Annotated in this window: 92 protein-coding genes and 1 riboswitch; of the genes, 34 read left to right on the forward strand and 58 right to left on the reverse strand. The window is 72.5% G+C overall.

What is annotated here, in order from left to right:
* Positions 1 to 44 precede the first annotated feature (44 nt).
* From ACL02O_RS08010 to ACL02O_RS08020, 3 genes are all read left to right on the forward strand, one after another.
* On the forward strand, positions 45 to 2,609 hold the full coding sequence (locus ACL02O_RS08010) for a DEAD/DEAH box helicase (protein ID WP_412817420.1): 2,565 nt from the start codon (positions 45 to 47) through the stop codon (positions 2,607 to 2,609).
* Positions 2,610 to 3,044: 435 nt separating this feature from the next.
* A complete protein-coding gene (locus tag ACL02O_RS08015) occupies positions 3,045 to 3,251 on the forward strand; it encodes a hypothetical protein (protein ID WP_412817337.1) in 207 nt (68 codons plus the stop codon).
* A 97-nt stretch (positions 3,252 to 3,348) separates the two neighbouring features.
* Positions 3,349 to 3,927: an LURP-one-related/scramblase family protein gene (locus ACL02O_RS08020; protein ID WP_412817338.1), complete on the forward strand. Its 579-nt coding sequence runs from the start codon at positions 3,349 to 3,351 to the stop codon at positions 3,925 to 3,927.
* Positions 3,928 to 4,103: 176 nt separating this feature from the next.
* On the opposite strand, the gene ACL02O_RS08025 is transcribed toward ACL02O_RS08020, so the two are convergent.
* The 7 genes from ACL02O_RS08025 to ssd form a co-directional block, all read right to left on the reverse strand.
* Positions 4,104 to 4,511: an Rv3654c family TadE-like protein gene (locus ACL02O_RS08025; protein WP_412817339.1), complete on the reverse strand. Its 408-nt coding sequence runs from the start codon at positions 4,509 to 4,511 to the stop codon at positions 4,104 to 4,106.
* A complete protein-coding gene (locus ACL02O_RS08030) occupies positions 4,508 to 4,825 on the reverse strand; it encodes a TadE family type IV pilus minor pilin (RefSeq protein WP_412817421.1) in 318 nt (105 codons plus the stop codon). The genes ACL02O_RS08025 and ACL02O_RS08030 overlap by 4 nt, the downstream gene beginning before the upstream one ends.
* Before the next feature lie 113 nt (positions 4,826 to 4,938).
* Positions 4,939 to 5,106 (reverse strand): DUF4244 domain-containing protein, encoded by a 168-nt coding sequence (locus ACL02O_RS08035; RefSeq protein WP_013283643.1) that lies wholly within the window; start codon positions 5,104 to 5,106, stop codon positions 4,939 to 4,941.
* Between the two features lie 22 nt (positions 5,107 to 5,128).
* Complete coding sequence (locus ACL02O_RS08040) at positions 5,129 to 5,905, reverse strand: type II secretion system F family protein (RefSeq protein WP_412817340.1); 777 nt, start codon at positions 5,903 to 5,905, stop codon at positions 5,129 to 5,131.
* Positions 5,905 to 6,810: a hypothetical protein gene (locus tag ACL02O_RS08045; RefSeq protein ID WP_412817341.1), complete on the reverse strand. Its 906-nt coding sequence runs from the start codon at positions 6,808 to 6,810 to the stop codon at positions 5,905 to 5,907. The genes ACL02O_RS08040 and ACL02O_RS08045 overlap by 1 nt, the downstream gene beginning before the upstream one ends.
* On the reverse strand, positions 6,807 to 8,018 hold the full coding sequence (locus tag ACL02O_RS08050) for a TadA family conjugal transfer-associated ATPase (protein ID WP_412817342.1): 1,212 nt from the start codon (positions 8,016 to 8,018) through the stop codon (positions 6,807 to 6,809). The genes ACL02O_RS08045 and ACL02O_RS08050 overlap by 4 nt, the downstream gene beginning before the upstream one ends.
* A complete protein-coding gene (gene ssd / locus ACL02O_RS08055; RefSeq protein ID WP_412817343.1) occupies positions 8,015 to 9,118 on the reverse strand; it encodes a septum site-determining protein Ssd in 1,104 nt (367 codons plus the stop codon). The genes ACL02O_RS08050 and ssd overlap by 4 nt, the downstream gene beginning before the upstream one ends.
* A 453-nt stretch (positions 9,119 to 9,571) precedes the next feature.
* Between ssd and ACL02O_RS08060 the strand changes: the two genes are divergently transcribed.
* Together ACL02O_RS08060 and ACL02O_RS08065 are read left to right on the forward strand one after the other, a co-directional pair.
* Positions 9,572 to 10,000, forward strand: a complete 429-nt coding sequence (locus ACL02O_RS08060) for a hypothetical protein (protein ID WP_412817344.1) — start codon at positions 9,572 to 9,574, stop codon at positions 9,998 to 10,000.
* A gap of 62 nt (positions 10,001 to 10,062) precedes the next feature.
* Positions 10,063 to 10,272, forward strand: a complete 210-nt coding sequence (locus ACL02O_RS08065) for a VHL beta domain-containing protein (RefSeq protein WP_412817422.1) — start codon at positions 10,063 to 10,065, stop codon at positions 10,270 to 10,272.
* Positions 10,273 to 10,333: 61 nt separating this feature from the next.
* Here ACL02O_RS08065 and ACL02O_RS08070 read toward each other — a convergent pair whose 3' ends face one another.
* A complete protein-coding gene (locus ACL02O_RS08070) occupies positions 10,334 to 10,711 on the reverse strand; it encodes a VOC family protein (protein WP_412817345.1) in 378 nt (125 codons plus the stop codon).
* A 515-nt stretch (positions 10,712 to 11,226) separates the two neighbouring features.
* On the opposite strand from ACL02O_RS08070, the gene ACL02O_RS08075 reads away from it, so the two are divergent.
* The 3 genes from ACL02O_RS08075 (at position 11,227) to ACL02O_RS08085 (ending at position 15,347) form a co-directional block, all read left to right on the forward strand.
* Positions 11,227 to 11,613: a hypothetical protein gene (locus ACL02O_RS08075; RefSeq protein ID WP_412817346.1), complete on the forward strand. Its 387-nt coding sequence runs from the start codon at positions 11,227 to 11,229 to the stop codon at positions 11,611 to 11,613.
* A 748-nt stretch (positions 11,614 to 12,361) separates the two neighbouring features.
* A complete protein-coding gene (locus ACL02O_RS08080) occupies positions 12,362 to 12,742 on the forward strand; it encodes a VOC family protein (RefSeq protein WP_412817347.1) in 381 nt (126 codons plus the stop codon).
* 793 nt (positions 12,743 to 13,535) lie between these two features.
* On the forward strand, positions 13,536 to 15,347 hold the full coding sequence (locus ACL02O_RS08085; RefSeq protein ID WP_412817348.1) for an IS481 family transposase: 1,812 nt from the start codon (positions 13,536 to 13,538) through the stop codon (positions 15,345 to 15,347).
* Between the two features lie 19 nt (positions 15,348 to 15,366).
* On the opposite strand, the gene ACL02O_RS08090 is transcribed toward ACL02O_RS08085, so the two are convergent.
* Positions 15,367 to 15,852 (reverse strand): hypothetical protein, encoded by a 486-nt coding sequence (locus ACL02O_RS08090; protein WP_412817349.1) that lies wholly within the window; start codon positions 15,850 to 15,852, stop codon positions 15,367 to 15,369.
* A 495-nt stretch (positions 15,853 to 16,347) separates the two neighbouring features.
* On the opposite strand from ACL02O_RS08090, the gene ACL02O_RS08095 reads away from it, so the two are divergent.
* A complete protein-coding gene (locus ACL02O_RS08095) occupies positions 16,348 to 16,764 on the forward strand; it encodes a tyrosine-type recombinase/integrase (RefSeq protein ID WP_412817350.1) in 417 nt (138 codons plus the stop codon).
* A gap of 341 nt (positions 16,765 to 17,105) precedes the next feature.
* Positions 17,106 to 17,912, forward strand: a complete 807-nt coding sequence (locus ACL02O_RS08100; RefSeq protein ID WP_412817351.1) for an HAD family hydrolase — start codon at positions 17,106 to 17,108, stop codon at positions 17,910 to 17,912.
* Positions 17,913 to 18,056: 144 nt separating this feature from the next.
* Here the strand turns inward: ACL02O_RS08100 and ACL02O_RS08105 are convergent, their stop codons facing one another.
* Positions 18,057 to 18,803 carry a Fic family protein gene (locus ACL02O_RS08105; protein WP_412817352.1) on the reverse strand — a complete coding sequence of 249 codons (747 nt, stop codon included), beginning with the start codon at positions 18,801 to 18,803 and terminating at the stop codon, positions 18,057 to 18,059.
* Between the two features lie 258 nt (positions 18,804 to 19,061).
* Here ACL02O_RS08105 and acs point away from each other — a divergent pair, with 258 nt between their 5' ends.
* The 5 genes from acs to ACL02O_RS08130 all read left to right on the forward strand — a co-directional run bounded on the left by acs (position 19,062) and on the right by ACL02O_RS08130 (position 30,589).
* A complete protein-coding gene (gene acs / locus ACL02O_RS08110; RefSeq protein ID WP_412817353.1) occupies positions 19,062 to 21,056 on the forward strand; it encodes an acetate--CoA ligase in 1,995 nt (664 codons plus the stop codon).
* 241 nt (positions 21,057 to 21,297) lie between these two features.
* The gene (locus tag ACL02O_RS08115; RefSeq protein WP_412817354.1) at positions 21,298 to 24,081 is read left to right on the forward strand and encodes an immune inhibitor A domain-containing protein; all 2,784 of its coding nucleotides are present in this window, start codon (positions 21,298 to 21,300) and stop codon (positions 24,079 to 24,081) included.
* A 373-nt stretch (positions 24,082 to 24,454) separates the two neighbouring features.
* On the forward strand, positions 24,455 to 26,758 hold the full coding sequence (locus ACL02O_RS08120) for an immune inhibitor A domain-containing protein (protein WP_412817355.1): 2,304 nt from the start codon (positions 24,455 to 24,457) through the stop codon (positions 26,756 to 26,758).
* Between the two features lie 286 nt (positions 26,759 to 27,044).
* Positions 27,045 to 29,483 (forward strand): immune inhibitor A domain-containing protein, encoded by a 2,439-nt coding sequence (locus ACL02O_RS08125; protein WP_412817423.1) that lies wholly within the window; start codon positions 27,045 to 27,047, stop codon positions 29,481 to 29,483.
* Positions 29,484 to 29,656: 173 nt separating this feature from the next.
* A complete protein-coding gene (locus ACL02O_RS08130) occupies positions 29,657 to 30,589 on the forward strand; it encodes an alpha/beta fold hydrolase (protein ID WP_412817356.1) in 933 nt (310 codons plus the stop codon).
* Between the two features lies 1 nt (position 30,590).
* Here ACL02O_RS08130 and ACL02O_RS08135 read toward each other — a convergent pair whose 3' ends face one another.
* Together ACL02O_RS08135 and ACL02O_RS08140 are read right to left on the reverse strand one after the other, a co-directional pair.
* Positions 30,591 to 30,956 (reverse strand): hypothetical protein, encoded by a 366-nt coding sequence (locus tag ACL02O_RS08135; protein WP_412817357.1) that lies wholly within the window; start codon positions 30,954 to 30,956, stop codon positions 30,591 to 30,593.
* Positions 30,953 to 34,060: an SseB family protein gene (locus ACL02O_RS08140; RefSeq protein WP_412817358.1), complete on the reverse strand. Its 3,108-nt coding sequence runs from the start codon at positions 34,058 to 34,060 to the stop codon at positions 30,953 to 30,955. The genes ACL02O_RS08135 and ACL02O_RS08140 overlap by 4 nt, the downstream gene beginning before the upstream one ends.
* Before the next feature lie 152 nt (positions 34,061 to 34,212).
* On the opposite strand from ACL02O_RS08140, the gene mycP reads away from it, so the two are divergent.
* Positions 34,213 to 35,421: a type VII secretion-associated serine protease mycosin gene (gene mycP / locus ACL02O_RS08145; protein ID WP_412817359.1), complete on the forward strand. Its 1,209-nt coding sequence runs from the start codon at positions 34,213 to 34,215 to the stop codon at positions 35,419 to 35,421.
* Between the two features lie 73 nt (positions 35,422 to 35,494).
* Here the strand turns inward: mycP and ACL02O_RS08150 are convergent, their stop codons facing one another.
* Positions 35,495 to 35,788: a WXG100 family type VII secretion target gene (locus ACL02O_RS08150; protein ID WP_412817360.1), complete on the reverse strand. Its 294-nt coding sequence runs from the start codon at positions 35,786 to 35,788 to the stop codon at positions 35,495 to 35,497.
* A 19-nt stretch (positions 35,789 to 35,807) separates the two neighbouring features.
* Entirely contained in the window at positions 35,808 to 36,125 is a 318-nt protein-coding gene (locus ACL02O_RS08155) for a WXG100 family type VII secretion target (protein ID WP_412817361.1), read from the reverse strand.
* 228 nt (positions 36,126 to 36,353) lie between these two features.
* Here ACL02O_RS08155 and eccE point away from each other — a divergent pair, with 228 nt between their 5' ends.
* From eccE to rarD, 4 genes are all read left to right on the forward strand, one after another.
* Positions 36,354 to 38,165, forward strand: a complete 1,812-nt coding sequence (gene eccE / locus ACL02O_RS08160; protein ID WP_412817362.1) for a type VII secretion protein EccE — start codon at positions 36,354 to 36,356, stop codon at positions 38,163 to 38,165.
* 51 nt (positions 38,166 to 38,216) lie between these two features.
* The gene (locus tag ACL02O_RS08165) at positions 38,217 to 38,603 is read left to right on the forward strand and encodes a phage holin family protein (protein ID WP_412817363.1); all 387 of its coding nucleotides are present in this window, start codon (positions 38,217 to 38,219) and stop codon (positions 38,601 to 38,603) included.
* A 93-nt stretch (positions 38,604 to 38,696) separates the two neighbouring features.
* Positions 38,697 to 39,185 carry a GNAT family N-acetyltransferase gene (locus tag ACL02O_RS08170; protein ID WP_412817364.1) on the forward strand — a complete coding sequence of 163 codons (489 nt, stop codon included), beginning with the start codon at positions 38,697 to 38,699 and terminating at the stop codon, positions 39,183 to 39,185.
* Entirely contained in the window at positions 39,182 to 40,108 is a 927-nt protein-coding gene (gene rarD / locus ACL02O_RS08175) for an EamA family transporter RarD (protein ID WP_412817365.1), read from the forward strand. The genes ACL02O_RS08170 and rarD overlap by 4 nt, the downstream gene beginning before the upstream one ends.
* A gap of 4 nt (positions 40,109 to 40,112) precedes the next feature.
* Here the strand turns inward: rarD and ACL02O_RS08180 are convergent, their stop codons facing one another.
* Together ACL02O_RS08180 and ACL02O_RS08185 are read right to left on the reverse strand one after the other, a co-directional pair.
* Complete coding sequence (locus ACL02O_RS08180; RefSeq protein WP_412817366.1) at positions 40,113 to 40,802, reverse strand: anti-sigma factor family protein; 690 nt, start codon at positions 40,800 to 40,802, stop codon at positions 40,113 to 40,115.
* Positions 40,799 to 41,293, reverse strand: coding sequence for a sigma-70 family RNA polymerase sigma factor (locus tag ACL02O_RS08185; protein ID WP_412817424.1), 495 nt, complete (start codon positions 41,291 to 41,293; stop codon positions 40,799 to 40,801). Before ACL02O_RS08185 ends, ACL02O_RS08180 begins: the two co-directional genes overlap by 4 nt.
* 240 nt (positions 41,294 to 41,533) lie before the next feature.
* Between ACL02O_RS08185 and ACL02O_RS08190 the strand changes: the two genes are divergently transcribed.
* The gene (locus tag ACL02O_RS08190; protein WP_412817367.1) at positions 41,534 to 43,651 is read left to right on the forward strand and encodes a PhoX family protein; all 2,118 of its coding nucleotides are present in this window, start codon (positions 41,534 to 41,536) and stop codon (positions 43,649 to 43,651) included.
* Positions 43,652 to 43,909: 258 nt separating this feature from the next.
* On the opposite strand, the gene ACL02O_RS08195 is transcribed toward ACL02O_RS08190, so the two are convergent.
* Positions 43,910 to 44,692, reverse strand: a complete 783-nt coding sequence (locus ACL02O_RS08195) for an IclR family transcriptional regulator (protein WP_412817368.1) — start codon at positions 44,690 to 44,692, stop codon at positions 43,910 to 43,912.
* Between the two features lie 153 nt (positions 44,693 to 44,845).
* Between ACL02O_RS08195 and ACL02O_RS08200 the strand changes: the two genes are divergently transcribed.
* On the forward strand, positions 44,846 to 46,033 hold the full coding sequence (locus ACL02O_RS08200) for an MFS transporter (RefSeq protein ID WP_412817369.1): 1,188 nt from the start codon (positions 44,846 to 44,848) through the stop codon (positions 46,031 to 46,033).
* A 109-nt stretch (positions 46,034 to 46,142) separates the two neighbouring features.
* Here the strand turns inward: ACL02O_RS08200 and ACL02O_RS08205 are convergent, their stop codons facing one another.
* The 21 genes from ACL02O_RS08205 to mqnC form a co-directional block, all read right to left on the reverse strand.
* On the reverse strand, positions 46,143 to 47,222 hold the full coding sequence (locus ACL02O_RS08205; protein WP_412817370.1) for a polyprenyl synthetase family protein: 1,080 nt from the start codon (positions 47,220 to 47,222) through the stop codon (positions 46,143 to 46,145).
* Between the two features lie 88 nt (positions 47,223 to 47,310).
* On the reverse strand, positions 47,311 to 48,864 hold the full coding sequence (gene nuoN, locus ACL02O_RS08210) for an NADH-quinone oxidoreductase subunit NuoN (RefSeq protein WP_412817371.1): 1,554 nt from the start codon (positions 48,862 to 48,864) through the stop codon (positions 47,311 to 47,313).
* The gene (locus ACL02O_RS08215; RefSeq protein WP_412817372.1) at positions 48,861 to 50,393 is read right to left on the reverse strand and encodes an NADH-quinone oxidoreductase subunit M; all 1,533 of its coding nucleotides are present in this window, start codon (positions 50,391 to 50,393) and stop codon (positions 48,861 to 48,863) included. The genes nuoN and ACL02O_RS08215 overlap by 4 nt, the downstream gene beginning before the upstream one ends.
* A 64-nt stretch (positions 50,394 to 50,457) precedes the next feature.
* Positions 50,458 to 52,416 carry an NADH-quinone oxidoreductase subunit L gene (nuoL, locus tag ACL02O_RS08220; RefSeq protein WP_412817373.1) on the reverse strand — a complete coding sequence of 653 codons (1,959 nt, stop codon included), beginning with the start codon at positions 52,414 to 52,416 and terminating at the stop codon, positions 50,458 to 50,460.
* 10 nt (positions 52,417 to 52,426) lie between these two features.
* Positions 52,427 to 52,744, reverse strand: a complete 318-nt coding sequence (nuoK, locus tag ACL02O_RS08225) for an NADH-quinone oxidoreductase subunit NuoK (RefSeq protein WP_412817374.1) — start codon at positions 52,742 to 52,744, stop codon at positions 52,427 to 52,429.
* Positions 52,741 to 53,514, reverse strand: coding sequence for an NADH-quinone oxidoreductase subunit J (locus tag ACL02O_RS08230; RefSeq protein WP_412817375.1), 774 nt, complete (start codon positions 53,512 to 53,514; stop codon positions 52,741 to 52,743). The genes nuoK and ACL02O_RS08230 overlap by 4 nt, the downstream gene beginning before the upstream one ends.
* The gene (gene nuoI / locus ACL02O_RS08235; RefSeq protein WP_412817376.1) at positions 53,511 to 54,152 is read right to left on the reverse strand and encodes an NADH-quinone oxidoreductase subunit NuoI; all 642 of its coding nucleotides are present in this window, start codon (positions 54,150 to 54,152) and stop codon (positions 53,511 to 53,513) included. Before nuoI ends, ACL02O_RS08230 begins: the two co-directional genes overlap by 4 nt.
* Position 54,153: 1 nt before the next feature.
* Positions 54,154 to 55,512 (reverse strand): NADH-quinone oxidoreductase subunit NuoH, encoded by a 1,359-nt coding sequence (gene nuoH, locus ACL02O_RS08240; protein WP_412817377.1) that lies wholly within the window; start codon positions 55,510 to 55,512, stop codon positions 54,154 to 54,156.
* Positions 55,509 to 57,995 (reverse strand): NADH-quinone oxidoreductase subunit G, encoded by a 2,487-nt coding sequence (locus ACL02O_RS08245; RefSeq protein ID WP_412817378.1) that lies wholly within the window; start codon positions 57,993 to 57,995, stop codon positions 55,509 to 55,511. Before ACL02O_RS08245 ends, nuoH begins: the two co-directional genes overlap by 4 nt.
* Entirely contained in the window at positions 57,995 to 59,311 is a 1,317-nt protein-coding gene (gene nuoF / locus ACL02O_RS08250; protein WP_412817379.1) for an NADH-quinone oxidoreductase subunit NuoF, read from the reverse strand. The genes ACL02O_RS08245 and nuoF overlap by 1 nt, the downstream gene beginning before the upstream one ends.
* Positions 59,308 to 60,396 carry an NADH-quinone oxidoreductase subunit NuoE gene (gene nuoE / locus ACL02O_RS08255; RefSeq protein ID WP_412817380.1) on the reverse strand — a complete coding sequence of 363 codons (1,089 nt, stop codon included), beginning with the start codon at positions 60,394 to 60,396 and terminating at the stop codon, positions 59,308 to 59,310. The genes nuoF and nuoE overlap by 4 nt, the downstream gene beginning before the upstream one ends.
* The gene (locus tag ACL02O_RS08260) at positions 60,393 to 61,721 is read right to left on the reverse strand and encodes an NADH-quinone oxidoreductase subunit D (protein WP_412817381.1); all 1,329 of its coding nucleotides are present in this window, start codon (positions 61,719 to 61,721) and stop codon (positions 60,393 to 60,395) included. Before ACL02O_RS08260 ends, nuoE begins: the two co-directional genes overlap by 4 nt.
* Positions 61,718 to 62,449, reverse strand: a complete 732-nt coding sequence (locus tag ACL02O_RS08265; RefSeq protein WP_412817382.1) for an NADH-quinone oxidoreductase subunit C — start codon at positions 62,447 to 62,449, stop codon at positions 61,718 to 61,720. Before ACL02O_RS08265 ends, ACL02O_RS08260 begins: the two co-directional genes overlap by 4 nt.
* A complete protein-coding gene (locus tag ACL02O_RS08270) occupies positions 62,446 to 63,123 on the reverse strand; it encodes a NuoB/complex I 20 kDa subunit family protein (RefSeq protein WP_412817383.1) in 678 nt (225 codons plus the stop codon). The genes ACL02O_RS08265 and ACL02O_RS08270 overlap by 4 nt, the downstream gene beginning before the upstream one ends.
* Positions 63,124 to 63,137: 14 nt before the next feature.
* Positions 63,138 to 63,503: an NADH-quinone oxidoreductase subunit A gene (locus ACL02O_RS08275; protein ID WP_412817384.1), complete on the reverse strand. Its 366-nt coding sequence runs from the start codon at positions 63,501 to 63,503 to the stop codon at positions 63,138 to 63,140.
* Positions 63,504 to 63,654: 151 nt separating this feature from the next.
* Positions 63,655 to 64,929: a geranylgeranyl reductase family protein gene (locus tag ACL02O_RS08280; RefSeq protein ID WP_412817385.1), complete on the reverse strand. Its 1,275-nt coding sequence runs from the start codon at positions 64,927 to 64,929 to the stop codon at positions 63,655 to 63,657.
* Between the two features lie 134 nt (positions 64,930 to 65,063).
* Positions 65,064 to 65,282 carry a hypothetical protein gene (locus ACL02O_RS08285; RefSeq protein ID WP_412817386.1) on the reverse strand — a complete coding sequence of 73 codons (219 nt, stop codon included), beginning with the start codon at positions 65,280 to 65,282 and terminating at the stop codon, positions 65,064 to 65,066.
* Between the two features lie 87 nt (positions 65,283 to 65,369).
* Complete coding sequence (locus tag ACL02O_RS08290; RefSeq protein ID WP_412817387.1) at positions 65,370 to 66,080, reverse strand: demethylmenaquinone methyltransferase; 711 nt, start codon at positions 66,078 to 66,080, stop codon at positions 65,370 to 65,372.
* Positions 66,081 to 66,174: 94 nt separating this feature from the next.
* Complete coding sequence (locus tag ACL02O_RS08295; RefSeq protein ID WP_412817388.1) at positions 66,175 to 67,413, reverse strand: COG1361 family protein; 1,239 nt, start codon at positions 67,411 to 67,413, stop codon at positions 66,175 to 66,177.
* A 139-nt stretch (positions 67,414 to 67,552) separates the two neighbouring features.
* On the reverse strand, positions 67,553 to 68,794 hold the full coding sequence (locus tag ACL02O_RS08300) for a hypothetical protein (RefSeq protein WP_412817389.1): 1,242 nt from the start codon (positions 68,792 to 68,794) through the stop codon (positions 67,553 to 67,555).
* A 660-nt stretch (positions 68,795 to 69,454) separates the two neighbouring features.
* Positions 69,455 to 70,645, reverse strand: coding sequence for a cyclic dehypoxanthinyl futalosine synthase (mqnC, locus tag ACL02O_RS08305; RefSeq protein ID WP_412817390.1), 1,191 nt, complete (start codon positions 70,643 to 70,645; stop codon positions 69,455 to 69,457).
* Positions 70,646 to 70,811: 166 nt separating this feature from the next.
* Between mqnC and ACL02O_RS08310 the strand changes: the two genes are divergently transcribed.
* A complete protein-coding gene (locus ACL02O_RS08310; protein ID WP_412817391.1) occupies positions 70,812 to 71,489 on the forward strand; it encodes an LppU/SCO3897 family protein in 678 nt (225 codons plus the stop codon).
* Between the two features lie 260 nt (positions 71,490 to 71,749).
* On the opposite strand, the gene paaE is transcribed toward ACL02O_RS08310, so the two are convergent.
* The 5 genes from paaE to paaA are packed head-to-tail and all read right to left on the reverse strand — an operon-like array spanning position 71,750 to position 75,432.
* Positions 71,750 to 72,886 carry a 1,2-phenylacetyl-CoA epoxidase subunit PaaE gene (paaE, locus tag ACL02O_RS08315; RefSeq protein WP_412817392.1) on the reverse strand — a complete coding sequence of 379 codons (1,137 nt, stop codon included), beginning with the start codon at positions 72,884 to 72,886 and terminating at the stop codon, positions 71,750 to 71,752.
* On the reverse strand, positions 72,883 to 73,362 hold the full coding sequence (gene paaD / locus ACL02O_RS08320; protein ID WP_412817393.1) for a 1,2-phenylacetyl-CoA epoxidase subunit PaaD: 480 nt from the start codon (positions 73,360 to 73,362) through the stop codon (positions 72,883 to 72,885). Before paaD ends, paaE begins: the two co-directional genes overlap by 4 nt.
* A complete protein-coding gene (gene paaC / locus ACL02O_RS08325; RefSeq protein ID WP_412817394.1) occupies positions 73,359 to 74,084 on the reverse strand; it encodes a 1,2-phenylacetyl-CoA epoxidase subunit PaaC in 726 nt (241 codons plus the stop codon). The genes paaD and paaC overlap by 4 nt, the downstream gene beginning before the upstream one ends.
* Positions 74,081 to 74,368: a 1,2-phenylacetyl-CoA epoxidase subunit PaaB gene (gene paaB / locus ACL02O_RS08330; protein ID WP_088959289.1), complete on the reverse strand. Its 288-nt coding sequence runs from the start codon at positions 74,366 to 74,368 to the stop codon at positions 74,081 to 74,083. Before paaB ends, paaC begins: the two co-directional genes overlap by 4 nt.
* A complete protein-coding gene (gene paaA, locus ACL02O_RS08335) occupies positions 74,365 to 75,432 on the reverse strand; it encodes a 1,2-phenylacetyl-CoA epoxidase subunit PaaA (protein ID WP_412817395.1) in 1,068 nt (355 codons plus the stop codon). The genes paaB and paaA overlap by 4 nt, the downstream gene beginning before the upstream one ends.
* 372 nt (positions 75,433 to 75,804) lie before the next feature.
* Between paaA and ACL02O_RS08340 the strand changes: the two genes are divergently transcribed.
* Together ACL02O_RS08340 and ACL02O_RS08345 are read left to right on the forward strand one after the other, a co-directional pair.
* On the forward strand, positions 75,805 to 76,812 hold the full coding sequence (locus ACL02O_RS08340) for a barstar family protein (protein ID WP_412817396.1): 1,008 nt from the start codon (positions 75,805 to 75,807) through the stop codon (positions 76,810 to 76,812).
* Complete coding sequence (locus ACL02O_RS08345) at positions 76,812 to 77,747, forward strand: serine hydrolase (protein ID WP_412817397.1); 936 nt, start codon at positions 76,812 to 76,814, stop codon at positions 77,745 to 77,747. The genes ACL02O_RS08340 and ACL02O_RS08345 overlap by 1 nt, the downstream gene beginning before the upstream one ends.
* A 74-nt stretch (positions 77,748 to 77,821) precedes the next feature.
* Here the strand turns inward: ACL02O_RS08345 and ACL02O_RS08350 are convergent, their stop codons facing one another.
* Genes ACL02O_RS08350 through ACL02O_RS08360 form a run of 3 tightly spaced genes read right to left on the reverse strand, consistent with a single transcriptional unit; the run spans position 77,822 to position 80,692 of the window.
* Positions 77,822 to 78,673: a menaquinone biosynthetic enzyme MqnA/MqnD family protein gene (locus ACL02O_RS08350; protein WP_412817398.1), complete on the reverse strand. Its 852-nt coding sequence runs from the start codon at positions 78,671 to 78,673 to the stop codon at positions 77,822 to 77,824.
* A 33-nt stretch (positions 78,674 to 78,706) separates the two neighbouring features.
* Positions 78,707 to 80,065: an MFS transporter gene (locus ACL02O_RS08355; RefSeq protein WP_412817399.1), complete on the reverse strand. Its 1,359-nt coding sequence runs from the start codon at positions 80,063 to 80,065 to the stop codon at positions 78,707 to 78,709.
* Positions 80,066 to 80,110: 45 nt separating this feature from the next.
* On the reverse strand, positions 80,111 to 80,692 hold the full coding sequence (locus tag ACL02O_RS08360; protein ID WP_412817400.1) for an ArsR/SmtB family transcription factor: 582 nt from the start codon (positions 80,690 to 80,692) through the stop codon (positions 80,111 to 80,113).
* Between the two features lie 181 nt (positions 80,693 to 80,873).
* Between ACL02O_RS08360 and ACL02O_RS08365 the strand changes: the two genes are divergently transcribed.
* Positions 80,874 to 82,913 (forward strand): HelD family protein, encoded by a 2,040-nt coding sequence (locus tag ACL02O_RS08365; protein WP_412817401.1) that lies wholly within the window; start codon positions 80,874 to 80,876, stop codon positions 82,911 to 82,913.
* A gap of 124 nt (positions 82,914 to 83,037) precedes the next feature.
* On the opposite strand, the gene ACL02O_RS08370 is transcribed toward ACL02O_RS08365, so the two are convergent.
* From ACL02O_RS08370 to ACL02O_RS08385, 4 genes are read right to left on the reverse strand one after another with little or no spacing between them, the layout of a single operon-like run.
* A complete protein-coding gene (locus ACL02O_RS08370) occupies positions 83,038 to 83,637 on the reverse strand; it encodes a hypothetical protein (protein WP_412817402.1) in 600 nt (199 codons plus the stop codon).
* Between the two features lie 4 nt (positions 83,638 to 83,641).
* The gene (locus ACL02O_RS08375) at positions 83,642 to 83,995 is read right to left on the reverse strand and encodes a YbaB/EbfC family nucleoid-associated protein (RefSeq protein ID WP_412817403.1); all 354 of its coding nucleotides are present in this window, start codon (positions 83,993 to 83,995) and stop codon (positions 83,642 to 83,644) included.
* A 9-nt stretch (positions 83,996 to 84,004) separates the two neighbouring features.
* Positions 84,005 to 84,931, reverse strand: a complete 927-nt coding sequence (locus ACL02O_RS08380; RefSeq protein WP_412817404.1) for a WXG100 family type VII secretion target — start codon at positions 84,929 to 84,931, stop codon at positions 84,005 to 84,007.
* Positions 84,932 to 84,968: 37 nt separating this feature from the next.
* The gene (locus ACL02O_RS08385) at positions 84,969 to 85,289 is read right to left on the reverse strand and encodes a hypothetical protein (protein WP_412817405.1); all 321 of its coding nucleotides are present in this window, start codon (positions 85,287 to 85,289) and stop codon (positions 84,969 to 84,971) included.
* A gap of 174 nt (positions 85,290 to 85,463) precedes the next feature.
* On the opposite strand from ACL02O_RS08385, the gene ACL02O_RS08390 reads away from it, so the two are divergent.
* The 3 genes from ACL02O_RS08390 to ACL02O_RS08400 all read left to right on the forward strand — a co-directional run bounded on the left by ACL02O_RS08390 (position 85,464) and on the right by ACL02O_RS08400 (position 87,952).
* A complete protein-coding gene (locus tag ACL02O_RS08390; protein WP_412817406.1) occupies positions 85,464 to 86,351 on the forward strand; it encodes an ABC transporter ATP-binding protein in 888 nt (295 codons plus the stop codon).
* Positions 86,352 to 86,362: 11 nt separating this feature from the next.
* Complete coding sequence (locus ACL02O_RS08395) at positions 86,363 to 87,100, forward strand: ABC transporter permease (protein ID WP_412817407.1); 738 nt, start codon at positions 86,363 to 86,365, stop codon at positions 87,098 to 87,100.
* Positions 87,101 to 87,193: 93 nt separating this feature from the next.
* Positions 87,194 to 87,952, forward strand: coding sequence for a VOC family protein (locus ACL02O_RS08400; RefSeq protein ID WP_412817408.1), 759 nt, complete (start codon positions 87,194 to 87,196; stop codon positions 87,950 to 87,952).
* An 84-nt stretch (positions 87,953 to 88,036) separates the two neighbouring features.
* Here ACL02O_RS08400 and ACL02O_RS08405 read toward each other — a convergent pair whose 3' ends face one another.
* The 4 genes from ACL02O_RS08405 to ACL02O_RS08420 all read right to left on the reverse strand — a co-directional run bounded on the left by ACL02O_RS08405 (position 88,037) and on the right by ACL02O_RS08420 (position 93,092).
* Complete coding sequence (locus tag ACL02O_RS08405) at positions 88,037 to 88,816, reverse strand: ABC transporter ATP-binding protein (protein WP_412817409.1); 780 nt, start codon at positions 88,814 to 88,816, stop codon at positions 88,037 to 88,039.
* On the reverse strand, positions 88,813 to 89,913 hold the full coding sequence (locus ACL02O_RS08410; protein WP_412817425.1) for a FecCD family ABC transporter permease: 1,101 nt from the start codon (positions 89,911 to 89,913) through the stop codon (positions 88,813 to 88,815). Before ACL02O_RS08410 ends, ACL02O_RS08405 begins: the two co-directional genes overlap by 4 nt.
* Positions 89,914 to 89,984: 71 nt before the next feature.
* Complete coding sequence (locus ACL02O_RS08415) at positions 89,985 to 90,926, reverse strand: ABC transporter substrate-binding protein (protein ID WP_412817410.1); 942 nt, start codon at positions 90,924 to 90,926, stop codon at positions 89,985 to 89,987.
* A gap of 113 nt (positions 90,927 to 91,039) precedes the next feature.
* Positions 91,040 to 91,127: riboswitch (cobalamin riboswitch) on the reverse strand.
* 105 nt (positions 91,128 to 91,232) lie between these two features.
* The gene (locus ACL02O_RS08420; protein ID WP_412817411.1) at positions 91,233 to 93,092 is read right to left on the reverse strand and encodes a M14 family metallopeptidase; all 1,860 of its coding nucleotides are present in this window, start codon (positions 93,090 to 93,092) and stop codon (positions 91,233 to 91,235) included.
* A gap of 205 nt (positions 93,093 to 93,297) precedes the next feature.
* Between ACL02O_RS08420 and ACL02O_RS08425 the strand changes: the two genes are divergently transcribed.
* Both ACL02O_RS08425 and ACL02O_RS08430 read left to right on the forward strand, forming a co-directional pair.
* Positions 93,298 to 94,632, forward strand: coding sequence for a peptidase C39 family protein (locus tag ACL02O_RS08425; protein WP_412817412.1), 1,335 nt, complete (start codon positions 93,298 to 93,300; stop codon positions 94,630 to 94,632).
* A gap of 29 nt (positions 94,633 to 94,661) precedes the next feature.
* Positions 94,662 to 95,999 carry a C39 family peptidase gene (locus tag ACL02O_RS08430; protein ID WP_412817413.1) on the forward strand — a complete coding sequence of 446 codons (1,338 nt, stop codon included), beginning with the start codon at positions 94,662 to 94,664 and terminating at the stop codon, positions 95,997 to 95,999.
* Positions 96,000 to 96,059: 60 nt separating this feature from the next.
* Here ACL02O_RS08430 and ACL02O_RS08435 read toward each other — a convergent pair whose 3' ends face one another.
* The 4 genes from ACL02O_RS08435 to mqnE all read right to left on the reverse strand — a co-directional run bounded on the left by ACL02O_RS08435 (position 96,060) and on the right by mqnE (position 98,587).
* Positions 96,060 to 96,539, reverse strand: a complete 480-nt coding sequence (locus ACL02O_RS08435) for a hypothetical protein (protein WP_412817414.1) — start codon at positions 96,537 to 96,539, stop codon at positions 96,060 to 96,062.
* A gap of 54 nt (positions 96,540 to 96,593) precedes the next feature.
* Entirely contained in the window at positions 96,594 to 96,890 is a 297-nt protein-coding gene (locus ACL02O_RS08440; protein ID WP_412817415.1) for a DUF4229 domain-containing protein, read from the reverse strand.
* An 88-nt stretch (positions 96,891 to 96,978) separates the two neighbouring features.
* Positions 96,979 to 97,407: a hypothetical protein gene (locus ACL02O_RS08445; RefSeq protein ID WP_412817416.1), complete on the reverse strand. Its 429-nt coding sequence runs from the start codon at positions 97,405 to 97,407 to the stop codon at positions 96,979 to 96,981.
* Between the two features lie 10 nt (positions 97,408 to 97,417).
* Positions 97,418 to 98,587, reverse strand: coding sequence for an aminofutalosine synthase MqnE (gene mqnE, locus ACL02O_RS08450; protein WP_412817417.1), 1,170 nt, complete (start codon positions 98,585 to 98,587; stop codon positions 97,418 to 97,420).
* Positions 98,588 to 98,828: 241 nt separating this feature from the next.
* On the opposite strand from mqnE, the gene ACL02O_RS08455 reads away from it, so the two are divergent.
* From ACL02O_RS08455 to ACL02O_RS08465, 3 genes are all read left to right on the forward strand, one after another.
* Positions 98,829 to 100,361 (forward strand): C40 family peptidase, encoded by a 1,533-nt coding sequence (locus ACL02O_RS08455; RefSeq protein WP_412817418.1) that lies wholly within the window; start codon positions 98,829 to 98,831, stop codon positions 100,359 to 100,361.
* Between the two features lie 115 nt (positions 100,362 to 100,476).
* Complete coding sequence (locus ACL02O_RS08460; RefSeq protein ID WP_412817419.1) at positions 100,477 to 102,270, forward strand: hypothetical protein; 1,794 nt, start codon at positions 100,477 to 100,479, stop codon at positions 102,268 to 102,270.
* 230 nt (positions 102,271 to 102,500) lie between these two features.
* On the forward strand, positions 102,501 to 103,841 hold a 1,341-nt coding region (locus ACL02O_RS08465), incomplete at its 3' end, for a DEAD/DEAH box helicase (RefSeq protein WP_412817426.1).

Raw genomic sequence — 103,841 nt, forward strand, 5'->3', positions numbered from 1 at the left:
TCACCGTATCCGGGCGTCGCGGGCCCGGGCGACCACCGGCGGAGCTGCTGCGACGGCTGCGCGCCCGGCACACCGCCGACCCGGTCACCCACGTCGAGCGGGTGCCGGCAAGCGCCGGGGAACCGGCGCCGTGGCCCGCCTGGGCGCCGGAGGACCTGCGGGCGGCGTTCGCGCGGCGCGGCGTGGCCGCCCCGTGGCGGCATCAGGCCGAGGCCGCCGAGCTGGCGTACGGCGGAGCCCACGTGGTGGTCGCCACCGGGACGGCATCCGGCAAGTCCCTGGCGTACCAGCTGCCGGCGCTGGCCACCCTGCTCGCCGACCCGCGCGCCACCGTGCTCTACCTGGCCCCGACCAAGGCGCTCGCCGCCGACCAGCTGCGCGCCGTGGCCGGCTTGGAGCTGGAGGGGGTACGCCCCGCCTGCTACGACGGGGACACCCCGCGCGCCGAGCGGGAGTGGATCCGCCGGCACTCCCGGTTCGTGCTGACCAACCCGGACATGCTGCACCACGGCATCCTGCCCGGACACGCGCACTGGTCCGGTTTCCTGCGCCGGCTCGCGTACGTGGTGATCGACGAGTGCCACACCTACCGGGGCGTGTTCGGCTCACACGTGGCGCACGTGCTGCGCCGGCTGCGCCGGCAGTGCGCGCGCTACGGGCGCACCCCCGGTCAGGCGCTCACGGGCCCGCGCAGCACCCCGACCTTCGTGCTGGCCTCCGCGACGTCGGGCGACCCGGCGACGGCGGCCGGGCGGCTCACCGGCCTGCCGGTCACCGCCGTCACCGAGGACACCTCGCCGCGCGGCGGGGTCACCTTCGCGCTGTGGGAGCCGCCGCTGCTGCCCGACCCGGTCACCGGCGAGGTCTCCGACCTCGCGCCGGTGCGCCGGTCGGCACTGCGGGAGACCGCCGACCTGCTCACCGACAGCGTCGTCGAAGGGGTACGCACCCTCGCCTTCGTCCGCTCCCGACGCGGGGCCGAGGTGGTCGCCGCGAACGCCCGACGAGCACTGGACGAGGCGGTGCCCGGGCTGGGCGACCGGGTGGCCGCCTACCGGGCCGGCTACCTGCGCGAGGAGCGGCGCGAGCTGGAACGCGCGCTGCTGCACGGCGACCTGCTCGGGCTCGCCTCCACCAACGCCCTGGAACTCGGCGTCGACCTGGTCGGCCTGGACGCGGTGCTGATCTGCGGCTGGCCCGGCACCCGGGCCTCACTCTGGCAGCAGGCCGGCCGGGCCGGCCGCTCCGGCGGCGAGGCCCTCGCCGTACTGGTGGCCCGGGACGACCCGCTCGACACCTACCTGGTGCACCACCCGGAGGCGCTGTTCGGGCGGCCGGTCGAGGCAACCGTGCTCGACCCGGCCAACCCGTACGTGCTCGCCCCGCAGCTCGCCTGCGCCGCGCACGAGGCGCCGCTCACTGCCGCCGACCTGGAACTCTTCGGGGACGGCGCGAAGGAGGCGGTCGACTCGCTGGTCGAGGCCGGGGCGCTGCGGCAACGGCCGACCGGGTGGTACTGGCGGCACCGGGAGCGGCCCGAGGTCGACCTGCGCGGCGAGGACGGGGCGCCGGTCTGCGTGGTGGAGGACTCCACCGGCCGGCTGCTCGGCACCGTCGACGGCGGGTCGTCGCACTTCCTCCTCCACCCCGGCGCGGTCTACCTGCACCAGGGCGTCTCGTACGTGGTCGACTCGCTGGACCTGGCGGACGGGTGCGCGCTGGTGCACGCCGAGGAGCCGGACTGGTCCACCCACGCCCGGGACGTCACCTCGCTGTCCGTGGTGTCGGTCCGGGCGTGGGTGGACGCCGGCCCGGTCGGGCTCTTCCTCGGCGAGGTGGACGTGACCAGCCAGGTGGTGTCGTACCAGCGGCGACGGATCGCCACCGGCGAGGTGATCGACACCCGGCCGCTGGACCTGCCGGCACGGGAGTTGCGCACCGTCGCGGTCTGGTTCACCGTCTCCCCCGGCTCGCTGGCGGCGGCCGGGGTCGAGGCGGCGGACGTGCCGGGGGCACTGCACGCCGCCGAGCACGCCGGGATCGGCCTGCTGCCGCTGATGGCGACCTGCGACCGCTGGGACATCGGCGGCCTGTCCACGGCGCTGCACCCGGACACCGAGGCGCCCACCGTCTTCGTGTACGACGGCCATCCCGGCGGGGCCGGCTTCGCCGAGCGGGCATACCGGACGGCGTCGCCCTGGCTGCGCGCCACCCGGGACGCGATCGCCGAGTGCGGCTGCGAGGCGGGGTGCCCGTCCTGCGTCCAGTCCCCGAAGTGCGGCAACGGCAACAACCCGCTCTCCAAGCCGGACGCGGTCAAGGTCCTCGACGTGGTACTCGCCAACCTGGCCGCCCGGGAGTCGGCCGGCACCCGGTCGGGCGGAGCGGCGGACACCGCGGGGCCGCCTTCCTCCGACGCGACGGATGCCGGGCCACCTTCCTCCGACACGGCGGAAGCCGGGCCGGCCTCCCCGGACGCGGCGGGGAACACGGCGGGCGGCGGCTCAGCTGGGGCGGCGGGCGAAGGCTCGCGTGGTGTCGCGCTGCCACGGCAGGACGAGCGAAGAGCGGAGCGGACCGGCGCCGAGGGCAGCGCCTCGTCCGACTGACTGCCCGCCGGGCGCTGGCCCGGGCCGCTCGCGCTTCCCGCCCGGCTCCGGCTGCCTCCTCCTGTCGCCGGCGCGTCGCCTGGTACCGCCCAGCGCATCGCTTGCCGCCCGGCGCGTCGCTTGCCGCCCGGCGCGTCGTGTGCCGCCCGGCGCGTCGCCTGATGCCCGACGGGATCGGCTGGCCGTCCCGCACCGGAGCCGGCGGTCCGCGGCGAACGGGGTCGTGACCCACGACGGCGCGGTGGAGGCGGGCGGCGGGTCGGTCGCGGGTGCCGGCTAGTCATGGGGCGCCGGGCGGCCGGTGTCTGGGTGGGACAGGCGCATGAGTCGGCGGCCGGGTGGGCATTGACGCATGGGAGCGCTTCCATGACTTGCGCCGCCATGGCGGGCGCTCCCGCGAGACCCTGACTGAGATTCTTCCCGGGAGGAGAAGCCGTGGCCGACACCATCACCGAGACCGTCGACCTGCTCTATACCATCAACCAGGAGGACCTCACCCCGGATCAGCAGATCGCCCTGGGCAGTGCGTTGACGAACCTGGCCCAGGCCGAACGCCTGGAGCAGATCCACGAGCGCCTGCGCGGCATCCATCAGATCCTCAACGCCTGGGCGCTGAAGGCGACCGTCGACGGCGGACGTTGACGGTGGCACTGCCCACCCTCCGGACGCGGCCCGCGGGGGCGGACGCCGAGGGTCGGGCTGTGCGAGACTCCGGCGTTCACCCCTCGAAGGAGATCGCATGCAGCTCGACAGCCTGCAGACCCAGCACCAGTTCTTCATCCGGCAGCGGATCCGGATGATGGTCAACCAGTACGAGGTCCGCGCGGTGGCACCGGACGGCACCGAGGGCCCGCTGCTCGCGTTCGCGCAGCAGAAGCGCCTCGCGTTCAAGGAGCAGGTGACCATCTACACCGACGACTCCAAGCAGCACCCGCTGCTCGGCTTCAAGGCCCGCCAGCGGCTCGACCTCGGCGCCACGTACGACGTGACCGACCACGCCGGCAACCCGATCGGCCTGTTCCGCAAGGACTTCGCCCAGTCGCTGCTGCGGTCGACGTGGCACGTCGAGCAGGCCGGCCTGCCCCAGATCACCGGGCAGGAGCGCAGCCTGCCGGTGGCACTGCTGCGCCGGTTCGTCGACTCGCTCTCCTGGCTGCCGTACCACTTCGACTTCGTGGCCGGCGGCCAGCCGGTGTTCTCGGTCGTCAAGAAGTGGGGCCTGCGCGACCGGTACGTCGTCGAGATCCAGAACCCGCAGATCGACCGGCGGCTGGTCATCGCCATGGCGGTCGGCCTGGACGCCCTTCAGGGCCGCTGACCCGGGGGCGGCTCGGTCGACAGGGGAGGACCGAGCCGTGTCGAGCACGCACGGCAGGAGCGGGGCCGGACGGAACCTTCACCCGCCGGCCCCGACGCCTGCCTCTCCTGCCCACCGTCCGTCCCACGGGGGCGCGCCCGCCACGCTGCCCACCTCGGGTGGGGCGTCCGACGCGGTCAACCGCGGACCGGACCGGCCCGTGAGGCCGCCGTGGCGGTACGGGTCAACCAGGGCATGGGCGAGACCGTCACCTCCACCGTGACCAGGACGTCGAGCCCGTCGAGCCGGCAGGCGACCAGTCGACCGCCGTTGGCGCCGGTGAACTCGCCGGCCCGCCGGCACGCGTCGGCGGCACCGTCGACCGCCCGAGCGGCCCCCGCCAGGGCACCGAAGTCGGCCGCCGCGCGGGCCTGCTGCCGCGCCACCCGGGCAGCACCGAGCGCCGCGCCGAAGAGCCCGACCACCACGTACACCAGGCCGACGGCGAGCAGGCAGACGGTCGCCCCGCCCCGGTCGGCCCCCCGGTGCCCAGGGCGGCGGCCGGTCCGGCGACACCCCCGGCCGCCTGCGGCATCCCCGCTCACGGGCGTGGTCCCGGCGTACCCGGTTCGACGGCAGCCACGGCGGTGGCGGACACGGTGATCCGGGGCAGCCGCGCGGCGAGCGCACGGACCGGTGCCCGGACCGTAGCGGTCACCCGGTCGCCTGAGACGGTGACCGAGATGTCGGCGCCGGCCGGTGCGTACCGGGTGCCGGAGGCCGTCCCGGGCTCTCCCCGGGAGGCGGCGAGCGCCGCTTCCCGGGCCGCGTCGAGACAGCCGGCCCGGGTGGTGACCGCCCCGACCGCGGTGAGACCGGCGGCGAGCAGCAGGACGAGCGCCGGCAGGCCGGCCGCCAGTTCGGCGGTGAAGGAGCCACGTTCCCCGTCACCCCACCGCGCCCGGCACCCGGTGACGCGGGCCCGCCACGACGGCGGACCCGCCCGGCGGCGGCCGACCCGCCGGCGCCCGGTCACTTCAGCGCCCGGTCGATGACGGCGGTGAGGGCGGACTGCACGTTGCCGGAGGTGAGCACCTTCAGCAGGATGCCGGCGAAGGCCACCGCGGCGAGGGTGCCGACGGCGTACTCGGCGGTGTTCATCCCGGCGTCGCCGCGTAGGCGGGTGAGGAGTTTGCGCATGTCGTACTCCTGTCTTGAGGGATCACAGCACGTCGCCGAGGACGGCGACGATCACCGGCACCAGGCCGGCGAGAATGAAGGCGGGCAGGAAACACAGCCCGAGCGGCAACACGATCAGGACGCCGGCCCGCCTGGCCGCCGCCTCGGCGGCGGTGGCCCGGTCGGACCGCAGGTCGTCGGCGAGGCGGGTGAGCGCGCCGGCCAGCGCGGCACCGCTGTCGGAGGAGCGGATCGCAGCCGCCGCCAGGCGCTCCGCGCCGCACACCGGATGCAGGTGCGCCCAGGACTCGCTGGCCGTGCCGCCCAACTCCAGCGTCCGGCCCACCCGACCGAGCCGGTCGGCGAGCGGTCCGCCGAGCGCCTCGGCGACCGCCAGCACCGAACGGTCGACCGGTGCGCCGGCCCTGAGCGCGGCCGCCAGCAGATCGGCGGCGAGGGGCAGGTCGGCGGCCTCGCGTAGTCGCCGCGCACGGGCGGCTCGCGGTTCGAAACGCCGCAGCAGGCGATCCGCGACCACGCCGGCGAGCACGCCGGCGAACAGCCCGGGCCAGCCGCCGACCAGCACGAGGGTGGCCACTGCTGCCAGACCCGACCCGAGCCGGATCCGGTCCGGCCACCAGGACGGCCGGGCCGGTCCACCCGCCGGAACCGGCCACCAGGTGGGCCGGGCACGCTTCGTCGTCGACGGTCGCGCCAGCCGGCGTAACCGCCGGACCGGTCGCCCCTCCGAGCCACCGGCGGTGACCACCGGCAGCGCCGCCACCGCCAGGCAGGCCGCCACCACCAGTTGCCGGGACATCAGTCGGCCCGCCCGGGCGGCGCGCCGAGCCGCTCCGCCCAGAGCAGGCCGCCGACCTGAAGGGCGACCGCCGTGAGGGCACTGCCACCACCGACGGGCGTGTGCAGCAGCACGGCGACCGGGTCGACGCCGATGGCGTAGCCCAGCCCGATGCCGCCGAGCGGCAGCCCGGCGAGCAGCCAGGCGGTGGCCCGGGCACCCGCCGCCTGGGCACCGGCCGCGGCGAGGCCACGATCGGTCGCCCGGGCGTCTGCCTCGATCCGTTCGAGCAGCTCGGCCAGGGGTGCTCCGGTGCGGTCGGCCAGCCGTACGGCGGCCCGGGCCAGCCGGGCCACCCGGTCCGGTCCGTCGACGAGCGCCGGCGTGACCGGTAGGCCGGCCCGCAGGTCGGCGGCGAGAGTGCAGAGCTGGTCGAGCTCACGTCGGCGGGCCCGGTCGGCCGACTCGCGGGCGTGCCGGCGGCGGACCCCGCGGACACCGAGCGCACCGTAGGCGGCCAGCACGATCGCGCCCACCGGCCCGCCCAGCACGGCGCCCGCGCCGCCGCCCAGCAGAGCCGCGGCCGGCAGGGCGTGCCGGGGCGCGAACAGCGACCGTCGACGGGGACCCGGCTCCGAACCGAGGCGGAGGGCAAGGGACGGGTGGGCGGAGTCCCGCCGGTTCGGCGGTCGCGCCGGCAGCGGCCGGTCCGGGGTGGGCTGCCGGCCGCGACGCCCGCGCTGGGCAGTCGTCCGCCTGCCGTACGGCAGTTCGCCCGGTGCGTGGGTCGCGACGGGAGCCACGCCGGGGCGGGCTGCGGCATCGAGGAGGGCCCGCCGGCGGGACCGGATCCCGCGGACCGGCCAGACCACCACTGTCGCGGCACCGGCCAGGAGCACGGCCACCGACCAGGCCGGCCCGGTCACGCCGGCCCCGACGAGCCGGGCCAGGCCGCGCAGAGGATCGGCGGCACGGCCACGCCGCGCTCCTCTAGCAACGCGCCGAGTCGGCGGGCGGCCGGGCCCGGCCCGCGGCCGCGCACCCAGGCGGGGACCACGGTGGGCAGCCGTTCGGGGCCCTCGGGCAGGAGCAGGCTGACCGACTCCAGCACCCGCCCCCCACTGGCGCGGCGTACCTGGAGCAGCACCTGGAGTGCGGCGGTGGCCTGCGCGTGCAGGGCCGCCCGAGGCAGGCCGCCGAGCAGGCCGAGCGCCTCCAACCGGGCCGGCACGTCCGTCGGAGTGTTGGCGTGCAGCGTTCCGGCACCGCCGTCGTGGCCGGTGTTCAGCGCGGCGAGCAGGTCGACGACCTCCGCGCCCCGGCACTCGCCGACCACCAGCCGGTCGGGACGCATCCGCAGCGCCTGCCGGACCAGGTCGGTCAACCCGATCGCCCCGGCACCCTCCACGTTCGAGGCGCGCGCCTGAAGCCCGATCACGTGCGGGTGCACGGGGCGCAGCTCGGCGGCGTCCTCGACGAGCACGATCCGTTCCGTGCCGGGGACCAGTCCGAGCAGCGTGTTGAGCAGGGTGGTCTTGCCGGAGCCCGTGCCACCGGTGACCAGGTACGCCAGCCGGGCCGCCACGACGGCGGCGAGCACCGGGGCCACCGGCCGCGGCACGGTGCCCTGGCGGACCAGCTCGTCGAGGGTGAACGGGCGCTGCCGGAAGGTACGCAGCGAGAGGTACGGCCCGTCGGTCGCCACGGGTGGCAGCACGGCGTGCAGCCGGGTGCCGTCGGGCAGGCGGGCGTCGGCGTACGGAGAGCCGTCGTCGAGCCGCCGGCCGGCGGCCGCGATGAGCCGCTGCGCCAGCCGGCGTACGTCGTCGACGGTGCCGAGCGGCACCGCCGTCCGGCGCAGCCCTCGGCCCCGGTCGACCCACACCTGTACGCCGTTGACCAGGACGTCGGTCACCTCCGGATCGGCCAGCAGGGGGGCGAGGGGTCCGGCGCCGACGAGGTCGTCGTGCACCCGGTCGGCGATCCGCAGCAGGGCGGTGTCGCCGAGCACGGCGGCGGCGGGCTCGGCGCGTACGGCGGAGACGATGGCGGCGGGCGTCACCGGGGTGGCCGCGGCGGCGAACCGGTGCCGGACGCGGACGGCCAGTTCCCCGGAGTCGGCCGGGCCGGTCATGCCGCACCCGCCGTCTGCTCGCCGGTCAGCTCAGCGAGGATCCGCTGGCAGAGGGCCGCGAGCGGACCCTTGCCGGCGGCGGCCGGCGCCTCACCGCGTTCCAGCCCGCGGCATAACCCCGGCTCGGGGCGCAGCGTGCCAGCGAGCGGCAGGCCGAGCGCCCGGGCCACCTCGGTGGCCTTGAGCCGCCCGGGGGCGGGGCCGCGCACGACTACGGCGAGGTCGGCGCAGTGCGGCGTGGCCTCCGCAGCCACCCGGGCCGCCGCGGCGATGGCCCGCAGCTCCGCCGGCACGACAAGCAGGGCCCGGTCCGCCGACTGCAGAGCGACGACGGCCGCGTCGTCCAGGTGCCGGGGCAGGTCGAGCACCACGACGTCGCGGCCGCGGCGGCCGGCGTCGATGGTGGCGGCCATCGCCTCGGCCGGCAGGGGCAGCAGGTCGCCCCGGTCCCAGGAGAGCACGACGAGGTCACCCCGGCTGGGCAGGGCACGGACCAGCGACGGCGGGTCGACCCGCCCGTCGGCGGCGGTCAGGCCGGGCCAGCGCAGCCCTTCCAGCTGTTCCCAGCCGAGCACGAGGTCGAGCCCACCGCCGAGCGGGTCGGCGTCCACCAGGAGGGTGCGCCGGCGGGCCCGGGTCGCGGTGACGGCGAGGCCACCGGCCAGCACGCTGGCGCCCGCGCCGCCGCGCCCGCCGAGCACCGCCACGACCCGCGCGGCTCCGGGGCCGGCCGGGTCGGCCGTGCACTCGGCGAAGCGGTCGACCAGCCACGGCTCGGCTGCCGGAAGGGTCGCGACGTGTTCGGCCCCGATCAGCTCGGCGATCTCCGTACCCGGGTCGAGGTGCCTGGAGCGGCCGACCAGGACGGTCCGGGGCCGCCGCGGCAGCCGGGCCCGCAGGCAGCCCTGCGCCTGGTCGGCGCCGACGAGCACCAGCGGGGCCGGCGTCCAACGCGCCCGGGCGGCCGCCGGGTCGGCGGCCAGCTCGACCTCCGTGCCGCCTGCGGCGGCGAGCCGGAGCAGCTCGTCGAGGAGGTCGCCGTCGGCGGTGACGAGCAGGGGCAGCCGGCGGCGCGGCGGGAGCGGGGTACGGGGCGGCATGGCGGCCTCCAGCGGTCGGCTCGGGGTGCTGGAGGGAAGCCTGGCCGGGCGGGATGCGATGCGCCGCCGGTTGACGAGACCCTGTGGACAGGGTGAGCGACTGTGGATGGTCGCCGATCGGCGATTGGATCTGCTATGGACAGCCGGAACAGTCAACAACATTGCCGGCTACCGGCCGGTAGCGACTAATCGGCTGGAGGCGTTACACGTACACTCCGGAGCGGCCGGATTGCCACCCGGATAGCCGTCTGACCAGGGCATCCGGCGGCGCGGGCAGGAAAACACTTGATTGCCGGACAGGACAATCCGGCGCGGCCGGAACCATTGACGGCGGGGATTGCCCGGTACGCATAATCGATTCCCGTGCCGCCGAATGGGCGGCACCGTGCACTCGGAATCGGGGCCATGACGGATTCGCCGGACGGCAGACACGGAGCCCATCCCCACCGCCGGGTGGGCGACGCCGGTCGCCGGGCGACGCCCGCCCCGGCCACGCCCGGCGACCCGTACCGCCCCGCCCCGGGATCGGCGCTCGCCCGCACCCGCAACGAGGCCTGGCTGCGCGACTTCTCGCCGATGACCCTCACCACGCTCGCGGTGGGCGTGGTTGTGGTGGCGGTGCTCGGGTCGCTGGCGTTCTTCTCCGGCCCCCGCCGGTCTGAGCTGCCGCCCCCGATCGCCGGGGAAGCGATCGTGAGCTCACCGCGGCCCGTGGAACCGGCGGAGCCGCCGACCGTCTCGTACTCGCCGGCACCGGTCTCCCTCGCCACCCGCGCGTCGCTGCCCACCCGGTCGCCCACGCCGAGCCACCGACCGGCGAGCCCGAAGCCGTCGGCCAGCTCGCCGCAGCCGCAGTCGACCGCGCCCCGCCCGGGGAGCTGACCCCGCTACCCCCGTCCGCCGAGTCGAGCCTGCGGTCGTCCGGTGGCCGACCCGAGACGTTCATCGATTTCGTCAACGCCCGGTCGGAGCCGGTCGTCGTCCACTGGCTGGACTACGGTGGCCGGCGCCAGCAGTACGCGTTGCTCCAGGTTGGCCAGGGCTACCGGCAGCAGACGTACGTCGATCACCCCTGGGTGGTGACGAACGCCCGGGGCGTGGGTCTGGTCTGCTTCTGGCCCGACAGCAGGACGCTGCGGGCCGTGGTCAGGTGAGCGGCTCAGCATGATCGGAGCAGCTCCCGGAAGAGGCGCCCGGGTGGAGGGGCTTGCCGCCTCAGTGGCGGACCAGGCAGAACGGATGTCCGGCGGGGTCTGCATAGACGCGCCAACCGCGCCCGTCCGCTCCATCGTCCAACACCGTCGCGCCCAGAGTGAGCACCTGTTCCTGGGCGCGGTCGAGGTCCGCAACACCGAAGTCCAGGTGGAACTGCTGGGGCCGGGCCGGATCGGGCCAGAGCGGCGGCCGGTAATCCGCCACCCGCTGGAAGGCCAGCACGAGGCCGGTCGGCGTGTGCAGGGTCGCCCAGTCGTCACTGACCGCCCACCGCTGATCCCGCTGGTTGACGACACCGCCGAGGAGGACCTGGTAGAACTCGGCAAGTTCCGCCGGGTGCGGGCAGTCCAGCACCAGACACTGCAGATCAGCGATCATGGACCGATCCTAGGCATCGGGCAGGTCCCGGCTCGTTGGTGCGATCGCCGCGGCGGCTCGGGCAGGTGACGCTCGACGGCAGGCGGTGACCGGAGACGCACACCCGCTCGACGGGGACCAGGAGGGCCGGTGGGCCTCGACGGAACATCGCTCCCACAAAGGGAAGACCCCCGTCGGGGGGATGCGGTCTAACGCTGTCGGCCGCTGTCATCTGGTGGCGGCCCACATCGACGAGCAGGTGTCGTATCCCGTCGGTTGACGTTTGGGTCCGACCCGCATCGAGGCTCGCGCTGCCTCGCTGCCTAGCGCTCCCTACAAGGCATAGTCCGGATCTTCTTCTGCCGCATGTGGTCATTGATCGGGGGATCTGGATCCCGGCCCTGCACGGTTACCCAGGATCGACAGCCGTCGAGACCACGACGGACGCACAACAGAAGATCGATCGTGCTCGCGGCTCGCAGCCTGTTGGTCGTGAGCCTTGTCGTGAGATGCTCAACGGGCGAAGGGAGCGGCAGGTGGATCGACAGAAGTTGCGCCGGGTCGCTGATGGCCTTCCGTTGGTCGGTGTGTCGCTTGGGTTGGGTTGGTACCTCATCGACGAGAGGCTTTTCGGTCATCATGGCGGCGGCCTAGCCGCTGTCGGTGGCGAGTTGGTCGGGTTGCTGGTCATCAGTTGGGTCCTGCGCAGGGTGTCCGGGATGACGTGGCGCGAGGCGCTGTGGCCGCGACGGGAGCCACCGCCGTGGAGCCAGTTGCCACCGAGCATGGCGTCGGTCAACGAGTTGGCCCAGGCCGGGAAGAAAATCCAGGCCATCAAGATGTACCGCGAGCTGACTGGCGCGAGCCTGGCGGCGGGCAAGCAAGCCGTGGAGGCCATGATCGCCCGCCGCAGCCTTTCGTGAGCCGGCACCGCGAATCGAACCTGCTCCGCTGATCGCGCTCGTCCACGCCGTTGGTGGTCCGGCGGCGCGGCCGACCGCGCCGCGACCGTCATCCAACCTTGCCGAGCCCCTTGAGCCAGACCGGCCACGAACTCGCTGGACGCGATGTCTCGCTTACAAGTTCTGGGCGCATCGGTGGGGTCCGTCCGCATTCGCGACCTCGGGCGGCTGTCCTCGTCCGGCCGCCAGCGGCTGCCCTCGTCCCGGCCCGTTGCTGTCACCGTTGCTGTCGACAGCATCGGGGCCATCACCGCTTAGCGCTGGTCGGCCATCGGCGCATGCTGCTCGAGGGAGTCGCAGCGGAGCCGGCAGAGGTTCGAGACGGCCCGCTTGTGGTCGTCATCGCTGACAAGGCGGTCCTCGGTGGCACCGTCACCGAAGGTCTCCACTAGCACCAGAGACCAGAAGATGAGGCTGCTGCCGACTGTCGGGCACGCAGCGGGCACGCCCCGAGCCCTGGGAGGCTGTGCACGTCCCTTCCTAGGGAAAGGAGCCGGGGAATGGGCCGCATGGCCGATGGAACCCCTGGGCACGCGTCCGGCGTGTTCCTCGGCCCCCGCCTGGCGACCCGGCCAGGCGAGGGCCTGAAATCAATTCGGGCCCGCTCGCCTCGCCCGGTACGATGGCGAGCTTGTTCTCACTGCGGGGAGCCCATGAGATCCGCATGCGGCCGCCCCGGCAGTTCCCATGCTGAGAGTAGGTTTCGTCAATGGCATGCCGTATCAGTGAGCTCGTACTCAAGTGCCGCGACCCCGAGGTGCTGGCGCGGTTCTGGTGCGAGGTCCTGGACTTCATAGAGCTCGATCGCGAAGCGGAGGTCTACATCGAGATAGGCCCGCGCGAAGGGTTCGGCGGCCCGCAGCCGACGATCTTCCTCATCCGCAACGACGAGCCGAAGAACGGGCATGCCCGGCTGCACATCGACGTCAACCCCACCGACCGCGATCAGGACGCCGAGCTCGAGCGCCTCCTGGCCGCCGGGGCCAAACTCGTCGACATCGGTCAGCCTGCGGATGCGTCCTGGCACGTCCTCGCCGATCCAGAAGGCAACGAGTTCTGCCTGCTCAAGCGCCGCCTCGACCCACTCTGACGGCCCTCGTCCAAACGATCGATGCAGCCGCCACCCCGCAGCCGCCGACAAGATCTGGCGACCCCCATCAATAGCTGGGGGGCCGGGTGGACGCTCGACCCGCCCCCGTGTCGCATGCGTGTTGGTGAGGCATTGACCCAGCCAGCGGGACCTCGCCATCGCGTCGCCGTCGACCCGCCCTTGTGGGAGCGGGCCGCCGTCGGGGCCGCCACGTCAAGACGGCCTTGACGCACGGACGGACGCTGGCGGCCCGGCCGCGGTCTGCTCGGCTCGCCCCGGGTCTTCGGCGGTGGGATGGCGCTACCGCAACCAGCCATGGACCGTGACCCGCCGACGGAGCCCCGGCCATCCTGGAGCCGGAGCGCCCCCGCCGGAGGCGCAGTAACCGCAATGCCGCGACCGACCCCGGCTCGCCGACGCGGCCGGCGTCCGCTCCCCTACGCCGCGCGGGCACATGGCCGCGCGGCCCGGCCGGCTGCTGGCCCACCCCTCACCGGTCAACAGCCCTGTCGTTCTGCGGCGGCCCTCCGGGCTCCCCGCCCTCCGCGCCAGCCGGCGGGCATCAGGCGTGACGGCCGCAGAGCGACAGCGGCAGCGGCTGGCACGCGCCCAGGCGGGGGCGCGTGCGGCCCGCTCAGGGCCGCCTTGAAGACGTACAGAAACTTTGAACACATCGCCGGCAGCCGGCTTGTCCTGCGCCGGTTGATGGTTGACACTGCGGCCTCGGTTGATGTTTGACACCTGGTCGGCCTGGTGCTCGTTGCGTCTGTAACTCAGGCGGGAGGAGCACCGGGTGGGACTCGCGGAGTTGAGCGTCATGGAGCAGCGGTTTCATGCGGTGATGGAGTGCCTGGGTGGGACTCCGAAGACGGAGGTCGCCGCCCGGTATGGGGTGTCGCGGCAGACGATCCACAACTGGCTGACCCGGTATGCCGCCGAGGGCGTCAAGGGCTTGGAGGACCGGTCTCACCGCCCGCATGTCTGCCCGCACCGGGTTGACGCCTCGACGGAGGCGTTGGTGTGTGAGCTGCGCCGGGATCATCCGCGGTGGGGTCCGCGTCGGCTGCGGTTCGAGGCCGGGCGTCGCGGTGTGACTCCTGCGCCGGCTCGGGCGACGGTGTATCGGATCCTGCGGCGGAACAACCTGGTCCCGGCGGTGCCTCGGAAGCGCCAGCGGGAGGACTACCGGCGGTGGGAACGCCCGGAGCCGATGGAGCTGTGGCAGATGGACATCGTCGGGGGTGTGCTCTTCGCTGACGGCACCGAGGCGAAGGTCGTCACCGGCCTGGACGACCACTCCCGCTACTGCGTGATCGCCACCGTGGTGCGTCGGGCGACCGGCCGGGCTGTCTGCGCTGCGTTCGCCGCTGCCCTGGCCCGGTTCGGGATGCCGGGTGAGGTACTGACCGACAACGGCAAGCAGTTCACCGGCCGGTTCACCAAGCCCCGTCCGGGTGAGGTGTTGTTCGAGCGGATCTGCCGGGAGAACGGCATCGTGGCCCGCAACACCAAACCTCGCACTCCGACGACCACCGGGAAGGTCGAACGGTTCCACCAGAGCCTGCAGGGTGAATGCCTGGACGGGCGGATCTTCGACAGCGTCGAGCAGGCCCAGGCCGCGGTGGACGTGTTCGTCGCCGAATACAACTACGACCGGCCCCACCAGGGCATCGACGGCGCCTTCCCCGCCGACCGCTTCCACCGACCCAGCCCCGGACGCGACCGGTCCGCAGCGGAGGCCTTGCCGCTGCGCCTGCCGTCCGGGCTGCTGCCCACCGCACCACCGGCCCCGAGGAAGCCACCCGCTGTCGAGGTCGACACGTCGGTGACCGTGTCCACCGGCCGACCGCAGCCGGTGCAGCTCGTCCGGGTGGTGCCGCCGTCGGGCAATCTGACCGTCGCCCAGCAGCAGGTGTGGCTCGGCCCCGCCGTCGCCGGCACCCGGGTCACGATCTGGGTCGACACCGACCGGCTGCACGTCCTGACTGCCGACGGCGCCCGCATCAAGTCCAGCCCGTCGCGGCTGTCCCAACGCGATCTTGCCCGCCTACTGGCCGACGGCGGCAGCCCCGCCGGACCGCCCCCACTACCCCAACCTGAGCCGCAGACCACCGCCGTCGAAGTCGACCGGGTCGTCAACGCGTGCGGCGGCATCAGCATCGCCGGCCGGCAGATCAGCGTCGGCATGCCCCTTGCCGGCCAGCGGGTCCGGGTTCGCGTCGACGGCATCCTCCTGCACGTCATCGACGACGCCGGGCAGCTGCGCCGCACCCTGCGCTGCCCACTCCCGCCCACCGCGCTTGGCCGTATCCGCGACGCCCGCTCGGCCTCCCCGGTCCCACCACCGGCCACCGCCCCGACCGTCGACCGGGTCGTGTCGATCAACGGCAGCTTCCAGGTCGCCGGACAGAAGATCCAAGTCGGGAAGGTCCACGCCCGCAAACTCGTCACCGTCGCCCTCGACGAGCACACCATCACCGTCTACGACGCCGACACCCCGATCGCGGCCATTCCCCGCCGCAGCACCACCGATCTGAACCGCACCAGAGCCAAACACCAGATCACCATCCCGGGTCAGGCTCGGCAGCCTCGCCTTCGTGCGTGACCTGGCAACTTGTCGTCGGCTATCGGGCTGACCTCAGCCCGAGCGCACTGTGTTCGATGAGGCCTGCGGGGAGGTCGGTCCGTCCGGACTCCTGCGTTGTCAGCGCGACGAGCTCGGTGCGCAGATCCACGGCAGGTTCACCGAGCACGATCGTGCTGATCACAAGCTCGACCATCACTCGGTCGTATCGTTCAGAGCTGCGCCGGTAACGCGACGGGTCGGACTCCACCGTCGCCGCTGAGATACGCCAACCACCGCCACCAACGGGCGAGAACGACGCTTCGAAGACCCCGTTGCCGGTCCAGCTGCGATGCAGGAACGCGACCTGGTCCTCAACGAACACGTTCCACTTCTCGTCCATGTCGCGAGCCTCGTAACCGAGCTTGATCCGTTCCCACTGCTCGTCGGACCACGTGCGGGTCGGCAGCTCGGCCATCGGCATGGGTGCCACGATCGGAAACACCTGCCGCAACGACGACCGGGTGACCGGCGACGGTTCGATCATCAGCAGATCCTACGGGCGCGACGGCTGACCGGACCATGACCACTCAGGAGCCCGACACCCTTACCATCGACCGAAGCACCAGCACTATTCGATCTCGACCTGGCGTCAAGCATCCTGCGACGCCGTTTCGTCAACCATCATGCGAGACCAGGCATCTGCGCCGCACATCTGCGCCGCCGTCTTGTCCTGCGCCGCCGTCTGCGCCGCCGCCGGCGCTGGCCTGCGCTGGGGAGAATGCGCCGGGCTGACCTGGTCGTCGGTCAACCTCGACCGCGCCCGGCTGCGCGTGGTCCAGGTCGCCGAGGAGACCCATGGCGGTATCCTGCTGCGCCCATACCTCAAGAGCCGGGCTGGCGTCCGGGCCATGCCCTTGTCCGGCTTCCTGACGTCGCGCTGCGCCAGCTGCTCGCCAAGGCTGGCGATCCGGATCCGCGCACCCTCGTCTTCCGCGACCGCATCGGCCGGCCGCTACGCCGGTCCGACTTCCGACGCCGGGTGTGGCTGCCCTCCCTGGTCCGCGCCGGCCTGCTCGGCCAGGTCGTCAACGCCGGCCCGCACCGATACCGCGCGGTCTGGCCGGACCGGGACGGCGTCGAGTGGTCCGCGGAGTTCACCACCGAGCGGGAGGCGGTCGCGTGCGTGGCGGCGAAAGCGGCTGGCGGAATGCGGTTCCACGACCTGCGGCACGCCTACGCCACCTGGCTCGTCACCGACGGAGTGCCGATCAACCTGGTGCAGCGGGTCATGGGCCACGAGCAGGCGTCAACGACGCTCAATCGTTATACGCACACCCCGGACGACTACGCGGCCCGCATCCTGGATGCCTTCACGCTGCCTGCTGACGATTTGCTGACTCCGGCCCTGAAAGAGCCGGCGGGAAGCGCTCTCGACGAGGACGAGGAGGGCCTGTGACCTCGGGCGGAGGATCGCTCCCGCAAAGGGACGACCCCCGCCGGGGGGAGACGGGGGTCGTCGGAGGTTCGGCTCCGGGGGGGTCGAGCCGAACCCGCTCAGCGGTCACGGGGGGTGCAACCGCCGAGGGCCTCTCGGTCGACGAGGAGTGAACTCTCGTCGCGCACAAGCATGCCGCAGCGGACCCTTATACGTCGAGTGGCGCCCGCCCCACCCATTGCTAATTTGTGTTCGGAGAGTGTGACTGCCGTCACTCTCTGCCGAGGGTGTCGGTCATCCTCGCGCTCGGGATGCCCCCGGGCCCCCGCCGGAGGCCGCCCGTCCGGCTAGACTTTCGCGCCGTGGGCCGAAGTGCCGCTTTCTTCGATCTGGACAAGACCGTCATCGCCAAGTCGAGCGCCCTGGCGTTCGGTCGGCCGTTCTACCGGGACGGGCTGATCACTCGGCGTGACGTGGTCAAGTCGGCGTACGCGCAGTTGATGTTCCGGCTGGGCGGCACCGACGAGCAGACCATGGCCCGGACCCGGGACTACCTGGCCGAGCTCTGCAAGGGCTGGCAGGTGGAGCAGGTCCGCCAGATCGTCGCGGAGACGCTCCACGAGCTGATCAACCCCTACGTGTACGCCGAGGCTGCCGCTCTCATCGAGGAGCACCAGGCCGCCGGCCGGGACGTCGTGCTCGTCTCCGCCTCCGGCGAGGAGATGGTCCGGCCGATCGGCGAACTGCTCGGGGTCACCGACGTGATCGCCACCCGGATGGCGGTGGAGGACGGCCGCTACAGCGGCAAGGTGGAGTTCTACGCGGCCGGGCCGAGCAAGGTCGACGCCGTCGGCGAGCTGGCCACCGCCCGCGGGTACGACCTGGCCGATTCGTACGCCTACTCCGACTCGTACAGCGACCGGCCGTTGCTGGAGTGCGTGGGCCACCCGACCGCGGTCAACCCGGACCGGGCGCTGCGCAAGCTGGCGGTGGAGAACTCCTGGCCGGTGCTGGAGTTCCGGCACCCGGTCCCGCTGGGTCGCCGGCTGCGCGAGCGCCCCGCCGTGCCGGTCGCCGCCGCGGCCCTCGGGGTCGGCGTCGGCGTGGCCATCGGCATCGCCTGGTACGGCCGGCACCGCCGCACCCGCGCCGCCGCACCCACGGCCTGACCGCCCGCCATCCACCCGCCCCTCCGGGGCATCCGCCTCCCCGGAGTTCGCTGATACAGAGAAAGAGGGGCCATTCGCCGTGGAATGGCCACTCTTTCCGTGAATTCGCGCGGATCTTGAGCGGGGGGCCGGTGCCGCGGGGGGTCAGGGGGCGGCGAGGATCTCGTCGCCGATCAGGGTGATCTGGTCCGCGCCGACCTCGACCGCCGACATGTAGTGACGCAGCCACGAGCGCAGCCCGTCCGGCGTGCCGGTGGCGAAGGCACCGGCCGCGCCGACGTACTCCGGCTCCCGTTCGCGGTGGCCCACGTCCACGGCGACCAGCCCGCGCGGGTCGAAGCCGGTCGAGATCAGCACCAGCCGGGCGGCGGCGCGGGCCACCACCCCGGACGGGCCGGCGAAGGGGCGCAGGTTCAGCAGCTCGCCGTGGACCACGGCGGCCAGCACCAGCGGGGGCACCTTCGTCCCGCCGGCGACCAGCCCGGCCAGCCCGTCAAGGCGGGCCGCGACCACCGGGTCGGCCACCGGCCGGCCCAGTTCCGCCTCGGCGACGACCTCCCGGGCGGCGAGCACGTGCAGCCGGGCGAGCACCTGTCGGGGGGCCTTCGACCAGAGTTCGGTCAGCCCGGGCAGCGCCCCGGCCACCCGCAGCGCCCCCTGGAGCACCGGGTCGGTGACGGTGCCGGCGCGTACCTCCTCGCGGTCGTGCGGGCGGCCCTCCAGGGCGGCGCTGGCCACGGCCGAACGGAGGCTGACCTCCGCGGCCACCTGCCCGCCGTGGCGGCGCAGCGCGCGGTGCCGGTGGGCGACGTCGACCCGCTCGCGGGCCCGCTCGACGGCGGGCGCGATGTCGGCGAGCGCGAGCAGCGGGGCGAGCGGATCGGTGGTCACCCCGCCACGCTAGCGACTCGACCCACGGGCCCGACCCCAGCCGCCGAGAACGCGACCTGAACCACGCTCGCCGCCGCCCCAGCTGTCAGTCGCGCTGGGCTGAGGAGGCGGAGGCGTCGAGACGGGGCCCGCCTTACAACTCGGCGCGCCCCGAAGGCCGCTGAGCGCGGTTGGTCCCCGGGCGCTCGCGGCGGGGGTACGGCCCGACTAACCTCTCCCGAGTAGGAGACGCAGGTCACGCGATGAAGGAGTCACCGCATGAGCGAGGCATTGGCCAACTTGCTGAACGAGACGCGCCAGTTCCCGCCGCCGGCGGAGCTCGCCGCGAACGCCAACGTGACCGCGGACGCGTACGCCGAGGCGGCCGGGGACCGGCTGGCCTTCTGGGAGCGCCAGGCCGGGCGACTGAACTGGGCCCGGCAGTGGGACCAGGTGCTCGACTGGTCGGACGCGCCGTTCGCGAAGTGGTTCGTGGGCGGGCAGCTCAACGTGGCGTACAACTGCCTGGACCGGCACGTGGAGGCCGGCCGGGGCGACAGGGTGGCGATCCACTGGGAGGGCGAGCCGGGTGACACTCGCACCCTCACCTACGCCGACCTGCACCGGCTCACCTGCCAGGCGGCGAACGCGCTGACCGACCTGGGCGTGACCGCCGGCGACCGGGTGGCGATCTACCTGCCGATGATTCCCGAGGCGGCGGTGGCGATGCTGGCCTGCGCCCGGATCGGCGCCACGCACAGCGTGGTCTTCGGCGGCTTCTCCGCCGACGCGCTGACCAACCGGATCCAGGACGCCACCGCGAAGGTGGTGATCACCGCCGACGGCGGCTTCCGCCGGGGCAAGCCGTCGGCGCTCAAGCCGACCGTCGACGAGGCGGTGGCGAACTGCCCGTCGGTCGAGCACGTGCTGGTGGTCCGCCGGACCGGTGAGGACGTGGCCTGGTCGGCGAAGGACCACTGGTGGCACGAAACGGTGGAGACCGCCTCTCCGGAGCACGCCGCGCAGCCGTTCGACGCCGAGCACCCGCTCTTCATCCTTTACACCAGCGGCACCACCGCGCGGCCGAAGGGCATCCTGCACACCACCGGCGGATATCTCACCCAGGCGTCGTACACCACGCACGCGGTCTTCGACCTGAAGCCGGAGACCGACGTCTACTGGTGCACCGCCGACATCGGCTGGGTCACCGGGCACTCCTACATCGTGTACGGCCCGCTCTCCAGCGGCGCCACTCAGGTCATGTACGAGGGCACCCCGGACACCCCGCACAAGGGCCGGTTCTGGGAGGTGGTCGACAAGTACAAGGTCACCATCCTGTACACCGCGCCGACCCTGATCCGCACCATGATGAAGTGGGGCGAGGACATCCCCGCCGGGTACGACCTGTCCTCGCTGCGGCTGCTGGGCAGCGTCGGCGAGCCGATCAACCCGGAGGCGTGGATCTGGTACCGCCAGCACATCGGCCGGGGCGAGCTGCCGATCGTCGACACCTGGTGGCAGACCGAGACCGGCGCGATCATGATCTCCCCGCTGCCGGGCGTCACGGAGGCCAAGCCGGGTTCCGCGATGACCCCGCTGCCGGGCATCGTCGCCGACGTGGTGGACGACCAGGGCCAGTCGGTGCCGAACGGTGGTGGCGGCTACCTGGTGCTCACGGAGCCGTGGCCGTCGATGCTGCGGACCATCTGGGGCGACGACAACCGGTTCATCGAGACGTACTGGTCGCGGTTCGGCGCGGGTGCCGGCGGCACCGGCGGCGACGAGTGGGTCTACTTCGCGGGCGACGGGGCGAAGAAGGACGACGACGGGCATATCTGGCTGCTCGGCCGGGTGGACGACGTGATGCTGGTGTCCGGCCACAACATCTCCACCACGGAGGTGGAGTCGGCGCTGGTCAGCCACCCGTCGGTGGCCGAGGCTGCGGTGGTGGGCGCGACCGACCCGACCACCGGGCAGGCCATCGTCGCCTTCGCCATCCCGCGCGGCAGCGCCCAGACCTCGGGTGAGGCGGGCGAGCAGCTCATCGCCGAGCTGCGCAACCACGTGGCGAAGACGCTCGGCCCGATCGCCAAGCCGCGGCAGATCATGCTGGTGCCCGAGCTGCCGAAGACCCGCTCCGGCAAGATCATGCGGCGGTTGCTGCGGGACGTCGCGGAGCACCGCTCGCTCGGCGACGTCACCACCCTTCAGGACTCCTCGGTGATGGAGCTGATCTCCTCCGGCATGGGTGGCGGAAAGTCCGACGAGGACTGAGCGCAGGCGTACCACCAGGTGGGTGACGGCCCCGGCGGGCCGTCACCCACCGTCGTTCCCCGGACCTGTCCATCGGCGGTTCGGTGGAGGCAGGGCAGGCTGAACGGCCAAAGGGAGGCTGTCACCCCTCTCAGTGACAGCAACTTCTCATCTAGGTTCAGCCGCACCGGCCCGGTTCGACGGACGTCCCTGCGACGCACGACCGGACGGTTCTCCTTCCCCATGCCCCACGAGGAGCGGCATGAACACATTTCCGCAGTCCGGGTCACGCCGACGCCTACTCGTCGCGCTGCCTGCCATCGCCCTCGCGGCCACGTCGCTGACCGTGACGGGCAGCGCGGCGGCCCAGGAGTCCGGTCCCGCCCGCGCCACCATCGGGTCGGACGAGTACTACATCAACTACGCCGAGCCGGCGGTACAGCCGGACACCAACGGCAAGGAGGTCAAGGGCGCGGGCGGCGTCTACGGCGCGCAGCTGGACAAGGCCACGGCCTACGACCACAAGTTCGCCACCGGCAACCCGGTGACCGCCCGCGAACTCGCCAAGCTCGAGGCCAAGGCGATCAAGACCGGGAAGAACCCGCGCCAGATCAAGCAGGCCAAGGGCACGCAGACCGCCAAGCTGCTCACCCTGCTGGTGGAGTTCAACGACCAGGCAAACGACGACTTCAGCGACGTGTACGTCCCCAAGACGGTCTTCGAGGACCGGAGCTGCGTCCTCGGCACCGTGCAGAACGGGCCGAAGCACAACACCATCCCCGACCCGGCGTCGCTGCCCCACCTGGACAACAACTCCATGTGGGTGCCGGACTTCTCGCCGGAGCACTTCGACAAGATGCTCTACACCAAGGAGGGCATCACCGAGCGGGTCCGCAAGGACCTGACCGGGCCGGACGGCCAGGCCGGCATCGACATCTCCGGGCGCACCATGCACAACATGTACCTGGAGATGTCCAAGGGCGCGTACACGGTGGACGGCCAGGCCAGCCCCTGGATCACCGTGCCGCACTCGGAGGCCTGGTACGGGGCGTCCCGGTGCTTCCAGGACGCCGACGGCAACTGGGTCGCGGGCGCGATGCAGTCGATGAACGGGCACCCGGACAACCCGCTCGGCGCGGGCCGGCTGGCCACCGACGCGATCGACGCGCTGGCCAAGATGGACCCGAACTTCCCGTGGGCCGACTACGACATCGAGGACCAGGGCGACCGGGACGGCGACGGCAACTACAACGAGCCGGACGGCGTCATCGACCACCTGGTGCTGGTGCACGCCAACCAGGGCAAGTCCCGTGGCGGCGGCGACCTGGGCGTCTACACGATCTGGGCGCACTCGTCGGCGGTGGCCGGCGGCTACACGATCCCCGGCACCCAGCTGAAGGTGTCGAACTACATCGTGCAGCCGGAGGACGCCGGGGTCGGCGTCTTCGCTCACGAGTTCGGCCACGACCTCGGCCTGCCGGACCTCTACGACACCTCCGGCAACGCCGACTCGGACGTCGACTTCTGGGACCTGATGGCCTCGGGCTCGCACTCCGGTGAGATCTTCCAGGCGATGCCGACCAACATGGGCCTGTGGGACAAGTGGGTGCTCGGTTGGGCCGACCCGCTGACCGTCAACCCGGGGGACGACGCCCGCTCCGTGCAGCTCGGGCAGAGCTCCAACACCCCGGTCGGCACCAAGGACGGCATCAAGGTCAACCTGCCGAACAAGGTGATCAACCTGGCCGACCCGCACAGCGGCGCCAACATGTGGTACTCCGGCGCCGACCAGGACTGGGCCGACGTCAAGCTGAGCCGGACGGTCACCGTCCCGAACGCCGCGGACGCCAAATTCTGGATGTGGAACAACTACGTCATCGAGCAGGACTGGGACTACGGCTTCGTCGAGGTCTCCACCGACGGGGCCAACTGGTCCGAGCTGAAGGTGCGCGACGAGGCGGGCAACCTGGTCAGCACCAACGACGGCTACTCCGACCCGAACGGCCGGATGGGCGACTACGGCGGCAAGAAGTACGGCCTGACCGGCGACAGCCACGGCTGGCGGCACGACTGGGTCGACCTGTCGGCGTACGCCGGGCAGACGGTGCAGCTGCGGCTGCGCTACGCCACCGACGCCGGCTTCCTGGAGCGCGGCTGGTTCGCCGACGACTTCTCGGTCACCGGCGGCGGCGCCACCACCTGGAGCGACGACGTCGAGGGCGGCGCGAACGGCTGGACCCAGACCGGCGGCACCTGGACGGACAGCACCGGCGCCGGCTGGCACATGGACTCGGGCACCCAGGTCAAGGCGCACTACTACCTGGCCGAGTGGCGTAACTTCGACGGCTTCGACCGGGGCCTGAAGTACGCGTACGACACGGTGTACTCGCACGAGGCGTGGAAGGTCGACCGGATCTCCTACAACGCCCCGGGCATGCTGGTCTGGTACCGGGACACCGCGCTGGGCAACGTCAACCACGTCACCGCGCAGTCCACGTCGCTGCCCAGCTACGGCGCCAAGGGCGGTCTGCTGATCGTCGACGCGCACAACGAGCCGCTGCGCCGGCAGGGTGAGGCGGCCGTGAAGGACCCGTCGACGCTCGACAACCTGCCGAGCCGTCCGCAGTCCTCGAACGCGGCCTTCTCGCTGAACTCCACGTACCCCTTCAAGGAGTGCCTGGAGGCGGCGGACGAGCCGTACAGCGAGTACTGCACCAACTTCGGTGCCCAGGCGCCGGTGGCGACCTTCACCGACGCCAAGGGCTGGTACCCGGGCATCGAATTCCGCGACGGGCGGCTCTTTGCTCGGGACGGCGACGCCTCGGTGGTCATCCCGTCGCAGGGCAACGCGCCCTACACCACCCGGATCACCAACCCGGACGGCTCCCCGGCGACCGGCCTGTACGGCACCGACCTCGGGTTCACCGTGCTGGGTTCGGGCAACCCGGGCGACCAGGGCGTCGCGTACGGCGTCTCGATCACCATCAAGCGGGCCGCCGACGACAACTCGTACGCCACGGTGTACGTGACCTCGGCGATGCCGTGATCTGACCAGCCGGCGCACGTCGGGACACACGGCGGGGCCCGTCTGGAGCACACTGCTCCGGACGGGCCCCGTCGTCTTACGCGCACACAGATTTCTTCCAGAATCCGTGTGACATTTTCTCAGCCGCCGACGCTCCCCTTGGGGGGCCTCATAATCACCGTCACTGCCGGTGATCGTGGCCGAAACGTAATGTGAGCAGCCGCTCCGCCACTGCGCCCTTTGGTCCGCATTTGTTCACGAAAGAAGGGCCATGTTTCCGGTGATTGACCGGTGACAACGATGCAAACCTCTGTCATTGTGAGTGACGCATGACATGACAGCGATAGCTGTAGCTGTCCCTGTCATGTAACAGATCCACAAAGGAGGAGGACCTTTGAGGAGACGAGTCACAGCGGGCCTGGCCACGGCCGCGGCCGCGCTGCTGGCAGCCGGTGTCGTCACGGCACCGGGCGCCGCTTCGGCGGCGGAGCCAACCCCCGGCGTCGACAAGGCGAAGCACGGCAAGGACAGCCTGCCCGATCCCAAGGCGGATCAGCAGCGGGAGCTCAAGAAGCAGGCAATCAACGACCTGCTGAAGGGCAAGGCCAAGCTTCAGACGCGCAACGGCTCGAAGGTCATCCAGGTAAAGGACGACCTGTTCGTCGAGTACCAGCAGGCGCCGAAGACCGACCCCATCTTCACGATGCTGGTCAACTTCGGCGACCAGACCGACCCGCGTACCGGCGGCACCGCCGGCCCGGTGGTCAACCAGATCCCCGAGCCGGACCGGAACTGGGACGGTAGCCCCACCGACAACAACAGCACCCTGTGGTCGCCCAACTTCGACCGGGCGCACTACATGGACATGTTCTACGGTGAGGGCGAGTCGTTCCGGGACTTCTACCTCAAGCAGTCCGGCGGCCGGTACACCGTCAACGGTGACGTCAGCGACTGGGTCACCGTGCCGTACAACGAGGCTCGGTACGGCAGCAACAACATCTCCCAGGCCAACGGCTACTGGAACTTCGTCAAGGACAGCGCCACGTCCTGGTATGACGCCCAGATCCAGGCCGGGAAGACGCCGCAGCAGATCAAGGACTACCTGGCCCAGTTCGATGTGTGGGACCGGTACGACTACGACGGCGACGGCAACTTCAACGAGCCCGACGGCTACATCGACCACTTCCAGGCGGTGCACGCCGGTGAGGGCGAGGAGGCCGGCGGCGGTGCCCAGGGCGACGACGCCATCTGGTCGCACCGTTGGGCGGCGTTCACCAACCTCGAGGGCAAGGCCGGCCCGGCCGGCAACCTCGCGGGCGGTGTGCAGATCGGCGACACCGGGATGTGGATCCGTGACTACACCACGGAGCCGGAGAACGGTGGCCTCGGTGTCTTCACCCACGAGTACGGCCACGACCTCGGTCTGCCGGACCTGTACGACACCGCGGGTGGCGACAACGGCACGGGCTTCTGGACGCTGATGTCGTCCGGTTCGTGGCTGAACCACGGCAAGGACAACATCGGCGAGACCCCGGGTTACATGGACCCGTGGTCGAAGCTCTACCTGGGCTGGCTGAACTACAGCACGGTCGAGTACGGCAAGGGCAGCACCCAGGTGACCCTCGGGCCGGCCGGTGACAGCGACGGGCCGAAGGCCCAGGCGGTCATCGTCAACCTGCCCTCGCAGACGCAGACCACGAACTACAACACGCCGTTCGGCGGGTCGTACGAGTGGTGGGGCGGCAGCGCGGACGACCTGAACACCACGCTGACCCGCACCCTGGACCTGACCGGCGCGACCACCGCGTCGATCAGCTCCAAGCTGCAGTACGACATCGAGACCGACTACGACTACCTCTACGCCGAGGTGTCGACGGACGGCGGCGCCACCTGGGCCGACCTGAAGAACAACCTGGTCGGCACGGGCAAGAGCGGCATCGACGGCTCCAGCAACGGCGCGTGGGTCGACTCGGCCTACGACCTGTCGGCGTTCGCCGGCCAGACGGTGCTGTTCCGTTACCGCTACGCCACCGACGGCGGGGTGCACTTCGCCGGTCCGTTCCTGGACAACATCCAGCTGACCAAGAACGGCACCGTCGCGTGGACCGACGACGCGGAGACCCTGGCCGCGGAGTGGACCGCGAAGGGCTGGACCCGGATGACCGGCTCGGTCACCGACACCTACCCCCGCTTCTACATCGCCGAGAACCGGACCTGGTTCGGTTACGACGACACGCTGCGGACCGGCCCGTACAACTTCGGTTGGGGCAACACCCGGCCGGACTTCGTCGAGCACTTCTCGAACCAGCCCGGCATGCTGGTCTGGTACGTGAACTACGCGTACGGCGACAACAACACCTCGCAGCACCCGGGCTACGGCCTCAACCTCCCGGTTGACGTCCGCCCGGACAAGATCAACGTCGGCGGCCAGGGCGTCATCGCCAACCGGCGCAACGGCTACGACGCGACGTTCAGCCTGTACACCAAGCCGGCGCAGACCTTCCACAAGAACGGCGTGGCGGTCACCGTGCCAGAGCTCGAGCCGAACCCGATCTTCAGCGACAAGGGGATCGGCAAGTACTGGACTGCGGGCAACTCCTGGAACTCGGTGAAGGTGGCCGGCACCGGCACCACCATCGAGATCCTCCAGCAGGGCACCACCCCGGACAGCGACATGATCGTCAAGGTCACCAACTGATCGGGTAGCACCAACCGGAAGGGGCCGGTGGCGGCGACGCCACCGGCCCCTTTCGCGTATCCCGGGGGCATTCGCCCTGCTCATCCCGACCGATTGACCGAGCCGGATGTGACGGTGAGGAACGTTCCCAACAAAAAGTAGCTACAAATCGACGCAGCCGTCTTCCCACACGTCACGGGACTGTCTATCTTCACCATTGGTCCCACTAGTGGGACGTCTCCACCGGCCCGTACCCCCGTTGGGCCGGTTCCCTCACACCGGAGGTATCCACGTGCGCAAAGTCGCAGTGGGTCTGCTCGGGCTTTCGTTGACGGCGACGGGACTGGTGGCGGGCACGGCCGCCAGTGCCGCGCCGACGCCGAAGCTGCCGCCGTCCGCACCGTCGGTAGCCGAGCCCGCGCAGACTGATCACGACCTGCCCAACCCGCTCGAGACCAAGCGGCGGGCGCTGCGTCAGGAGGGCCTGAGCGAGGTCCTGTCCGGCCGGGCCAAGCCGCAGCAGATCAACGGCAGCACGGTCGTCAAGGTCGGTGAGACCGCGGCCGAGGGCGCCGCGGCCGGCCGGTCCGCCAAGAGCACCAGGGCCGGCAAGGGCCCGGTCAAGGACCAGTACGTCGAGCTCTCCCGCGAACGGACCGACCGGATCTTCGTGATCCTCGCCGAGTTCGGCAACGAGCGGCACCCGTCCTACCCGGACCAGGACACGGACCCGGAGACCCCGGGCCCGGCCCGGTTCGACGGCCCGCTCAACAACGAGATCCCGCAGCCCAACCGGGCGGTGGACAACTCCACCGTCTGGCAGCCGAACTACGACGCCGACCACTACCGGAAGCTCTACTTCGGCACCGCCCCCGGGGACGAGTCGCTGAAGCAGTACTACGAGGCGCAGTCCTCCGGCCGGTACACCGTCGACGGCGAGGTCACCGACTGGGTCAAGGTCAGGTACAACGAGGCCCGGTACGGCCGCTCGGGCGACGACCCGACGGACGCCAACGGCGACGACCCGGCCGTGTGCGGCAGCAACGTCTGCACCAACACCTGGGCGCTGGTCCGCGACGCCGCCAACCAGTGGGTCGCCGACCAGAAGGCCGCCGGCAGAACCGACGCGCAGATCGCCGCCGACGTCAGGTCGATGGACCAGTGGGACCGGTACGACTACGACGGCGACGGCAACTTCAACGAGCCGGACGGCTACATCGACCACTTCCAGATCGTCCACGCCGGCGGCGACGAGGCCGACGGTGACCCGAACCAGGGTGAGGACGCCATCTGGAGCCACCGCTGGTACGCCTACGCGTCCGACCAGGGCAACACCGGCCCGGCGGACTTCCCGGCCGGCGGCACCCAGATCGGCAACACCGGCGTCTGGATCGGCGACTACACCATCCAGCCGGAGAACGGTGGCCGCAGCGTCTTCTACCACGAGTACGGCCACGACCTCGGTCTGCCGGACGACTACAACGTCACCAGTGGTGGGGACAACAACAACGAGCACTGGACCCTGATGGCCCAGAGCCGGCTCGGCGCCAAGAACGACGGCGGCATCGGCGAGCGCGGCGGCGACCTCGGCGCCTGGAACAAGCTCCAGCTCGGCTGGCTCGACTACGAGGTCGTCGTGGCCGGCCAGAAGCGCACCCTCAAGCTGGGCCCGCAGGAGTACAACTCCAGCAAGGCGCAGGGCGCGGTCGTCGTGCTGCCGAAGCGGACCTACACCTTCGACAACGGGGCGCCGTTCGAGGGTGGGAAGCAGTTCTTCTCGGGCAACGAGGACGACCTGAACACCACGATGACGCGGACCATCGACCTCACCGGGAAGAGCAGCGCCGCGTTCACCATGAAGGGTCGCTACAACATCGAAGAGGACTACGACTACCTCTTCTTCGAGGCCTCCGTCGACGGTGGCCAGACCTGGTCGGCGCTGCCGGGCACGGCCAACGGCAAGGCGCTCAAGGAGATCTCGCCCGGGCGCTTCGCCCTGGACGGTTCCAGCGACGACCAGTGGGTCGACGTCGACATCCCGCTGGACTCCCTCGCCGGCAAGACGGTGCAGTTCCGGCTGCACTACGTCACCGACGGTGGTGTCTCCGCCGGTGGCTTCTACGGTGACGCGATCGCCGTGACCGCCGACGGGTCGACCGTCTTCTCCGACGGCGCGGAGGCGGGCGCGGGTGACTGGACGCTCGGCGGCTTCGCCATCGTGGCCGCGACCTACACCCGTGACTTCGACAACTACTACATCGCCGGCAACCGGTCGTACGTCTCGTACGACCAGTACCTGAAGACCGGTCCGTACTACTTCGGCTACGCGAACACCCGGCCGGACTACGTGGACCACTACGCGTACCAGCAGGGTCTGCTGATCTCCTACTGGAACCTGCGGTGGGCGGACAACGACACCGGCAGGTTCGGGCACCCGGGTGAGGGTCGCAACATGATCATCGATGCGCACCCGCGGCCGATCTACAACCTGACCGGCGCCGCCTGGCGGGCCCGCGTCCAGGTCTACGACGCGCCGTTCAGCCTGAAGAAGGCCGACTCGTTCACGCTGCACATCAACAGCCAGCCGCAGTACATCCGTGGCCAGGCCGCGCAGCCGCTGTTCGACGACACCAAGCAGTACTGGTACCCGGAGCTGCCGAACCACGGCGTCAAGCTGCCGGCCGTCGGCGTCAAGATCCGCGTCCTGGAGCAGAACGGCACCTCCATGAAGGTCCGCATCTCCTGAGCCGCCGATCACTGCGACACCACGCGATGCCCGGGCAGGTCACCTGCCCGGGCATCGCCCTTTCCCGGACACCTCCCAGCGGGAACCGGGCCGGACCGGGGCCGTCCCGGAGAATCCCCTGATCCTCGCCACCTGCGGGGCCGGCGGCGGATTGCCGGCCCTAGGCTGTGCCCATGACCGACCAGCGCGGCGGACCCGTCGACGAGTCCTGCGTCCTCCCCGAGGGGCCGTGGACGCACCGGTTCGTCGGCGCCAACGGCAGCCGCTTCCACGTCGTCGAGGCCGGCACCGGCCCGATGGTGCTCTTCCTGCACGGCTTTCCGGAGTACTGGTACGCCTGGAAGGAGATGCTGCCGGCGGTCGCCGACGCGGGATTCCGGGCGGTCGCGGTCGACCTGCGCGGGTACGGCGCGAGCGACAAGCCACCCCGGGGGTACGACGGCTACACCCTCGCCGCGGACGTGGCCGGGCTGATCCGCGCCCTCGGCGAACGGTCGGCGACCCTGGTCGGCACCGGGTCCGGTGGCCTGATCGCGTGGACCGCCGCCTCGTTTCACCCCACCCTGGTCCGCCGGCTGGTGGTGCTCGGAGCCCCGCACCCGCTCCGGCTGCGGGCGGCCATCTTCGCCGACCCGCGCGGCCAGTTCGCCGCCGCCACCAGGACGCTGAAGTTCCAGCTTCCCCGCTACGAGCACGTGCTGACCCGGGACGACGCCGCCGAGGTGGCGGCGATCCTGCGCCGCTGGGGCGGGCCGCGCTGGGTGGCCAGCCCGGAGTTCGAGGCGTACGCCCGGTGCTGCCGGGTCGCCATGCAGATCCCGCAGGCCGCCTTCTGCGCCATGGAGGGCTACCGCTGGGCGTTCCGGTCGGTGCTGCGGCTGCACGGCTACCGCTTCGTCAAGCTGATGCAGAAGCCGCTGGTCACCCCGACCCTCCAGTTGCACGGCGCGCTGGACGAGGCCTCCCTGCCGCGGACCGCCCAGGGCTCCGGCCGCTACGTCAGCGCGCCATACGAGTGGCGGCTGCTGGACGGGGTCGGCCATTTCCCGCACGTGGAGGCCCGGGACGTGGTGCTCGGCGAGGTCCTGCGCTGGGCCAAGTCCTGACTCAGACCCGTTTCTCGCGCAGGTCGACGACCTCGTTGGCGGGCGCCCAGCCCTGGTAGACACCGAAGTCGAAGGCTTCCAGGCCCATCGCCCGGGCGACCGGCCAGCGACCGCCGGTGTACTCCACCCGCAACCAGCCCTCGTGCTCGGCCAGCACGATGAACGGCTGCCCCTGCCAGGTGCAGGTGGTCCGGACGTACGCCAGGTTCTCCACCTCGCCGGCCGGCACCACCCGCACGTACCGGCCGGTGCGGGCCTCCTCGAAGCCCTCGCCCGGTTCCGGCTGGTAGAGGCGGACGTCGTCGCCGTCTGGGCTGGCCTGATAGTCCCGGCCCTGCCAGCGGGCCACGTAGCCGTCCCGGCTCACGACGCGCCGACCTGTCGCCAGAGGAGCGCATCGGTGTCCAGGACGGCGATCACCCGCTCGGTGCCGTCCGCGCCGATCCGGCACAGCTGCGCGCCGTGCGGCAACCGGGCGCTGTCCACCTTGAACTCGGCGACCACGTCGCTGCTCTCCCCCGGCGCGAAGCCGTTGCCCCGGAACGGCGGACGCTCGATGACCCAGCCCTCCATGGCCCGCATCGCGGCCTCGTTCTGGCCGCCGTACGGGATCCGGTAGAGGCTCGGCCGGTACGCCGGCCAGCGCAACACGTAGATTTCCTCGGCGTCCCGCGAGAACGGCGAGTCGGGGTGGCCGAGGCCGAGCGCGTCGTACAGCTCGGCCGGGGTGTTGAGGTGGCCCACCTCGTTGGCGCGGTGCACGAAGCCCGACACCCGGTCGTAGCCGCGGTCCAGGTAGTAGGCGAGCTGACTCGGGGCGATCGCCTTCTGCATGGTCACCGGACGGGTCGCGGCGGCCGGCGGTGGGGCGGGCCGGGTCTCCGTCGCCGAGGTCGCCTCCGCGGCGGGCGGCTCGGGCTCGCCCTCCGGGTCGTCGCCGAGCCCCACCTCGGCGGCCCAGTTGGCCAGGGCGAGCACCTGCTCGCCGGGGTACGTCGCGCCGACCGGAGTGCCCGGGTTCACCGCGAACGACCAGTTCTCGTCCGGCCAGCGCCGGATGAGCTGGACGAACTTGACGCGTACGGTGTCGACCGGCCCGTCGGGGCGGGCGGCCAGCAGCTCCGGCGAGGTGTAGACCACCACGTACGTCCCGCCGTCGAGCTGCTCGGTGCGCCAGACGAAGCCGGGATCCCCTGGCCGGCTCCCGGCTGCGGAATCGGCTGCGGTCGGTAGCAGCACCCGGGCCAGCAGCAGGGTGGAGAGGAAACCGTCGGTGCTGCCGCTGCCCGCGGCGCCGAGCAGTTCCTCCTCCACCTCGTTCGCTGGCACGAAGTCGGTCGGTGCCGGAGCCGGCGTGGCCGGGCCGGCGTCCTCGGGTACGGCCGGGCCGGCTTCGGCACGTGCGGCCGGGCCGGCGGCCGGTGCGCCGGCGGCCGGTGCGCCAGCGGCCGGTGCGCCAGCGGCCGGTGCGCCAGCGGCCGGATCGGCCGGTGCGGTCGGATCGGCCGGTGCGGTCGGCTGGGTCGCCGCCGTGGGCGGCGCGGTCCAGGCGGGTGGCGCGGTCGTGGTGGCTTGCTCCGCCGGCGCGGCGGGCGCCTCGGTCCGCTCGCCGGCCGGGGCGACCGGCTCCCCTGGGGACCGGTCCGCCGGCGCGGCCCCACCGAACAGCGGCACGGTCGGTTCGACGGGTGGCGCGACCGGCTCGAAGAACGATCCGGTCCGCCCGCCGCGCGGGCCGTCGGCGGCAGCCGGTCCGGACGGCGCCGCCGGCTCGTCCGAGGTCTCCACGGCCACCGGAGCGATCCGCTCGGCCGGTCCGGCACCGGACGGCTCGACCCGGCTGCCGCCGGCCGCCGGGTCGACATCGAGCGGCACGGTGGGTTCGGCCGGGCCGGCCCAGGGCGCGGCCGGTCCCTCGTCCTCCGTCCGATATGCCGGCGGCGCCGTCGCGGTCGCCATCGCCGAGCTGGCCGCGGGAACGGTGGGCACCGCGTACGGCTCGGGCACCACCGGGCCCGGAGCTGATCCCGAGCGGGTCGGGGGTGCCTCCTGCGGCTCGCTGAGGTCCCGGGACTCGACGATGGTGCCCTCGATGACGATCGGCGAGAAGCCCCGGCGCGTCGCGGGCGGCCCGGACACGGGTTCGGCGATCGACGGGGGCAGCTCCTCCGCCTCGGCCGCGACGGCGGCCGCCGGGTCCCCGGTCGGGATCGGCTGGGTGCGCTCGTCCTCGTCCGCTTCGGCGGGGTGGGGGCGGCGGCGGGGCAGCGCCTGGGTCGCCTTTTCGGACCGGCGCGGGGGCGGCGCGGGGCGGAAGGGCCGGGGCGGCGCCTCCGGACGGCCCGCACCACCGACCGCCTGCGTGGTCTCGGCGGCGTCCATGGGAAACGCCCGGGTGGAATCCTCCGGAACCGGCTCGTTCAGCGGCCGGCGACGCGGGAACGGTTGACTGCCCTGGGCGAAGCGGGACGGCGGGGCGGCTCGTTCGCCGGTCCGCTGCGGCTGCTCCAGCGGCGACGGACGCCGGGCGGACCGGCCCGAGGCCGGTTCGAAGAACGACCGGGCCGGGGGCGGCGCGGGCGGGACGGGCCGGCTGCCGGGCGTACCGGGACGACCGGCACCGTTGAAGGGGTCCGGCCCGTCCGGGTGCCGCCGCAGGTCGCTGCCCCAGCCGGCGGGGCCGTCCGGGGTGGGCTCCGGCCCCGGGCCTGGCCGGTCGGCGGCGGCCCGTTCGGCGGGCGGGACGACGCCAGCACGATGGGCGGGGCCGCCCGCGGCGGTCCGGCCCGGCCACCGGTCCGGGGCCACACCCCCTCCGGTGCCCAGGGTGCCGAGCCGCCCGGGGCGGTCTGCGGTGAGGTGCCCGTTCGCCGGCTCCGGGCGGCGGGGGATCGGCGGCACCGGCGACTCGGCCGGGGTACGGGCCGGCGCGCCCGAGGCGGTCGGAAAGGGCCCGGTCGCCGGATCGACCGGCGGGTCCGGCACCCGCCCGGCGGGGGCGGCCGGCGCGGTGGCTCCGGCGGCGGCCCGGGCAGCGTTCTCCACCCGTTCCAGCCGGGCACGGGCCCCCATGGTCCGGCCCGGCAGCCGAACGTCGCCCCGGGAGAGCTGGGCCACGAACCAGGCGGGCAGGTAGCCCTCGATCGGCAGGCCCGGATTGACCGCGAGCCACCACTCGTGGTTGGGCCAGCCGGCGGCCAGGTCGGCGTACCGGACGCGGCGGGTGACGCCGGCGTTCTCTCCCAGGCAGGCCCGCATCGCGGTGACGGACGTGAATGCCAGGATGTGCGTCCGGCCGCCGGTCGTCCAGGTCCCCCAGCCCGCCGGCGCCTGACCGGCGCGCGTCTGGCCGGCGACCGGCAGCAGCAGATCGACCCTGGTCAGGATGCGGAAATAGAGCTGCTGATCCTGGGCACGCAGCGCATCCCGCATCGCCACCTCGGCCTCGGTGGCCGGCTCCCATCCGGTCACGGCCACCTCTCCTTCCGCGCACAGGCCACAGGCATCGCCTACAACCTACAAGGTGGTAGCAAGATCACAATGGCTGGCCATCGCCGGTCCACCGGCCTTCGAACAAGGCGCTAACATCCCGTTCCGGAGCCGACACGTTACGGAGGCGGTCGATGTCCCGGCCCACCGCGCGCCCGGTCCTGGCCGTGCTGGTCACCGCCCTCACCGCCGCGCTGCCGGCCGCACCGGCGGCGGCCCGCGCGCCGTCGGGGTGCGCTTCGCCACCCGCGCCGGCCCGCATCGTGACGGCGACCCCGTGGCCGCAGCAACGGTACGCGCCGGACCGGCTGACCCCGCTCGCCGACGGCGCCGGGGTGGTCGTAGCGGTGATCGACTCGGGCGTGGACCGCACCCACCCGCAGCTGGCCGGGCGGGTGCTCGGCGGCGCCGACTTCCTCGACCCGGGCGGTGACGGCACCCGGGACTGCGCCGGGCACGGCACCGGGGTGGCGAGCATCATCGCGGCGACCGCCCGCCCTGGCGTGGCGTTCCGCGGCCTGGCCCCGGGTGCCCGCATCCTGCCCGTACGGGTCAGTGAGCAGCAGGTCGTCCAGGGGCGGGAGTCGGGGCGCACGGTGGACGCGGCGGGCTTCGCCCGGGCCGTCCGCTGGGCGGTGGACCACGAGGCCGACGTGCTCAACCTCTCCGTGGTGCTGTACGCGGACAACCCGGCGGTCCGGGCCGCGATCGCCTACGCGGCACGCCGGAACGTGGTCGTGGTGGCTGCCGCCGGCAACCTGCACGACAGCGGCGACCCCCGGCCGTACCCGGCCGCGTACGACAGGGTGCTCGGGGTGGGCGCGATCGGGGCGGACGGCATCCGCTCGCCGTTCTCCCAGACCGGCCCGTACGTGGACCTGGTCGCCCCCGGCGGCGATGTGCTGATGGCCGCGCCCGGGCAGGGCCACCGCCGGGCGGAGGGGACGAGCTACGCGACGCCGTTCGTGGCCGCCACCGCGGCGCTGCTGCGCCAGTATCGCCCCGAACTGAGCGCCGCCGAGGTGGCCCGCCGGATCGTGGCCGGCACCGACCCGGCGTCGGGAGGCGGCGACGGGTACGGCGCCGGGGTGCTGAACCCGTACCGGGCGGTCACCGAGTCGCCCGGGCCGGTGGCGGCGCGGCCGGCGCGGAGAACCGCGCTGCCGGCGGCCCTGCCCGACCCGGTCGCGGCGGCGCAGGGGACCCGACGGGCGGCGGCCCGGGACCGGGCGCTGCTGGTGGCGGGCGCGGCCGGCACGGCGGCCACAGTGGTCGCGCTGCTCGCCCTGGTGCTGCCCCGGGGTGCCCGGCGCCGCTGGCGCCCGGCCGACCCCGCTTCCTGATCGACTCACCCGCTCGGGCAGGGCGGGAGCGCGGCGGTCCGGGTGGGTGGCCGGGCCGCCGCCACCGCGATGTTCAGTGGAACAGGTTCGCGTTCCGCTTCTCGGTGTCGAGATAGTCGGCGGCGGAGTCCTCCACCGCCAGCTTGATGTCACGCAGCATGGCATGGAGGTCCTGCGCGGCGGCCCGCCACCGGGCCTGCCGCTGCTCGTACGCCTCGCGAGCGTCGCCGGACCAGCTCGCCACCAGCGGGGCGGCGTCCCGCTCGAGCTGCCCGAGCTGGCTGTCGAGGGTGTTCAGCGCCTTCTGGATGTCCGCGCCGGCCTGCTGCAGCGCGGCGAAGTTCACGACCAGCACACCGTGGTCCATCGGGTCCGTCCTTCCTGGGTCAGAGCGGCAGCTGGATGCCGCGGTGGGTGCCACCCACCCGGGTGGCGGCGTCGGTGTCCGAGACGTCGTACTGCCGGCCGGCGGTGCGGATCGCGGTCGCGGTCTCCCGCAGGGCGCGCTGCAACGCCGCCTGGTCCTGCGCCCACTGCTGCTTGACCTGCTCGAACGACCGCCCGCCGGCGCCTCGCCAGGCCTGCTGCAACAACTCCAGCTCGGCCATCAGGCCGCTGAGCATGGTCTGTAACGACTGGTCCACCTGCTCGAACTTCGCGGCGGTCTGCTGCATCACCGCGGCTTCTGCCTGGGTCTGGGACACCCGGACGTCACCTCGTCTCCTCGGTCGTGGCTGGTCGGCGAAACGACCACCGTGGACTCGCCGGAGCGCGGAGCCGGATCGGGGGGAGGGGACGGGCGCGCCCGGCAGAACTCGTCGCTGACGGTAGCGGTCCGAATGCGGTTCTGCTAGCCCCCGGCCTCCTCTGTGGACAACGAAGTCTTACGATGAGCCACGACAAGGTCACCCGACGGCTGCGGAGGAGGCGCGGTGACGGCGACCACGACGGACCGGGCGGCACCGGCGACTCCCCACCCGCCACCACGGACGGTCCGCCGCCCGTCGGGCGTACGGGCCGGGCAGGTGGTGGCCGCACAGGTCGCGGTCGCCGCGCTGGTCGCGGCCGCCGGTCGGGGCGTGGCGGTGACCGCGGCCGCCCTGCTGCTGGCGATCCTGCTGCTGCCCGGAGCCTGGGTGCGCTGGCGCGGCCGGTGGCTCTACGAGTGGCTGCTGGTCGGCCTCGGGCAGCTGACCCGGCGGCGGGGCCTCCCGGCCACCTCGGATCCGGCCGCGCTGCTGGAGCTGGTGGCCGCGGGGACGTCGGCGCACCCCGCCGAGCTGGCCGGCAACCCGGCCGCCGTGCTGCACGACGCCGCCGGGATCACCGCGCTGCTCGAGGTCGGTGACCCCGGCGACCTGCTCGGCGACGGCCCGCGCAGCCTGCCCGCACCGCTCTCCCTGCTGCCACCGCCCGGCCCGGAGAGCCCGCCGGTGCGGATCCAGCTCCTGCTCTCGGCCTCGCCCGCCCCCGCGCCGGCGGCCGGAGCCGGCACCGCCGGCACGTCGTACCGCCAGCTCACCGACGGCAGGCTGGCCGGCCGGGCGCGGGCGGTGCTCACCGTGCGGGCGCTCCGGGTCGACGGCTGGTCGGACGAGGAGCTGCGCCGGGCGCTCTCCGGCGTGGTCCGGCGGATCGTCCGCCGGCTCGGTCCGCTGACCGGCCGCCCCCTCGGCGCGGCGGCGGCGCTGCGGGTGATCGCCGAGCTGGCCCACCACGACGTCGGGGCGCCGGTGCGCGAGTCCTGGCCGGCCGTCACGGCGGGCGGGCTGACCCAGGCCACCTACCGGCTGCGCCGGTGGCCGGATCCGCGGACCGACGCGGGTCGACGGCTGGTGCCCCGACTGCTGGCGCTGCCGGCCACCGCCACTACCGTGTCGCTCTGCGTCGGCCCGCGCGCCGGCGCCGACGGCGCGCTGGTCCCGGCGGACCTGACCGTACGCCTCGCGGCCTGGACCGGCGCGGAGCTGGTGGTCGCCGACCGGGCGCTGCGCCGGCTCGTCGGCGATCTGGGCGCGGAGGTCCGCCGTCTCGACGGTGAGCACCTGACCGGCCTGGCCGCCACCCTGCCGCTGGCGGTGACGCCGGGTGGCCCGGCGTTCGCCGGCCCCGAGCTGGCCGCGCTGGAGCTGGCCGTCGGCGAGTCCGGGCTGATGGTCGGGGCCAACCGGCACGGCGGCGCGGTGACGGTACGGCTCTTCGGTCCCGGCCCGACCCGGCTGCTGCTGGTCGGCGGGGTGCGCGCCGCCCAGCTCATGGCGCTGCGTGCGCTGGCGCTCGGGGCGCGGGTGATGGTGCAGACGGCCCGGCCCCGGGCGTGGGAGCCGTTCGTCCGCGGGGTGGGCGCGCCCGGCGGCGCGGTGCCGCTGATCCCTCCCGGGCGCCCCGTGGGCGGTGCGCCGGGTTCGCCGCTGCGACCGCTGCTGCTGGTGGTCGACGCCGGGCCAGGGCCGACGGAGGTCGGGCCGGCGGCGGCCTGGCAGGCCGTCCTGGTGGTCCGGGACGAGCTGACCCCGGCGGACAAGACGGCCCTGGCCCGCGCCGACCTGGCGATCCTGCAACCGTTGAGCCAGCAGGAGGCGGTGCTGGCCGGTGCGGCGCTGGGCCTCGGCGCCTCGGCGGAGTGGTTGACTCGGATCCGGGACGACATGGTCGCCGTGGTCAACCGGCGGGCGCTGCGCTGGGCGCTGCTCTCCCCGACACCGATCGAGTCGCAACTGGTCGGTCGCCCCGACCGCCGCTGAGCCGATCAACACGGGTTCCGCGAGTCGACCTGGCATGGCACGATCCCCGCCATGGGTTTTCTGAAGGGTCTTCTGATCCGGCTCGCCTCGACGGCGGTGGCCTTCTGGCTCGCCACACTGCTCATCCCGGGCATCTCGCTGGACTCGGGGTCGGTCACCGAGACGGTGACCACGCTGGTGCTGGTAGCGGTGATCTTCGGCGTGGTGAACGCCGTGCTCCAGCCCATCATCAAGACCGTCGGCTGCGGCTTCTACCTGTTCACCCTCGGCCTGATCGCGCTGGTGGTGAACGGCCTGCTCTTCCTGCTGACCAGCTGGATCGCCGGCCAGGCCGGGCTGGCGTTCCACGTGGACGGCTTCTGGCCCGCCGCGGTACTGGGCGCGCTCTTCGTCGGCATCGTGACCTGGATTCTCGGCGCCGTCCTCGACCGCGACTGATCCGTCCCGCCCGCCGATTCCCGCCCGCCGGCCAGGCCAGTGGGCGGGAATTGGCTGGTGAGAAGCCCGGGTACCGGCACTAGCGTCGGTCGGGTGTTCACCGTGACCCGCCCGGACGGCTACCAGCTCAGCACCGACCCGACCCGGCTCGACCTGGACCGGGTGCACCACTGGCTCTCCACCGACGCGTACTGGGCGCTCGGGCGGGACCGGGACACGGTCGAGCGCGCCTTCGCCGGCTCGATCGGCTTCGGGATCTACCGGCCCGGGGACGGGCGGCAGGTGGCCGTGGCCCGGGTGGTCACCGACCGGGCCACGTTCGCGTGGCTCTGCGACGTGTACGTGGACCCGGGCGCGCGGGGCCGCGGCCTGGGCACCTGGCTCGCCGGCGCGGTCCGTGACCACCTGGCCGAGCTGGGCGTACGCCGGATCCTGCTGGCCACCCTCGACGCGCACGGGGTGTACGCCAAGGTCGGCTTCACGCCCGTCGTGTCCGAGCACTGGATGCAGCTCGATCAGCGGGTGACCCAAGTCACCGGAAAGGAGCAACAGGCCGGCTCACCCCTTACGGTGGAGGCGTGAACCAGACCCGCCTCGGCTACCTGTACGGCTTCGGCGCGTACCTCCTCTGGGGTTTCTTCCCGATCTACCTGAAGCTGCTCCGCCCGGCCGGGCCGGTGGAGATCCTCGCCCACCGGATCGTCTGGTCGGTGGCCTTCGTCGCCCTGCTGCTCGCCGCGCTGCGCAACATCGGATTCCTGCGCGCGCTGGCCCGCCGACCCCGCGCGCTGGCCGGCATCGCCGCGGCGGCCACCCTCATCGCGGGCAACTGGGGCACCTACATCTACGGGGTGAACTCCGACCGGGTGGTGGAGACCGCCCTCGGCTACTTCATCAACCCGCTGGTGTCGGTGCTGCTCGGGGTGTTCGTGCTGCGCGAGCGGCTACGCCCGGCGCAGTGGGTGGCGCTCGGCGTCGGCGGCGTGGCGGTGGCGGTGTTGACCGTCGACTACGGCCGGCTGCCCTACCTGGCGCTCACCCTGGCCTTCAGCTTCGCCGGGTACGGGCTGGTCAAGAAGCGGCTCGGGCTGCCGGCCGCGGAGGGACTCTTCGTCGAGTCGGCGGTGCTGGCGCTGCCCGCGCTGGCCTACCTGGCCTGGCTGGCCACGCGTGGCGCGTCGACGTTCGGCCACGTGTCGGCCGGGCACACGGCGCTGCTGGTGCTGGCCGGCGCGGCCACCGCGATCCCGCTGCTGCTCTTCGCCGGGGCGGCGAACCGGCTGCCGCTGTCCACCATCGGCATGCTCCAGTACCTGGCTCCGATCCTCCAGCTCGGCTGCGGGGTGCTGATCTACCACGAGCCGATGCCGCCGGCCCGGCTGGCCGGTTTCGCCCTGGTCTGGCTCGCCCTGGCGATCTTCACCATCGACGCCCTTCGGCAGGCCCGCCGTGTCCGGGCCGCGGCCCGCGCGACCGCCGCCCCGGTTCCCGTCCCGGCCCGCTGACCCCTCAGCGGAGGTCGTAGGCGAGTACGGGGGTGTCGTCGGCCCGGAGCAGTTCCAGGCGGACCAGCTCGCCGCGGGTGAAGTGGGTCGCGCCGGTGAGGCGGACGTCGTCGCCGGGGGCGGCCAGCCACGAGCCGATCTGCTCCGTCGCGCCGTCCGGGCCGTGCGCCACCAGCCGGAAGGTGTACGCCTCGCGGTGCCCGGCCCGCTGGTCGTACCCGCAGTGCATGGTGACCTCGGTGCCCCAGCCGGTGTCGGTCAACGCGATCTCCGCGTGCACCGGCACGGCACCCGCCACCGGGCGCATGGCGGCCAGTGACACCTGCGGGGCCGGCGGGGCGGCCGGCGGCCGGAGCTGGGCCACCCCGAGGCCGGCCAGCACGGCGAGCACGGCGGCGGCGAGCGCGGTGGCCACGTACCGTCGGCGCGACCGGGTCCGCTCGCGGCGCCGCTGCTCGCGCGCGGCGTCGAGCAGCGCGGGCACCCGGGCGGTCTCGGGGCCGACCTCCAGGAACTGTTCCAGCCCCGCCGGGTCGAGCCGGCCCAGCAGGCCGGGCAGGACGGCGATCTCGGCCACCGCCTCCCGGCAGGCCGCGCAGCCGGCCAGGTGCCGCTCGTAGGCGGTCCGCTCGGCCGGGGCGAGGGCGCCCAGCACGTACGCGCCGTCGTCGTGCGCGAACTCGCAGCGGGTCATCCGGTCACCCCCATCTCGGCCAGGACCAACCGTAGTGAGCGCAGCGCGTAGTGGGTGCGGGACTTCACGGTGCCCGGCGGCACGCCCAGCCGGGCGGCCGCCTCCGCCACCGACCGGCCCTGGTAGAAGCACTCGACCAGCACCTCACGATGGGTGGGGCTGAGCCGGTTCAGCGCCTCGGCCACGGTCCACGCCTCCACCGCGCGCTCCGCTTCGTCGACCGTCTCGGGAGGTTCGGGCAGTTCGTCGGTGTAGACCTCGCCGACGCGGGCGGCCCGGCGCCGCCAGGCGTCGATGGCCAGGTTCCGGGCGGTCGTGAAGAGCCAGGCGCGGACCGAACCGCGCCGCGGGTCCAGCGACTCCGGGTGCCGCCAGGCCCGGAGCAGCGTCTCCTGCACCAGGTCCTCGGCACGCGACCGGTCGCCGTTGACCAGCCGGAGGGCGTGCGCGAAGAGCGCGTCGGCGTGCTCGTCGTGCAACGCGCGCAGCAGTTGGGCGTCGTGGTCGCTGATGGCGGGGTACCTCGCTTCCGGCGGCGAGACCAGCGATGCGTTCGCCCATTCATACGTGCCGTGACACCGAACGGTTCAGCCGCAGGTCACGCCGCAGCTGTTCATGTCCGGTTCACGCCCGTGCCGGGACTCGCTCACCGGGCCCTGGCAGCGTCCGACCCGTACGCGCGCACGGGAGTCCGGGCGCGCCACCGACGTCCAGTCAGGAGGCTCCACCCGATGAGTGAACGTCCCCGGCCGCTGCCGCTGATCGGCACCCCCCGGCACGGCGCCCGCGACGCGATGACCTGCCAGTACCGGTGCGGCAACGCCTGCGACCACCCGGTACCGAACACCTCGGCCAACCCGTACTTCGGGGACCTCGTCGAGGCCGAGGTGTCCCGCCGCGGCGTGGTCCGCGCGGGTGCCGTCGGCGCCCTCGTGCTCGGCTTCGGCGGCACCGTCGCCGGCGCGCTGGCCGGAGCCGGTCCGGCCGCCGCCGCGCCCGCCACCCCGGCCGCCCCCGTGGCGCCGGCGGCCGCCCCGGGCGGCGGGGTGGGCAGCGGTGCGCTGACCTTCAAGCCGATCCCGCCGAACAAGCTCGACACCCTGATCGTGCCGAACGGGTACGACCACGCCGTCGTCATCAAGTGGGGCGACCCGGTGGTGCCGGGCGCGCCCGCGTTCGACCTGCACGGTCAGACCGCCGCCGCGCAGGCGAAGCAGTTCGGCTTCAACAACGACTTCGTCGGTGTGCTGCCGATCGACCGGAAGCGGGCACTGCTCGTGGTCAACCACGAGTACACCAACGAGGACCTGATGTTCCCCGGCTTCACCGGCCAGGACGCGCTCTCGGTGGAGCAGCTGCGGGTGGCCATGGCCGCGCACGGCATGTCCGTGGTCGAACTGGAGCGGGTGGACGGCACCGGGCGGTGGCGGCCGGTCGGGCACGGCCGGCGACCGTACAACCGGCGGGTCACCGCGCTGGCCACGACGTTCGAGCTGACCGGCCCGGCCGCCGGCTCGGCCTGGCTGCGTACCGCCGCCGACCCGAAGGGTCGCACGGTCGTCGGCACGCTGAACAACTGCGCCGGCGGGGTCACCCCGTGGGGGACGGTGCTCTCCGGCGAGGAGAACTTCAACCAGTACTTCGTCGGCGGCGACGGCGCGCCCGAGGAGCTGAAGCCGAAGCTGGCCCGGTACGGCATCCCGACCGACGCGCGCTACCCGAGCGGCAGCCGCAAGTGGGACCGCGCCGACGAGCGTTTCGACCTGGCGAAGCATCCCAACGAGGCGCACCGGTTCGGCTGGGTCGTCGAGATCGACCCGTTCGACCCGGACGGCAAGCCGCGCAAGCACACCGCGCTGGGCCGGTTCAAGCACGAGGGCGCCAACGTCATCGTGGCGGAGAACGGGCACGTGGTGGCCTACATGGGCGACGACGAACGGTTCGACTATCTGTACAAGTTCGTCTCGGACAAGAAGTTCATGCCGGGCAACTCGTGGGTGGCCCGCAAGCACAACCTCACCCTGCTGGAGTCCGGCACGCTCTACGCGGCCGTCCTCACCGGCAACAGCGCCGGCGAGATCGACGGCACGGGTCAGCTCCCCTCCGACGGGGCGTTCGACGGCCGCGGTCGGTGGATCAGGCTGGTCAGCGGCAACCGGTCGTACGTCGACGGGATGACCGCCGCCGACGTGCTCACCTTCACCCGGCTCGCCGCCGACAAGGTCGGCGCGACCAAGATGGACCGGCCGGAGGACGTCGAGCCGAGCCAGCTCACCGGCAAGGTGTACGTGGCGTTGACCAACAACACCGACCGGGGCAAGGCCGGCAAGGCCCCCGCCGACGAGGCGAACCCGCGCAACCTGAACAAGCACGGGCAGATCCTGGAGCTGGTCGAGGACCGGGGTGACAACACGTCGGAGACGTTCGCCTGGTCGCTGCCGATCGTCTGCGGCGACCCGGCGGACCCGTCGACCCACTTCGCCGGGTACGACAAGGCCAAGGTCTCGCCGATCTCCTGCCCGGACAACGTCGCCTTCGACGCCACCGGCAACCTCTGGATCGCCACCGACGGCAACGCGCTGGGCAGCAACGACGGCCTCTTCGCCACCGCGATCGAGGGCCCCGAGCGGGGCCACCTGAAGCAGTTCCTCACCGTGCCGGTCGGCGCGGAGACCTGCGGCCCGTTCATCACCAGGGACAACCGGTCGGTCTTCGTGGCCGTGCAGCACCCGGGCGAGATCACCGGCGCCTCGGTGGAGAACCCGGCGTCCACCTGGCCGGACGGCGACTTCGCCAAGCCCGGCGTGGTGGTCACCTGGCGCCTCGACGGCGGCCCGGTCGGCAGCTGACGTTCCCCCTGGCGGTTCGGCGCTGGACCGCCCCGAAGGGCCCCTTCCCCCGCCGGGAAGGGGCCCTTTCGGCGTCCCCGAGGGCCGAGGCCCTCGCGCGGACCCGGAGCTGCCCTGGGCCGGCGGCCGCGCGGGATGCTGCATCCCGGGCCGGCCCGACCATCGGGCGCCGGGTTGGGGCATCTCGGGGTGTCGCGACCGGCGGACGCGCCGATCTGCCGCAGTCCGTCGCCGGGCGGCACGGGTCGGTGGCGCCCGTCAGGACTCGGTGGCGATGCCGTCGGCGACCGCGCGGGCGACGGTGAGCAGCTTGGCCCGGACCACCCGGGCGGAGGTCATCATCTCGCTGGCCGGCAGCGCGCAGGCCAGCACCACCCGGCGCTCGATGTCCTTGTCCGGGGTGACCAGCACCGCGGCGCAGGCCACGCCCTGCCGGAACTGCCCCAGCTCCAACTGCATGCCGCGCCGGTCACCGGCGGCCAGGTCGGCCTCGAACGCCTCCGGGGTGGTCAGGGTGGCGCTGGTGAACGGTCGCATGCCGTACTCGCGCAGGTAACGGAAGCGCTGCTCGGCGGTGAGGGTGGCCAGCAGGCTCTTGCCGAGGGCGGTGGCATGCGCCCCCTCGTCGAAGCCCGGCACCAGGTCCTCCAGGTAGGGCGAGCGGGGCCCCTCGGCCACCGCCGTGACCGCCACCTGACCCCCGACGAAGCGCCCCAGGTAGTGGCTCCAGCCGGTGTCCACCGCCGCCCGCCGGAGCGACTCGCCGACCGCCGGCGGCCCCCGGAACGCGGTGACCAGCTCCCGGTACCGGTCGGCCACCTCCAGCCCGACGATGTACGTGCCGTCCTCCCGCCGGATCACGTACCCCTCGTACGCCAGGGTGCGCACCAGGTGGTACGTGGTGGCCACGGTCAGCTCGCAGCGGCGGGCGATCTGCTTGACCGTGAGGCCCCTCGGCGCACGGCCGACCGACTCGAGCACTCGAAGCGCGCGGGACACACTGCGGATCAGGTCTGAGGGTTCCGCCAAGGGGTCGCGCACAACCACCTCCGCCGCCGGGGACTTACACCATATGAAAAACAGGCCGAGTGCGAAATGCCTGTTCGGATCGAGGATGCCAGATCACCGGGCGCAGGCCGGGTACGACAGACGGCGATCAGCTGCCGAAACGCGGCGGCGTAGGTTTGCCTGACGATGACCGACACCGCGTTGCACCCCTCGCCCCCCGCGGCCCGGCGCACCGTCCGGGCCAGCGCGGGCGCCATCGCCACCACGATCGCCTGCGTCCTGCCCGTCTTTCTGCTCGGCGGGCTCGCCGTGCAGATGGGCCGGGACCTGCACTTCTCCCCCGCCGGCCTGGGCCTGGCCGTCTCGGTCTACTTCGGGATCAGCGCGCTGGCCTCGGTGCCCTCCGGGGCGCTCGTCGAGCGCTACGGCGGCGCCGTGGTGGCCCGCGCCGGCATCCTGCTCTCCGCCGGCTCACTGTTGGCCGTGGCGACGCTGGCCCGGTCGTACCCGGTGCTGGTCGCGCTGCTCGGGCTCAGCGCCGCCGCGAACGCGCTCGGCCAGCTCGCCAGCAACGCCGCCCTGGCCCGGCACGTGCCCGGACACCGGCAGGGGCTCTCCTTCGGGGTGAAGCAGGCCGCCATCCCGGTCTCCACCCTGCTGGCCGGCGCGGCGGTCCCCACCATCGCGCTGACCGTCGGCTGGCGCTGGGCCTTCGTCGCCGCCGCCGGGGCGGCGCTGGCCGCGCTGCCGGCCGTACCGGCTCAGGAGGGCGATCCGGCGCGGCAGCCGGCCGCCGGACGGGCCGGGCAGGCGACGGGGGCACTGGTGGTGGTCGGCCTCGCCGCCACCCTCGCGGCCGCCGCCGCGAACGCGCTCGGCACCTTCCTGGTGGACTCCGCCGCCGGCCGGGGGCTCTCCCCGGGCCTGGCCGGCCTCACCCTGACCCTGGGCAGCGCGGTGTGCGTGGTGGCCCGGGTCGGTGCCGGCTGGCTCGCCGACCGCCGGGAGAGCGGACACGTGGCGCTGATCGCCGGCATGCTCGTGGTCGGCGCGCTCGGGCTGGTCCTGCTCGCGCTGGCCGGCCCGGGGGCACTGGTGGCCGGCGTGGTGCTCGGCTTCGGTCTCGGCTGGGCCTGGCCCGGGCTGCTGAACTTCGCGGTGGTCAAGCTCCACCCGCAGGCCCCGGCCGCGGCCACCTCGATCACCCAGACCGGGGTGTACGCGGGCGGCTGCCTCGGCCCGCTGGCCCTCGGCGCCACCGCCCACACCCTCGGCTACCCCACCATGTGGTCGGCCGCCGCCGCCGCGATGCTCCTGGCCGCCGTGCTGATGCTGGCCGGCGCCCGCCTCCTCGCCCGCCCCTCCCCGGCCTGACCCGCACCCGGCGGCCGACCGTGAGGTTGGCGGCGGTCGATGAGGCCGACCTCGCCGCGAACGTCGTGATCGAGCGGCGGGGGCACGGCGCGCGAGGTTCGGCGGGTCGTCAGCTGGTGCGGTCGGCGATGTAGTCGCAGAGCGACTCGAGGGCGCGGCGGGCCGGGCCGTCGGGCAGCGGGGCAAGCTGCGCCCTGGCCTCCTCGGCGTAGCTGCGGACGGTCTCCCGGGCGCGCTTGAGCGCCGGGGACTCCCGGAGCAGGCCGAGCGCCTCGGCGTGCAACGCGTCGTCGACCAGTGGGCCGGTGGCCAGGACCTCCCGCAGCCGCACGCTCGCGGCGTCCGAGTCGTCGGCGGCCAGCGCGTAGAGCACCGGCAGGGTCGGGACGCCCTCGCGCAGGTCGGTGCCGGGAGTCTTGCCGGACTGCACCGACTCGCTGGCGATGTCGAGCAGGTCGTCGGAGAGCTGGAAGGCTACCCCGATGGTCTCGCCGTACCCGGCCAGGGCCTCGACGTGCGCTGCGGGCGCGCCACTGAACAGGCCGCCGAAGCGGGCCGAGGTGGCGATCAGCGAGCCGGTCTTCTCGGCGATGACATGCAGGTAGTGCGCGACCGGGTCGGTGCCACGCGGGCCGACCGTCTCGGCGATCTGCCCGTGCACCAGCCGGGCGAAGGTACGCGCCTGGAGGCGTACCGCCTCCGGGCCCAGCTCCGCCGAGACGTCCGCGGCCCGGGCGAAGAGGTAGTCGCCGACCAGGATGGCCACCGAGTTGGTCCAGCGGGAGTTGGCGCTCGGCGCGCCCCGGCGCACCGCCGCCTCGTCCATCACGTCGTCGTGGTAGAGCGTGGCCAGGTGAGTGAGCTCCACCACCACGGCGGCCGGAACGACCCGCGGGTCGGTCGAATCGCCGAACTGCGCGCCCAGCGCGACGAGGAGCGGACGGAACCGCTTGCCGCCGGCCTCGACCAGGTGCCGGGACGCCTCGGTGACGAGCGGGTCGGCGCTGGCGACGCTCGCCCGAAGTTCGGTCTCGACCCGCTCGATGATGCCCAGCACGGAGGCCTCGACGCGCGGATCGGCGAGGTGCAGGCCGAGCGCGCCGAACTGACCCGTGCCCTCCGGGCCCGGACGACCGCCGGGGCCGGTGGCACCTGAACGCTCGCCAGCCGGAATCACGCCTTCAACCATGCCACACCCGTTCGACCTGCCCGATGAGGGGGATACGGACGGGGGCCGGTACGCCATGGCGTACCGGCCCCCGGTCGGGCGACCTCCGTCATCGGACGAATTCGGCGGCACCGTTGGCCAGGTCCAGCAGGGGCGCCGGGGCGACACCGAGCACCAGCGTGGCCAGCACGCCGATGACCAGGGCCGCCGAAGTGAGCGCCCCCGGCACGGTGACCGTCGGGGTGGCGTCGCCGGGCTCGGAGAGCCACATCATCACCACGACCCGCAGGTAGGGGAAGGCCAGCACCATGCTGGTCAGCACACCGGCGATCACCAGCCAGGCCTGGTTCGCCTCCAGCGCGGGGGCGAAGATCGCGAACTTGCTGGTGAACCCGCTGGTCAGCGGGATACCGGCGAAGGCCAGCAGGATGAAGGTGAAGATCGCGGCGAAGAACGGCGAGCGGCGTCCCAACCCGGCCCAGCGGGACAGGTGGGTGGCCTCCCCGTCGGCGTCCCGGACCAGGGTCACCACGGCGAACGCGGCGATCACCGAGAAGCCGTACGCGACCAGGTAGAACATCGTCCCGGAGAGCCCGTCCTTGCTCGGGGCCAGCACGCCCACCAGCAGGTAGCCGGCGTTCGCGATGGACGAGTAGGCCAGCAGCCGCTTGATGTCCGTCTGGGTCACCGCCAGCACCGCGCCGACCAGCATGGTCAGCACCGCCACCGTGCCGAGGACCGGGGTGAAGTCCCAGGCGGCCCCGGAGAAGGCGACGTGGAAGACCCGCAGCAGCGCGCCGAACGCGGCGACCTTGGTGCAGGCGGCCATGAAGCCGGTCACCGGGGTCGGCGCGCCCTGGTAGACGTCCGGCGTCCACACGTGGAACGGCGCGGCGGCGGCCTTGAACAGCAGGCCGATGGCGAGCAGCGCCATGCCGGCGTACAGCAGCGTCGGGCTGGCCGACGAGTCGGCGACCGCGGCGTGCACGGTGGCGAAGTCGACGCCGGCCGGCCGGCCCGGGATCCCCGAGGTGAAGCCGTACACCAGCGCCACGCCGAACAGGAAGAACGCCGAGGCGTACGCGCCGAGCAGGAAGTACTTCATTGCCGCCTCCTGGCTCAGCAGCCGCCGGCGGCGGGCCAGCGCGCAGAGCAGGTAGAGCGGCAGCGAGAAGACCTCGAGCGCGATGAACATGGTCAGCAGGTCGTTCGCCGCCACGAAGATCAGCATGCCGCCGATCGCGAACGTGGCCAGCGGGTAGACCTCGGTCGTGCCGCCCACCTCGGCGGCCTGGCGCCGGTCCTCGGGCGACTCGGCGGTGACCGCGGCGTGCGCCACGAACGCCCCGCCCCGCTCCACCGTGCGCTCGCCGATGAGCAGCAGCGCCATGGTGGCCAGGATCAGGATGGCGCCCTGCAGGAAGAGCGTGGGCCCGTCCACCGCGATGGCCTGGCCCGCGGTGAGCAGCCGGTCGTCGGCGTTGAGGATCACCATGGTCAGCGCCGCGAGCACCGCCAGCAGGGCGAGCGCGAGCTGCACCCCGTTGCGCAGCCGGCGCGGCACGAACGCCTCGACCAGGACGCCGACCAGGGCGGCGCCCAACATGATCAGGATGGGAGCGAGCGCCGCATAGTCGAGCGACGGCAGCTTCAGTTCACTCACTTCGCGGCCTCCTGGACGGTGCCGACCGCCGGCGCGGGGTCGGTCCGACCCACGTCCTGCATGGTCGCCTTGACGGCGGGGTTGATGACATCGGTGACCGGCTTCGGATAGAAGCCGAGCAGCACGATGAGCGCGATCAGCGGGGCGACCACGATCTTCTCGCGCAGGGTCAGGTCACGACGCATGCCGTCGACCTCGGTCAGGCCCGGGTTCAGGGTGCCCTGGGTCGTGCGCTGCACCATCCACAGCACGTACGCCGCGGCCAGGATGATGCCGAGCGTGGCGATCACCGCGACCGGCTTGTTGGTGGTGAACGTGCCGATCAGCACCAGGAACTCGGAGACGAACGGCGCGGTGCCGGGCAGTGCCAGCGAGGCCAGACCGGCGAAGAAGAGCACCCCGGCCAGCATCGGGACCAGCTTGCCCGCGCCGCCGAAGTCGCTGATCAGCGCCGAGCCGCGGCGCGCGATCAGCATGCCCACCACCAGGAAGAGCAGGCCGGTGGCCAGCCCGTGGTTGAGCATGTAGAGCACCGCGCCGGTGCCGGCCTGGGTGGTGAAGGCGAAGATGCCGACCCCGATGAAGCCGAAGTGCGCGATCGAGGTGTACGACACCAGCCGCTTGAGGTCGTTCTGCCCGACCGCCAGCAGCGCTGCGTAGATGATGCCGATCACGCCGAGCGCCAACGCCCACGGGGCGAACCACTTCGACGCCTCGGGGAAGAGCGGCAGGCAGTACCGCAGGATCCCGAAGGTGCCGACCTTGTCCAGCACGCCGACCAGCAGCGCCGCCGCGCCGGCCGGGGCCGCGCCACCGGCGTCCGGCAGCCAGGTGTGGAACGGGAAGAACGGCGCCTTGATCGCGAACGCGAGGAAGAAGCCGAGGAAGAGCCAGCGGGCGGTGTTCACGTCGATGTCGGCCTGGCTCAGCGCCTGCCAGTCGAAGGTCTTCCCGCCGACCACCCAGAGGCCGATCACCGCGGCGAGCATGAACAGACCGCCGACGAGCGAGTAGAGGAAGAACTTGACCGCCGCGTACTGCCGCTGGTGACCGCCGTAGCTGCCGATGAGGAAGTACATCGGCACCAGCATGACCTCGAAGAACACGTAGAAGAGGAAGACGTCGGCGGCGGCGAAGACGCCGATCATCGTGCACTCGAGGACGAGCAGCAGCGCGAAGTAGACCGGCACGGAGCGCTTGGACGACTCGGCGTCGTGCCAGGAGGCCAGGATCACCAGCGGCACCAGGATCGCGATCAGCATCAGCATGACCAGCGCGATGCCGTCCACCTCGAAGGTGAAGTTCACGCCCCAGTTCGGGATCCACGCGTACGACTCGCGGAACTGGAACCGGTCTCCGTCGGCCTGGAAGGCGATCCACATGACCACCGAGATCACCAGCACCAGCAGCGACCAGCCGAACGCCACCAGTTTGGCCAGGTCCGGCCGGCGGCGTGGCAACAGGGCCACGACCAGTGCGCCGACCAGCGGTGCCAGGGTCAGCACCGAGAGGAACGGGAAGTTGGACATTATTCGGCCTTACCTCCGTCGTGACTGCGTGGCCCGCCGGCGGGGGCGGCCGCGTTCAGGTCGATCACGCCAGCCACCCCGCCTGCACCGCCAGGAACGCCGCCAGCACGAGCAGCGCGCCGGTGAGGATCGAGGTCGCGTACGACCGCACGAAACCGGTCTGCAGCCGCCGGAGCCGGCCCGAACCCCCGCCCACGGCGGCGGCGAGGCCGTTGACCAGCCCGTCGACGCCCCGGTTGTCGAGGAAGACCAGCGCCCGGGTGAGGAAGATGCCCGGCTTCTCGAAGACCGCCTCGTTGAAGGCGTCCGTGTAGAGGTTCCGGCGGGCGGCGGTGACCACCACGCCGGCCGGCTGCGGCTCGGTGGCCGTGCCGTTGCGGAACAGGGACCAGGCCAGCCCGGCGCCGAGCACGGTGACCAGCAGCGAGAGCACGGTGATCAGCCAGTGCGCGAGGACCGGGTCGTGCTCCGCGTGCTCCCCGCCGAGTCCGGCGGTGGCGGTCAGCCAGTCCGGCACCGAGCTCTTCATCAGGAAGCCGGCCGCGATCGAGCCGATCGCCAGCAGGATCAGCGGGACGGTCATCAGCTTCGGCGACTCGTGCGGGTGTTCGATGTCCTCGGTCCAGCGGGCCGGGCCGTGGAAGGTGAGCACGAAGAGCCGGGTCATGTAGAAGGCGGTGAGCCCGGCGCCGAGCAGCGCGGCGCCGCCGAAGAGCCAGGAGGTCCAGTCCCCCCGCTCGAACGCGGTCGCGATGATCGGTTCCTTGGAGAAGTAGCCGGAGAGCGGCGGGATGCCGATGATGGCCAGCCAGCCCATCATGAAGGTCAGCCAGGTGACCTTCATGTACTTCGACAGGTTGCCGAAGCGGCGGATGTCCACCTGGTCGTTCATCCCGTGCATGACCGAGCCGGCACCGAGGAACATGTTGGCCTTGAAGAAGCCGTGCGCCAGCAGGTGCACGATGGCCAGCGCGTACGCCCCGCCGCCGAGGCCGACGCCGAGGAACATGTAGCCGATCTGGCTCACCGTGGACCAGGCCAGCACCCGCTTGATGTCGTCCTTCGCCGCGCCGATGATGCAGCCCATCAGCAGGGTGATCGCGCCGACGCTGACCACCACCAGCTGCAGCGTGGTGTTGGCCGAGAAGATCGGGTTCGAGCGGGCGATCAGGTAGACGCCCGCGGTGACCATGGTGGCCGCGTGGATGAGCGCGGAGACCGGGGTCGGACCCTCCATCGCGTCCGGCAGCCACGCCTGGAGCGGGAACTGGCCGGACTTGCCGGTCGCGCCGAGCAGCAGCAGCAGGCCCAGCACCAGCACGGTGGTCTTGCCCAGCTCGCCGACGTTGCTGAACACCTGGTCGTACTGGGTGGTGCCGAGCTGGGCGAACATGACGAAGATGCCGATGGCCAGGCCGGCGTCACCGACCCGGTTCATCAGGAACGCCTTCTTGCCGGCGGTGGCGGCGCTCGGCCGGCCGTACCAGAAGGAGATCAGCAGGTACGACGCCAGACCGACGCCCTCCCAGCCGAAGTAGAGCATCACGTAGTTGTTGCCGAGCACCAGCAGCAGCATCGCGGCGACGAACAGGTTGAAGTACCCGAAGAACCGCCGCCGGCCCTCGTCGTGCGCCATGTACTCGACCGCGTAGAGGTGGATCAGGAAGCCCACCCCGGTGATCAGCAGGACGAAGACCGCCGCCAGCGGGTCGAAGAGCAGACCGAAGTCCACCTTCAGGTCGCCGGCCGTGATGAACTGCCAGAGGCTCAGCTGGACCTGCTTGTTCTCCAGGCCGCGGAGCTGGAAGAAGTAGGTCAGGCCGAGCAGGAAGGCGGCGCCGATGGCGCCCACGCCCAGCCAGTGGCCCCAGCGGTCGGCCCGCCGGCCGAGCAGCAGCAGGATCGCCGCGCTGACCAGCGGGATGGCCACCAGCAGCCAGACGCTGCCGAGCAGGCCGCTCGCCGTCGCGAAGGCGACGGTCCCGGTCGGTTCAGCTTCCGCGAACGTCAGAATCTGTTCCACCGCAGGCCCCTCAGTACTTCAGCAGGTTGGCGTCGTCGACGCTGGCCGAGCGCCGGGTCCGGAAGATCGACATGATGATCGCGAGCCCGACCACGACCTCGGCCGCCGCCACCACCATCACGAAGAACGCCATGATCTGGCCGTTCAGGTCGCCGTTGATCCGGCTGAAGGTGACCAGCGTCAGGTTCGCCGCGTTGAGCATCAGCTCGACGCACATGAACAGGACGATCGCGTTACGCCGGACCAGCACCCCGACCGCGCCGATGGTGAAGAGCACCGCGGCGAGGACCAGGTAGTAGCTCGGCTCGACCGAGAAGAAGGTGCTCATTTCTTTTCCGTCCCCTTCAGGGAGCTTTCCTCGGCGGTCAGCTCCCGTGCCGGCAGGATCTCCGGGATGCTCCGCTCGGTCAGCCGGCCGTCGGGCAGGCGGGCGGGCGTGGCCACCGAGGTCGAGGTGGCGAAGACGCCCGGGCCGGGCTTCGGGCCGGGGTAGTTGCCGGGGCGGAACCGGGCCTTCATGGTGGCGACCTGGTCCATCCGGTCCTCCTTGCGCCGCTCGACGTGCGCCAGCACCATCGCGCCGACGGCCGCCGTGATCAGCAGGGCGGAGGTCAGCTCGAAGGCGAAGACGTACTTGGTGAAGAGCAGCCGGGCGATGCCCTGCACGTTGCCCTCGCCGTTGGCCGCGTCCAGACCGACGGCCCGGACGCCGTCGAGCGCCCGGTAGAGACCCGTGCCGACCAGGCCGGCGAAGCCGAGGGCCAGCACGATCGCCGCCGTACGCTGCCCGCGCAGCGTCTCGATCAGCGAGTCGGAGGCGTCCCGGCCGACCAGCATCAGCACGAACAGGAAGAGCATCATGATCGCGCCGGTGTAGACGATGATCTGCACCATGCCGATGAACGGCCCCGCCTGCAGGACGTAGAACACGCCCAGGCAGAGCATGGTCAGCACCAGCCAGAGCGCCGAGTGCACCGCGTTGCGCGCCCACACCATGCCGATCGCGCCGATCAGGGCCAGCGGGGCGAGGATCCAGAAGGTCACCGCCTCGCCGCCGCCGACCGAGGCCGCCTCGGCGAGCACCGTCTGCGTGGTCATGCCGTGTCTCCCTTGCCTGCCGACGCCCGCTGGGCCGCCTGCTCGGCACCCGGGAACGTCACGCCGGGGTGCTCGTCCAGCCGGTACCGGCCGGGCCCCATCGGCGAACGCTCGGCGCCGGCCGAGGTGCCCGGGTTGGTCAGGCCGCCGACGTAGTAGTCCTTTTCGCTCTCACCCAGCCGCATCGGGTGCGGCGGCTGCTCCATCCCGGGCAGCAGCGGCGCGAGCAGCTGCTCCTTGGTGAAGATCAGGTCCTGCCGGTTGTCGCGGGCCAGCTCATACTCGTTGCTCATGGTGAGTGAGCGGGTCGGGCAGGCCTCGATGCAGAGCCCGCAGAAGATGCAGCGGGCGTAGTTGATCTGGTAGACGCTGGCGTACCGCTCGCCCGGGGAGAACCGCTGCTCCTCGGTGTTGTCGCCACCCTCCACGTAGATCGCGTCGGCCGGACAGGCCCAGGCGCACAGCTCGCAGCCGATGCACTTCTCCAGCCCGTCCGGGTGCCGGTTGAGGATGTGCCGCCCGTGGTAGCGCGGCGCCGAGACCGGCGGCTTGAACGGGTAGTCGGTGGTGACGACCTTCCTGAACATGTGCGAGAAGGTGACCCCGAAGCCCTTGAACGTTCCGGTGATCGCGCCCACGTCACACCTCCCTGGAGTCCGGGCCGGCAACGACGTTGGCCGGCTCCCGCTCGGCGACCACGCGCTTGGTGCGCGGGCTCGGTGGTACCTGCAGGTCCATCGGGGGCAGCGGGAAGCTGCCGTGCGGTCGGCTGTTGACCTGCTCCTGGAGCGGCGGCTTCGGCTCCTTCTTCCGGCTCGGCCAGAAGAGGGTGATCAGCAGCAGCACGCCCGCGCCGATGCCGGTGGCCAGCAGCCGGTCCTTGGTCTGCCAGTCCTCGATCGAGCGCAGCCCGGCCAGGACCAGGATCCAGACCAGGTTGATCGGGAGCAGGACCTTCCAGCCGAAGCGCATGAACTGGTCGTACCGGAGCCGGGGCAGGGTGCCCCGCAGCCAGACGAAGACGAAGACGAGGATCAGCACCTTGCCGAAGAACCAGAGCATCGGCCACCAACCGGAGTTGGCGCCGGCCCAGAAGGTGGTGATCGGGGCCGGGGCCCGCCAGCCGCCCAGGAAGAGCGTGGTGGTGACCGCGGACATGGTCACCATCGAGACGTACTCGGAGAGCATGAAGAGCGCGAACTTCAGCGAGCTGTACTCGGTCATGAAGCCCGCGACCAGCTCCGACTCCGCCTCGGGCAGGTCGAACGGCGCCCGGTTGGTCTCGCCGACCGTGGCGATGAAGAAGATGATGAAGCTCGGCAGCAGCAGGATCGCGTACCAGCCGGGCGCGGTGACGTCCCAGCCGAAGAGGTTCAGCCGCGAGCCGTGCGCCTGGGCGGCGACGATCCCGCTGGTGGACATCGTGCCGGCGGTCATGAACACCGCCACGATGCTCAGCCCCATGGCGACCTCGTACGAGATCATCTGGGCGCTGGACCGGAGACCACCCAGCAGCGGGTAGGTCGAGCCGGAGGCCCAGCCGCCGAGCACGATGCCGTAGATGCCCATCGAGGAGCAGGCCAGCAGCACCAGCACCGCCACCGACACGTCGGTGACCTGGAGCGGGGTCCAGTGGCCGAAGATGCTGACCTTCGGCCCGAAGGGCACCACCGACAGCGCGGTGACCGCGCAGATCACCGAGATGGTCGGCGCGAAGAAGTAGACGACCTTGTCGGCGGCCCGCGGGAGGATGTCCTCCTTGAAGGCCATCTTCAGGCCGTCGGCGAGGGTCTGCAGCAGGCCGAAGGGGCCGACCTGGTTGGGGCCGGGCCGCACCTGCATGTAGCCGACGACCCGGCGCTCGAACCAGACGCCGAGCAGCGTGGCCAGCAGACCGAAGACGAAGGCAAAGAGGATCTTGACGAGGACCAGCCACCACGGGTCCTTGCCGAAGTCGGCCAGCGTCGGATCCTGCGCGGCCGCGAGGACCGGGCTCATCGAACACCCCCAGCGTTGAGGAGCGGACCCGGGCGACCGGCCGTGTCCGCGGCCACCGCGGCGGCGGAGACCTTGACCACGTCCCCGGACGTAGCGCCGAGGCTGCGCCGGACGGTCGAGCCGGGTGAGTTGGTCGGCAGCCAGACGACGCCGTCCGGCATCTCGGTGATCGCCACCGGCAGGGTGACCGCGCCGCGGTCGGTGCCCACGGTCACCGGGTCGCCGTCGGCCACGCCGATCGCCTCGGCGGTGCCCTTGCCCAGCCGGACCACCGGCGGGCGGGCGGTGCCCGCCAGGTACTCGTCGCCGTCGGTGAGGCTGCCCAGGTCGATCAGCTGGTGCCAGGTGGCCAGCACGGCCTCACCGGGCCCGGGCTGCCGCACGGCCTCCGGGTCGACCACCGGCACGCCCGGGCGGTCCACCCGGGTCGGCGGCAGCGCGCCCAGCTCCCGGCGGACGCGCATCACGTCGCCGGTGTCGAGCCGGACGTCGAGCTGCGCGGCGAGCGCGTCGAGCACCCGGCCGTCGTTCATCGCGTCGGTCTCCAGCACCGCCTCGAAGGTGCGCAGCCGGCCCTCCCAGTCCAGGAAACTGCCGGCCTTCTCGGCCACCGGGGCGACCGGGAAGACCACGTCCGCCCGGCGGGCCACCGCGCTCATCCGCAGCTCCAGGCTGACCAGGAACGGCACCGCGTCGAGGGCCTGCTCGGCCAGGCGCGGGTCGGCCAGGTCGGCCGGATCCACCCCGGCGACCACGAGGGCGCCGAGCTGACCGTTGGCCGCCGCGGTGAGGATGCCGTCGGTGTCCCGGCCGGCCTGGCTCGGGATCACCCCGGCCGCGATGTCCCACGCCTCGCCCAGCTCGGCGCGGGCCGCCGGCTCGGTGACCACGCGGCCACCGGCGAGCAGGTTGGGCAGGCAGCCGGCGTCGACGGCGCCGCGGTCGCCCGCGCGCCGCGGCACCCAGGCCAGCTTGGCGCCGGTACGCCGGGCGACGTCGGCCGCGGCGGAGAGCCCACCCGGCACCGCGCCCAGCCGCTCGCCGACGACGAGAATCGCCCCCGGCTGGCTCAGCGCCTCGGCCACCGTGGCGTGCTCGGCCAGCACGCTGGCCTCCTCGCCGGGCACCACCCGGGCCAGCTTGGCCCCGAGCTTCTCCAGGCCGCGGGTCGCGAACGGCGCGATCGCGTACACCGTGAGCTTCTTCTTCTGGTACGCCTTGCGCAGCCGCAGGAAGAGGATCGGGCACTCCTCCTCCGGCTCCAGGCCGACCAGCACCACCGCGGGCGCGTTCTCCACGTCCGCGTAGGTCACCTCGGTGACCCCGGCGACGCTGCTGGCCAGGAAGTCGGCCTCCTCGCGGGAGACCGGGCGGGCCCGGAAGTCGATGTCGTTGGTGTGCAGCGCGACCCGGGCGAACTTGGCGTACGCGTAGGCGTCCTCGACGGTCAACCGGCCGCCGGTGAGCACCGCCGAGCCCTGGCCGTCGTCCCGGGCGGCGCGCAACCCCTCGGCGGCCCGGGTCAGCGCCTCGCTCCAGGACGCCTCGCGCAGCTCACCGGTCCGCTCGTCGCGCACCATCGGGGTGGTGATCCGGTCGGCGGCGCGGGTGTACTGGAAGCCCCAGCGGCCCTTGTCGCAGTTCCACTCCTCGTTCACCGCCGGGTCGTCGCCGGCCAGCCGGCGCAGCACCTTGCCGCGCCGCCAGTCGGTGCGCTGGGCGCAGCCCGCCGAGCAGTGCTCGCAGACGCTCGGGGTGGAGACCAGGTCGAACGGGCGGGCCCGGAACCGGTACTGCGCGCCGGTCAGCGCGCCCACCGGGCAGATCTGCACGGTGTTCCCGGAGAAGTACGAGTTGAACGGGACGTCGCCCGCCTCATCCCCGGACTCCGCGCCGTACGCGTCGTCCCGGTAGATGTTGATCTCCTCGGCGGACGACCGGTTCATCAGGTCGATGAACTTGTCGCCGGCGATCTCCTCGGAGAACCGGGTGCAGCGCTGGCAGAGCACGCAGCGCTCGCGGTCGAGCAGCACCTGGGTGCTGATCGGCAGCGGCTTCGGGTACTCCCGCTTGTGCTCGTGGAACCGGGAGTCCGTCCGGCCGGTGGACATCGCCTGGTTCTGCAGCGGGCACTCGCCGCCCTTGTCGCACATCGGGCAGTCGAGCGGGTGGTTCATCAGCAGCAGCTCCATGACCCCCTCCTGCGCCTTCTTGGCGACCGGGGAGGTGAGCTGGGTGCGGACCACCATGCCGTCGGCGACGGTCTGGGTGCAGGAGGCGACCGGCTTGCGCTGGCCCTCGACCTCCACCAGGCACTGGCGGCAGGCGCCGGCCGGGGCCAGCAGCGGGTGGTCGCAGAACCGCGGGATCTCGGTGCCCATCTGCTCGGCGACCCGGATCAGCAGCGCCCCCTTCGGGGCGGTGACCTGGACGCCGTCGATGGTGAGGGTGACGGTCTCGGTCTGCTTGGCTACGTCCGTCATCAGTGGGCTCCAACCAGTTGCTTGTCGGAGAGCTTGGGCGCGGTACGTCCCTCGATGTAGTCGAGGTAGTCCTGCTTGAAGTACTTCAGCGACGAGGTCACCGAGCTGGTCGCACCGTCACCCAGGCCGCAGAACGAGCGGCCGAGAATGTTGTCGCAGGTGTCGAGCAGGGTGTCCAGGTCCTCATGGGTGCCCTGGCCGGCGAGGATCCGCCGGTAGACCCGGACCATCCAGTAGTTGCCCTCGCGGCACGGGGTGCACTTGCCGCACGACTCGTGGTGGTAGAACTCCAGCCACCGGTAGGTCGCGTACACCGGGCAGTCCTGGTCGGAGAAGATCTGCGTGGCCGTGGTGCCCAGGATCGAGCCGGCCGCCGCCACCCCCTCGAAGTCCAGCGGCACGTCCAGGTGCTCGGCGGTGAGCAGCGGGGTCGACGACCCGCCCGGGGTCCAGAACTTCAGGTTGTGCCCGGGCTGCATGCCGCCGGCCAGCTCGATCAGCTCGCGCAGCGTGATCCCCATCGAGCACTCGTACTGGCCCGGGTTGGCGATCCGGCCGGAGAGCGAGTAGATCATCGGGCCGGAGGACTTCTCCGTCCCCATGGTCTTCCACCAGTCGGCGCCGCCCAGCACGATGTACGGCACGCTGGCGATGGTGCCGACGTTGTTGACCACGGTCGGGCTGGCGTACAGGCCGTGGGTCGCCGGGAACGGCGGGCGGAGCCGGGGCTGGCCCCGGAAGCCCTCCAGCGAGTCCAGCAGCGCGGTCTCCTCGCCGCAGATGTACGCCCCGGCGCCCGAGTGCACCACCAGTTCCAGGTCGAAGCCGGAGCCGAGGATGTTCTTCCCGAGGTAGCCCTTGGCGTACGCCTCCTGGACCGCGTTGCGCAGCCGGCGGGCGGCGTGCACCGCCTCGCCCCGGATGTAGATGTAGGCGCGGTTGGCCCGGATCGCGTACGAGGCGATGGCCACGCCCTCGACCAGCGAGTGCGGGTCGTGGGTCATCAGCGGCAGGTCCTTGCAGGTGCCCGGCTCGCCCTCATCGGCGTTCACCACGAGGTAGTGCGGCTTGCCGTCGCCCTGCGGGATGAATCCCCACTTGAGGCCGGTCGGGAAGCCCGCGCCGCCGCGGCCGCGCAGCCCCGAGTCCTTGATCAGCTGGATCAGGTCGTCCGGGTGGGCCTTGAGCGCCTTGCGCAGGGCGGCGTAGCCGTCCAGCTTCTCGTAGGTGCCGATTCCCCAGGCGTCCGGCGACAGCCAGCGCTTGGTCAGCACCGGCGTCAGCTTGGCCAACGTCTCCCGTCGAGGCGTCGTCACTTCTGAGCCTCCTTGAGGTTGCGCTGCTGCGCCGCGGCGTCGTCGCCGGCGGGCTTGCCGTCACCGGCCGGCGGGTTCGCCGCCGCGCCGGCGGCCTCCGCCTCCTGCGCGTCGCGGGGCACCGGCGGCGCGCCGTCGGCCGGGACCTTGGTGCCGGGGGCGTCCGGCACCGCGGTGCCCGCGTCCGGCTGCCGGGTCTCCGCGGTACGCAGCTGCGGCGACTTGGCGTCCGGTGCCTTCACGTCCGGCGCGGTGCTGCCGGTGGCCGCCGCCGGTCCGGCCGGCTCGGCCGCGCCCGCGTTGCCGGCCGTGGACGGCGCGGCCTTGGCGGGCTCGGCCGCCGGGGCCGGCTTCGCCGCCTCGGCCTTGGCCTTCGCCTCGGCTGCGGCCTTGTCGGCTTCGGCCTTGCTCCGGATCGGGGTGTTCGGGTCGAAGCCCGGCACGGAGATGCCGTGCTGCTCGGCCAGGTGCAGGCCGCGCAGGCTCGGCTCGCCCGGCCCGCCGTCGGCCACCGCGCCCTCGCGCTCGTCGGCGAAACCGGCGAGCTGGACGGCCATCTCCTTCAGCGTGCAGAGCCGGGCGCCCCGGGTCGGCATCGGCCGACCGCCGGCGCGCAGCTCCTCGACCACGCCCAGCGCGGTCTGCGCGTCGACGTTGTCGAAGAAGTCGTAGTTGACCGTCATCACCGGACCGTAGTCGCACGCCGCCAGGCACTCGGCGTGCTCCAGGGTGATCTTCCCGTCCTCGGTGGTCTCGTCGTGCCCGACGCCCAGGTGCTCGGCGAGGGTGTCGTAGACCTCCTGGCCGCCCAGCACGTTGCACATCGTGTTGGTGCAGACGCTGACCAGGTAGTCACCGGTGGGCTTGCGCTTGTACATGGTGTAGAAGGTGGCCACCGCGCCGACCTGGGCCTTGTTCAGCCCGAGCACCTCGGCGCAGAACTCGACGCCGGCGGGGGACACGTACCCCTCCTCGGACTGGACCAGGTGCAGCAGCGGCAGCAGCGCCGAGCGCGACCGGTCCGCGGGGTAGCGGGAGATGATCTCCCGCGCCCGGGCCCGGGTCTCTTCAGTGAAAGTCGTCATCGGTCACAACCACCCATCACGGGGTCCAGCGAGGCGCCACCGGCGATCACGTCGGCGATCAGGCCACCCTCGGCCATCGCCGGGAGCGCCTGGAGGTTGACGAAGCTCGGCTCCCGGTAGTGCACCCGGTACGGCCGGGTGCCGCCGTCGGAGACCGCGTGCACGCCCAGCTCGCCGCGGGGGGACTCGACCGCCGCGTACACCTGGCCCGGCGGGACCCGGAAACCCTCGGTGACGAGCTTGAAGTGGTGGATCAGCGACTCCATCGACTGACCCATGATCTTGGCGACGTGCTCCAGCGAGTTGCCCATGCCGTCGACGCCGATCGCCAGCTGCGCCGGCCAGGCGATCTTCTTGTCGGACACCATCACCGGACCCGGCTTGGCCAGCCGGTCCAGCGCCTGCTCGACCAGCTTCAGCGACTCACGGATCTCGGCGAGCCGGACCTGGTAGCGGCCCCAGACGTCGCCGTCCGGGTGGGTCGGGACGTCGAACTCGTACGTCTCGTAGCCGCAGTACGGCATGGTCTTGCGCAGGTCCCAGGCGAGGCCGGCGGAGCGGAGCACCGGACCGGTGATGCCGAGCGCGAGGCAGCCGGTCACGTCGAGCACGGCCACGTTCTTGGTGCGCTCGACCCAGATCGGCTGGCCGGAGAGGAGGTCCTCGTACTCCTTGAGCTTCTTCGGCATCATCTTCAGGAAGTTCCGGATCTTGACGATCGCCTCGTCCGGAACGTCCTGCGCCACCCCGCCCGGCCGCACGTACGCGTGGTTCATGCGCAGGCCGGTGATGGTCTCGAAGATGTCGAGGATGTACTCCCGCTCGCGGAAGCCGTACAGCATGATCGAGATCGCGCCCAGCTCCATGCCGGTGGTGGCCAGCCAGACCAGGTGCGACGAGATCCGGTTGAGCTCCATCATCAGCACCCGGATGGTGGTGGCCCGCTCGGTGATGTCGTCGGTGATGCCGAGCAGCTTCTCCACCGCCAGCGCGTACGCCGTCTCGTTGAACAGCGGGGAGAGGTAGTCCATCCGGGTCACGAAGGTCGAGCCCTGAACCCAGTTGCGGTATTCCAGGTTCTTCTCGATCCCGGTGTGCAGGTAGCCGACGACCGAGCGGGCCTCGCGGACCGTCTCGCCCTCCAGCTCCAGGATCAGCCGGAGCACGCCGTGCGTGGACGGGTGCTGCGGACCCATGTTGACGACGATCCGCTCGTCGTTGATCGGGTCGGTGCCGGAGACGACCTGGTCCCAGTCCCCACCGGTGACGGTGAAGACCTTGCCCTCGGTGGTCTCGCGCTCGGTCGCGTAGTTGGACGTGGTCACTGGTAGGACCTCCTCCGGTCCGGCGGCGGGATCTCGGCGCCCTTGTACTCGACCGGGACGCCGCCCAGCGGGTAGTCCTTGCGCTGCGGGTGCCCCTCCCAGTCGTCCGGCATGAGGATCCGGGTCAGGTTGGGGTGGCCGTCGAAGACGATGCCGAACATGTCGTAGGTCTCCCGCTCCTGCCAGTCGGCGGTCGGGTAGACGCCGGTGACGCTCGGCAGGTGCGGGTCCTCCACGGAGACCGCGGCCTCCAGCCGGACCCGCCGCCGGTAGGTCATCGAGGTGAGCTGGTACACCACGTGCAGCCGGCGGGCGTCCGCGCCCAGGTAGTCCACGCCGGACACCGAGGAGCAGAGCTCGAAGCGGAGCGCCAGGTCGTCACGCATCACCTGGCAGACCTCGGCGATCCGCTCCGGGCGGACGTGCAGGGTCAGCTCACCCCGGTCGACCACGACCTTCTCGATCGCGTCGCCGAAGTCGGGGTACGCCTCCTCCAGCGCGTCCCGGACCTCGTCGAAGTAGCCGCCGTACGGCCGGGGGCTCTCCTCGACCGGCTTGCGCGGGCGGACCAGCCCACCGAAGCCGGAGACGTCGCCGGTGCCGTGGATGCCGAACATGCCGCGCCCGGCGGGACTGGCCGGCGGGTACTCGGCCGGGGCGCCGCTGGTGGCGCCGGCCGGGTTCACCGGTACCGGTACGCCTCCGTTGCTGTTGCTGTCGTTGCTCACTTCGGCCCCCCGTGTGCGTGGAGGTGGTTCTGCGCGTTCATCCAGTTCTCGATCCGCAACTGCTCCTCGCGCCCCTCGCGGACCGCCCGGGTCCACTCGGCGCGCCGGGCCTTGTCGTTGCGGTACGACGACGGCATCGAGCCGTACGGCACCACGGGCACGTCACCGCGCTCCTTGCGGGCCTCCAGCATCTTGCGGCCGTTCGGGCCCAGCGGCTCGTACATGATCTTCTCGCGGAGCTTGAGGATCGCGTCGATGAGCATCTCGGGGCGGGGCGGGCAGCCCGGGAGGTACATGTCGACCGGGACGACGTGGTCGACGCCCTGCACGATGGCGTAGTTGTTGAACATGCCGCCGCTGCTGGCGCAGACCCCCATGGAGAGCACCCAGCGGGGTTCGGCCATCTGGTCGTAGATCTGGCGCAGGACCGGGGCCATCTTCTGGCTGACCCGCCCGGCCACGATCATCAGGTCCGCCTGCCGCGGCGAGGCCCGGAAGACCTCCATGCCCCAACGGCCCATGTCGTAGTGCGGGCCACCGGCCGCCATCATCTCGATGGCACAACAGGCCAGGCCGAAGGTGGCGCCCCAGACGGACGACTTCCGCGACCAGTTGACCAGCTTCTCGACGGTGGTGAGCAGGACGCCGGAGGGAAGCTTCTCCTCGATGCCCATCTGCCGTACCTCCCTCAGTCCCAGTCCAGGCCGCCGCGCCGCCAGACGTAGGCGTAGGCGACGAAGACCGCGACGATGAACAGGACCATCTCCACGAAGCCGAAGATCGGCAGGGCGTCGAAGGAAACCGCCCAGGGGTAGAGGAAGATGATCTCGATGTCGAAGACGATGAAGAGCATCGCCGTCAGGTAGAACTTGACCGGGAACCGGCCGCCGCCGATCGGCTGCGGGCTCGGCTCGATGCCGCACTCGTACGCCTCGAGCTTGGCCTTGTTGAAGCGCCGGGGGCCGGCGAATCGGGCCGCTGCCACGGAGAACAGCGCGAACCCCGCGGCGAGGGCGAACAGCCCGATGATCGGTGCGTAAGGAGAGAGCATCATCGTTGTCTCCTGCTCGTCCTTCCCTGACCTCGGTGGTTAGCGAAAATCACACTATTCACGTCCCTCGTGACCTCGGCCGGCGGGGTCGATCTCTGTCGGGTCCCGGGGGCACCGTCGCCCCCGGAGCCGCTGGTCCAGGGCTCTCCACGCGCTACACGGCGGGAGCCACCTTCGTCATCGTGTTGATGATCCGGTCCATCGCGTCCCCGCCCCGGGGGTCGGTCAGGTTGGCCAGCAGCTTGAGCACGAAACGCATCAGCATCGGGTGGGGCATGCCGTGCTTGGTGGCGAGCCGCATGACCTCGGGCCGGCCGATCAGCTTCACGAAGATCCCGCCGAGCCGGTAGTAGCCACCGAAGCGCGCCTTGAGCTCCTGCGGGTACGCCATCAGCGCCCGTTCCCGCTCAACGCCGGCCGGCCGCGCGAGGGCCTGCACCGCCACCTCGGCGGCCAGCTCACCGGATTCCATCGCGTACGCGATGCCCTCGCCGTTGAACGGGTTGACCATGCCGCCGGAGTCGCCGACCAGCAGCACGCCGCGGGTGTAGTGCGGGACCCGGTTGAAGCCCATCGGCAGCGCGGCGCCGAGGGTCGGCCCCTCCGCGTTGGCCTCGTCGGTCATCCCCCAGTCCTCCGGGGTGTTGGCCAGCCAGTCGGTGAGCAGCCGCCGGTAGTTGGTCTTGCCGAAGGCGGACGAGGAGTTGAGGATGCCCAGGCCGACGTTGACCCGCCCGTCGCCCAGGCCGAAGATCCAGCCGTAGCCGGGGAGCAGGTTGCCGTTTTCCTTGCCACGCAGCTCCAGCCACGACTCCAGGTAGTCGTCGTCGTGCTTGGCGGGCGAGCGGTAGTAGCGGCGTACCGCCACACCGATCGGCCGGTCCTCCCGCTTGGCCAGTCCGAGGGCGAGCGGGAAGCGGCCGGAGACGCCGTCCGCCGCGACCACCAGCGGGGCGTGGAAGGTGGCCGGCTCCTTGTCCGGGCCGACCTCGGCCTGCACGCCGATCACCCGGTCGTCGGCGTCCAGCACCGGACCGATCACGTTCACGCTGGTCCGCAGCTTCGCCCCGGCCGCGACGGCGCGCTGGGCGAGCAGGTCGTCGAAGTCGAGCCGGGTCCGGACCAGTCCGTAGTTGGGGAAGCTGGCCAGGTCCGGCCAGTCCAGCTCCAGGCGCACCCCGCCGCCGATCACCCGGAGTCCCTTGTTGTGCAGCCAGCCGGCCTCGGGCGAGGTGTCCACGCCCATCCGGATGAGCTGCCGCACGGCCCTCGGGGTCAGCCCGTCACCGCAGACCTTTTCCCGGGGAAACTCGGTCTTCTCGAGCAGCAGCACGCGCACGCCGTGCTGAGCCAGGTGGTACGCGGTTGCCGATCCTCCGGGACCGGCGCCCACGACGATCACGTCGGCGTCGTTCTCCACCGCGGTCATCTGCGCCTCCTCCCGCATGCTCGTGAAATGCTTCACAAGCCGATCGGGTTGGAGTCTATGACCGGGGTCATACGTATAGGCGGTGAGGGGTACCTAACTTCCCGGAAACGTGCCGGTCGGAGTCCATTTAGGCGTCATGGGCGGGCGGCATTCGCAGGTCCCAGGCCAGCATCAACCCGGATCGTCTCGGGCAGGTGCTCCCGCAGCGCGCCCCCGGCGGCCCGGTCGAGCGCGGCCAGCACCTCGGCCACCACCTGACGGACGTCGGCGGGATCCGCGCCGGCCAGCTCCTTCAGCTGGGCGATGAGTTCGGCGGCGTCGTCGTCCGTGGCCGCATGGTCTGGTCCCGTCATGGAGGCGAGCTTACGGGGCAAAGTAGACCAAAAACGGATATTCACGAAATAGGCGGGATTACCGGTGTTCCTGCCCCGGACCGATGGTCAGGCGCGGATCGCCCGGTGCAGCGCGACCACCCCGCCGGTGAGGTTCCGCCACGCCACCCGGCCCCAGCCGGCCGCGCCGATCCGGTCGGCGAGCGCCGCCTGGTCCGGCCAGGCCCGGATCGACTCCGCGAGGTAGACGTACGCGTCGGGGTTGCTGGAGACCGCGCGGGCCACCGCCGGCAGCGATCCCATCAGGTACGACAGGTAGACCGTGCGAAAGGCCGGGTTCACCGGCGTGCTGAACTCGCAGACCACCAGCCGGCCGCCCGACCTCGTCACCCGGGCCAGCTCGCGCAGCGCCGCGTCGGTGTCGTTGACGTTGCGCAGCGCGAAGGAGATGGTCACCGCGTCGAAGCTCGCGTCCGCGAAGGGCAGCCGCAGGGCGTCCCCGGCCAGCAACGGCACCTGCGGGCGGGTGTGCTTCCCGGCCCGCAGCATGCCCAGCGACAGGTCGGCACCGACCGCGTACGCGCCGGAGTGGGCCAGTTCCTCGGTCGAGACGCCGGTGCCCGCGCCCACGTCCAGCACCCGCTCGCCCGGGCGCAGGTCCAGCGCCTGCCGGGTGGCCCGCCGCCAGGACCGGTCCTGCCCGAAGGAGAGCACGGTGTTGGTCAGGTCGTAGCGGGCCGCCACGCCGTCGAACATCGCGGCGACCTCGTGCGGCTGCTTGTCCAGGCTGGCGCGCTGGCCCTGCGGGGTACGGCTCACTCCTCCACTCTGCCAGCCGGCCCGCGACGGACGCCCCCCGGGTACGCGCAAGGGCGGGGTGGCCTCCCACCCCGCCCTTGCGCCGGCCGACCGGTCAGTCCTCGGACTTCTCGTCGCCCGGGGCCACCACGACCACCTTGCGCCGCCGCGCCAGGATCATCAGCACCGCACCGGCCAGCAGGACTGCGCCACCGATGCCGCCGATCAGCCCGGCCTGCACACCGGTCACCGGTAGGCCACCCCCGGTACCGCCACCCGGGGCGGGAGTCGCGCCGGGCTGCCCGCTCGGGCTCGGCGCCGCGGTCTGGGTGGGGTTCGGCGAACCGCTCGGGCTCGGGCCCGGCTCGGCCGACAGGTCGACGAACGCCTCGAAGACGGTGTGGTTGTCCAACTCGTCAACCTCGGTGAACGCCTTGCGCTGCGCCGAGCTGGCCACCTGCGGCGTCTCCTCCGGCTCGCCATTCTCCTCGTCCAGCCCGTACGCGAAGAGGTCACCCTCGTGCAGCACCGGCTCGGTGACGTCCGCGTTCACCCGGACCTTGACGTCGGCGGTGTAGTACTCGCCGGGCCGCACGACCACGCCCGAGTCCTCGCAGAGCAACTGGGCCTTGCCGAGGATCTCCTGCTGGACACAGCCCTCCGGCGTCTGCACGAAGCTCACCCCGGCCGGCAGGGTCAGCCCGTAGAAGACACCGGTGGCGCGGCGACTGCCGTCGTTGTAGATCGCCCAGTCGACCGGCACGGTGACTCCCCGCCGGACCGGCTTGAGGTCGGGCTCGTCCTGGCGTGCCCCGTCGACCACGACGTTGTCCTGGATGTCCTGCGCCCAGGCGGTGAGGTCGTAGCCGGGCGCGGCCACCTGGACCGGCACGTCGACGATCTCGTCGGTGGGGTTCGACTCAGGCGATGAGGTGGCCACGCCGACGGTGAGCACCCCGCCGTTGCCCTTGCCACCCGTGCTGAACAGCGGGATGCCGAAGTCCTCGCTGGTACCCGCGGGCAGATCGCCCAGGCGGCACTCGTACATCGGCGCGCTGTCGACGGGCGTACAACCCGCCGGAACCACGTAGCCGATGCGCTTCGGCTTGAGCCGGTCGACCTTGACGCGGACGCTGACGTCCTTCGCCGTGGCCGTACCGACGTTGGTGACGGTGAACTTGAACGGCTTGGCCTGGGCCGCGTCGACACCCCTGGCCAGGCTGGTGCTGATCGGGACGAGGACGAGATCGGGCAGGTCGGCGGCGGCCTGAGCAGGGGTGCCGACTGCAGTCAGCCCTGCCGTGAGCAGGATTGCGGAACCTGCACGCGCCAGGGTGCGATGAAGGAAGGTCATGGATCCCCCGGGGTAAGGGACGAGCGAAAAACGTTGCGGAACGAACGGACGGTACCGGAGCGACGTCACGCCACGCCAGAGACACATCGGTGAATGTGCTCCCGTCTTGCCTGGACGGTGGACGCGGCGAGGACGAAGCTCAGTCGGTCGACCGCTCGTCGCCCGGGTTCACCAGGACCACCCGACGACGCCGCGCCGTCAGGAAGAGCACGGTGCCCGCGGCCAGCACGAGCGCACCGATCCCGCCGATCAGACCGGCCTGCGGCCCGGTCACCGGCAGACCGCCGTCCTGGTCACCACCACCGCCACCGCCGCCGCCCGCAGTGGTCGGCGTGACGACGAACGCGAAGTCGTCGGAGTTGTCACTCTGATCGATCTCCCTCGCCGTGGGGGCCAACGCGCCGGTCGACGTGAGGAGGAAGGACGGCAGGATGGTGGACGGGCGGGCGAGGTTGCTGTCGGTGGCGGGCAACTCGCCGCGCGCCGACACCGTCACCGTGCCGCCGGGAATGGTCACCGGCTTGTCCGACCGCATGTCCAGCACCACCGGGAAGGCACCCGTGACCCCGTTGCCCGGGGCCAGCTGGAGGAGTCCCGCCCGGCAGTCCGCCGACCGCCGGTCCGCACTGTACTCACACTCCTTGAGCTGGATGCCGTCGTCGAAGACCACGCCCTTCGGCAGGGTGATCGTCAGGTCGAGACCCTCGGCGATGCGGTCGCCCTGGTTCACGATGTACGCGAAGACCACCGTCTTGTCGCCCGGGTTCAGCGGCCCGGTCTTCGGGTTGTCGTCCAGCACGTCGTCGAAGGCGATCTCCCGCTTGACATCCGGGGCCACCACGCTCAGGTCGACGCCGTTCTCCGTGGTCAGCTCCACCGGGTAGTCGTCCGCGTTGTCCGCCGGATTCGCGTCGGTCAGCGGCTCGTTGTTGTTCCACGGGCTGACCGAGACGCGCAACGTGGCGCGGTACGGCTCGGTCAGCTTGTCGGTGGTCTTGAGGACCACGAGCGGCACCTCGACCGTCTCACCCGGGCCGGGGATCTGGTCTCCGCGCAGCGGGCAGTCCCACCGGTCGTTCTTCTCGTCGCCGTCGACGTCGCAGCCCTCGAGCGCCGGGTCGACCCGCACCTTGCTGTAGTCGAAGTCCCGCGCGCTGACGTTGACCGCGATGAGGTCCGGTGTGACGGTGCCATGGTTGCTGATCTTCACCCAGGCGACCTTGCCCGTGGCATCCGCGGCCACCCGGGTGCCGACGACGTCCACCGCGACGTCGACGACGGCGTCCTCGGCGTGGGCGGGCGCCGCCGCGACGGCGAGACCGGCGGAGGCCAGCAGCAGCGCGGCGCCGAGCCGGGCCAGTGGTCGAACGCGCGAAGCCATGAGCACTCCCCGTGAGATATGGCTGACAGGCCGCAACGGACACTAGCGGCCAACGCCGTGACGCGGTGCCCCGGAAACCGCTCCCCGGGCGATACCCGCTGAACGTCCACCCCGGACCTCCCCCGGACGGACCGGGACGCCCGGGGCTCGGTCGACCTCGAGATCCCGGCCGTCGGCCGGTGCACCACGGGCCGGCGCGGCGGGACACAGCAGGGGCGGGATGGTGGACCATCCCGCCCCTGCTGCCGTGCGTTATATGAACGGCCCTCACAGGCCGATGGAGGACGAACCTCAGTCGGTGCACCGTTCGTCACCCGGGGCCAGAGCCCCCTGCAAGGCGAAGAACGGGATGGGCGGGGACGTTAGCGGGCCGCGATCAGCCTCGCCACCCCTGGAATCGGCCGGCCTGAGCAGTGCGGCCGAGAAGCGCCTGAGGATTGCCCGAATTGATACGTCTTGTTGCCCTCGAACAACCGCCCGAGGGCCTCAAACGGTAACCGAATTGAGATCAACGGTCGGCAGCGTGATCGGCGTTCACGCAGGTCAGGGGAGCGCCGACCGTCACTCTTCGTCAATATCGCATTCACCGGAGGCGATACCGACGCCGGGCGCCCCGCCGCCGTTCGACGGTGAGGCGCCGGTGGGCTGGTGGGTCGCCGGTCAGTGCGCGTCGACCAGCGGCAGCGACTTCCCGGCCCCGCCGCCCGGCAGGGCGATTGAGGAAAAGTGCGAGACCACCCGGTCGTCGCTCGGGTCATCGGCCGGCGTCCAGTGCACCGCGAGCCGGTTGTAGAGGGTGTCGCGCTGCGCGGGGATCCGGTCGGCGGTGCGGATCATGCCGATCAGCTCGTGCAGGTTCGAGCGGTGCCGGGCACCGGCGGAGGAGATCACGTTCTCCTCCAGCATGATCGAGCCGAGATCGTCCACGCCCATGTGCAGGGCGAGCTGGCCGACGTCCTTGCCGGTGGTCAGCCAGGAAGCCTGCAGGTGCGGCACCGTCTCGAAGAAGAGCCGGGCCACCGCGACCAGCCGCAGGTACTCCAGGGTGGTGGCCTGCGTACGGCCCTTGAGGTGGTTGTTCTCCGGCTGGTACGTCCAGGGGATGAAGGCCCGGAAGCCAGCGGTCCGGTCCTGCACGTCGCGGATCATCCGGAGGTGCTCGATCCGCTCGGTGTTGGTCTCGCCGGTGCCCATCATCATGGTCGCGGTCGACTCGAGGCCCTGCCGGTGCGCCAGCTCCATGACCTCCAGCCAGCGCGCCCCGGACTCCTTCAGCGGCGCGATCGCCTTGCGCGGCCGGTCCGGCAGCATCTCGGCGCCGGCACCGGCGATCGAGTCCAGTCCGGCGGCCTTGATCCGGGCGATCGCCTCGTCCAGGCTCACCCCGGAGACCTTGGCCATGTGCAGGATCTCGCTCGGGCCGATCGAGTGGATCGCCAGCTGCGGGTACGCCTTCTTGACCGAGGAGAAGAGCTCCTCGTAGTACTCCACGCCGTAGTCCGGGTGGTGGCCACCCTGGAGCATGACCTGGGTGGCACCCAGCTCGACCGCCTCGCCGCAGCGGCGCAGGATCTCCTCGGTGGGGTGGGTCCACCCCTCCTTGTGCTTCGGGGCGCGGTAGAAGGCGCAGAACTTGCACGCCGTCACGCAGACGTTCGTGTAGTTGATGTTGCGGTCGATCAGGTAGGTGACGATGTTGTCCGGGTAGCGCCGCCGGCGCACCGCGTCCGCCGCCTCGCCCAGTCCGTGGAAGGGCGCGTCGGTGTAGAGCAGCAGGGCCTCCTCGGGCGTGATCCGCCCGCCGTCCGCGCCACGCTGCAGGATGTCGTCGATCTCCCGGCTCACCGTCACGCCCCCGAGCCTACGTCGCCCGTCCGGACGCCGGCACGCCGCTCCACCCCCGGTGACGAGCGCCCCATCCCGGCTCGGCGACGCCCCCTCGGTCGACGGGACACCGCAGACGTCGATCTTCGCCTATCGTGCGGTGTCCTCCTCAGGCTTCTCACCGGGAAGAGTCGTGACCACACCCTTCACCAACCCAGCACCCGTTGCCCAGGCGCCAGCGGCGCCTGGGCCGCCCGGCCCGGCCCTCACCTGCCGCTTCTGCGGATCGTTCCCGGCCATCAAGGCGACCCTGCACGGGCATCAGGGCTTCATCGTCTTCATGCGCCTGCTCACCCAGCACGGCCCGTTCTGCCGGTCGTGCGGCATCGCCGTCTGCCGGGACATGACCGCGAACACCCTCTGGCAGGGTTGGTGGGGCTTCCTCTCCATGATCATCACCCCGGTGGTCCTGCTCGGGAACCTGATCACCCGGGTCCGGCTCGGCCGCCTCGGCGAGCCGGTGCCCGGCGCCCCGGGCACCCCCGCGGCGCCCGGCAGGCCGGTGTTCAAGCGGGCCGCGGCGCTCGGTCTCGTCGCGCCCGTGGTGATCGCTTCCGTGGTGGCCTGGGGCATCTCCACCGACCCGTCCTACGCCGAGGTCGGCGAGTGCGTCAGCGCCCAGGGCACCGGCACGGACCCGGATGTCAGCGTCGTCGACTGCGGCGACCCGGCCGCGGACTACATCGTCGTCGGCAAGGTCGAGGACGGCACCGACGACGCGCGGTGCGAGCAGTTCCCCGGCACGGTCGCCAGCTACACCGAGCAGCGCGACTCGCGGCAACTGCTGCTCTGCCTCGGCGAGAACGGCTGACGGCGACGGTCGGCGAGGGCTGGGCCGTTGCCGACGCCTGGCGGGCCGAGAACGACGGCAGCCCGGAGGCGGCCCACCTCCCTGCGACGCTACGAACTTGATGGCGTGGACGACTCACCCCCGGGTGGTGGCGGCCGTGCGGTGCCGGCCCCACCACCCGGCGGCGATGAGTCGCCTGCGACATCAGGTTCGTAGGCGGACTGAATTCATCCCGCTTCGCGCTCACCGCGCCGGTGCACCCGGCGACCGCCACGCAGACCTCAGGCGTCGTAGTCGACCGTGAGCTGATCGGTCACCGGGCTGGACTGGCAGGTCAGCACGTACCCGGCGGCCACCTCGTCCGGCTCCAGCGCGTAGTTGCGGGCCATGGTCACCTCGCCGTAGACCACCTTGGCCCGGCAGGTCGAGCAGACCCCGCCCTTGCAGGCGTACGGCAGCTCGCCGCGGACCTTCAGGGCGGCGTCCAGCACCCGCTCGTCGCGCCCCATGGTGAAGCTCGACGACCGCCCGTCCAGCACGATGGTCACCTCCGCGCCGGTGCCGGGCTCGTCGGCCGGGCGACGGACCGGCTCCGGCGGCGCGTCGACGTGGAACAGTTCGGTGTGCACCGCCGCCTCGGGCAGGCCCCGGTCGGTGAGCACCGCCCTCGCGTCCACCACCAGCCCGTACGGGCCGCAGAGGAACCACTCCTCGATGGCGTCGCCGGGGACGACGGTGTCCAGCAGCCGGGCCAGCCGCTCGGCGTCGATCCGCCCGGAGAGCAGCGGCGACTCGCCCTGTTCCCGGGAGAGCACGTGCACCAGGTGCAGCCGGGTCGGGTAGCGGTCCTTCAGGTCGGCCAGCTCCTCGGCGAACATCACCGAGTTCGCCGTCCGGTTACCGTACACCAGGGTGAAGGTGCTGGCCGGTTCGACGGACAGCGCGGTGGCGACGAGGGACAGCACCGGGGTGATGCCGGAACCGGCGACCACCGCGCCGTAGCGGCGGGCCCGGTCCGGCGCGAAGGCGGTGGTGAAGTGACCGAGCGGGGGCAGCACCTCGACGGTGTCGCCGCCGCGCAGCGCCCCGCAGGCGTACGCGGAGAACGCACCGCCGGGGATCTCCCGCACCCCGATCCGCAGCCGACCGTGCCGGGCCAGGTCGTCCGGAGTCGAGCAGATCGAGTACGACCGCCGGACCTCCTCGCCGTCGGCGCCGGCGGTGCCGGTGAGCCCGCCGTCGGCGGGACGCCGCACGGTGAGGTGCTGGCCGGCGGCGAACGCGAAGGTCTCCCGCAGCTCCTCGGGCACGGCGAAGGTGATCGCCACGGCGTCGTCGGTGAGCCGGTCGACGGCGGCGACGGGGAGCGGGTGGAAGGCCGGCCGGCGGCGGACCGGTCGGGTGATCGTGACAGTCACAGCGCCTTCAGGTGGTCGAAGGGTTCGGAGCAGGCGTGGCAGCGCCAGAGGGCCTTGCACGCGGTGGAGCCGAAGCGGCTGACCTGCTCGGTCTCCGGGGAGCCGCAGCGCGGGCAGCGTACGGCGAGCGCCAGCGGCACGACGTTGTTGCCGCGCGCGACCGCCGCGGGCGGGGCGATGCCGGCGGCGGCCAGCTTGGCCCGGCCGCGCTCCGAGATCCAGTCGGTGCTCCACGCGGGGGCGTGCACCGTGCGGACCTCGGCGTCGGGGTGACCGGCGGCGGCGAGCGCGCGGCGGATGTCCGCCCGGATCACGTCCATCGCCGGGCAGCCGGTGTAGGTGGGGGTGATCGTGACGACGACCCGGCCGGTGACCGGGTCCTCGTCCACCGACCGCAGGATGCCCAGCTCGTCGATGGTGATGACCCGGATCTCCGGGTCCACCACCGCCGCCGCGGCGTCTCTGGCGCTCGTCACCACGAGGCTCCCGGGTGGGCGCGATGCAGCACCTGCATCTCGGCCAGCAGGTACGAGAGGTGCTCGGTGTGCACGCCGGACCGGCCGCCGCCCGGCGTCCAGCCGGTCTCCTGGCGGGTCAGGGTCGCCGCGTCCAGCACGGCGGACACGGTGGCGTCGAAGTCGGCCCGCAGGGTGGCCGGGTCGACCGGAGCCGCCGGGTCCGCCGCGAACAGCTCGTGGGTGTACGGCCAGACCTGGTCCACCGCCGCCTGCATGCGCCGGTGCGACTCCTCGGTGCCGTCGCCGAGCCGCTTCACCCAGAGCGCGGCGTGGTCCAGGTGGTACGCGGACTCCTTGCGCGCCTTCGCGCCGATCGCGGCGAGCCGCTCGTCGGCGCAGCCGGCCAACGCGGTGTAGAGCGGCAGCTGGTACGCGGCCAGGAAGAACAGTTTCGCCATGGTGACCGCGAAGTCCCCGTTGGGCAGCTCGACCAACAGGCAGTTGCGAAACTCCCGGTCGTCGCGGAGGTACGCCAGCGCATCCTCGTCCCGACCGGCGCCCTCCAGCTCGCCCGCGTACGTGAGCAGCAGGCGGGCCGCGCCGAGCTGGTCGAGGGCGATGTTGGCCAGCGCGATGTCCTCCTCCATCTCCGGGGCGCGGGAGGTCCACTCGCCGAGCCGCTGCGCGGCGATCAGCGCGTCGTCGCCGAGGGCGAGGGTGAAGTCGAACGGGGCGTTCACAGGTGCGCCACCCCGTCCGGCACCTCGTAGAAGGTGGGGTGGCGGTAGACCTTGTCGGCGGCCGGGTCGAAGAAGGCGTCCTTCTCGTCCGGGCTGGACGCGGTGATCGCGCTCGCCGGCACCACCCAGATGGAGACGCCTTCCTGGCGACGGGTGTAGAGGTCCCGGGCGTTGCGCAGGGCCAGCTCGGCGTCGGGGGCGTGCAGGCTGCCGACGTGGGTGTGCGACAGCCCGCGGCGGGCCCGCACGAAGACCTCCCAGAGCGGCGAGGATTCCTTGCTCACGCTGCCACCTTCTCCTTCTGCTCCGCCCGCTTCGCCGCGTACGCCGCGGCGGCCTCCCGCACCCAGGCACCCTCGTCGTGGGCGCGGCGCCGGTGCGCCATCCGTTGCCGGTTGCACGGCCCGTCGCCCTTGATCACCCGCATCAGCTCGTCGTAGTCGGGCTGGGTGTAGTCGTACGACTGGCGCTCGTCGTTCCAGCGCAGGTCGGGGTCGGGGATGGTCAGACCGAGCACCTCCGCCTGGCCGACGCACATGTCCACGAAGCGCTGCCGCAGCTCGTCGTTGGAGAAGCGCTTGATCTTCCAGGCCATCGACTGGGCGCTGTGCGTCGAGTCCCCGTCCGGCGGGCCGAACATCGCCAGTGAGGGGTACCACCAGCGGTCGAGAGCGTCCTGGGCCATCGCCTTCTGCTCCGGGGTGCCGTGCGCCAGGGTGTGCAGGATCTCGTACCCCTGCCGCTGGTGGAACGACTCCTCCTTGCAGACCCGGATCATCGCCCGGGCGTACGGGCCGTAGGAGCAGCGGCAGAGCGGGACCTGGTTGACGATCGCGGCGCCGTCCACCAGCCAGCCGATCGCGCCCACGTCGGCCCAGTTCAGGGTCGGGTAGTTGAAGATCGAGCTGTACTTCTGCCGGCCGGCGAGCAGCAGCTCCACCAGCTCGTCCCGGCTGACGCCCAGGGTCTCCGCCGCGGCGTAGAGGTAGAGGCCGTGGCCGGCCTCGTCCTGCACCTTGGCCAGCAGGATCGCCTTGCGCTTGAGCGAGGGGGCGCGGCTGATCCAGTTGCCCTCGGGCTGCATGCCGATGATCTCGGAGTGCGCGTGCTGGGCGATCTGCCGGATCAGCGTCTTCCGGTACGCCTCCGGCATCCAGTCGCGCGGCTCGATCTTCTGGTCGGCGTCGATCACGTCCGCGAAGTACGCGTCGAGGTCCTCGTCGGGGGCCGGGCCGCCCCGCCGGGCCCGCGCCGCGGCCTCCCGCAGGGCCGCCTCCGCCGCCTCCACCTCGCCGAGCAGGCCGCCGCCCGGAGCGTCCTCGGGCGGGGCGAAGTCGTTGCCATACATGAGGCCAGTGTTACAGCTCGCGCCCGATCGCACCAGAGGGTGTAACAGGTTTCCGGGCGGACCGTCCGTCACCGGATAACCGCTTACCGTGAACGCCTTCGACCTGGGCAAACGCCTGTGATGTCCGCCACGCGCAGAACGTGAATCCTCCCAAGCACGGCAAAGCAGTCTATTGTTCCGCCTTCATCGCGAGTCGCCGGCCGCCGGGCTCTGGCGTCCGGCCTTTCCGGACGTAGACTTCCCCCGGCACGCCGATCGGCTACTGACGATCGCCACCAGTTCCAGGGCCACCTCCCCCGGCCCCGGCGATCAGGGCCGTACCCATTCGGAACAGCCGGTCCCCCCGGCCAGACATCTGGAGTTCGCCCGCTCATGCGACCTCGCGTGACCCTGGTGCTCGCCATCGTGGCGGTCCTCCTCGGTGGCGCCATGCTGGTACCCGCCGCGTACGCCCGCCTCTCCGGCGGCAAGGCGCTGGCCAGCATCGGCGGCATCGGCGGCGGTACCGAGCAGGTGCCCGCGCCGACGCCCACCCCGCCGCCCCCGCCGACCCTGGCCGACGCGCCCGTCTCGGTGAACTTCGACGGCGAGTTCTTCTCGTGGGCCCTGATGGACCGGAAGACCGGCACCATCACCGGCGCGAAGAACATGGACCAGACGAACTCGACCGAGTCGATGCTCAAGTCCTGGATCGTCTCCGACTACCTGCGCCAGCTCGGCGACAAGCAGCCGACCACCGAGCTGAAGAAGTGGGCGAGCCTGGCCATCCGGGACAGCAACGACGTCGGGGCCAACAAGGTGTACGCGGCGGCCGGCGGGTCGTACAAGCCGCAGTCGAACGGCAAGCCGGACCCGGTGATCCAGCGAGCCATCAAGATCTGCGGCCTCACCGACACCAAGCGCAGCGGACCCCCCGCCCCCGCCATGTACAACGGCTGGTGGAGCTTCACCCGGATGTCCCCCCGGGACGCGGTCCGGCTCGGCGACTGCATCGCCGACGGCAAGGCCGCCGGGCCGAAGTGGACCGAGTGGGTCCTCAACGAGATGGCCCACGTCCGGGGCAGCGTCAAGGACCAGCAGCAGAAGTCCGGCGGCGGCAAGTGGGGCATCATCGACGGCCTGCCCGACGAGATCAAGGCGCAGGGCCCGGTGAGCATCAAGAACGGCTGGACAAAGCTCGTCTACGACGGCAACTGGCACGTCAACTGCCTGGCGGTCACCGACAAGTGGAGCCTCGCGGTGATGATGCGCTACCCCGCCAGCGCGAGCGACGCGCCGACGTACGGCGCGAAGGTCTGCGCCAGCGTCGCCACCCAACTGGTGACCCCGCAGCCCGGCGCCGCCCTCAAGGTGCCGCAGCAGCCGGTCGGGAAGCTCTGATGGCGGGCACCCGCCGCCGGCCGGGCAGCGACCACCGCCCGCTGGCGTACAGCGCGGTCGCGGTGATCCTGGTCGGGTTGGTGCTGGTCTCGCTCCGGTTCGTGCCCGGCTCGCCGTTCCGGCCCACCGCCGCCTCGCACAGCGGCACCGCGGGCGGCCGGTCCACCGGCGCACCCACCGACCGGAACACCCGGTCCGAGCCGTCGCCGTCGCCGTCGCTGGAGCCGCTGCCGTTCCAGGCCCAGGAACTCGACCTGGACATCAAGGGCTGGTACGCCTGGAGCGTCCTGGACAAGCGGACCGGCGAGATCATCGGTTCGAAGAACATGAACGAGACCAGCACCACCGCGTCGATGATCAAGGCCTGGGTGGTCGCCGACTACCTCCGCCGCACCGCCGAGGCCGGGAAGACGCCGAGCGACGCGAAGCTGGACGACGCCACGCAGATCATCCGGGACAGCGACAACACCCGGGCCCAGCAGTTCTATGAGAGCGTCGGCGGCTCAGCCTCGATCAAGCGGCTGATCAAGATGTGCGGGTTGACCGACAGCAAGGTCGCCAGCGACGGGGGCTGGAGCCGGACCATGCTTTCGCCCCGGGACACCGCCCGGCTCGGTCTCTGCATCGACGACGGCCGGGCCGCCGGGCCGAAGTGGACCAAGTGGCTGCTCAACGAGATGCGGCTGGTACGCGGGGTCGGTGACTTCGGCATCCGCAAGGCGTTCCCCACCGGCGTGCAGAAGACCATCGCCATCAAGAACGGCTGGATCGACCGCCAGAAGGAGCGGGAGTACCACGTCAACTGCCTGGCCATCGGTGACACCTGGACGATGGGCGTGATGGTGCGTACCCCCTTCAGCGCCGGTGGCGGCTGGGAGTACGGCATGAAGGCCTGCCAGAAGGTCACCGAGGCGTTGCTGCGCGACGCCACCTGATCCCTGGCCCACTGTCGACAGCGGCGGTGTCCCGGTCCACCGGGGCACCGCCGCTTCGTCGTCGTGGCCGGACGTCAGCCCTGGAAGAACTCCGGTCCGTTGGCCGGCAGTGCTGGCGTCTCGCCGATCTCGGCGGCCCGGCGGGCGAACTCCCGCAGCCCGGCCACCTGCCGCTCACCCAGCGAGAAGTCGAGGGTGCGGAAGTAGGTGGCCAGGGTCGCCGCGTCGAACGGCTCCCAGCGGGCCGCCGCCTCGGCCACCTGGTCCAGTTCGGCCAGGCAGAGGTCGCGCGAGCGCAGGAACGCCTGGTGCACCTCCTTGACCAGGCCGGGGTGGGCGGCGGCGAAGTCCCGGCGGACCGCCCAGACGGCGAAGACCATCGGCAGGCCGGTCCACTCCCGCCAGGCCTGCCCGAGGTCGGTCACCTGGAGGCCCTTGCGGGGCGCCTCGTAGAGGGCGCGCAGCGCCACGTCACCGATCACCACGCCGGCGTCGGCCTCCAGCAGCATCTGGGTCAGGTCCGGCGGGCAGCGGAAGTACTCGGGGCGGACCCCGTACCGTTCGCCGAGCAGCAGCTGGGCCAGCAGCACCCCGGTACGCGAGGTGGAGCCGAGCGCGACCCGGGCCCCGTCCAGCTCGGCGAGGGGCTTGGTGGAGACCACGTTCACCGAGAGCACCGGGCCGTCGCTGCCGACCGCCAGGTCCGGCAGGAGCAGCAGCTCGTCGGCGTGCCGCAGGTACTCCACCTGCGAGATCGGGCCGATGTCCAGGTCACCGGCGACCAGCGCGGCGTTCAGCCGGTCCGGCGAGTCCTTGTGCAGGTCGACGTCGATCAGGGCGCCGGACCGCATCAGCCCCCAGTAGATCGGCAGGCAGTTGAGGAACTGGATGTGCCCGACCCGGGGGCGGGCGATGCGGTCAGCCATGCCCTGACCGTATCCCCGCCCGCCGGTGCCGGCTCAGCGGGAGGGGGTCGGAGTGGCCAACTCCGCACCGGCCTGCGCCGGGGCTGTCTGCGCGTCGGCCGGCCGCGCCTGCACCGGGCCGTCGTCGCCGGGCGCCGGAGGTTCGGCGGGCGCGGCCTCGGGTACGCCGCCCGTCGCGTGCCCCGCCCGAACGGCCCGGGCGACCGGCGGCGCGACCAGCGCGATCACCAGCAGCCCGGCCACTCCGCAGGCGGCCACCAGGGTCCGGGGCGCGGCCACGCCCAGCAGCAGGCCGCCGAGCAGATAGCCGACCATCGAGGCGCCCTGCACGGATCCGCCGAACGCCGCGTAGGCCCGGCCCCGCGCCGCCTCGGGCACCCGCCGGGCCAGCAGCACGTTGTCGAAAACGTTGGCGCCGCCGTTGCCCACGCCGCCGAGCAGCCAGACCGGCACCAGCAGCAGTGCGGTGGGCACCGCGGCGGAGAGCAGGACCATCAGGCAGCAGCCGGCGAGCAGGGCGAGGTAGCCGACGAGCAGCCGCCCGTCGTCGGCCAGCCGGCGGGCCAACCGGGCGAAGAGCCACGCCCCGACCATGATGCCGAGCGTCCACGCTCCGGTGACCAGGCCGTACATGGTGGCTGAGCTGCCCAGCGTCTCGCGGATGAAGAAGACCTCGACCACGTTGATCGCGCCGACCGCGGCGATCACCCCGGCGATGGTGGTGATCATCGCGACCAGCAACGGGTCCCGGCGCAGTCGCCAGCCGACCTCGGAACCGGCGGGGTTGCCAGAGGTCGGCACCGGGGCCGGTCGCCGGCTACCGCCCCGACGGGTGCGGATGAGCAGCCCGGCCGCGACCAGCGCGAGGTAGCTGGCGGCGTCGAGGAGCAGCGGCACCCGTGCGCCGAAGCCACCCACCAGCACCCCCGCCAGCGCCGGGCCGGCCAGCGCGCCGAGAGTGCCGGCGGTCTGGTTCAGCGCGGCGGCCCGGGGCAGGTCCTCGGCCCGGGCCATGGCGGGGACCAGCGCGGAGAGCACCGGCTGGGTGACCGCGAGGCCGGCGGCGAGCACCGCCACCAGCGCGATGACCAGTGCCGGGTGCCCGGCGTAGGCGAGCGCGAGGCAGACGGCGGCCTGGCCGAGCCCGGTGATCATCAGCAGGAGGCGGCTGTCCACCCGGTCGGCGAGCCGGCCGGTCAGCGGGGCGAGCAGCGCCAGCGGCAGCGTGGCGGCGAGCATCAGCCCGGACACGGCGAGCCCGCCCGCGCCAGCGGACTGGAGGGCCAGGGTGAGGGTGGTGGCGGCGAGGAAGTCACCGCAGGTGGAGATCCCGCGGGCGGCGGTGACGAGCCAGACGTCGGGCCAGCGCGACGGGCCAGGTGCGAAGGACATACTTCGAAAATAATCCTTCACGCCTGGTCCGCACAACCCCGTACCTCAGTCGATGGGCAGCGCCCGGTACTGCACGGCGACGCTTCGCGCACCTTCGGGAGGATTCGTCCGCAGCCGCCGCCGGTACGGCTCCATCAACTCCTGGATCGCGTTGTTGAGTCCGAGCAGCTCCTCGGCGGTCAGCGAGAGCAGGCTGTCGCTGAACCAGGCGGCCTCGTACCACTCGCGCGGCTCGCCCGGCGCGCGGTGGATCCAGTCCCGGACGCGCTGGGTGTCCCGGGCCAGGTGGGCCTCGACCACGGCCAGCTCGGCGGCGCGCGCCTCGGAGCTGGCGTCCGGTCCCGACTCGACGTAGTACGACGGGCTGAACGCCTGCCAGACCCGCTCCCGGGCGTCACCCCGGCTGGGCGCCTCCTGGATCAGCCCGAACTTCGCCAGTTCGCGCAGGTGGTAGCTGGTCGCACTCGGGGAGAGCCCGGCGATCTCGGCGCACTCGGTGGCCGTCGCACCGCCCTCCACCGTGCTGAGGTGTTCCATGATCGCCATGCGGGCCGGGTGGGCGAGGGCCCGCATCACCTGCGGGTCGCTGATCGTCACCCGGCGCTGTTCGGGGCGCGCCTCGGTCATGCCCCCATGATTCCGCCCCGCCGGCTTCCCGGCGAAATTCGGTTGCCCGCCCACCCGGGCGGAGTAAGCTGCCGTGTCCCGCCTGACGGCCGTGGTGAGTAGCACCGCACAGGACGTCCCGCGCCGACCCGAGGTCGGAAACGCGAGCGGCAGCGTTTTTCCCGTGACGAGGAGTACGTGGATGACCCTGCACGCCCAAGAACAGACCCTGGACGCCGAGCTCGTCGCCGAACGCGACCACCTGGCGGCGTCCCGCGCCGCGCTGGGCCGGATGCGCGAGCGCGCCGAGGCCCTCTTCGCCACCGGCGACAAGGTGGCCGGGGACGCGTACACCGCCGAGCAGCTCGGCCGGCACATGGCCCGCCGGGTCAAGGAGCTGGCCGACGACCCGACCACCCCGCTCTTCTTCGGCCGGCTGGACTTCGGGGAGACCGACCCGGACCACGCCAGCAGGGAGTACCACGTCGGGCGGCGGCACGTCACCGACGAGCTGGGCGAGCCGATGGTGCTGGACTGGCGGGCCCCGGTCTCCCGCTCGTTCTACCGGGCCAGCGCCCGCGACCCGCAGGGCGTCGCCGTCCGCCGCCGGTTCGGGTTCAGCGCCGGCCTGCTGACCAGCTTCGAGGACGAGCACCTCGACCGGGGCGAGGAACTCGGCACGGCCAGCCGCATCCTCACCGCCGAGATCGAGCGCCCCCGCGTCGGCCCGATGCGGGACATCGTCGCCACCATCCAGCCCGAGCAGGACGAGCTGGTCCGGGCCGACCTGGCCGACTCGATCTGCGTGCAGGGGGCGCCCGGCACCGGCAAGACGGCGGTCGGGCTGCACCGCGCCGCGTACCTGCTCTACCTGCACCGGGAGCGGCTACGCCGGTCCGGGGTGCTGATCGTCGGACCGAACCGGGCCTTCCTGTCGTACATCGCGGCGGTGCTGCCCGCCCTCGGAGAGGTCGAGGTCGAGCAGGCCACGGTGGAGGATCTCGTCGCCCGGATGCCGGTACGCGGGGTGGACGATCCCGCCCTGGCCACCCTCAAGCACGACGTCCGGATGGCCGAGGTGCTACGCCGGGCGGTGGACGCGCACATCGGTACGCCCATCGAGCCGATCATGGTCTCGGACGGCTCGTTCCGCTGGCGGATCGGCCTCGATCCGCTGCACCGGGTGGTCGATGAGACCCGCCGGGAAGGGCTGCCGTACGCGACCGGCCGGGAGCGCGTCCGGGCCCGGGTGGTGGGGCTGCTCCAACGCCAGTCCGAGGCCCGCCGGGCCGAGTCGCCCAGCGACGCCTGGCTGCGCCGGATGGGCAAGGCCAGGCCGGTGACCAGCTTCCTCGATGCGGTCTGGCCGGCGCTCACCCCGGAGGGGCTGCTGCACACCCTGCTCACCGACCCGGAGGCGCTCGCCACCGCCGCGGACGGCCTGCTCAGCGCCGAGGAGCAGGAGCTGCTCCGGTCGGGCCGGCCCGGTCGCACCCCGAAGGCGACCAGGTGGACCGCGGCGGACGCGGTGCTGATCGACGAGGCGGCCGGCCTGATCGAGCGGCCGTCCGGCTTCGGGCACGTGGTGGTCGACGAGGCGCAGGACCTCTCCCCCATGCAGTGCCGGGCCATCGCCCGGCGCAGCGAACACGGCTCGATCACCCTGCTCGGCGACCTGGCCCAGGGCACCGCGCCCTGGGCGGCCACCGACTGGCGAAAGTCCCTGGCCCACCTGGGCAAGCCGGACGCGGTGGTGGTGCCGCTGAGCGTCGGCTTCCGGGTGCCGGCGGCCGTGGTCGCGTTCGCGAACCGGCTGCTGCCGGCGCTGGCCGTCGACGTACCCCCGGCGGAGTCGCTGCGCCGGGACGGGACGCTGGCCGTGCGTACCGTGGAGGATCTGGTCGCGGCGACGGTGGCCGAGGTGCGGGCGGCGCTGGAGCACGACGGCTCGGTCGGCGTGATCGCCGCCGACGGCACGGTGGACCGGCTCCGCGCCGCGCTCGCCGAGGTGGGTGTGGAGACCGCGACCGCCGATGACGTGGCGGCCGAGGCGCGGGTCACCGTGGTCCCGGCGACCCTGGTCAAGGGCCTGGAGTACGACCACGTGGTGGTCGTCGAGCCGGCCGCGATCGTGGCGGCCGAGCCGCGCGGCCTGCACCGCCTCTACGTGGTGCTGACCCGGGCGGTCTCCCGCCTCGCGGTGCTGCACCGCGACCCGCTGCCCGCCCCCCTGGCAGGCTGAGCACGCCGGCCGAGCGTGAGCCACTCGGCTAGCGGCAGTTCGGGCCATCGCACGACGTGGAGGCCACGAGCTGCCGCGAACCGAGTCGATCAACCCGCGCCGGGGGCGGCGGTCGGGTGGCGGTTCAGCCGGGGAGGGCGGCGGCGACGGCGCGCAGCGGGGCACCCGACTCGGCGATCGGCACGGTGAAGGCGAGCCAGGAGCCGTCGGTGAAGTCGATCCGCAGCCGCTTCGGGTTGAGCCGGTGCCAGCCCACCCGCGCCGACGCCACCTCGGCCCGGGACACCGCCCAGGCGACCCGGGTCTCGGCCAGCGACCGCTCGTCGTCGTCCCGGTTGGACAGCAGCTTCACCGCACCGGTGACGCAGACCAGCAGCCGCCGGTCGGTGACGGCGAGCAGGGTGTGCCGCAGCTTCCCGTCCGGCCGGGCCGGGTTGAGCGCCCGGTGCAGCCGGGAGGCGGCCGAGCCGGGAGCGCCCCGGCCGGCGATCCCCCAGCCGATCAGGTCTACCAGCCGGTCGCCCCGGTCCCAGGTGGCCAGCGGCACGAGCAGGTTGAGCAGCACCGAGGCGACGGTCGCCCGGCCGGGCCCGGCGGGGGTGGTCCCGTCCGACGGCGGCGGGGGCGTGGCCCCGCCGCCCACCTCCGCCTGCGCGTGCGCCAGTACCCGCTCGCCCGGCTCGACGAGCCGGCCGATCCGGTCGAGATACCTGGTCCCGTCCATCGGCTCAGTATCGGTCGTAGCCGTGGCCGTCGTCGGCGCGGCGCTCCGCCGGCGCGTTGCCCATGACCGCACCGACGATCTCGCGGACCCGGGCGGCGGCGGCCTCCTGGGCGCGGTTGGCCGCTGCGGTGAACTCCTCGGCCAGGGTGTACGAGTCGAACCGCATGGCCCGGGCGTTGATCTCGGTGGAGAGGATCCTGCCGTCGGCGGCGGCCGTCACAGTGACCAGGCCGGAGTCGCTCGTCCCCTCGGCGCTGCTCTGCTCCAGCTCGGCCATCCGCGCGCCGAGTTCACGCTGCCAGCCGTCCAGGTTGCGGGCCAGCGCCTCGATCCGGTCGAGGGCGGGAAAGGACGTCATGGCTGCCTCTCAGTTCATTATCGAGTCGAAGACGTTCTGCACGCCCCGGGCGTACGGGCCCAGATCCTCGGAGTACGTGCCGTCCACCAGGTAGTTGCGGTCCTTGTGGCCGTCGGAGACGTCGTACATGCCGACCCCGGTGTCCAGCAGGGCGCCGCCGATGCCCGGAATGTTCACCGGGGACGCCTGGTTGATGGCGAACTTGCCGGGGAAGAGGATCGCGGTCCGCTTGAGCTTGAACTGCAACGCCTCCTTGGTGTAGCCGGACTTGTTCCAGGCCCGGTACGCCTTCTTGGCCTTGCGCAGCTCCATCACGGTCTTGCGGTACTTGGTGAGCAGCTGGGCGACCTTCTCCAGCTTGGTGACCAGCTTGGTGAGGATCTCGGCGAACCGGGCCACGATCTTGACCATCCGGCCGACCGTGGTGGCCAGCCGGGCCAGCACCCGGACCACCGTGGCGGCCAGCGTCACGCCCGCGCTGAGCGCGGCGGCCACCGCGGCGATGATGACCTCGGTCAGGAACCAGAGCAGGAACTCCAGGATCAGCTCGATCAGCAGGTTGAACGCCTCGACCGCCGCGTTCGCCGCGTCGACCAGCACGTCCTTGGTGCCGTCCAGCCCTCCGGCCAGCTCCTCGATGGCCTCCTCGACGGACTCCATCGAGGCGTGGAACTTCTCCGCCGCGTCGCCGTCCCAGGCGCCGCGCAGCCGGGCCCGGTCGGCGATCTGGTCCCCGGCGATCTGCCGGACCGCCTCACCGGTGGAGAGCGCGAGCTGGGCGGCCCGCATAAGGTCGTCGGGCTCGCCCGCGACCAGCTCCAGCAGCTGCTCGAACGGCCAGAGCACGGCCTGGGAGAGCGGCTTGAACGGGTCGGGGGTGCCCGTGACGATCTGCTCAAAGTACGTCTTGTTGCGCTGCAGCGCCTCGGTGCTCATGCGCCCACCTCGCTCGGCTCGCTCATCGCGTCCTCCCTCAGCCGCCCGGCGTGAACAGGTCGGTGGTCCCCACGTCGGTGCCGGTGTACGCATCGGCGGTGTCGCTGATCCCCTCGGCGATGTCGGCCATCACCTCGGCGCCCTCCGCCAACCCGGTCAGGCACGCCTCGAACTGCTCGGCGTACGCGGCGGCGAGGCTGAACGACGCCGGCATGATGCCGAAGGCGTGCCGGGGCACGTGCCCGTCGTTGAAGACCCGGTACAGCTCCCGGAACCGGGTCGACCGGGTCCGGGAAGCGGCGGCGAAGGCGGTCAGCGCCTCCGGCTGGACGTCCAGGTTCCTGTTCGGACTCGTCACGGACCCTCCCCGGTGTCCAGTCGACAGTCGCGCCCCCCGCCTGTGACGGAGGCGACGGGACTACCACACTAGGCGATCGTCGCCGCTGCGCGTGGGGCGGCGGGGTTGGCGCCGACAAGGTACACAGGGGACGGCAGTTCCCGCCGGGACCGCAACCCCGCGAAGGAGTCTCCGATGATCCTGGCCCGTGCCGACCAGGTCAGCCGCCGCTACGGTGACGTGCTCGCCCTGGACCGGGTCGACCTGACCGTCCGCGCCGGCGAGCTGGTCGGCCTGCTCGGCCCGAACGGCGCCGGCAAGAGCACCCTGATCAACCTGCTGGTCGGGCTGCGCCGACCGACCGCCGGCCGGGTCGAGCTGTTCGGCGGCGACCCGCGCGGCGCGGCCAGCCGGCGGCAGCTCGGGGTCACCCCGCAGGAGACCGGCCTCCCCGCCACGCTCCGGGTCGGCGAGGTGGTCGACTTCGTCTCCGCGCACTTCCCCGACCCGGTGCCCCGGGCCGAGCTGCTCGACCGGTTCGGCCTCACCGAGCAGGTACGCCGGCAGACCGGCGGCCTGTCCGGCGGGCAACGCCGACGGCTCGCGGTGGCCCTCGCCTTCATCGGCCGGCCCCGGCTGGTGATCCTCGACGAGCCCACCACCGGGCTGGACGTGGAGGCCCGGCACAGCCTCTGGGAGGCGATCCGGACCTTCCACGCCGACGGCGGCACCGTGCTGCTGAGCAGCCACTACCTGGAGGAGGTGGAGGCGCTCGCACAGCGGGTGGTGGTGATCGGGCACGGCCGGGTGCTCGCCGACGACACGGTGGACTCGGTCCGGGGCATCGTCGGCGTACGCCGGGTCAGCCTGGTCGCCGACGACCTGCCGGCGCTGCCCGGCGTGGTCTCCACGGAGCACGCCGAGGGCCGGACCCACCTGCTCACCACGGACGCCGACCAGCTCGTCCGCGACCTGGTCCACGCCGGGGTGGCGTTCCGCGAGCTGGAGGTCCGGCCCACCTCGCTGGAGGAGGCGTTCCTCGCCATCACCGCCGACGACCGGCCCACGACCGTCACCGCCTAGGAGCTCGTCCGATGCCGCTCGCCCTGGTCCACGCCAAGTACCAGCTGCTGGAGATCATCCGCATCCCGGTCGCGGTGTTCGGCGCCGCGTTCTTCCCGGCCGCGTCGATGATCTTCTTCGTCGTGCCGTTCGCCGGCGACGACCCCCGGGGCGCCACCTTCGCCACCGCGTCGATGGTCACCTTCTCCGTGCTGACCGCGAACATTTTCCAGTACGGCGCCGGGGTGGCCGAGGACCGGGTTCAGCCGTGGAACCCCTACACCCGCACCCTGCCCGCCGGTTCGGCACCGCGCTTCGCCGGCCGGATCCTGGCCGGGCTGGTCCTGACTTACCTGTCGATGCTGCCCGTGGTGGTGATCGCCGCGGTGGCGACCGCCGCCGAGATCACGCCGCTGGACTTCCTGATCGCCCTCGGGACGGTCGCGGTGGTCTCCGTACCGTTCACCCTGCTGGGACTGGCCATCGGCTACTCGATGCCGAGCAAGGCGGCGATCGTGGTCGCGCAGCTCATCTTCTTCCCGCTGGCCTTCGGCGGCGGTCTGCTCTCCGGCCCGGACGACGCGCCGGGCTTCATCCGGACGATCGCCCCCTACCTGCCCACCCGGGGGGCGGTGGAGCTGATGTGGGCGGCCGCCACCGACTGGCGGCCGGACCCGCTCGCCCTGGCGATGCTGGGCGTCTGGGTGGTGCTGCTCGCGACGGTCGCCGCCTGGGCGTACCGCCGGGACGAGGGGCGCCGCTTCACCTGACGATTGTCCGATTCCGGCCCGGCGGCCCGCCGGCGGTGCCACGATGCCGGCAGGGGGTGCCGACCGGGCCGCCCACCGGCGAGAGGGGTCAACGTGAGCGGCGTCGAGCCCGGCACACCCTGCTGGGCCGACCTGGCCACCCCGGAACTGGAAGACGCGAAGCGGTTCTACCCGCAGCTCTTCGGCTGGACCGGGCGGGTCTCCCCGGAACCGGCGGCGGGTGGTTACACCGTCTTCCGCAAGGACGGCAGCGCCGTGGCCGGGGCCGGCCCACCGGCCAACCCGGACCAGGTGCCGATCTGGTCGACGTACGTGGCGACCGACGACGCGGATCTGGTGGCCACCCGGGTGGAGGCGGCCGGCGGTCAGGTGGTGGTCACCCCGTTCGACGTGTTCGACCAGGGCCGGATGGCGGTGCTCTCCGACCCGGCGGGCGCGGTGTTCAGCGTCTGGCAGCCGATGGCGATGCGCGGGGCGGAGCTGTTCAACGCGCCCGGGGCGATGTGCTGGAACGAGCTGATCACCCCGGATCCGGACCGGGCGAGGGACTTCTACGCGCTGGTCTTCGGCTGGCACCCGGAGGAGCGGCCGGCCGGGCCGGTCACCTACACCGGCTGGCGCTGCGGCGCCCGGATCGTCGCGGGCATGATGCCGCAGTTGGAGAGGCTGCCCGAGGACCTGCCGGCGTACTGGTCGGTGTTCTTCGCGGTGGAGGACACCGACGCCACCGCGGCCCGCGCCGCCGAACTGGGCGGCACCATCCTCGTCCCGCCCCGGGACAACCCCGCCGGCCGCACCGCCACCCTTCGTGACCCCCAGGGCGCGCTCTTCCACGTCACCGCCCTCCGCTGAGTGCGCGCCGAGGGCGGCAGCGCCGCGGCGCCGACGCCGGGGCTCGGATCCCACCGGCCCGGCGACCCGCCGCCCCGGCCGGGGTCAGCGGGGGCGGACCGGAACGACGAGGGGGCCGTGGTCGCCGGGGATGACGCGGACGTGAGCGCGATAGTGCCGGGCGAGCAGATCCTCGGTGAGCACCTCCGTGGGAGGACCCAGCGCGGCGACGCGACCGTCGGCGAGCAGCACCATCCGGTCGGCGTACTCGCCGGCGACGGAGAGGTCGTGCATGGTGGCCAGCACGGTCAGGCCGTGCTCGCGGCGGAGCTGGTCGACCAGCTCCAGCACCTCCTGCTGGTGGCCGATGTCCAGTGCGCTGGTCGGCTCGTCGAGCAGCAGCAGGGTGGCTCCCTGGGCCAGCGCCCGGGCCAGGAAGACCCGCTGCCGCTCGCCGCCCGACAGGGTGGCCAGCTCCCGGCGGCCGAACGCGGCCAGGTCCAGCCGGTCCAGCACCTCGCGCACCGCGGCCAGGTCCGCCGCCGACTCCCGGCCCAACGGCGGGATGTACGGGGTCCTACCGAGCAGCACGTAGTCGAGGACCGACATACCGGCCGGTACCACCGGGGACTGCGCCACCGTGGCGACGACCCGGGCCCGGTCGCGGCGGCGCAGCGACTGGATCGGCGTACCGAAGAGGGAGACCGCGCCGGGCGCGGCCAGCAGGCCGCCGACGGCGCGCAGCAGGGTCGACTTGCCGGCGCCGTTCGGACCGATCACGGTGACCCACTCGCCCACGGCGACGGTCAGGTCCACGCCGGCCAGGATCGGCGCCCCGCCCAGCTCGATCCGCAGGTCCCGCACCTCCACCGCCGGCCCGCTCATGTGAAGACCCGGCGGGAGGTGCGCAGGACCAGGACGAAGAACGGGCCGCCGAGCAGCGCGGTGACCACCCCGATCGGGATCTCGGCCGGGGCGGCGGCGGTCCGCGCGACCACGTCGGTCAGCGCCAGGAACGCCCCGCCGAAGAGCATCGACAGCGGCAGGATCACCCGGTAGCTGGAGCCGGCGAGCAGCCGCACGGTGTGCGGCACGATGATGCCGACGAAGCCGATCAGTCCGGACGCGGAGACCGCGGCGGCGGTGCCCAGCGAGGCGGCGGCGATCAGCAGGTAGCGGGAGCGCTGCGGGTGCAGGCCGAGGCTGGTCGCCTCGTCGTCGCCGACGGAGAGCACGTCCAGCTCGCGCCGGTGCAGCAGCACCACCACCGCGGTGAGCACGAAGTACGGCAGGACCAGCCGGACGTCGTGCCAGCCGGCGGTGGCGAGCCGGCCGAGCAGCCAGGAGTAGACCTGCTGGATGCTGTCGGAGTGCCGTTGCAGCAGGTACGTCTGTCCGGCGGCGAGGAAGGCCGAGACCGCCACCCCGGCCAGGATCAGCGTGGCGGGTGACCGGTCCCGGCCGCCGGCCGCGCCGAGCCCGTATGTCATGGCGACCGCGCCGAGCGACCCGACGAACGCGGCGAGCGGGATGGTGACCGGCATCCCGGTGATCGCCCCGCCCGCCCCGGCGCCCAGCGCGATCACGGCGGTCACCGCGAGCCCGGCGCCGGCCGCCACCCCGAGCAGGTACGGGTCGGCCAGCGGGTTGCGGAAGACGCCCTGGTAGCAGCCGCCGGCCAGGGCGAGCAGCGCGCCGACGAGCAGGCCGAGCACGACCCGGGGCAGCCGCAGCTCGGTGACGATGGCGATCTCCCGCTCGGTGAGCCCGCTGTCCAGGTGCACCCCGGGCAGCAGGTTGAGCAGTTCGGTGACGACGCTGCCGGCCGGCAGGCTGACCGGGCCGAGGGACACCCCGGCGACCAGCGCGACCAGCACCGCGCCGACGCCGGCGAGCAGCCAGCGGGTGCGCAGCCCCGCCGGCCGGACCGTCGCACCCGGTCCGGCCGGCGGCCGCCCGGGCGCGGCCGGGACGCCGGGCACGCCGGCGGGCCGGGACGCCTCGGGCGTCCCGGCCGGCCGGTCGACGGGTTCCGCTGGTCGCACGGTCAGCTTCAGGCCGGAACCTTGGCGGCGGCGTCGACGATCGCCTTGAGCAGGTCGACGACGCGCGGACCCCAGCGGGAGGCGATGTCGTCGTCCAGCGCGACGATCTGGTTGTTCTTCACCGCGGTGACGCCGGCCCAGCCGCTGCGGGCCCTGACGGTGTCCGGGGTCTGCTCGCAGCACTTGGTGTCGGCCAGGAAGACGAAGTCGGGGTTCGCCTTCACGATGACCTCCTGGGAGAGCTGCGGGTAGCCGCCGTTCTTGCCGTCGGCGTCCGACGGGTCGGCGATGTTCTCCAGGCCGGCGAGGGCGTAGACCGAGCCGATGAAGGTCTTGCTGGTCGCGCTGTACAGCTCCGGACCCAGCTCGTGGTAGTAGGTGAGCTTCTTCGCCCGCTGCGGCAGGTCCTTGGTGAGCGCCGTGATGTCGTCCTTCATCTTCTTGACGACCGCGTCCGCCTCGGCCGGGTGGCCGGTCAGCTTGCCCAGGTCGGCGAGCTCCCGGTAGGTGTCCTCCAGGGTGGCGGCGGCCGGGGAGAGCAGCACCGGGATCTTCAGCGTGGTGAGCTGGTTGACGATCTTGTTGCTGTCGTTGGCGAGCACCACCAGGTCGGGGCTCTTGCCGGCGATCGCCTCGGCGTTCGGCTGGAAGCCGGACAGGTCACTCTTCGGCGCCTCCGCCGGGTAGTTCGACTGGTCGTCGACGGCGGTGACCTGCTTGCCGGCGCCGATGGCGAAGAGCATCTCGGTCGCCGTCGGCGAGAGCGAGACGATCTTCTCCGGGCGCTGCTCCAGGGTCAGCCTGCCGACCGTGACCGGGAAGCTGGCGGACGCCGAGCTGCTGCCGGCGGCGGGGGTGGTGTCGGTCGAGGTCTTCTCGGCGCAGCCGCCGAGGAGCAGCGCGCCGACCGCGAGGGCGGCGGCGAAGAGCCGGGGGGTACGTCTGGACATCGGTCCTCCTGTCGGTCGAGGAGTGTGGTGCTTCGCCGACAGGGAGCGCCGGAGGCGGCCCGTCCGCGAGGCGCCCTTCCTCGAGAGCGCGTGTCGCGACCGACCGCAGGCGACCTGGCTCGTCCCCGTTCCCGGCGGCGGCCGGTGGCCGACGCCGTGCGGGGCATCACAGTTGCGGGACAGCGCCGGTTTCGCACCGGCTTCGCTGCGGGTTGGTCGGTAGCACGGTAGCGCACGACCAGCGGAGATCGTCCGGACGGGAGGGGTGGGTGGGGCCCCGGGGGTGGCTCGGGACCCACCCGGGGATCACGAACCGGTGATGGTGACGTTGTCCACGGCCGCCTCGACCAGGCTGGCCCCGGCGGCGTCCGCCGCCTCGACCTGGATCCGCACGGACTGCCCGGCGTACGGGGTGAGGTCGAGGTTCGACATTGACCAGGCGCCGTCCCGGTCGGTGGCCGCGCCGGCCTGGTTGAGCAGGGTGGTGGTACCGCCGTTGTGGATCACGCTGACCCGGAAGTAGTCGGCCGACGACGAGTTCGAGCCGTGCGCCAGGTACCAGGCCAGGGAGAGGGTCAACGTGCCGCTCGACGGCAGCGCCACGGCCGGCGACCGGGCGCTGGTGACCCCGCCGTCGATGTCGTACGACCCGGCGCCCGAGCCGGCCGCCGCGCCCGTCACCAGGTCGTAGCTGCCGGCGTACGGGGTGAGCTGCTTGGCCCCGGAGGAGCTGGTCGGCTGGGCGGCGCCACGTTCCCAGGCCCCGGTGGTGGCGGTGTCCGTGCCGGCCGGGTCGGTGGTCCAGCCGGTGGCCGTCTCGAAGGTGTCGGACCAGACCGTGGTGCCGCCGCCCCCGCCGCCGCAGTACTGCGACTGCTTGCCGATCGCCCGGTACGGGCAGTCGGCGTACTCGGACAGCAACAGAACGGCCTCCCTGTTCCGCGAGGTCTGCGCGGGGATCACCTCGTCGGGCGGGTAGAAGCCACCCCCGCTCGACGAGCCCGGGTACATCTCGAAGGTGTACGCCCAGATGCCGTGCGTGCCCCACATCCAGTCGATGCTGGTGCCGTCGGCGATGTAGAGGTCGCTGGACTGCTCCGGGGTGTAGCCGTTGGTCGACGCCATCTGCCGGCCGATGGTGGCGAAGGTGTTGTACTGGTCGGCGCTCATCCCGCCCGGGGTGTTCGAGGTGGTGTAGCCGAAGGGCCAGAGCACCAGCTCGGAGTAGGTGTGGAAGTCGATGTTGGCCTTGATCTGCTGGACCCCGCCGATCACCCGGCTGTTGACGAAGTTGCGCAGCGCGGCCGTCTCCGGGGCGGAGAAGGCGGACGGGCCGCGGTAGGTCTCCGACGAGGTGGAGCCAGACGAGCCGCCGCAGCAGCCCCACTGGTAGGACCAGTTCCGGTTCAGGTCGGTGCCCACGTACGAGGAGCCGCTGTTGGGCTGCCGGTTCTTCCGCCACGACCGGTACGAGCCGGTGGCGATGTCGTACTCGCTGCCGTCCGGGTTGACGGTGGGGACGATCCAGATCTCCCGCGAGTTGACGATGCTGGTGATCCGGGGGTCGGTGCCGTAGCCGTCGGTGAACAGGTTGAGCAGGTAGATCGCCATCTCGACGGTCAGGTGCTCGCGCGCGTGCTGCTGGGCGTTGAAGAGGATCTCCGGCTCGTTCTCGTCGGTGCCGACGTTGTCGGAGATCTTCACCGCCATCAGGTCCCGGCCCTCGTAGGAGGTGCCGATGCTGCTCTTCCTCGCGATGGCGGGGTGGTCGGCGACGACCTGGTTCACGACAGCGGTCAACTCTGCGTAGTCGTGGTAGTTGGAGTCGGCGGGCGGGAAGGCGTAGGCGCCGACCTCACCCGACGGGGTGGGCGTGGTCTCGCGTTCCAGCCGGAAGCCGAGGCGAGCGATGGCCGCCGCCTCGGCCCGGGTGGCCGAGACGTAGAGCCGGCCGTCTTCGACGTAGTCGATGGCCGCGCCGGTGCGCGCGACGGCGCTCCGGTCGGCTTGGGTGCGCGGGCCGACCACCCGGTACGCGGTGGCGGCCGGCTCGGGCTCGGGGGCCGGCCGTGCGGAGGCCGGACCGGTGACGACGGTGACGAGGGCCAGGCCGGCGGCGGCGGCGAGCGCCAGCCGGCGGCGGAGCCGGGGCGTGCGGAAGGCCATAGACAACCTCCTCGGGGTACGGGAGATCCCGCTGTGCGCACACTTCACCAGGAGTTACATGGTCATATCAATATGCGTCATTGCGAAGGCTCATCCCGGCCGGATCCTCACCCCGGCAATGATTTTCCATGCATTGACCTCTGGCGAAACTTCTCTCCAGGAGCGACAGTGAACGGCAACGATGTCGAACACCTGTGGAGCTGCCATGGCCCTGACAACCCTGCGCGCGATCGCCGCCGCCGGCGTCACCGCGCTCGCCCTCCTCGGCACCACGGCTCCCGCCACCGGCAGTCCGGCCGGCGGGACCGCCACCGTCGCCCACGACGAGCAGATCACCTGGCAGGGCTGGTCCGGCACCGGCTGGTCGGCCGGCACCGCCGCCGGCACCACGGCCACCGCGGCCGGCCTCACCCTCACCACCCCGATCGGCACCACCGTCTACAAGGACCCGCACAGCAAGGCCCGGCGCACCTGGGCGTACGGCACGTGGACCTCGCCGCTCACCGAGGTCGGCTTCGACGCCACCGAGCTGGTCGCCTCGTGGAACGCGGACACCCCGGCCGGCACCTGGCTCCAGGTGGAACTCCAGGGCACCTACACCACCGGAACGCTCACCCCCTGGTACGTGCTGGGCCGCTGGGCGTCCGGCGACGGCGACATCCGCCGGACCAGCGTCGACAAGCAGGGCGACAAGACCTCCAGCGTCTGGACCGACACCTTCGCCGTGAACGACCCGAGCGCCGGGGTGCTGCTGCGGGCGTACCAGCTCAGGGTGACCCTCTACCGCGACCCGGCGTCGACCGTTTCGCCGGTGCTCCGCTCGGTCGGCGCGATGAGCTCCGCCGTCCCGAACCGGTTCACCGTCGCACCGAGCGCCGGGCACATCGCCTGGGGCACCGAGCTGACCGTGCCGCGCTACTCCCAGGAGATCCACGCCGGGCAGTACCCGGAGTACGACGGCGGCGGCGAGGCGTGGTGCTCCCCGACCTCCACCGAGATGGTGGTCGAGTACTGGGGCCGGAAGCCGTCCCTGGCCGAGACGTCCTGGGTGGACCCCGGCTACGCCGACCCGACGGTCGACCACGCCGCCCGGATGACCTACGACTACCAGTACCAGGGCACCGGCAACTGGCCGTTCAACACCGCGTACGCCGCCACCTTCCCGGGCCTGGAGGCAAAGGTGACCCGGCTGCACTCCCTGGACGAACTGGAGCACTTCATCGCCGCCGGTATCCCCGTGGTGACCAGCCAGTCCTTCCTCGCCAGCGAGCTGGACGGGGCGGGCTACGGCACCGCCGGGCACCTGATGGTGGTGGTCGGCTTCACCGCCACCGGCGACGTCGTCGCCAACGATCCGGCTTCGCCCGACGACGCCGCCGTCCGACACGTCTACCGGCGCGACCAGTTCGAGCAGATCTGGCTGCGCACCCGGCGGGTCACCGCCAGCGGCGGCACGGGCAGCGGCTCCGGCGGCATCGCCTACCTGATCAAACCGGCCACGGTGGCCTGGCCGTCCGTGGCCGGCTCCACCAACTGGTGATCCATCCCTTCACACCCTGCGGAGTTCACATGGTCAGACCAGCCCTACGCGCGGTCGCCGTCGCCGGCGTCGCCGCGCTCAGCCTGCTCGGCGTGACGGCCCCGGCCCACGCCGACAACAACCTGCCCGTGGCCCACGACGAGCAGATCACCTTCCAGGACTGGGCGAAGTATCCCGACTGGCGGGGCGGCACCCACCAGGGCACGTACGCCATCCCGGGGTACCGCACCGGCGTCACCATGGGCGAGCCGGCGGGCACCACCGAGTTCACCGACGAGCACACCGGCACCACCCGCAGCTGGGAGTACGCCACCTGGACCTCCCCCGAACGGCAGATCGGCTTCGACGCCACCGAACTGGTGGCGTCGTGGAACGCCGAGACCCCGCCCGGCACCTGGCTCCAGGTCCAGCTGCACGGCACGTACAACACCGGGGCGCAGACCCCGTGGTACGTGATGGGTCGCTGGGCCTCCGGCGACCAGGACGTCAAGCGGGCCACCCTGGACGGTCAGGGCGACCCCTGGTCGACCATCTGGACCGACACCTTCTCCATCGACGACGCCGGGGCCGGCGTGCTGCTGCGGTCGTACCAGCTCCGGCTGACCCTCTACCGGGCGCCCGGGCAGGCCGCCTCGCCCCGGGTCTGGATGCTCGGCGCGATGAGTTCGAACGTGCCGGACCGGTTCACCGTCACCCCGAGCAAGGGCGGCATCGCCTGGGGCACCGAACTGCCCGTGCCGCGCTACTCCCAGAACATCCACCGCGGCGAGTACCCGGAGTACGACAACGGTGGTGAGGCCTGGTGCTCGCCCACCTCCACGGAGATGGTGGTGGAGTACTGGGGTCGGGGACCCTCGGCGGAGGACACCGCCTGGGTCGACCCGAGCTACGCCGACCCCAGCGTCGACCACGCCGCCCGGATGACCTACGACTACGAGTACGAGGGCGCGGGCAACTGGCCGTTCAACACCGCGTACGCCGCCAGCTTCCCCGGCATGGACGCCCGGGTCACCCGGCTGCACTCACTGGACGAGGTGGAACGCTTCATCAAGGCCGGCATCCCGGTGGTCACCTCGCAGTCCTTCCTCGCCAGCGAGCTGGACGGGGCGAACTACGGCACCTCCGGGCACCTGTTCGTGATCGTCGGCTTCACCGCCGACGGTGATGTGATCGTCAACGACCCGGCATCGTCCTCGGACGCCGCGGTGCGCAACGTCTACAAGCGGGAACAGTTCGAGCAGATCTGGCTGCGGACCAAGCGGCACCGGGCGAACGGCACGGTGGCCGGCGGATCGGGTGGCATCGCGTACCTGATCAAGCCGGCGGACCGGCCCTGGCCGGTGGTGCCGGGCTCCACCAACTGGTGACCGGACGGGCCCGGCACGCTCGGAGGACGTGCCGGGCCCGGCTACCGCGACCGGGTCGACTCAGCCCTGGTTCGGCGTACCGGCGAGCCGGTCGACCGTGGCGACGTTCCGGCGCCGGCCGAGGACCGTCCGGACGATCAGCACCACCCAGCCGACCGCGGCGAGCACGCCGACCGCGGCGAAACCGGTGACCAGCAGCCAGGTGTTGCCACCGGCGGTGGAGTAGACGCCCTTGCCGGCACCGGTGTCCCGGGCCGCCGCGGTGCCGCCGCTGGTCAGCCCGTCCGGCGCGTCGTAGAGGACGACGTCGTTCCGCGCGGCACCGCCGCCGGCCGGGACGAAGTCGCCGTGCCAGGTGCAGCTGCGCCGCCCGCACTCCTCACGGACGGCGGTGAAGGTGCCGGCCGTACCCGAACCCGACTTCGCCCGCCACGCCGGAGCGACGTCCGGCGCGGCGATGGCCAGGCCCAGCACGGCGATCACCGGCAGCCCGACCCAGAGGAAGAACTTCATCCGCCAACTACTGATCCGGTCCATCACGGGGAGCGACCCTAGTGGGATCCGGCCCACGCCGCTGCCCCGCGACCGCCCGGGTCAGCTCCGCTGGTCGCCGGTCCCGTCCTCGGCGGGCCGGTCGTCGGCGGCCCGGTCGTCGCCGGCCAGCGCGGAGCGCAGCCGGTCCTTCTCCGCCCGGCGCCGCTCCGACGCCTCGGCCATCTCGCCGGCCATCTCGTCCCGCCAGCCGCGGAGCAGGAAGAACGACAGCGCGGCGGAGAAGACCAGCGCCAGCATCAGCCGCAGGAACATGTTCATCTCGACGAACCAGAGGGCCGCCAGCACGCCGACGAACAGCCCGATCCGGCCCAGCGTGTACTTGACCGCCGCGCTCACTGCCGCTCCTCGGTTCGCGACTGCGGGGCTCGCAGACCCGGCTCACTCCTCGCGCTCACGCTTCTCGCACTCCGTTCTCCGTCACGGCTCAGCCCGTCCGCCGGGCCAGCCAGTGCACGCCAGGAAACCAGACCACCGCGTAGACCACGGTGAAGACCGCCGCGGCCAGCGCGCCGGAGACCAGCGGCGGCAGCCCGGCGGCCAGGCCGGCCGCCAGCAGCCCCGCGAACACGCCGAGCGCGATTCCGGCCAGTGCCGCCACCACCCGGGCCGCGCCGAACTCCCAGGCCCGGAAGTCGTCCCAGAAGAGCCAGACCGGCAGGATGACCGCCAGCCAGCCGTTGGTACGCCCGAAGCCGCCCGCGCCCATGGTGGCGAACGCCCACTCGAACAGCACCAGCGCCAGCACCCCGATCACCAGGCCGGCGAGGCTCACCCCGAGCAGATCGCCCAGGGTGAGGATGCGCCCCTCGGCGTCCCGCCGGGGGAAGCTGCGCTGCTGCTCCTCGGTGCTCATCGGTGCCCGGTCAGGCCCAGACCTGCTGCGGCTCGGCACGGCGCTCGGCCGGGGACGGGGCCCCGTCGTACTCGCGGACGATCTCGTAGCGGGTGTTCCGCTCGACCGGGCGGAAGCCGGCGTCCCAGATCAGGTGCAGCAGGTCGTCGCGGTGCATGGTGTTCGGCGTGCCGTACGAGTCGGCATCGTGGGTGATCTTGTATTCGACGACGGAGCCGTCCAGGTCGTCCACACCGAAGTTCAACGACAGCTGGGCCACCGAGAGACCGTGCATCACCCAGAAGCACTTTACGTGCGGCACGTTGTCGAAGAGCAGCCGGGAGACGGCGAAGGTCTTCAGCGACTCGGCCGGCGAGGCCATCGTGGTCCGGGCCTGGATCCGGTTACGGATCTTGCCGTCGGCCGAGTCCACGAAGTCGTGCTGGTAGCGCAGCGGGATGAAGACCTGGAAGCCGCCCGTCTCGTCCTGCAGCTCGCGCAGCCGCAGCACGTGGTCGACCCGGTGCCGGGGCTCCTCGATGTGCCCGTAGAGCATGGTCGACGGGGTCTTCATGCCCTTCGAGTGGGCCAGCCGGTGGATCCGGGACCAGTCCTCCCAGTGGCAGGCGTGGTCGACGATGTGCTGCCGGACCTCCCAGTCGAAGATCTCCGCGCCACCGCCGGTCAACGACTCCAGGCCGGCGTCCATCAGCTCGTCCAGGATCTCGTCGGCGCTCAGCCCGCTGATCTTCTCGAACCACTGCACCTCGGTCGCGGTGAACGCCTTGAGGTTGACCCTCGGCAGCGCGGCCTTCAGCTCGCGCAGCACCTTCGGGTAGTAGCGCCAGGGCAGGGTCGGGTGCAGGCCGTTGACGATGTGCAGCTCGGTGAGCTGCTCGTCCTCCATCTCCTTGGCCTTGCGGACCGCCTCGTCGATACGCATCGTATAGGCGTCCTTCTCGCCCGGCTTGCGCTGGAAGGAGCAGTACGCGCAGGAGGCGGAGCAGACGTTGGTCAGGTTGAGGTGCCGGTTGACGTTGAACATCACCCGGTCGCCGCTCAGGTCGGTGCGCTTGTGGTGGGCCAGCCGCCCCAGCCAGGCGAGGTCGTCGCTCTCATAGAGGGCGATCCCGTCCTCGCGGGTCAGCCGCTCCCCCGCGTAGACCTTCGCCTCGAGCTCGCGCTTGAGTCCGGCGTCCATCGAAAGCCACGTCCCTTCCACCTGCAGTCCCGGTCGAGCGTACGTCGCTGCCCCGACCGACCGGTGGCCCGGTCATCCGCAGCGACCTACTTCACCGGACGACCGGGCCACCGTCACCCTCCGCACATCGACATCCCTGCGTCCGTGAGGTAAGACATGGTGGGGCGGAACACACACCGGTATCGTCCCGGATCGCCGCGCCCATCGAGCGCGGAGGGCACCAGACCGGACGGGGAGCGGAATGGTCGACAGCAGGCGAGGCCGACGGCAGCGACGCGGGGCCCCGGTGATCTCGCCGGTGTTGCGTCCGAAGCTCTGGTCCGCCCTGCTCGGTGTCGTGGCCGCCGCCGCGATCGCCACCCCTTCCTGGGCCGACCCGCTGCCCGACGCCGTTCCGGACACCGGGAGCCGACCGCCCCAGGTCAGCCTGCAGATTCCCGGCCTGACCGGGCAGACCCCGGCCGGGCCCGGCACCACCCCCGGCGTCAGCAACCCGGCCGACGGCCCGCTGATCGCCCAGATCAACCAGGCCGACGCGCTGGTCGCCCAGCTCGGCGAGACGCTGCAAGGGCTGCAGGGCGAGCGCGACGCCGCACAGGCGCAGCTCACCCTCGACACCGCCGCGCTCCAGCAAGCCACGGACGCGCTCGCACAGGCTCAGGAGAAGGCGAAGAACGCCGCCGCCGACGCGGTCAAGGCCGACGCCGCCCTGCCGCCCGGCCAGTTCGGCTCTGACCTGCGCCAGCTCGATGCGCTTCAGCGGATCACCCGCGGCGACAAGGCACAAGGGGCGACCACCGCGGTGGACGGCGAGGTCGCCCGGGCCACCGCCGCGGAGCGGATGGCCCGGGAAGCGTACGACGCGACCCAGCGACGCGTCACCGACAAGGTCGCCGCGTACGACAAGGCCGAGGCGGACCTGCACCGGCAGGAAGCCGTCCTGCTCAAGCTCCGCAAGGACAACGCCGCGCAGCTGCTCGAGATCGAGCGGGTCGAGGACGCCGCCGAGCAGCAGCTCGGCAACTCGTACGTGGTCAACCAGAGCGTCAGCGGGATGTCCGCCCACCCGATGGCGCTGGCCGCGGTGCGCTACGCCCTCGCCCAGCTCGGCGACCCGTACCTCTGGGCGGCCGAGGGGCCGGACCGCTTCGACTGCTCCGGCCTGGTGCTCGCCTCCTACCAGGCGGCCGGCTACCACGGCCTGCCCCGGGTCTCCCGCGACCAGTACTACGCGACCCGGTCCCGGACCGTCGACCCGAACGCGCTGCTCCCCGGCGACCTGCTCTTCTTCGCCTCCAACAGCAGCTGGACGAGCATCCACCACGTCGCCATGTACATCGGCAACGGCAAGATGGTCGAGGCACCGCGGACCGGGGACGTCGTCAAGATCTCGGTGGTCCGGTGGAGCCGGCTCCACGCCGCCACCCGGGTCGTCGGCGCGGTGCCCGCCCCGGCGACCCCCGCCCCGACGCCCACGCCGAGCCCGTCGAAGACGCCGAAGCCGACGAACACGCCGTCGCCAGAGCCGACCCCGTCGAGCCCGAGCCCGAGCCCGTCGCACTCGCCGTCGCCGAGCACCTCGCCGTCGCCCAGCCCGTCGGACTCCCCGTCCCCGTCGCCGACCGGTACGACGAGCAGCAGTCCGAGCCCGACGAACAGCTCCACCGGCTCCGCCGAACCGACCAGCAGCTCCGCCGAACCGACCAGCAGCTCCGCCGAACCGACCAGCAGCACGGCGGACACCGCCTCGTCCACTCCGAGCAGCGGTAGCTGACCCAACCGTCCACTCCGGCTGTGCGGCCGGGCCGGAATATGGCACGGTGAGATCCAGGCACTCCCGCGACCGACGCGACGGTCCGGGGGCGAGCGTGGCCGTGGAGGGGCGAGGCATGGGCGAGCGAGAGGTTCCGGCGGAGACGGTCCACCCCGGATCCGCGCCCGACCGCACCGACCGGCCGGCCGAGCCGGGCTCCGACGAGCGCGGGCAGGAGTCCGCCGTGGTGGCCCGGGCCCGGGTCAGCGTCGCCGGCACGGCCGTACCCCCGCCGACCTCGGACGGGCCGGGCACAACGGCCACCGCCACCACGTACCGGGCGGGTGCCCGGCCGGAGCCCGCCGCCCCACTGCAACGCCGCCAGCCCGGTGCCTCGGTCACGCCCTCGACGTGGTCCGCCTTCGCCGCCGGCGAGCGCGCCGCCGCGCCGAAGGCCCCGGCCGAGCCGGTCGGCGCACGGTCCGAGGCGGCTGATGATGCCGCGCTGGCTGATGCCGCAGCTGCCTCCCCGGCCGCCGACGTCGACGCCGGCTCCCCGGCCGCCGTCGTGGCCGCCGACTCGCCGGCCGCAGAGGTCGGCACCGATTCCCGGGTCGCCGCAGCGGACGCCGGCCTCCCGGCCTCGGCCGTCGGGGCCGGGTCCCCGGCCGACGGCGCCGACCCTCTGCCGTCCCCCTCGGCGGCCACTCCGGTCAGCACGCCACCCGCCCCCCGGGTCTCGGGCTCCGCCCGGGTGCCCACCCCCGCCGCCGAAGACCCTGCCCCGGTACCGCAGGGCCCGGCAGGGCAGGCCCGGGCCAGCGCCGCCGTGCCGGGGCTGAGCCGGGTCTCGGCGGACGAGGTCGCCGCCGCGCGGGTGGGGAAGGCCGGCGCCGCGCGGGTCTACCGGGCCGGACCGGTGAACCCGGAGCCGCCCGAGCCGGTCCAGCCGCCGGAGCCCGCGCAGCCTCCGACCCCGCCCGGGCCGGAACCCGAGCCGGCACCGACGCCCGTGCCGGGTCCGACCCCGCCGTCGCCGGCACCCCCGGTGCCGGAGCCGGAACCGGAGCCCCCGATCCGCCCGACGCCGCCGGTTCCCGCCCCGCCGCCCGGCCCGGTTCCGCCGGTCCCCACGCCGCCGCCCGGGCCGACCCCACCCGGGCCCGTCCCGCCGGTACCCGGGCCGCCGGTACCGCCGCCCGGGCCGCCGGTGCCCCCGCCCCCGCCGCCGCCCGGACCGATGCCGGCTCCGCCGTTCCCGCCACCGCCCGCCATGGCCACCCCGGCGGGCGGGCCGGTTTCCGCGCCTCCGGCCGGGCGCCCGTTCCCCCCGGTCACGGCCGAGCCGGCCGCCCAGCCTTTCTCTGCGCCGCCGGCCGGGACGACGTTCCCGACGCCTGCCGCCGGGACGGCGCAGTCCTCCGGGCCCGCGTCCCCGCCGTGGTCCTCGACCGCCCCCGGCGCGGCACCGGGGCCGTCCGCTCCGGCGGCCCGGGCCGGCGCGCCCGTCTCCGCCCCGCCGGTGCCGCCCGCGCCCGTCTCCGCCCCGCCCGTGGTGCCGGCGCCGGCGCTGCCCAGCTGGCCACCGTCCACCAACCCCACCTCGGGCGCCGGCCCGTACCCCGCCGGGGCGCCGGTCAGCCGGCCGGCCTACCAGGGCGGTCCCGACCTGGCCGGGACGGCGTACGGCGGCACCGACGGGCCGGGCTTCGCGACGGTCTCGCTCCCGCACAGCAACCACCTGGATAATTCCGGCTCGCTGACCGGGCACATCCTCGCCCAGGGCTGGGCCGAGGACGCCCCGTCGACCCGGTCCAGCAACACCCGGGTCGTGATCGTGCTGGCCGCCGCGCTCGGCCTGCTGATCGCGATCAGCCTGCTGGTGGTGTTCCTGGCGAACGACGCCCTGGGCGGCCTGACGGGCAAGTGACGGGGTGAGCCCGCCCACTACGGGTTCGCGACGCGGTGGCGGGCCCACCGCGCCGCCGTACACTTGTGGGGATCACTGACCCGGCGCGCCGATCGCGCGCCCATGGGCGATCTTGCGGGCGAATCGGCGGCGTACGGCGCTGCGGCGGGCCATCGCGAAGATGCGCCCCGCTCGAAAGGCATTTCTTGACCACCTTCGCTGCCCCTGGCACGTTCCCCTCCGCCGACGAGATTTCCACGCCCGAGGTCCCGGCCACCGACACCCCCGACTTCGCCGCGCTGGGACTGCCCCGGCAGCTCGTCGACGCACTGGCCCGACAGGGCATCACCACCCCGTTCGAGATCCAGCGGGCCACCGTGCCGGACGCCCTCGCCGGGCGGGACGTGCTGGGCCGGGGTCAGACCGGTTCCGGCAAGACGCTGGCCTTCGGCCTGCCGGTGGTCGCCCGGATCGCCAACCGCAACCGGGCGCGGCCGCTGCACCCGCGCGCCCTGGTCCTGGTGCCGACCCGCGAGCTGGCCATGCAGGTCAACGACGCGCTGATGCCGCTCGGCAAGGCGGTGGGCATCTTCCTCAAGACCGCCGTCGGCGGCGTCCCGTACGACCGGCAGATCGACGCGCTGCGTCGCGGGGTGGAGATCGTCGTGGCCACCCCGGGCCGGCTCGGCGACCTGATCGAGCGTGGCGTCTGCAAGCTGGACGACGTCGAGATCACCGTGCTGGACGAGGCCGACCAGATGGCCGACATGGGCTTCCTGCCCGAGGTCAGCGAACTGCTCGCCAAGACCCCGGCGGACACCCAGCGGCTGCTCTTCTCGGCCACCCTGGACAACGACGTGGACACGCTGGTCAAGCGGTTCATGACCGACCCGGTGACGCACTCCACGGCACCGCCGACCGCCGCCGTGTCCACCATGGACCACCACATGCTGCTGATCCCGCCGCACGACAAGTTCGCGGTGGCGGCCGCCATCGCGGCCCGGGACGGCCGCACCATGCTCTTCGCCCGTACCCAGCTCGGCGTGGACCGGCTGGTCGAGCAGCTCGCCGCGGTGGGCGTACGCGCCGGCGGCCTGCACGGCGGCAAGACCCAGCGGATGCGTACCCGGACCCTGGCCGAGTTCCGCGAGGGACGGATGAACGTGCTGGTCGCCACCGACGTGGCGGCCCGGGGCATTCACGTCGACGGGGTGTCGCTGGTGCTGCACGTCGACCCGCCGAAGGACCCGAAGGACTACCTGCACCGGGCGGGGCGGACCGCCCGGGCCGGGGAGTCGGGCGCGGTGGCGACCCTGGTGCTGCCGAAGCAGCGCCGGACCACCCTGGCCATGCTGGAGAAGGCGGGCGTCGAGCCGGCCCAGACCCGGGTCCGGGCGGGCGACCCGGCACTGAGCGAGCTGACCGGTGCGCGCGAGCCCAGCGGGGTACCGGTCCGCGACGAGCCCGAGCCGCGCCGCGAGCGCCCGTCCGGCGCCCGCCGCTTCGGTGACCGCGACGGACGCCGTTCCGGTGACCGTGAGGGGCGCGGCGAGCGCCGCTACGGCGACCGTCCCGCCGCAGACCGAGGCGGG

This window comes from Micromonospora mangrovicola, assembly GCF_047200535.1.
Classification (GTDB): Bacteria; Actinomycetota; Actinomycetes; order Mycobacteriales; family Micromonosporaceae; genus Micromonospora.

Bases quoted from the DNA above. Each gene is read 5' to 3' on its own strand.
- ACL02O_RS08020 (WP_412817338.1), top strand. From the start codon at position 3,349: ATGCAGCTCGACAGCCTGCAGACCCAGCACCAGTTCTTCATCCGGCAG.
- ACL02O_RS08035 (WP_013283643.1), bottom strand. From the start codon at position 5,106: ATGCGCAAACTCCTCACCCGCCTACGCGGCGACGCCGGGATGAACACC.
- ACL02O_RS08040 (WP_412817340.1), bottom strand. From the start codon at position 5,905: ATGTCCCGGCAACTGGTGGTGGCGGCCTGCCTGGCGGTGGCGGCGCTG.
- ACL02O_RS08050 (WP_412817342.1), bottom strand. From the start codon at position 8,018: ATGACCGGCCCGGCCGACTCCGGGGAACTGGCCGTCCGCGTCCGGCAC.
- ssd (WP_412817343.1), bottom strand. From the start codon at position 9,118: ATGCCGCCCCGTACCCCGCTCCCGCCGCGCCGCCGGCTGCCCCTGCTC.
- ACL02O_RS08070 (WP_412817345.1), bottom strand. From the start codon at position 10,711: ATGATCGCTGATCTGCAGTGTCTGGTGCTGGACTGCCCGCACCCGGCG.
- ACL02O_RS08080 (WP_412817347.1), top strand. From the start codon at position 12,362: ATGGCATGCCGTATCAGTGAGCTCGTACTCAAGTGCCGCGACCCCGAG.
- ACL02O_RS08090 (WP_412817349.1), bottom strand. From the start codon at position 15,852: ATGATCGAACCGTCGCCGGTCACCCGGTCGTCGTTGCGGCAGGTGTTT.
- acs (WP_412817353.1), top strand. From the start codon at position 19,062: ATGAGCGAGGCATTGGCCAACTTGCTGAACGAGACGCGCCAGTTCCCG.
- ACL02O_RS08115 (WP_412817354.1), top strand. From the start codon at position 21,298: ATGAACACATTTCCGCAGTCCGGGTCACGCCGACGCCTACTCGTCGCG.
- ACL02O_RS08130 (WP_412817356.1), top strand. From the start codon at position 29,657: ATGACCGACCAGCGCGGCGGACCCGTCGACGAGTCCTGCGTCCTCCCC.
- mycP (WP_412817359.1), top strand. From the start codon at position 34,213: ATGTCCCGGCCCACCGCGCGCCCGGTCCTGGCCGTGCTGGTCACCGCC.
- ACL02O_RS08150 (WP_412817360.1), bottom strand. From the start codon at position 35,788: ATGGACCACGGTGTGCTGGTCGTGAACTTCGCCGCGCTGCAGCAGGCC.
- ACL02O_RS08165 (WP_412817363.1), top strand. From the start codon at position 38,217: ATGGGTTTTCTGAAGGGTCTTCTGATCCGGCTCGCCTCGACGGCGGTG.
- ACL02O_RS08180 (WP_412817366.1), bottom strand. From the start codon at position 40,802: ATGACCCGCTGCGAGTTCGCGCACGACGACGGCGCGTACGTGCTGGGC.
- ACL02O_RS08190 (WP_412817367.1), top strand. From the start codon at position 41,534: ATGAGTGAACGTCCCCGGCCGCTGCCGCTGATCGGCACCCCCCGGCAC.
- ACL02O_RS08200 (WP_412817369.1), top strand. From the start codon at position 44,846: ATGACCGACACCGCGTTGCACCCCTCGCCCCCCGCGGCCCGGCGCACC.
- ACL02O_RS08205 (WP_412817370.1), bottom strand. From the start codon at position 47,222: ATGGTTGAAGGCGTGATTCCGGCTGGCGAGCGTTCAGGTGCCACCGGC.
- ACL02O_RS08215 (WP_412817372.1), bottom strand. From the start codon at position 50,393: ATGTCCAACTTCCCGTTCCTCTCGGTGCTGACCCTGGCACCGCTGGTC.
- nuoK (WP_412817374.1), bottom strand. From the start codon at position 52,744: ATGAGCACCTTCTTCTCGGTCGAGCCGAGCTACTACCTGGTCCTCGCC.
- ACL02O_RS08230 (WP_412817375.1), bottom strand. From the start codon at position 53,514: ATGACCACGCAGACGGTGCTCGCCGAGGCGGCCTCGGTCGGCGGCGGC.
- nuoH (WP_412817377.1), bottom strand. From the start codon at position 55,512: ATGAGCCCGGTCCTCGCGGCCGCGCAGGATCCGACGCTGGCCGACTTC.
- ACL02O_RS08245 (WP_412817378.1), bottom strand. From the start codon at position 57,995: ATGACGGACGTAGCCAAGCAGACCGAGACCGTCACCCTCACCATCGAC.
- nuoE (WP_412817380.1), bottom strand. From the start codon at position 60,396: ATGACGACTTTCACTGAAGAGACCCGGGCCCGGGCGCGGGAGATCATC.
- ACL02O_RS08270 (WP_412817383.1), bottom strand. From the start codon at position 63,123: ATGGGCATCGAGGAGAAGCTTCCCTCCGGCGTCCTGCTCACCACCGTC.
- ACL02O_RS08275 (WP_412817384.1), bottom strand. From the start codon at position 63,503: ATGATGCTCTCTCCTTACGCACCGATCATCGGGCTGTTCGCCCTCGCC.
- ACL02O_RS08280 (WP_412817385.1), bottom strand. From the start codon at position 64,929: ATGACCGCGGTGGAGAACGACGCCGACGTGATCGTCGTGGGCGCCGGT.
- ACL02O_RS08285 (WP_412817386.1), bottom strand. From the start codon at position 65,282: ATGACGGGACCAGACCATGCGGCCACGGACGACGACGCCGCCGAACTC.
- ACL02O_RS08295 (WP_412817388.1), bottom strand. From the start codon at position 67,413: ATGACCTTCCTTCATCGCACCCTGGCGCGTGCAGGTTCCGCAATCCTG.
- ACL02O_RS08300 (WP_412817389.1), bottom strand. From the start codon at position 68,794: ATGGCTTCGCGCGTTCGACCACTGGCCCGGCTCGGCGCCGCGCTGCTG.
- paaA (WP_412817395.1), bottom strand. From the start codon at position 75,432: ATGTATGGCAACGACTTCGCCCCGCCCGAGGACGCTCCGGGCGGCGGC.
- ACL02O_RS08340 (WP_412817396.1), top strand. From the start codon at position 75,805: ATGCGACCTCGCGTGACCCTGGTGCTCGCCATCGTGGCGGTCCTCCTC.
- ACL02O_RS08345 (WP_412817397.1), top strand. From the start codon at position 76,812: ATGGCGGGCACCCGCCGCCGGCCGGGCAGCGACCACCGCCCGCTGGCG.
- ACL02O_RS08350 (WP_412817398.1), bottom strand. From the start codon at position 78,673: ATGGCTGACCGCATCGCCCGCCCCCGGGTCGGGCACATCCAGTTCCTC.
- ACL02O_RS08355 (WP_412817399.1), bottom strand. From the start codon at position 80,065: ATGTCCTTCGCACCTGGCCCGTCGCGCTGGCCCGACGTCTGGCTCGTC.
- ACL02O_RS08360 (WP_412817400.1), bottom strand. From the start codon at position 80,692: ATGACCGAGGCGCGCCCCGAACAGCGCCGGGTGACGATCAGCGACCCG.
- ACL02O_RS08365 (WP_412817401.1), top strand. From the start codon at position 80,874: ATGACCCTGCACGCCCAAGAACAGACCCTGGACGCCGAGCTCGTCGCC.
- ACL02O_RS08370 (WP_412817402.1), bottom strand. From the start codon at position 83,637: ATGGACGGGACCAGGTATCTCGACCGGATCGGCCGGCTCGTCGAGCCG.
- ACL02O_RS08375 (WP_412817403.1), bottom strand. From the start codon at position 83,995: ATGACGTCCTTTCCCGCCCTCGACCGGATCGAGGCGCTGGCCCGCAAC.
- ACL02O_RS08380 (WP_412817404.1), bottom strand. From the start codon at position 84,931: ATGAGCACCGAGGCGCTGCAGCGCAACAAGACGTACTTTGAGCAGATC.
- ACL02O_RS08390 (WP_412817406.1), top strand. From the start codon at position 85,464: ATGATCCTGGCCCGTGCCGACCAGGTCAGCCGCCGCTACGGTGACGTG.
- ACL02O_RS08395 (WP_412817407.1), top strand. From the start codon at position 86,363: ATGCCGCTCGCCCTGGTCCACGCCAAGTACCAGCTGCTGGAGATCATC.
- ACL02O_RS08405 (WP_412817409.1), bottom strand. From the start codon at position 88,816: ATGAGCGGGCCGGCGGTGGAGGTGCGGGACCTGCGGATCGAGCTGGGC.
- ACL02O_RS08415 (WP_412817410.1), bottom strand. From the start codon at position 90,926: ATGTCCAGACGTACCCCCCGGCTCTTCGCCGCCGCCCTCGCGGTCGGC.
- ACL02O_RS08420 (WP_412817411.1), bottom strand. From the start codon at position 93,092: ATGGCCTTCCGCACGCCCCGGCTCCGCCGCCGGCTGGCGCTCGCCGCC.
- ACL02O_RS08425 (WP_412817412.1), top strand. From the start codon at position 93,298: ATGGCCCTGACAACCCTGCGCGCGATCGCCGCCGCCGGCGTCACCGCG.
- ACL02O_RS08430 (WP_412817413.1), top strand. From the start codon at position 94,662: ATGGTCAGACCAGCCCTACGCGCGGTCGCCGTCGCCGGCGTCGCCGCG.
- ACL02O_RS08445 (WP_412817416.1), bottom strand. From the start codon at position 97,407: ATGAGCACCGAGGAGCAGCAGCGCAGCTTCCCCCGGCGGGACGCCGAG.
- mqnE (WP_412817417.1), bottom strand. From the start codon at position 98,587: ATGGACGCCGGACTCAAGCGCGAGCTCGAGGCGAAGGTCTACGCGGGG.
- ACL02O_RS08455 (WP_412817418.1), top strand. From the start codon at position 98,829: ATGGTCGACAGCAGGCGAGGCCGACGGCAGCGACGCGGGGCCCCGGTG.
- ACL02O_RS08460 (WP_412817419.1), top strand. From the start codon at position 100,477: ATGGGCGAGCGAGAGGTTCCGGCGGAGACGGTCCACCCCGGATCCGCG.